The following is an 89,404-nucleotide window of genomic DNA, read 5'->3' on the forward strand; positions in this document are numbered from 1 at the left end:
ATTATGTCGATGAAGTGGTGCGGTCCAGCGCGGTTGAGATTCCCAGCGGGAACCTGGTAGTGGACGGTGTGGCGTATGAGCTGAAGTCCAGCGGCACCGGTTACCAGACCACGGAGGTAGTGGCCAACCAGATGAATACGGCCCTGGTCGTCACCAACACCTACACCAAGGCTGGTGAGATCCAGCCCCAGGAGGGTATGCTGCGTGTCACCAAGGTGATGGAGCTGCCCGAAGGCATGAAGCTGCCCGAGGACTATCAGGTAACCCTGAAGGTGACCGAGGACGGTACCAAGATCGGTGAAAAGACCTTTGGGTACTACCAGTTGGTGAATGGAAGCGCCAGCTTTGACATCTATGGCGTGGAGCCCGGTGAGCACACCTATTATGTCGATGAAGTGGTGCGGTCCAGCGCGGTTGAGATTCCCAGCGGGAACCTGGTAGTGGACGGTGTGGCGTATGAGCTGAAGTCCAGCGGCACCGGTTACCAGACTACGGAGGTAGTGGCCAACCAGATGAATACAGCCCTGGTCGTGACCAATACCTACACCAAGGACGAGACTCAGCCTCCTGTTGAGGGTCCTGTGCTGACCATCACCAAGACTGCCAGCGCCTCCAGCGTTGAGGCAGGTAGCAATGTGACCTATACCATTGAAGTCAAGAATACCGGCACTGAGACCGCGAAGAATGTGCAGATGAACGATACGCTGCCCGCTGGTTTGGAGTATGTGAGCTATGAAGTGGTGAGCGGTAAGGATAGCGTCGTCACGCGCGGCAACGATGTGACGTGGCAGCTGGATGATTTGGAGCCGGGTGCGGACGTGGTGCTGAAGCTGACCGTCAAGGTGAGCAGCGACGCGGCTGCTGGCACCGTGATCAACACGGCTACCGCGACTGCGGACAATGCGGCCGAAGTGTCTGCCAGCGCCTCCTTTGAGGTGAAGGGGAGCACGGATCCCGATCCCACTCCTACCCCCACTCCCACCCCCACCAATCCTCCCTATGTGCCTGACGACGACGATGACGACGATCCTCCTGTTGTGATCGTGGATCCCACGACTCCTCTGGGCCCCGGCACTTCTCCCGAGCCCACCACTGAGCCGACTACCGAGCCCACCGAGGAGCCCACTGAGATCCCCGAGGAGACCACTCCCCTGGCTCCCGATCCCGGCGTCGGGGATAATGGCGACGGGGATGATGGCGATGCGGACATCACCGACGGCGAGACGCCTCTGGGCAACCTGCCTCAGACCGGCGCTGTGGCCGCTCCCGTGAATCCCGCCACTACCGCTGGCCTGGTGGCTCTGGCCTTTTCCATGGCTGGCTGTGGTCTGTACTTCACCTTTGGCCGCAAGAAGGGTGAAGAGGAGGACTAAACCTCCGGTAAAACCGAATCAGATCCGGTAAGAGAGACCGCCGCTGCATGATGCAGCGGCGGCCTTTTTTTATAATGTGCCTGGTGAAAAACAGAAGGGTTTCATGCAAAGTGTTAAATTAAAAAATAAATTTTAAAATGTAACCGTATTTGTAACCGTTGCATTTTATAATAGGGCACACAAACACAAGAGAGAACCTTCCGCGCTCTTCGGGAGCGGATCGGAAGCGTGCAAATGGCAAACCGGTGGAAACGCCGGGACGCAAAGCTCAGGAGACTAAAGCGAGAGATCCCGCCAAGTCAGTCCGGCCGCCACGGATTTGATTCTCAGACTGATCGAAAGAGGAGAATGAATGATGTTGGCGAAGAACCCCACTATGAAGCGAATTGTTTCGTCTGCCCTGGCCGTAACGATGGCGGTCAGCATGGTTTCTACCACCGCCCTTGCCACGGAAGGCGGCGAGGAGGAGCTGTTCCCCATTGTGGACCCCGGCTTTACGGTCTCGGTGGATGAGACTACGGAGGAGCCCGAAGTCAGCGTGGAGCCCGAGGTCACGGAAGAGCCTGAGACCGCGGAGAAGGTCGAGGACACTGACGACACGCTCCCCGTTGTGGACCCCGGCTTTACCGTTCCGACCAATGAGGTCACCGATGAGACCGAGACTACGGAGGAGCCTGTGGAGGACGAGGTGCCGCAGGACGAGGTGCTGGAGAACGGCATGAACGTGTCGGGCGACGACGTGAAGGTGGAAGAATACCACGTTCTGAACAGCGCTCTGGCCGCCATGCGAGCTCAGGCCGAGGCGGAGGACGCCCGACTGACCAAGAAGGGCGTCACCTTTACGGAGGTTGTCTTTACCTTTGCGGATGGGTATTCGGTCAACGCCGGCCCTCTGGTTGGCATGTGGCGGGCCACCGTGGAAGGGATCAGCGACAACCGGCAGCCGGAAAACCTCACCGGCATCACGCTGCGTTACTATGACTGGCTCAAAGTAAAAAGGTATTCCTATACCTTTACGCCGGATCAGCTTCAGGCGGTGCGGTATGAGGCCGGCCTTCTGGACTATGCCGAGGTCTGCATCTACGACGAACCCACCACCGTTTACTACACGGTGACCCTGGACTATGGCTACCAGTTCGACGAAGGGAACAACAGCACCTGTTCCTATGTGACCGTGGAAGAAGGAAACTGTCTCTCCCTGGAGGACCCGGAGCGCGAGGGCTACCGGTTTGAGGGCTGGTACAGCGATGAGAACCGGACCGAAGCATTCGACACCACCACGGAGATCTACAGCGATATGACCCTCTATGCTGGCTGGAGTGAGCTCCCTGAGGAGCCCAATCCCACTCCCAGCACCGACCCGACCCCTACTCCTGCTCCGAGCACGGACCCCACTCCTATCCCCAGCACCGATCCGGAGTACCCCCCTTATGTTCCCGATGACGAGGATGACAAAGACAATGTAGTCATTGAGGATGAGGAGATTCCGCTGGACTCTGATCCGGACGCGACGGAGGAGGAGCCCTCTGAGACCGAGATCGTGGAGGAGGAGACTCCTTTGAACGGTCAGCCCGAAGCCACTGAGGAGTCTGCCGAGGTCAACCAGGCGGAGGTCACGGTGGAGGAGGCTCCCGTGGAGATCCAGGATGCGGGCGTGGCCCTGGGCGACCTGCCCCAGACCGGCGCTGTGGCCGCTCCTGTGAATCCCGCCACTACCGCGGGCCTGGTGGCCCTGGCCTTCTCCCTGGCCGGCTGTGGACTGTACTTCACCTGCGGACGCAAGAAGGGCGAAGAGGAGGACTAAGTTCCCCGCTCAGACAGCCTGAACTGCCATAAAAAAGTCCGCCGCTGCAATTTGCAGCGGCGGACTTTTTTGCCTTATTACTTCTGGGGGTGGAACACATAGCGGTCCAGACGCTGGAATGCCTCCTCCAGCAGTACCTGGGGCAGCGCCAGATTCATGCGGATGGCGCAGGGGCCGTGGAAGGGGCGGCCGTCCTGCCACAGGACGCCCACCTCAAACCCGGCGGCGAGCAGCCCGTCGATGGTCTTGCCGTGGTCGGCGCACCACTGGGTGCAGTCCAGGAAGAGCATGTAGGTGCCCTCCGGCTTGCTGACCTGCACGCCGGGGAAGTGATCCCGGATGAAGTCGCAGGCGTAGTCCACGTGCTGGGTGAGCACTTCCCGCAGCTCATCCAGCCACTGATAGCCCTCCGGCTGATAGGCGCCGATGAGGGCGTGCATGCTCAGCACATTCTGGTCGTTGTAGTGGCACAGGGAGGACTCCTTTTCCACCCGCTCCCGGATCCAGGAATTATAAATAATGTGGTAGCTTCCCACCAGACCCGCCAGATTGAAGGTCTTGCTGGGGGCGTAGAGGGCCACGGTGCGCATGCGGGCGTCCTCGCTCACCGATTGGGTGGGGATGTGCTTGTGATTCCCCAGAATCAGGTCGGACCAGATCTCATCGGAGACCACATATACAGCGTACTTGCGGTAGAGCTCCATGGCCCGCTCCAGCTCCCAGCGCTCCCACACCCGGCCGCAGGGGTTGTGGGGGGAGCAGAGGATGGCGGCGTGGATCTTCTCCTTGCGGAGCTTTTCCTCCATATCGGCGTAGTCCATGCGCCACACGCCGTTTTCGTCCTGCTTGAGGGGGCTGTGGACGATGTGGTAGCCGTTGTTGGTGAGGCTCCCGGTAAAGCCGATGTAGGTGGGCGAGTGGACCAGGACCTTGTCGCCCTTGGAGCAGAACACGTTGAGGGCGCTGACCACCCCGCCCAGCACGCCGTTTTCATATCCGATGTGCTCGGCGGTCAGGCCGGTGACGCCGTTGCGCGTCTCCTGCCAGCGGATGATGGCGTCATAGTACTCCTTCCGGGTGTTGAAGTAGCCGAAGGCCGGGTGCTGGGCCCGGCGGATGATGGCCTCCTGTACCGTGGGGACGGTGGCGAAGTTCATATCGGCCACCCACATGGGGATGGGAGTAAAGCCTTCCCGGATGGGGACGGGATTGGCGCGCATGGCAGCCTCCGGCTCCAGGGCAATGGCGTCCTTGCCCACCCGGTCCAGAATGCTGGTAAAATCGTATTGCATACAGCAGCCTCCTTGGTACAGTGTCGTTGTGGAACCAATCGAATGTTATTATACCGCGTCCGACTGTCGGCGAAAAGCCCCGAACGGGGGGATTTTCCGCCGCCGGCGCAGTTGCCGGAGCCGTGGGGCTGTGCTATCATAGATTTCATGTGTCCGCGCAGAGGCGCGGCGGAGAGGAGTGAGCAGATGCCGCAGCTGTGGTGTCAGCCGTTTTATTTTCTGATCCTCTGTCTGGGGGTCTACTATGTGGCGCGGTCCCGGCGGGTCTTCAGCGAGGCCTGGAACAAGCGCAATCTGGAGTCTTTTTTCCAGGAGCAGTGCGGTCAGTCGCTGCGGCGGGAGATCGGGCGGGGGCTGCTGCGCACCCTGTTCGGAGATCTGCCGCTCTTTTCCTGGCTGATGATGTTTTCCATGCTGCGCCAGGGCGGCGCCGGGTGCCTGTTCTGGTATGCGGTTTGTATGCTGCTGTGGCTGCATCCGCTGGGGGCGCTGTCTGCCCTGTGGGAGTACTACCGCGCGCCGGGGGAAAAACAGCCGGATCTGGGCCTGCTGCTGGAGCGCATCCGGCGGCGGAAGGGCATAGAGCCCCGGCCCCGGGCGGTACGGGGGTTGCATATTCTGCACCTGCTGTTTCTGGCCTGCCTGCTCCCCTGCATCAGCGGCGCCGTGAGCTGGGACGGCCTGCCTCTGCCCCGGCTGGGCACCTCTTTGGTGTGGGCGGCGCTGGCCTGGGCGGTGTGCCGGGTGGGCGGAGAGCGGATGCGCCGGGCGGCGGCGACCCTGTTTCTGGTCTTTTTGGGCGGGGCGCTGCTCTGGAACCTGGCCAACCTCATTCCCGCCATCGGGCTGGTCCTGCGGGACGCCTTCCAGCTCAACCGCTTTCTCTTTGCCCTCTCCGGGGCGGGACTGGAGGCGGCGGTGCGCAGCGGCGTGCAGCTGGGCACCGGGACCTTTCTCCTCCAGGGGGCGGCGGCCCGGGCGGAGGAACCGGCCTTCCCCCATCCGATCCATGCCGCGGTGTATGCCCAGATGCGGGGAACCTGCCAGCTGGTGCTGCAGTTGGCGGTGGGGCTCCTCTTCCTGTGCTCGGAGATGGTGCCGGCGGAGAACCAGATTATCCAGCCGGTGCTGTACACCTTTTTCTGCCTGTTCGGTCTGGAATTTGTGTTCAGTAACCTGCGGGGCCTATTCCGGATCGGGCGGCGGTGGGAGGCCCTGGCGTGTCTGGGCGTGTTGGGGGCGCTGCTGGTGGCGGACGGCCTGAGCGGGAGCTCCCTGCTCCTCCATGTGTCCTGGAGCGTGCTGTGGCTGATGGCGCTGAGTGCGGCAGGTCTTCTGATGATGGATGCCAGTTGGTATTTTATTCTTTTGGAACAGTACCGGGATGTGTATCTCTGGCACGTTGCACCCCATCCCCGCGTGTCTTCCCACATGAAATGGTGAGGACTATGGGAACTTTCCCATAATTATAAAATAATTTTCAGACATTTATGAATTATAATACATTAAAGTGTTACCATTTTAAGGTTGGGACGCCCGTGGCCCGGCGCGGCGGCGAAACGAACGGGTCCTTCCGATCGGAAAGGAGACAGTATGTTCAAATATCTGCTCAAACGGATCTTATCCGCTCTGATCACCATTTTCTTCATCATCACCATCACGTTCTTCCTGATGAAGGCCATTCCCGGTGATCCTTTTGCGGCGGAAAAGATGCCCAATGCGGAGATCCGCGCGGCGATGATGGCCAAATACGGCCTGGATCAGCCGGTGTGGAAGCAGTATCTCATCTACCTGAACAACTTCATCCACGGGGACTTCGGCGTGTCCTACACCAAGGCGGGCATGACGGTCAACCAGGTCATCGGCGACGGCTTCCCGTACTCCCTGACCATTGGTATTTACGCATCCCTGCTGGTGGTTTTTGCAGGCATCGGCTTCGGCGTGGTGTGTGCGCTGCGGCAAAATAAATTCATCGACCGCTTCTTCATGGTCCTGGCCACGCTGGGCTCCACCATCCCCAGCTTCGTGCTGGCCACCGGCTTCCTCTTCCTCTTCAGCAAGACGCTGGGTCTGGTGCCGGCCTTCGGCGTGGACACGGTGGCGGGCTACATCGGGCCGGTGGTGGTCATCGGCGCCTTCCCGCTGTCCTTCATCACCCGTCTGACCCGGACGAGCCTGGTGGAGGTGCAGCAGCAGGACTACATCCGCACCGCCCGCAGCAAGGGCATCTCGGAGTTCAAGGTGGTGTGCAAGCACGGCCTGCGCAACGCCCTGCTGCCGGTGGTCACCTACATCGGGCCCATGGTGGCCTCCATCGTCACCGGCTCCTTTGTCATTGAGAAGGTGTTCGGCATCCCCGGCGTGGGCAGCCTCTTCACCAACAGCATCATCAACCGGGATTACCCGCTCATCATGGGCATCACGGTGTTCTTTGCCGTCCTGCTGGTGTTGGCGGTGCTGATCGTGGACTTTATCTATGTGCTGATCGACCCGAGAATCAAGCTGGAGTGAGGAGAATCGCATGAACAAGAACAACACAGACCTCCGCTGGCAGCCGGCCGACCGGGACGCGCTGGCCTCGGAGACCATCGCCGGCCCCAGCCTGACCTACTGGCAGGACTGCTGGCAGCGGCTGCGGAGGAACAAGACCGCCCTGCTCTCCTTCGTGGTGGTGCTGGTGGTGGTGTTTTCCGCCATTTTCGTGCCCCTGTTCTGGCCCTATTCCTATGAGGAGCAGGAGCTGATGTACGCCAACATTCCCCCCGAGCTGGAGATCTACGATTTGGGCGGGGAGAACTATGTGTACATCACCAACGAGTACAAGTGCATCAACACCGACGACAAGGGCAACCTCCTGGGGGCCTCCACCCTGGTCAAGGACGACAAGTCCAACCGCTTCTACACCTATGAGGTGGGCGGCCAGGAGCTGACCGTGGACTACGGCGTGTACTTCCGGGCCAAGACCGAGTACATGGAGCAGGAGGCCATCCACCGGGACGGCAGCGACGTGGTGGTGGCCGACGTGGAGTACCTGCAGGAGTACTTCGGGGACGACGCCCCCGAGACCGTCTCCCTCCGGGAGGCCGAGCACATCCTGGAGGACAAGATGGAGCGTTTCCACGTGCTCTACAACGGCGAGCAGATCCGCCCCTTCAAGACGGTGCTGAACAAGACCTACATCTGGGGCACCGACTCTCTGGGCCGTGACCTCTTCATCCGCGTGGTCTACGGCGCCCGGGTGTCCCTGCTGGTGGGCGTGGTGGCCGCGCTGGTGAACTTCGTGGTGGGCGTGCTGTACGGCGGCATCGCCGGCTACTTCGGCGGCACGGTGGATAACGTGATGATGCGTATCGTGGATACCATCAGCTCCATCCCCATGATGCTGTACGTCATTCTGCTGATGGTGGTCATGGGCTCCGGCCTTCACTCCATCATCCTGGCCATGGGCCTTACCTACTGGGTGGGCATGGTGCGTATCGTGCGCTCCCAGGTGCTGAGCATGCGGGAGCAGGAGTTCGTCTCCGCCGCCATTCTGCTGGGCGTTCCCACCCGGAAGATCCTCACCCGGCACCTGATCCCCAACGCCATGGGCCCCATCATGGTGTCCATCACCATGCAGATCCCCAGCGCCATGTTCACCGAGGCGTTCCTGAGCTTCATCGGTCTGGGCGTGTCCAAGCCCCAGGCCTCCTGGGGCGCGCTGGCCAACGCCGCGCTGCCCAGCCTGTATACCAACCCCTATCAGCTCTTCTACCCCGCCCTGGTGATGAGCGTCACCATCCTGGCGCTGAACCTGTTCAGCGACGGCCTGCGGGATTCGCTGGATCCCAGACTGAGAAAGTGAGTTCTGTCCTATGTCGAGACGTTTACTTTCGGTACGAAATCTAAAGACCTCCTTCTTCACCCACGTGGGCGAGGTGCAGGCGGTGCGCGGCATCGACTTTGACGTCAATCAGGGCCAGGTGCTGGGCATCGTGGGCGAGAGCGGCAGCGGCAAGAGCGTCACCAGCCTCTCCATCATGGGCCTTCTGCAGCACCCCGGCCGGGTGGTGGACGGCGAGATCCTCTTCCAGGGGGAGGACATCCTCTCGTACAACAAGCGCCAGATGCGCAAGGTCCGCGGCAAGGAGATCGCCATGGTGTTCCAGGACCCCATGACCTCCCTCAACCCGGTGTACACCGTGGGCAACCAGATCATGGAGATGATCCTGGAGCACGAGAACATGAACCGGGCCCAGGCCAAGGAGCGCGCCATCGAGATGCTCCGCCTGGTGGGCATCCCCTCCCCGGAGAAGCGCATCCACAACTACCCCCACGAGTTTTCCGGCGGTATGCGCCAGCGCGCCATGATCGCCATGGCCCTGGCCTGCAACCCCAAGCTCCTCATCGCCGATGAGCCCACCACCGCCCTGGATGTGACCATCCAGGCCCAGATCCTCAACCTCATCAAGGACCTGAACCGCAAGCTGGACATGACCACCATCCTCATCACCCATGACCTGGGCGTGGTGGCTACTCTGTGCGACAAGGTGGTGGTGATGTACGGCGGCCTCATCATGGAGGACGGCACGGCGGAGGACATCTTCTATCACCCCCAGCACCCCTACACCATGGGCCTGATCGACTCCATCCCCCGGGTCACCGGCGGCGAGAAGCAGCGCCTCAAGCCCATCCCCGGCACCCCGCCCAACCTGATCAACCCCCCGAAGGGCTGTCCCTTCAGCGCCCGGTGCCCCTACTGCATGAACGTGTGTACCCAGGAGACGCCGCCCTACTTCCAGGAGGACGGCCACCGGACCATGTGCTGGCTCCTCCACGAGGAGGCGCCGGAGAATCCGGACTATGAGAAGCGGAAGGGAGGGACCCGGCGTGCCGACGGATAAACTGATCGAGCTGGACGGCCTGACTAAGTATTTTTATAAACCCATGGGCCTGCTGGGCCGGAAAAAGCAGGTCATCCAGTCGGTGGACCATGTGAGTTTCCACATCCTCCGCCACGAGACCTTCGGCCTGGTGGGCGAGTCGGGCTGCGGCAAGACCACCATCGGGCGGACCATCACCCGCCTCTACGAGCCCACCGAGGGAAAGATCCTCTACGACGGCACCGACATCAGCCACCTGAAGGGGCAGGAGCTCCTCCCCTTCCGCAAGCGCATCCAGATGATCTTCCAGGACCCCTACGCCTCTCTGGACTCCCGTATGACCGTGATGGACATCATCCGGGAGGCGCTGGACCTGCACGGCGACCTCCACACCAAGGAGGAGCGGAACCAGCGGGTCTATGAGCTGCTGGACCGCGTGGGCCTCCAGCGGGAGCACGCCAACCGCTACCCCCACGAGTTCTCCGGCGGCCAGCGTCAGCGCATCGGCATCGCCCGTGCTCTGGCGGTGGACCCGGAGTTCATCGTCTGTGACGAGCCCATCTCCGCGCTGGATGTGTCCATCCAGGCCCAGGTGGTCAACATGCTGGAGGATCTCCAGAAGGAATTCGGCCTGACCTACCTCTTCATCGCCCACGACCTGTCCATGGTGCGCCACATCTCCAACCGCATCGGCGTCATGTACCTGGGCAAGCTGGTGGAGGTGGGCGACAGCGAGGAGATCTACCAGCACCATCTGCACCCCTACACCGAGGCGCTGCTGTCCTCGGTGCCGGTGCCCGATCCGGAGACAGCCCGGCAGAGCCAGCCCATCATGCTGGAGGGCGACATCCCCTCCCCCATCGCGCCTCCCTCCGGCTGCCGGTTCCGCACCCGCTGCCCCTACGCCACGGAACTCTGTGCCCAACAGGAGCCGCCCCTGGTCAACGTCAACGACCATCACGCGGTGGCCTGTCATCGAGCGACACCCCAGGCATGAGAAGAAAAAGGAGGATTACCATGAAAGCGAAGAACCTGACCGCGCTGCTGCTGGCGGGTGCGCTGACGCTGGGCCTGTCGGCCTGCGCGCCCACCACCGGCAACACCACCCCCAGCACCCAGCCTACCGGCGGGGATACCGGCAGTGTCTCCACCGACTACCTGGTGTACAATGTGGGCGAGGAGCCCAAGACCTGGGACCCCCAGCTGAACACCTCCAGCATGGGCGGCCACATCATCCTGAACCTGTATGACGGCCTGGTCCGCGACACCCAGGAGGGTATCAAGATGGCCTCCGCCGAGAGCTACACCACCAGCGCCAACGCCGAGGGCGTGGAGGACACCGTCTACACCTTCACCCTCCGGGACGGCCTGAAGTGGTCCGACGGCGAGCCTGTCACCGCCCACGACTACGAGTACGCCTGGAAGCGGGCCTGCTCCCCCGAGATGGCCTCTCCTTACGCCTTCCTGATGACCGACTACATCAAGGGCGCCTATGAGTACTTCAGCGGTGAGGGCACTGCCGACGACGTGGCCGTCAAGGCCCTGGACGACAAGACCCTCCAGGTGGAGCTGAAGCAGCCCACCGCCTACTTCCTGAACCTGGTGGGCTGGTTCACCTACATGCCCTGCCGTGAGGACATGACCTCCACCGGCGAGGGCTGGGAGAAGGACCCCGCCAAGTGCGTCACCAACGGCGCCTTCACTCTGGAGGAGTACCAGGTGGGCTCCCACATCCTCCTGAAGAAGAACGAGAACTACTGGAACGCTGACAACGTGGAGCTGGCCGGCGTGAAGGTCCTCTTCATCACCGACGCCACCACCTCCCTCCAGGGCTATCAGGCCGGTGAGATCAACGTCACCAGCATCCTGCCCGGCGAGGAAGTGCCCCGCCTGCTGGCCGAGGACCCCAACTTCAGCAGTGATCCCGCTCTGGGCACCACTTACTTCATGTTCAACATGGACGCCGACGTGGTCAACGACCTGAACGTCCGTAAGGCCCTGACTCTGGCCATCGACCGCTCCATGATCGTGGACCAGGTGCTGCGCGACGGCGCCACCCCCGCCGCCGCCTTCGTGGCCCCCACCTTCAAGCTCTCCACCGGCGAGAGCGTGCGTCCTCTGGATGAGAACGGCAACGTGGTGGAGGAGTACGAGATCGATCCCTACTCCGCCAAGGTGGAGGAGGCCCAGGCCTACCTGGCCGAGGCCGGCTACCCCAACGGCGAGGGCTTCCCCAAGCTGAAGGTGCTCTACTATGAGGCCGGCAACAACGGCCTGATCTGCGAGGCCGTGCAGCAGATGTGGCAGGAGAACCTGGGCATCTCTGTGGAGCTGCAGGTCCAGGAGTACGCCACCTTCACCAACACCGTGAACTCCGGCGACTGGACCATCGCCCTCACCGGCTGGAGCGCCGACTACAACGACCCCATGACCATGCTGTCCCTGTTCAGCGCCGAGGGTCTGAACGATCCCCGCTGGCGCTATAAGCCCTATGCCGGCGTGCCCGACGACACCACCCTCAACCCCGAGAACGAGGCCTATGACAACGCCGTGAAGATGGCTGCCAAGACCTCCGGCGAGGAGCGCGACGGCTACCTGAAGGAGGCCGAGGACGTGCTCATGGAGAACATGGTCATCTGCCCCATCAGCTACACCACCTACACCCAGGTCATCGACCACAGCAAGGTCTCCGGCCCGGGCCGTACCCCCATCGGACAGTGGGACTTCCAGTACTATAAGATGATCGGCTGATCGTCGCCCGCGCCCCCCACGGCCGCCGCAGGCCTGTGGGGGGCGCTTTTCAAAGTGGAATGCCATGTGATATAATGAACCCACAAATCGCCCTCCTTCGCCCCGGCGGGGAGGAATTTTCGGGAAAGGGGGAACCAGGGATGTGGATCAGCGTCATTGAGGACGAGGCGGTCCTGAATAATCTCATCACCAAGTATCTGCAGAAGGAGGGGTATCAGGTCCGCAGCTACCTCAACGGAGAGGACGCCGTGCAGAACCTGGACAAGCCCACCGACCTGTGGGTCATCGACATTATGCTGCCCGACATCGACGGCTTTACGGTGTTCCGGGAGGTACAGCAGAAAAATCCCAACAGCTATGTCATCTTCATCTCGGCCCGCAACCAGGACATCGACCGGGTGGCGGGGCTGGAACTGGGGTGTGACGACTATATCTCCAAGCCCTTCCTGGTGCGGGAGCTGGTCATCAAGATCAACCGCCTCCTGAAGGGGAGCCGCCCCAAGGCCACCGAGGTCCATGTGGGGCCCTACACCGCCCACCTGGAGAAGCATCTGGTCTACCGGGGGGAGGAGTGCATCAGCCTGACCGTGAAGGAGTACGACCTGCTGCTCCATCTGGCGGCCAACCGGGGCCATGTGCTCAAGCGGGGAGACATCCTCAACTCGGTATGGGGCTATACCTTCTACGGCTCCGACCGGGTGGTGGACGACACCATCCGCCGCCTGCGCAAAAAGCTGCCGGAACTGGACATCGCCACTCTATATGGACTGGGCTACTGCCTGAACGAGGAGAAAGATGGACCGCAACTCGATTAAATATTGGATGCAGGACCGGCCGCTGCACATCCAGGTGTGGCTGCTGCTCTCCCTCTTCGGGACGGCCATTTTGCTGGCCGCCCTTCTCTACGCCCTTTTGTTCCTCCTGCCCGCCGGGGCGCTGGACGCGGCGCAGTGGCGGAAGGTGGGGTACCTCTTCCTGATGATCCTCATCGCCAACTTCTTTGTGGCCAAGGTGGTCACCGAGCGCATCACCGAGCCCTTTGAGAAGCTGGCGGAGAACCTCTCCCGGGTGAAGAACAAGAACTGGAGCGATAAGATCCTCCAGGTTTCCCGGAAGGACGAGATCGGATGCATCATCAACACCCTCTCCCAGATCCAGCGCAACGTGGTGGAGATCAACGAGGATGAGGAGCTTTTCTACCAGAGCGTGTCCCACGGCCTCAAGACCCCCATCATGGTCATCCAGAACTGCTGCACCGCCTACCAGGACGGCATCTACGGCGACGAGGCCATCGACATCATCATGAAGGAGAGCCTGGCCCTGGAGCGGGATATCCGCAAGCTCCTGTATGTCAACTCCTTCGACCACATGCTGGGCAAGCAGAGCGAGTTTACCGCCGTGTCGCTGGACGAGCTGCTGGAGAACTGCCGCAAGCGCTTTACCGGCAACGAGCGGGGCATCCGCATCACGGTGCCGGAACACACCGGGTTCCGGGTGCCGGGCAACGCGGAGTCCCTCCAGACGGTGTTCGACAACCTCCTGGAAAACGACCTGCGCTACGCCCGCAGCTATGTGCGCGTCACCATAGCGGAGGAGAAGCAGGGCCTGCACCTGACCTTCGAGAACGACGGAGATCCCATTGAGCCGAAGGTGTTGGACCGGCTCTTTGAAAAATTCTACAAGAGCACCGACGGAAACTTCGGCCTGGGCCTGTTCATCGCCAAAAAGATCGTCCTCTTCCACAAGGGGGAGATCTGGGCGGACAATTTCGAGGACGGGGTCCGCTTCCATGTGGTGCTGCGACAAAACAGCCCCCGGCTGGAGCCGGGCGGCAGAACTGCGAGGGAATTGCCATGAATCAGCGCTTTTTATACGACATGCTCACCACCGAGTCGGTGAGCGGCGGGGAGATCGCCCTTCAGAAGAAGGTAATGGCCTATATGAAGGAGCAGGGCGTCACGGTGGAGACCGACCGCTGCGGCAACGTGGTGTCGGTCCTCAACCCGGAGTCCCCCATCAAGGTGCTCCTGTGCGGCCACATCGACGAGATCGGCTACCGGGTCACCCACATCACCGACGAGGGCTACCTGAAGGTGGCCATGGCCGGCGGCGTGCGCCTGGCCCTGGCCCAGGGCAAGCGGGTGACTGTGCTGGGCAAGCGCCGCATCACCGGCGTGATGGGCCTGCTGCTGGACAAGGGCGAGGTGCGCACCGACATCCAGGCCACCGACCTCTACATCGACTGCGGCTTCACCAGCCGGGAGGAGGCCGCCGCGCTGGTGTCCCCCGGGGATTTCGTCACCTACACCGATACGGTGGATGAGCTTCAGAACCACCGCATCGCCGGCCGGGGCCTGGACGACCGCCTGGGGGCCTATACCGTCCTCCACGCCCTCCTCCGCGCCCGGGAGAAGGGCGCCAAGGTGGGCGTTTACGCCGCCACCACCGTGGGCGAGGAGACCACCATGCGGGGCGCCTACCATGTGGCCAGCCGTCTGGAGCCCACCCTGGCCATTGCGGTGGACGTGATCCACAGCTCCGACTTCTCCGGCTCCCTCCCCCAGCGCTTCGGGGACATCCGCCTGGGCGGCGGGCCGGTGCTCTGCCACAGCGCCGCGTGCAGCGCCCCGGTGAACCGCGACCTGGCCGACGCGGCGGAGCGCCTGGGCCTGGCGGTGCAGTACGAAGTGACCCCCCGGGTCATGGGCACCGACGCGGACAAGATCAACCAGACCGGCAAGGGCGTGCCGGTGACCACCGTGTCCATCCCCCTGCGGTACATGCACACCCCGGCGGAGGTGGCCTCCCTGGACGACGTGGACCAGACTGTGGAGCTGCTGGCCGAGTTCCTGTGCGGCCTGGAGGGGGTCAACCTGGACCCCTTCGCCGACTGAGAGGAGGGAACACACCGTGCTGCTGCTGACCAACGGCGTGTTCGCCACCATGGACCCCGCCCGGCCCCTGGCCCGCGCGGCGGTGGTGGACGGGGCGTACTTTGCCTATGTGGGCGAGGAGGCGGAGGCCCGCGACTTCCTCCGCGCCTTTGCCGGTGAGCAGGTGGAGGAGGTGGATCTGGGGGGCAAGTTCGTCCTCCCCGGCTTCAACGACTCCCACCTCCACTTTATCCACTATGTGAAGGCCCGCCTGTCGGTGGACCTCTTCGGCTGCACCTCCCTCACCGAGGTGCAGGACCGGCTGCGCAAGGGGCTGGAGGGCTTTGATAAAAATTCCGGCCGCTGGCTCATGGGCGAGGGCTGGAACCACGAGCTCTTCACCGACGGCCGCCGCTTCCCCAACCGGCACGACCTGGACGCGGTGAGCCGGGAGGTGCCCATCCTCATCCTGCGGGGCTGCTTCCACGTGGGTGCGGTGAATACGAAAGGCCTGGAGCTTCTGAAGCTCACCAAAGAGAGCGCCGGGCAATACGGCGACTTTCTGGAGCTGGACGGAGACGGGGAGCCCACCGGCGTGCTGAAGGAGAACCTGCTGGACGACGTGAAGGGGGCGCTGCCCTCCATCGGCCTTGCCGACCTGCTGGAGCAGGTGAAGCGGGCCCAGTATGACTTCTTTGCCGAGGGCCTCACCAGCCTCCAGACCGACGACTTCAAATACGCCCCCGACGAGGACCCTTACGCCCTCATGGACGGGCTGCGGGCCCTCTCCGAGCGGGGGGAGCTGAAGCTCCGCCTGGCGGAGCAGGCCCTCCTCACCGAGCCCGAGACCCTGGACGAGTTCTTCCGCCGGGGTATGGCCCAGTACGGCGGAGGGACGGGCTTCCGCATCTCCACCGTGAAGATCCTGGCCGACGGCTCTCTGGGCGGGCGGACCGCCTATATGCAGGAGCCCTACGCCGACGACCCCACCACCCGGGGCATCCCCATCTATGAGCAGAAGGAACTGGACGCCCTGGTGGAGACCGCCCACCGCCACGGCATGCCGGCGGCCATCCACGCCATCGGGGACGGCGGGGCCGAAATGGCCCTCACCGCCTTCCAGCGGGCGGAGGAGCGCTGCCCCTGGTTCCAGCCCCGCCACGGCCTGGTCCACTGTCAGGTGATGACCGCGGAGCAGCTGCGGCGGATGAAGGCCCTGGGCGTGACTGCCTTTGTCCAGCCGGTGTTCATCAACGGCGACATGCACATCGCCCCCGCCCGGCTGGGAGAGGCGCGCCTGAACGGCTCCTACGCCTGGGGCACCATGGAGCGGCTGGGCATCCCGGTGGCCTACGGCACCGACGCTCCGGTGGAGCAGATCCGGCCCCTGGACGGCATCTACTGTGCCGTCACCCGCCGGGATTTCGAGGGCAACGGCCCCTTCCTCCCCGGCGAGGCGGTGAGCGTGGAGCAGGCCCTGTACGCCTACACCGTGGGCGGGGCCTACGCCTCCGGCGAGGAGGCGGTCAAGGGCCGCATCCGTCCCGGTATGCTGGCCGACTTTACGGTGCTGGACCGGAACCTCTTCACCATCCCGCCGGAGACCATCCGGGAGGCCCGGGTGCTCGCCACCTATGTGGGGGGCGTGCAGGTCTAGCGGCGGGAAATCTGAACCGGCAGGACCCGGAAGCTTTATACTTTTTTTTCAATAGTAAGCGAAAATAACGGCTAACGAAATCAATTTGACGCCCACCAGACTGAGGGGTATAGTGGGGACAGACCCGCGCGCGGCATGACCTGAAATCCGAGAGATGAAAGAGAAAGGAACGGATGGTATGAAACGCTCGATGTTCGCACTGCTTCTCACTCTGGCACTGGTCCTGGCCCTGAGTCTGGCGGTCGGGGCCAAAACGGTCTACCCCATCTGGATCAACGGCGAAAAGACGGAACTGGCCGGCGACACCACCGCCGGTGTGACCACCATCGGCCTGCGTGCGCTGGCCGAGGCACTGGGTTTTGAGGTGAATTTTGTGGATTCCAGCATCCAGATCACAGAGCCGGATCAGGTAAAGATCACCACTCTGACCGAGAACAACAACGGAGACAATCCGGACACCAGCGCGGAGTTCGGATTCTCGGTCCTCATTGAGACAGAAAAGGACAAGATCCTGTTTGATACCGGCAAGGCCGGGCAGCTGCTGGCCAACGGCAAGGCGCTGGGAGTGGACCTCTCCGACTGCACCAAGCTGGTGCTCAGCCACTCCCATTATGACCACTGCGGCGGCCTCATCCCCTATTTCCAGGAGTACGGCGCGGAGAACAAGACCCTCTTCCTGAAAAACAGCTTCTTCAACAACGCAGACAGCAAGTATTACTACGACGCCGTGGGCCAGAAGTTCGACTTCACCGACGGTACCAAGGGCTATTTCCCGGTGGGCATCGACTTCGACGAGCAGGACCTGCTGGACCTGGGCGTGGCCATCGAGTATATCGACACCACCTGCATGAAGGTGGCCGACGGCGTCACCATCTACGGGAATTTTGACCGGGACAAGAACTTCGAGCTGGCCCCCAATATGCTGGACCGCCTGGAGAACGGGGAGTATGTGGTGGACGACTTTGACGAAGAGGTGGCTGTGGCAGTGGAGACCAGCAAGGGCCTGGTCATCGTCTCCGGCTGCTCCCATAACGGGATCCTGAACATCGTCAACACCATCGAGAAGCGCTCCGGGGAGAAGGTGTATGCGGTCATCGGCGGTTTCCATCTGCTGGACGCTGATGAGGCCACCATCCAGGCCACCATCGACCGCTTCCAGGAGCTGGGCGTGCAGCGCATCGGCCTGTCCCACTGCACCGGCGCCAAGGCCACCCAGATGTTCCTGGAGCAGATGCCGGAGCAGACGTTTGTCAACAGCACCGGACATGTCTATGTCGTAGACTGATCCGGAAGGGCCCGCGCGGCAGGAAGCCATGGGCGGAGCGGGAAAAGCCTTCCGGAGAGCATGTCTGTACCGATCAGAAAGGAGTGCAGAGCCATGTGCGATCCCCTTCGGCAGGTGACCCACTGTGAGAACATCCGCCTCGCGGAGGACGGGCGGAGTGTCATTATTCTGGACCAGACCCAGCTGCCCAACCGCACCGAATACCGCGCCCTCCGCACACCGGAGGAGATGTACGAGGCCATCCAGCTCCTGCGGGTGCGGGGCGCGCCGGCCATCGGCATCTGCGCGGGCTATTGCATGTATGTTCTGGCCCGGCAGATGGAGGAGCGGGACTACGACGCCTTTGCCGGGCGCTTCCACGCCCTCAAGGAGTACCTGAATGCCTCCCGGCCCACGGCGGTGAATCTAAGCTGGGCCCTGGGCCGGATGGAGCGGGTGGTCACCGGCCACCCCGGCGCGTCGGTGGAGGAGCTCCTGCCCCTGCTGGAGGCGGAGTGCAAGGCCATCCACCGGGAGGACATTGCCATGTGCCGTTCCATCTCGGAGCACGGCCTGGCCCTTCTGAAGGACGGCGACGGCATCCTCACCCACTGCAACGCCGGACCTCTGGCCACCTCCCGCTACGGCACCGCCCTGGGGCCGCTCTTCCTGGGCAAGGAGAAGGGCATGCAGTTCAAGGTCTTTGCCGACGAGACCCGGCCTTTGCTGCAAGGCGCCCGCCTCACCTCCTATGAATTGCAGCGGGCGGGCATCGACGTCACCCTCATCTGTGACAATATGGCTTCTATCGTGATGAAAAACGGCTGGGTGCAGGCCTGCCTGGTGGGGTGCGACCGGGTGGCGGCCAACGGCGACACCGCCAACAAGATCGGCACCAGCGGCGTGGCCATTCTGGCCAAGCACTACGGCATCCCCTTCTATGTACTGGGGCCCACCTCCACCATCGACCTCTCCTGCAAGAGCGGCGACGATATTGAGATCGAGCTGCGGGACGGGGCGGAGATCCGGGAAAAGTTCTACGCCGAGCCCATGGCCCTGCCGGAGGTCAAGTGCTACAATCCCGCCTTTGATGTGACGGATCACAGTCTCATCACCGGCATTGTCACGGAGAAGGGCGTCTGCTATCCGCCCTATACCGAGTCCCTGGCGGCTCTGTTCCGCTGAGGGGCGTACTCACAACAACTAAAACCCTGCGGCCCCGGCCGCAGGGTTTGTTGTTTTCCGGACAGCACGGTGGGGGCCTTGACTTGTCCTATAATTTTTGGTAGAAAGATAGAGTAGAACGTGTGGTATGGGTAAATCCGACAAAAACGGACCGTCTGATTTGTGGACTCTTCCATAGTTTCAAAGTGCCCGAAAAAAGGGACATGTGGCCTTTCTTTTTGGGTGAATTCGCCTATATAATAGAGTCATCAGACGGAGCAGTTTGGACATACCGCACGACCAGCCCCTCGTTTGACGGTAAGGAGATGGGAGCTTGTGGATATGTTCAAAGAACTGCCACCGGAAAAGCGGCGATATATGGAGCTGCTGTTCCAAAATTGCACTGAAGAGGTCAAATATTATATGGCCGTAGTGGAGATCGAACCCGGCCGTGAGTTTATCAAGGCTGGCGCCGACTGTACCCAGATCTTCCTGATCCTCTCCGGCAAGGTCACCGGCGTGGAGTGGCCCACCCACGAGCGGGCCTATCCCTTCAAGGATTTCGGCCCCGGCGACTTCTTCGGCGAGATCGAGTGCTTTGCCGGACTGCCGCAGTACCGCATCAGCATCGTGGCCGCCACCAGGTGCAAGGTGCTCACCATCCCGGCGGATGCCTACATGGACTGGCTGCACATGGATGTGGACGCGCTGTTCCTCCGGACCCAGGAGAACATGCACCGGCTCATCACCCAGACCGCGGAGGCGAGAAAGTACCTCTTCATGGAGGGCAAGGACCGCCTCATGGTCCACCTCATCCGCTTCTACGAGCAGCACCAGCCCCTCCCCGACTCCGTGGAGCTGCGCCAGACCCGGACCCAGATGGCGGAGGAGATCGGCTTCTCCACCAAGACCCTCAACCGCAGCATCAAGCGCCTGGAGGAGCTGGGCCTCATCCGGCTGAACAAGGGCAAGATCGTCATCTCCCGGGAGGGCTACGAGGAGATGAAAGCCCACTACATCGAGTATTATCTCAACGGCTGACCGCTGGCCGACGCGGGAGCCTTTTCCATTTCAAACCATGAGACAGGAGGAATCGCCATGTATGTAGGAAAAAATGTGACCCGCGTGGACGCCTACGACAAAGTGACCGGACGGACCAAATATACCGATGATCTGTGCGACAAGGGCGCCTATATTGCCAAGATCCTGCACGCCACCATCCCCAACGGTCGGGTGGTGTCCATCGACGTGAGCAAGGCCGAGGCCATCCCCGGCGTGGTGAAGGTGTTTACCTGCTTCGACGTGACCGAGAAGCACTACTTCCCCACCGCCGGACACCCCTGGTCCACCGACGAGAGCCACCAGGACGTGGCCGACCGGCTGGTCCTCACCGACCGGGTGCGCTTCTACGGCGACGATGTCGCCGCCGTCGTGGCCGAGAACGAGGTGGCCGCGTCCCAGGCCCTGCGGGCCATCCAGGTGGAGTACGAGGAGTACCCCTTCGTCCTGGACGTGCGGGAGGCTATGAAGGACGGCGCGCCTCAGCTCCACGAGAATTACCCCAATAACATCCTCAAGCACACCTCCATCCGCAAGGGCAACTACGAGGAGGCCATCAAGGAGCCCGGCCTCACCAAGGTGGAGGGCTGGTACAGCACTCCCACTGTGCAGCACTGCCACATCGAGAACTTCATCTGCACCGCTGAGATGGTGGGCGACCGCATCAAGGTGGTCACCTCCACCCAGATCCCCCACATCGTCCGCCGCGTGGTGGGCCAGGCCCTGGGGATTCCCTGGGGCAAGATCCAGGTCATCAAGCCCTACATCGGCGGCGGCTTCGGCAACAAGCAGGACGTGCTCTACGAGCCCCTGTGCGCCTGGTTGTGCATGAAGCTGGGCGGCCATCTGGTGAAGATCGACATCCCCCGCGAGGACACCTTCGTCTCCAACCGGGTGCGCCACGCCATCCTCAGCCACATCGTCTCCTGGGTGCGGCCCGACGGCACCTACGCAGCCCGCAAGCTGGAGGCCTTCTCCGACCAGGGCGCCTACGCCTCCCACGGCCACAGCATCGTGGCCAAGGGCATGGGCTGCTTCCCCCAGCTCTACCCCTGTGACAACGTGGAGTGCGATTCCTACACCGTGTTCACCAACAAGTCGGTGGCCGGCGCCATGCGCGGCTACGGCATCCCCCAGGCCATGTGGGCTGTGGAGTGCCACACCGAGGACGTGTGCGCCAAGATGGGCCTGGACCCCATCGAGTTCCGCCGCAAGAATCTGATGCCGGTGGGCTTCACCGATCCCTTCTCCAAGAACGAGCTCTACTCCGACACCTTCAACCAGTGCATCACCAAGGGTATGGAGGCCACGGATTATCTGCGTAAGTACAAGGAGTATCAGAACCAGACCGGCGACGTGCGCCGGGGCATCGGCATGGCTGTGTTCTGGTACAACACCGCCGTGTGGCCCATCTCGCTGGAAACTTCCTCCTGCCGGATGGTCCTCAACCAGGACGGCTCCCTCCAGGTGCAGCTGGGTGAGACCGAGATCGGCCAGGGCGCCGACACCGCCTACACCCAGATGACCGCCGATGTGGTGGGCGTGCCGCTGAGCGACGTCCACGTGGTCTCCTGCCAGGACACCGACGTGACCCCCTTCGGCACCGGCGCCTACGCCTCCCGTCAGACCTACACCGCCGGCTTTGCCATCCGCCAGACCGGCCTGCTGCTGAAGGAGCGCATCCTCAACTACGCCCACGAGCTGACCCGGATGCCGGTCTACAACCTGGACATCATCAACGGCAAGATCGTCCGCATCACCGACGGGCGGGAGCTGATGAGCCTGGGCGACCTGGCCACCGAGGCCCTGTACAGCCTCACCCACAGCGAGCACATCACCGCTGAGAGCACCTCCCAGATCAAGTCCAACGCCTACTCCTTCGGCTGCACCTTCGCCGAGGTGGAGGTGGACATCCCCCTGTGCAAGGTGAAGCTCCTGGACATCGTCAACGTCCACGACGCCGGCACCATCATCAACCCCGCCCTGGCGGAGGCCCAGGTCCACGGCGGTATGAGCATGGGCATCGGCTTCGGCCTGTCGGAGAAGCTGCTCTTTGATGAAAAGACCGGCAAGCCGCTGAACAACAACCTGCTGGACTACAAGCTGTCCACCTTCATGGATCACCCCCGTCTGCGTGGCTATTTCGTGGAAAATCCCGAGCCCACCAGTGCCTTCGGCACCAAGGCTCTGGGCGAGCCTCCCACGTGCTCGGTGGCCCCGGCCATCCGTAACGCCGTGTATCAGGCCACCGGCGTGGCGGTGGACGACGCGCCTGTCAATCCGCACATCCTGTTCCGCAGATTCCAAGAAGAAGGCCTGATTTAAGGAGGCGACCGAGTTATGTATGACATGAAAGCGCTCTACGAGGCGGAGAGTGTGGCCCATGCGGTGCAGCTCCTCACCGAGCACCCCGAGGCCCAGATCATCGCCGGCGGCAGCGACGTGCTGGTCCAGATGCGGGAGGGCAAGCGGGCCGGTAAGGAGCTGGTGAGCATCTACATGCTGGACGAGATGCGGGGCATCTCCTATGAGGACGACGGCGCCATCCGCATCGGCTCTCTGACCAGCTTCTCCCACATCACCAAGGACCCCATCATCCAGAAGCACATCAACGTGCTGGGCGAGGCGGTAGACATGGTGGGCGGACCCCAGATCCGCAACATCGGCACCATCGGCGGCAACACCTGCAACGGTGTGACCTCCGCCGACTCGGCCTCCACCCTCTTCGCCTGGGACGCCATCATCGAGATCACCGGCCCCGACGGGGTGCGGCGGATCCCCATCCAGGATTTCTACATCAAGGCGGGCAAGGTGGACCTGCGCCCCGGCGAGCTCCAGACCGCCATCATCATCCCCAAGGCCTCCTATGAGGGCTATCAGGGCCACTACATCAAGTACGCCATGCGCAACGCCATGGACATCGCCACCACCGGCTGCTCGGTGAACGTGAAGCTGTCGGCGGACAAGAAGACCATGGAGGATGTGCGCATCGCCTACGGCGTGGCCGGCCCCATCCCCATGCGGGCGGTCACCGCTGAGGCCAAGGCCAAGGGTCAGCCCACCACCCAGGCGGCGGTGAAGGCCTTTGCCCAGGCGGTGCTGGAGGACGTCCATCCCCGTGACAGCTGGCGCGCCGCCAAGGACTTCCGCGAGCACATCGCCGTGGTCCTGGCCGAGCGGTGCCTGACCGAGTCCATCCGTCTGTCGGGAGGTGAGATCGATGAGTAATCAGTACAAACTGGTCAAGTGCACCATCAACGGCAAGCAGGTCGAGAAGATGGTGGACGTGCGGGCCTCCCTCACCGATATGCTGCGGGACGACTTCCGTCTCACCAGCGTGAAGAAGGGCTGCGAGGTGGGCGAGTGCGGCGCCTGCAACGTGCTCATCAACGGCGAGGCCTTCAACTCCTGTATCTACCTGGCCGTGTGGGCCGACGGCAAGGAGATCCTCACCTTGGAGGGCCTGGCCGGCCCCAACGGAGAGATCTCCGACATCCAGCAGGCCTTCATCGACGAGGCCGCGGTCCAGTGCGGCTTCTGCACTCCCGGCTTCATCATGAGCGCCACGGAGCTGCTCAACGCCCACAAGGAGTTCTCCGACGACGAGATCCGCAAGATGCTCTCCGGCCACCTGTGCCGCTGCACCGGCTACGAGAACATCTTCCGGGCCGTGAAAAAGACCATGCTGCGCCGCTTGGGCAAGTATGCCGAGGCTGACGCGGTGTAAGCTCCCTCACACCACTTCAGGAAACCCATCGTAAGATCCCATCCCCTCCGGATGTACTGGCAGCTGAAACCATCCGATCCGTCCCAGTGTACCGGAGGGGACTTTCGGCCACTCCAATCAAAAAAATATAGTTTTGAAAGAAAAATAAATTTTTATACAACATTGGATTCAATGTGAGGTGTGAACGATGGAAAACAAGGAAGCGATCGTCAAAACCGTCAGCGCAGACAACATCTATCGGTTGAACGGGCGGGTCCCTCTGTCCAAGGCGATTCCCTTCGGCCTGCAGCACGTGCTGGCCATGTTCGTCTCCAACCTAGCGCCGGTGCTCATCGTGTGCAGCGCCGCCCTGGTGCGGGGCACCGACAGCCACCTGACCGCGGTGGAGATCACCAAGCTCCTCCAGTGCGCCATGTTCGCCGCCGGTATCGGCACCATTCTCCAGCTCTATCCCGTCTGGAAGATCGGCTCCAAGCTGCCCATCGTCATGGGCGTCAGCTTCACCTTCCTGGGAAGCCTGCTGATGATCTGTACCAACCCGAATCTGGGCTATGAAGGCATGGTAGGCGCCGTCATCCTGGGCGGCTGCTTTGAAGGCATCGTCGGCCTGAGCGCCAAGTACTGGAAGCGTTTTCTGACCCCCGTTGTCTCGGCCTGTGTGGTCATCGCCATCGGCCTGTCCCTCCTGTCCGTGGGTATGGACTCCTGGGGCGGCGGCAGCGGCGCGGCCGACTTCGGCGCCTGGTACCACCTGCTGGTGGGCTTCTTCACCCTCATCGTCTGCCTGGTGTCCCGCTATTTCCTGAAGGGCGTGTATAAAAATCTGAATATTCTGGTTGGCCTCATCTTCGGTTACATCCTGGCCGCCATTTTCACCGCCGCTGGCGTGGCCCAGATGGTGGACTTCTCCGGCATCACCAAGACCGTGGGCGAGATCGGCTTCTTCAGCCTGCCCACTCCCGTGTTCCTCACCAGCCACAAGCCCGTCTTTGATGTGGGCGCCTTCTTCACCATCGCCATCGTGTTCCTGGTCTCCGCCGCTGAGACCACCGGCGCCACCACCGCCGTGTGTAAGGGCGCGCTGGGCCGCGATCTGAAGATGGAGGAGCTGCAGGGCTCCCTGGCCGTGGACGGCTTCTCCAGCGCCATTTCCGGCTGCTTCGGCTGCCTGCCCCTGACCTCCTTCAGCCAGAACGTGGGCCTGGTCACCATGACCGGCGTCATCAACCGCTTCACCATCCTGATGGGCGCGCTCATCATGATCCTGGCCTCCCTCTTCCCGCCCCTGGGCGCCTTCTTCAACTCCCTGCCCCAGTCCGTGCTGGGCGGCTGTACCGTGATGATGTTCGGCTCCATCCTCTATGAGGGCATGAAGATGCTCAAGGACTGCGTGTTCGACGACCGCAACATGATCATCGTCGCCCTGTCCTTCTGCATCGGCGTGGGCCTGACCCAGACCAGCGGCAACTTCTTCGCCGCCTTCCCCTCCGCCGTGGGCGACATCTTCAACGGCAACGCCGTGGCCGGCGTGTTCGTGGTGTCTCTGATCCTGAGCCTGGTGCTCCCCAAGGAAAAGAAGTCCCAAGAGGACTGATGCCTCTCTCTTTTTTCTGAAAGACCCCGCTCTCCCATGAGAGCGGGGTCTTTCACGTCAGAACAGATTCACCACAGCCGGAGCTGGGGGTCCATGGGCCGGGCCTCCAGGGCGGGGGGCTCCCGTTCCAGCAGCGCGGCGGCGGCCTGGGGCCGCTCCAGCCAGGGGCGCAGATCCCGGCGCGTCAGCACCAGGGGCATCCGGTCGTGGATGGGTGCCATGGAGGGATTGGCGGCGGTGGTGAGGATGCAGTAGCAGGGCACGCCCTCCCGCACCTCATAGAGCCCCGCCAGATACAGGGCCCCCTCCCCCGGCAGGCGGAAGCGGTACTTTCGGCCATCCCCGTCCCACTCGTAAAATCCGGCGGTGGGCACCACGCACCGCCTTGCGGCTACGGCATCCCGAAAGAGGGGCTTTTCCCGCACAGACTCCGCCCGGGCGTTGATGACCAGGGTGTGGGGCAGGGCGTAGCCCCAGCGCATCAGCTCGGCCCGGGCCTTTTTCTCCCCCGTCCGCAGCACCGGCGCCGTTGCCGTGGGGCGGATCTCGCCGGGCTGCCACCCGCCGGGGCCATACCGGGCCTCGATAAGCTCCGCCACCCGGCGGAGCTCCTCGCTGTCCTCCAGAGTGAATTCATACCGTCCGCACATGGGCCTTCCCTCCTGTCTGTCCCCAGTATACCACGGTTTGGGGGAAAATCCCTCTTGCAATTTTAGAACGGATGTTCTATCCTATAAGCGGAAGGAGGCGGTGGCATGGGCCGTCACATTCTGCATGTGGATCAGAACTGCTTTTATGCCTCGGTGGAGATGCAGCGCCACCCGGAGCTGCGGGACAAGCCCCTGGCGGTGTGCGGCCGGCAGGAGGACCGCCACGGCATCGTCCTCACCGCCAACTACATCGCCAAGCCCTACGGCGTGCGCACCGGCATGGCGGTGTGGCAGGCCAAACAGAAGTGCCCCCATCTGGTGGTGCTGCCCCCGGACATGGGGGAGTATATCCGCTTCAGCCGCATGGCCCGGGAGATCTATGAGGACTACACCGACCAGATCGAGCCCTTCGGCCTGGACGAGAGCTGGCTGGACGTGACGGGCAGCGTGGGGCTCTGCGGTGACCCGGTGACCATTGCCCGGGAGATCGCCGGGCGCATCAAATTCGAGCTGGGCATCACCGCCAGCATTGGCGTGGCCGACAACAAGATCACCGCCAAGCTGGGCAGCGACTACAAAAAGCCCGACGCCATCACCCGCATCGGGCGGGACAACTACCGGCAGGTGGTCTATCCTCTCCCGGTGGAAGACCTCCTGTATGTGGGTCCGGCCACCAGTAAGAAGCTGCGCAGCATGGGCATCCACACCATCGGCCGCCTGGCCGAGTGCCCCACGGCGGTCCTCACCCGGAAGCTGGGCAAGATGGGGGCGGTGCTGCGCACCTTCGCCCTGGGGCTGGACCCTACGCCGGTGCGGCGCACCGACCACGTCCCAAATATCCAGTCGGTGGGCAACAGCGCCACCACCCCCCGGGACCTGGAGAGCGAGGAGGATGTGGGCCTGATGCTCCTCCTGCTGGCCGAGAGCGTCTCCTCCCGCATGCGGGAGCTGGCCGCCCGGTGTACCGTGGTGGAGGTGTCGGTGCGCGACGCAGAGCTGGAGCACTTCACCCGCCAGCGAAAATTACCCCGCCCCACCGGCTCCAGCGACGAGCTGGCCCGGACGGCCCTGGACCTCTTCCGCCGCAGCTACCACTGGAACGCCCCCATCCGCAGTGTGGGTCTGCGGGCCTGCGGCCTGGTGGAGGGCTCCGCCGGAGTGCAGCTCTCCCTCTACCCGGAGGACGTGCGGCGGGACAAGTGGGAGCGCATCGACGCGGCGGTGGAGGGGCTGCGGCGGCGCTACGGCTACCGCTGTGTCCAGCGGGCCCGGATCTATGCCGACCCCCAGCTGGGGCGCATCAACCCCCGGGAGGACCACACCGTCCACCCTGTAGGGTATTTTGGAGGCTGACCATGGAAGAGCGGGAGAAAAAATACGTGCCGGTGCTGGTCCGCTTCGACGCGGAGGGGCGTATGCGCCCGGTGGAGATCCAGTTCGCACCGGGCCAGCGCTACCACATCGACAAGATCCTGGACGTCCGCCGGGCGGCCTGCCAGAGCGTGGGCGGCGTGGGGGACCGCTATACCTGCCGCATCGGCGGGCGGGAGTCCTATCTCTGGTTTGAAAAGGGGCGCTGGTTTGTCGCCGCCCGGCGGTGAGACGGGCGGCTTTTTTATTGAATATCTCTATATTTCTATATCTCTTTATCGAAATTCATAAATTGACTATTTTCAATCAGAACGTTAAACTAGAGCATGATTCCAAGAGAGAAACGGGGGATTCGCCGTGATTCTGGATACGCATCTGCACGAAAGGACCTTCTCCTCCGACAGCAAGATGAACTTGCTGGAGATGGTGGCGGAGGCCCGGATCAAGGGCCTGGACGGCATCTGCATCACGGACCATGACCGTATCGGCCTCACCCGCTACGCCGCCGAGATCGCCCGGCGGGAGAATTACCCCATCTTTGTGGGCGTGGAGTACCTCGCCTGCGAGGGGGACATCGTGGCCTTCGGCCTGAAGGAGCTGCCCGAGCCCCATCTGCCCGCCCAGGAATTTCTGGACTATGTGAACGCCCAGGGGGGCGTGTGCATCTCCGCCCACCCCTACCGCGGAAACAGCCGGGGTCTGGGGGATGAGCTCTACCGGGTGAAGGGCCTGGTGGGCGTGGAGGTGCTCAACGGCAGCGCCACGCCGGAGGAGAATCGCCGGGCGCTGGAGACCTGCCTCAAGGCGGGCTACAAGCCCTTCGGGGCCAGCGACGCCCACACCACCATGCAGATCGGGCGCTACGCCACCGAGATCCCGGGGTACTTCACCACCGTGGAGGAGCTGGTGGAGGCCATCAAGACCCGGGAGTGCCGGCCAGTCTATCTGTCCGGCTTCCGGCCGCTGGAGTTTTAATGGGTCGAGTCTGTGCATGCACAGTTTTGACAGGATAGAAAAAGGAGATATGGAAATGAAAAAGAAGAATCTGCTTGCACTCTTGCTGGCAGGGTCCATGACCCTGGCTCTGGCCGCCTGCGGCGGCGGGAACGAGGCCAGCCAGGAGAGCGCCGCTCAGCCCTCTTCCGAGCCCACCGCTGAGATGGAGGACACCGTGGTGGTCTACTCCACCCACGGCGAGGACATGCTGGACGAGATCGCCGCGGCCTTTGAGGAAAAGACCGGCATCAAGGTGGAGAGCATCAACCTGAAGGGCGAGCTGGCCGACCGGGTGCGCAGCGAGAAGGAGAACCCCCAGGCCGACGTCATGTTCGGCGGCGACAGCGCCACCTATGCCCTGCTGAAGGAAGAGGGCCTGTTTGAGGCCACCAACCCCGAGTGGGCGGGCGACCTGGACGCCATGTACAAGGACTCCGAGGGCTACTGGTACGGCACCATCAAGACCCCCGTCATGCTCTTCTACAACAGCGACCTGCTCTCCGCGGAGGAGGCCCCCAAGGACTGGGCCGACCTGACCAAGCCCGAGTATCAGGGCCAGATCGTGGTGCGGGACTCCCTGTCCTCCTCCATGCGCTCCACCGTGTGCTGCCTCATCGACTACTACACCCGCGAGCAGGGTGAGGAGGCCGCCTGGGATTACCTGAGCGCCCTGGACGCCAACATCAAGAACTACTACAACAGCGGCAGCATGATGTACGCCGCCGTGGGTAAGGGCGAGGCCGCCATCTCCTGGGCTGTCCTCAGCGACATCATCACCAACCAGGTGGACAACGGCATGCCTCTGGAGATCGTGGACGCCACCAGCGGCTCCGTGGTCCTGACCGACTGCATCGCCGCCATCAAGGACGCCCCCCATCCCAACGCCGCGGCCGCCTTCGTGGAGTTCGCCGGCAGCGCCGAGGTCCAGGCCATGATCGCCAATGACTTCAACCGCGTGCCCACTCTGGACGCCGCCCTGGCCGACTCCCCCGAGTGGATGCAGACCGAGTACAAGGCCATGGACGTGGACTGGAACAACATCAGCGCCAATCAGTCCGCCTGGCTGGAGCAGTGGGAGACCAACGTCATCGACGCGGACAAGAACCTGGCTTCCGAATAAGTGAATACCCGCAATCTGTGAGAAAAAATAGTGAGGAAGGCCCTTCCTCACTATTTTTCTATGGAGGAACTATGGACACCATTGAACTGCAGGATATCAGCTACCGCTACGGAGAGAGCCTGGCCCTGGACCAGGTCCGGCTCCAGATCCGCAAGGGGGAGTTTTTTACCCTCCTGGGCCCCTCCGGCTGCGGCAAGACCACCATGCTCCGCATCCTGGCCGGATTTCTCACCCCCACCCAGGGGAAGATCCTGGTGGACGGGCAGGACATCACCGCCGTCCCGCCGGAGCGCCGGGGCATGGGCATCGTCTTTCAGAACTACGCCCTCTTCCCCAATATGACGGTGGAGGAAAATATCGTCTACGGGCTCCAGGTGCGCCGCTGCTCCAAGGGGGAGATCCAAAAGAAATGCGGCTATTTCCTGGAGCTGACCGGCCTGGAGGAGCTGCGCCGGCGGAAGATCGACCAGCTCTCCGGCGGACAGCAGCAGCGGGTGGCCATCGCCCGGGCCCTCATCGTGGAGCCCAAAATGCTGCTGCTGGACGAGCCGCTGTCCAACCTGGACGTGGCGCTGCGGGTGAAGATGCGCCAGGAGATCCGGGAGATCCAGGAGACCACCGGCATCACCACCCTGTTCATCACCCACGACCAGCAGGAGGCCCTCAGCGTCTCCGACCGCGTGGCGGTGCTGGACCGGGGCAGGGTCCAGCAGGTGGGCACCCCCATGGAGATCTACGACACGCCGGCCAACGACTTTGTGGCGCAGTTCGTGGGGGTCTCCAACCGCCTGGACCCCCGGGACGGGGCGGCCATGGGCCTGCCGGAGGACCAGCGGTACATCCGCCCGGAGCAGCTCCGCCTTACCCGGGAGGGCCCGGGCGCGCCGGTAACGGTGCGGAAGGTCTGCTTTGAGGGGGCGGTGTACCAGTACACCGTGGCGTCGGAGCACGCCTCCTATCAGGTCGCGGCGGTGAACCGGGGCGGCCGCCGGGCGCAGGAGGGAGACGCCCTCTTCCTGACCACTCTTCCGGAGGAGGAGCGCGGCCTATGAGACGTACGGCCTGCCGAGCGGGATGGCTCCTCTTTTACGCCATCCTGTTCTTCCTCCTCATCGGATACATCGTCTATCCCATGCTCAACACCCTGCGCCAGGCCTTCCTGAGCGAGGGACAGTTCACGACGGCTGTTTTTACCGACTATATCACCAACCCCAATAACCTCCAGGTCATCGAAAATACCCTCTGGGTGGGCCTGGGGGCGGTGGTGTGCTGCGGCGTGCTGGGCACCGCCCTGGCGCTGTATATGACCTTCTGCGCCCGCCGCTTCCGCAAGGCGCTCCACGTCCTCCTCCTCAGCCCCATGATGATCCCCGGGGTCATCATCGTCATCGCCTTCGTGCAGCTCTACGGGGAGAGCGGCATCCTCACCAAGGCGGTGGAGGCCCTCTTCCGCCTGGAGGAGACCCCCTGGCAGTTCAGCGGCCTGCCGGGCATCCTCTTCGTCATCACCTACACCCAGTATGTCTATTTCTACCTCAACGTGTCGGTGGGGCTGAAATACCTGGACTACTCGGCGGTGGAGGCGGCCCGGAGCCTGGGGGCCGGCCGGGTGCGGATTTTTGTAGACATGATCCTCCCCACCATCCTCCCCGCCCTCATCACCTCGGCCATCATGACCTTCGCCTCGGGCATCGGGGCCTACACCGCCCCCAACCTGATTGGCGGCGGCTACAAGGTACTCAGTACCCAGATCGTGCGCTCCAAGGCCAATTACCGCATGGACATCGCCTCGGCCCAGGTGCTCATCCTCTTTGTGATGAGCGTGTCGGTGATGCTGCTCCTGCAATACTACAAGCGCCGCCACCCCTATGTCCGCTCCGTGCGCCCCACCTCCTGGCAGGACACCGGGAAGCGGTCCAACCTCCTCTCGGCGGTGTGCGGTGTGCTGGCGGCGATCCAGCTTTTGCTGGTGCTGCTGCCCATTGCGGCGGTCATTTATCTGTCCTTCAACACCACCCACTCCATCATGATGTCGGTTTTTCCCACCGAATTCACCCTGGAGAACTACCGGCAGATCCTGGCAAGCGACCGGGTCTTTGAGCCCCTGGTCAACAGCCTGACCATGTCGCTCATTGCCGTGGCGGCCGGCCTGGTGCTGACGGTGCCGGTGTCCTACCTGGCCTACCGCCGCAGCGGGAGGGCGGTCTCCGCCGCCAAATACCTGATGATGATCCCATGGTGCATGCCGGTCAGCGTCATCGGTATCAACCTCATCAACGCCTTCAATGTGCGCAGCGTGTTCGCTCTGGGTCAAGCTCTCATCGGCGGGTACGCCATCCTCCCCATCGGCTATACCATCACCGCCCTGCCCCTGCTCCTCAGCTCCAACGACGTGGCGATGGAGAGCTTCAACCCGGTGCTGGAGGAGGCCTCCAAGAGCCTGGGCGCCTCCCGCTGGTACGGCATCTGGCGGGTGGTGCTGCCCAACATCGCCCCCGGCGTGGCGTCCGGCGCCATTCTGGTGTTCATCCGCACCATCGGCGAGTACACCATGTCGGCGCTGCTCTACGGCGTGTACAATCGGCCCATCTCCATCTCCATGGTCACCAACATGCAGGAGTTCCGGGTGGGCATCTCTATGGCCTACGGCGTCATCGTCATCGCCGTGAGCTATCTGGCTCTGGCCCTGGTGCTCAAGCTGGACAAACGGCAGCAGATCTGACCGATTGAACGAAAAAACACCCTCCGGCACGGCTCACAGGCCGCGCCGGAGGGTGTTTCGTATTTTACACGGAGGGGCGGACGCCGCGCCAGCCGGAGCCGTAGGTCCCGCTCTGCGGGACGGTGCTGGTATTGGTGCTGGTCTGGCTGGTGTCAGCGGTCTGCGTCATGAGCTGGGCGATCAGCTCCGCCGCATCCGAGATGGGAATGGCATAGCCCATGCCCTCCACATCGGTGTCCGAGAGCTTGGCGGTGTTGATGCCGATGAGCTGGCCGTCCAGATTGAGCAGGGCGCCGCCGCTGTTGCCCGGGTTGATGGCCGCGTCGGTCTGGATATAGGAAGCGGTCGTGCCGCTCTCATTGGTCAGCGTGCGGTCCAGAGCGCTGACGATGCCGGTGGTCACCGACTGGCCGTAGCCCAGGGCATTGCCGATGGCCACCACCTGCTCGCCCACCTCCAGCGCGTCGGAGTCGCCCACCTGGATGACCTTGATCTGGGACAGGGTGTCCTCCGACAGGTCGGCCACGGCCACCTTGATCACCGCCAGATCGACCTGCTCATCGGCGCCGCACAGCTGGGCCTCGCACACGGTGTTGTCCACAAAGCTCACTGACAGCGTGGTGGCGTCCGCCACCACATGTTGGTTGATGACGATGTAGAGGTAGGTCCCGTCATTGGCAATGATGATGCCCGAGCCGCAGCTGGTGGTCTCCTCCATCTGGGTCTGCCCCGCGCCGTTGGGGCCGAAGCGATTGAAGTAGCTCTGCACCTCCTGGACAGAGATGTTGGTGATGGACACCACGCTGGGCAGAGCCTGGGCGGCGATGTCAGACACATCCATGCCGTACCGCGTGGAGGAGTAGGAGGTGCTGGCCAGGGCGGTGAGGGTGGCCCCGGTGGAGCTGCTGCTCACGGCGGCGGCGGAATCCGTCTGGGGAAGCAGCTGGTTCACGCCATAAAAGGTCCCGGCGGAGACCGCTCCAAAGAGGACGGCGCTCAGGACCAGGGCGGTCACCCGCCTGCGCAGCCGCTTGACCCGTGCGCGCTTCCCGCCGCTGCCCGGCGGAGAGTACTGGGTATGGCCGTTCGTTTCGTTTCGGGTGATCTCTTGTTCCATGCGATTCATATGTCAAACTCCTTTCCGTCCGGCAGGTTGTTCCGGTGTTGTGAGTCCAGAATAAAGACTCAACCCTAATTGGAACTTAAAATCCCCAAACTTTCGCTAACAAGTTGTAAATTTTCTCTGAATCGCATTTTTGACTAAAAATAGAGGGAAATTTCGTTCAAAACTCCCTTTGCGATTTGCGGACACAATTGGTATAATGATTACACAACGTGTGGCTTTGATGCGTAATTCCGGTTGCGCCTGAGCCACACGTTATTTTTTGGGAAAGTGAGGTCAAACCATGAAGCGGATCAAAGCGGCGTGCATTTGCCAGACGCTGCACTTTATGCTGAAAGAGGGCGTGGAACACAGCGAAGCGGTGGCCCTGGTGAAGCATGAGGTGGAGCACTACCGGGAGGGCCTGGAGCGCAACCGGATCCGGTACCGGATCCTGGAGCAGCAGGAACAGGCGGATGGCTCCGTGATTATCAAAGTGATCAAGCAGTACAATTCCGCTCCCATGGGCGAGTATTGGAAGGACATCTAAACATCGAAAAAAGCGCGTAGCCTATGGCATAAATCCAGCAAGCATAGGACTGCGCGCTTCTTTTTTGGACACAGGAGGGAACTATGTATGGAACATTCCAATCAGATCCTGGACACGGAGCCGGTAGGAGCGCTGATGCGACGGTATGCTGTGCCCTGCATCATCTCTCTGCTGGTGGGGGCGCTCTACAACATCGTCGACCAGGTCTTTATCGCCAATGCCAGCTACCTGGGCTCGTATGGAAATGCCGCCAATACGGTGGTGTTTCCGCTGACGGTGGTGGCGCTGGCTGTGGCGGTGATGGTGGGAGACGGCTGCTGCGCCTTCGTCAGCATCAGCCTGGGGCGCGGAGATGGTGATGCGGCAAGGCAGAGCGTGGGCAACGCCATTCTGATGAGCGTGGCAGGCAGCCTGCTGCTGACCATCCTCTACCTGCTGGGCCAGAGCCGGATCATCGCGCTGTTCGGCGGAACGGTCAACGAGGAGACCTTCCGCTATTCCCGGGAATATTTCTTCTATATCACCCTGGGCATTCCGTTCTATATGTTCGGACAGGCCATGAATCCGGTGATCCGCGCCGACGGCAGCCCCAGATTTGCCATGGCCGCCACACTGGCTGGAGCGGTCACCAACCTGATCCTCGACCCGATTTTCATCTTTGTTTTTCACTGGGGGATGATGGGAGCGGCAGTGGCCACCGTCATCGGCCAGATCCTGACCGCCATCCTCTCGGTCTGGTATGTTCTCCATATGAAAACCATCCGCCCTACCCCCGCCCATTTCCGGCTCAACGGCAGGATCTGCGGAAGGACGCTGCTTCTGGGCATTACCAGTTTCCTGTCGCAGATCTCTCTGGTGGTGTCTATGGCGGCGGTCAACAATATGCTGCGGAAATACGGCGCGGAGGACGTGATCTTCGGCCAGGCCCAGTATGCCCAGATCCCCATGGCGGTGGTGGGGATCGTCATGAAATTTTTCCAGATCATCATTTCGGTGGTGGTGGGCATGGCTGCGGGCTGTATCCCCATCGTGGGCTTCAACATGGGCGCGGAGAAGCGGGACCGGGTCCGGAGCCTGTTTACCAAGCTGCTGCTGTCTGAGACAGTGGTGGGGGCCGTGGGTTTCCTTCTGGCCGAGTGTTTCCCCCAGCCCCTGATCGCCCTCTTCGGCGCGGCCAATGAGAGCGTATATTATACGGAGTTTGCCGTCCGTGCGTTCCGGGTCTACCTGTGTCTGATCATCCTGGCCTGCGTCAATAAGGCGTGCTTTATTTTCCTGCAGGCCATGGGCAAGGCGGCGGCCTCCACGGCCCTGTCCATGATCCGGGAGGTGGTGTTCGGCGTGGGCTTTGCGCTGCTGCTGCCCCTCTTTTACGGCCTGGACGGGGTACTGTTCTCCATGCCTGCGTCGGACGGACTGACGTTCCTGGTAGCGCTGGTCCTGATCTGCCATACCGATCGGGAGCTGACCGGGGCGGCGGGCAAGCATATCCCGGCGGCAAGGCACTCCTTGCTGTGACCGGCTGAGCACACAAAGCAAAGGCGCTGTTTTCTTAGGAAAACAGCGCCTTTGCTTTTGCTTTCCATGTGCCGTTTGGGCTGCCTTTGGAGTAAAAATAATTTTTAAAATGAAGCGCACAAACAGCGCCGAAAGGGAGAGACGGCAGAGCGCGGAACTGCATAGATTCTGAATATATACAAATATAGGTGATAAAATATCAATTCATAAGGTCGGCACGGGAGAGCAAATTATAAAAAATTCCGTCTTGATTACAAATAGTTTACACGCCGGAATGCGCGAATTTCACAAAAATAGGTAGATTTCAGGCCTAAAATAGGCAGAAATAAATGGAAAAAGCAAATGAATATGTGAAAGAAGTCCATATATCGAGAAATAAAGTTCATACATATGTGTAATATAGACAAAAGGCGACGGGGTGATTTATTGATATAATAGAAATTCGTTCACGGATGCAAAATCATGTTGAAAATAATTTTTAAAATGCTATAGTTAAGGCAGATCACAAAGCACTGCGCAGCGTGGCGCCCGCGAGAGCACAGTGGAACAAAAAAGGAGGTAGAGCGTGCCGTTTGGCCTGCTCGCAAATTATGGTTTCTTCTACCACGAGAGCGTTTGGAAGTCCTTTGCGTTATGTTCAGGGTCCGGGCGAGTTTGACCGCCTGCCCCAGTATACCGCCCCCTACGGCAATGCCTGCGTTCTGATCGACGGGTTCCTCTATCCGGATCTGAACGCCCGTCTGGAGAAGGCCTACGCCGGCAGCGACCACAGCTTCGTCTCCATCCAGTTCCAGGGCGAGTGCTGTGATGAGGAGGCGGCCCGGATCGGGGCCATCGCCCGGGAGCACCAGGCCGGCGTCTTTGTGGGCGTGGGCGGCGGCAAGACGCTGGACACCGCCAAGGTGTGCGCCGACGCCATGGGGCTGCCGGTCATCATCGCGCCCTCCTCGGCGTCCACCGACGCGCCGGTCAGCGAGATCGCGGTGCTCTACACCGCCGACGGCGAGTACATCGGCTCCCGCAAAATGAAGCGCAACGCCGATCTGGTCCTGGTGGACAGCCAGATCATCGCCAAGGCGCCCCGCCGCCTCTTCGTGGCCGGTATGGGCGACGCCCTGGCCACCTGGTTGGAGGCCCAGGCGGATGAGGCCTCCGACTCCCCCAACTACATCGGCACGGGCTACCGCCGCTGCAAAGCCGGCATGGCCATCGCAAAAGCCAGCTGGGACATCCTCTTTGCCGACGGTCCCGCCGCGCTGCGGGCCCTGGAGCGGGGTGTGGTCACCGAGGCGCTGGAGAACGTCATCGAGGCCAACACCCTGCTCAGCGGCCTGGGCTTCCTGAACACCGGCCTGGCCACCGCCCACGGCATCCACTCGGGCCTGACCGCCCTGCCGGAGACCCACAAGTACCTCCACGGTGAGAAGGTGGCCTTCGGTGTGGTCTGCCAGATGGTGCTGGAGAACACCCCCGCCGATGTGGTGGATCAGGTCATGCGCTTCATGACCGCCATCGGCCTGCCGGTGACGCTGGAGCAGCTGGGCGTGGAGGCCACGCCGGAGAAGGTCCTGGCCATCGCGGAAAAGACCGCCCAGGGTCCCCTGGTCCACCAGGAGCCCTTCGTGGTGACCACCCAGTCGGTGTACGACGCCATTCTGGCGGCCGATGAGCTGGGCAAGCAGTACCGCGCCATGTGACGGCGAGCCAACCGAACCATCCGATGACAAGGGGGAATTTCCGTGAAAAAGAAGTGGACGCGTATCCTCCTGGCGCTGCTCTGCTGCGGGCTTCTGGCCTCCTGCGGCGGCGCCGGTACGAGCGAGGGCCCTGAGCCGGAAGTGGTGCTGGACTTCGGACACATCCAGAACCCCGGCCATGCCCTGGCGGTGGCGCCGGAGGAGTTCAAGGCTCTGGTGGAAGAGCGCAGCGAGGGCCGGATCCAGGTCAACCTCTACCCCTCCAGCCAGCTGGGCTCAGCCCGCGAGATGATGGAGCAGGTGACCATGGGCACCCTGGACATGACCTGCTGTGACACCGCCGACTGGGCGGCCGCCCTGAGCATCCCCGAGCTGGCCGTGTTCAACATGCCCTTCCTGACCAAGGACCTGGACACCCAGGCCGAGCTCATCAACACCATCGTCTCGGAAGAGGTGCCCAAGATGCTGGAGGGCTCCGGCGTGCGCCTGCTGATGACCTACTCCAACGGCATCCGCAACCCGCTGCTCAAGACCAAGCCCATCACCTGCCTGGAGGACATCCAGGGCATCAAGATGCGCACCGCTGAGACCCCGCTCTATGTGGACCTGTGGAACTGCCTGGGGGCCAGCACCGTCACCTCCGCCTGGAGCGAGGCCTACACCCTCCTGCAGCAGGGCGTGGCCGACGCGGTGGAGGCCGACGCCACCGGCCTGGTGAACCAGAACCTGCAGGAGCAGGGCAAGTACTTCTCCAAGATCGGCCATCTGGGCGCCATTTACTGCGTCTTTATGAGTGAAGAGAAATGGGACAAGATCCCGGCGGATCTCCAGGAGATCATTCAGGAGTGTGCGCTGGAGAGTCAGAATACCCAGCTGGAAGAGCGGCAGGCCTCGGATGACGCCGCGGAAAAGAAGATGGAAGAGGACGGCGTGCAGATCAACGAGGTCTCTGCGGAAGAGCGGGAGCGGATGAAAGACGCCTGCCAGCCCATCTATGACGAATACGCCGAGAAATACGATCTGGGCGACCTGATCGAGCGGATGCTGGCGTTGAACAATTGAACCGGAAACCGCGATTCTGACCTTTAAGAGGTGACAAAAGTGAAAACACTCCTGAAAATCGACCGGGGCATCGAGACCTTCCAGACCTGGTTTTGCATAGCGATGTTTGTTTTGATCCTGATTTTCGGCAGTATCCAGGTCTTTGGCCGCTTCATCCTCCACTCGGCGCCCCCCTGGACCGAAGAGGCCATGCGCTTTTGCGGTATCTACCTGACCTTTGTGGGCTCCGCCCTCACCGTGCGGGTGGACGGCCATGTGTCGGTGGACATCGTCATCAGCTCCATGAAGAACAACAAGGCCCGGGCCATCCTCTTCATCGTGGGCCGCCTGATCTGCGTGGTGTTCCTGCTGATGTTCCTGCCCGGCTCTATCCTGCTGGTCACCAAGACCTTCCAGTCGCTGGGCGCGGCTATCGCCATTCCCTACGCCTACGTCTACGCTGCGGCTCCGCTGGGCGTTGTGATGATGCTGTGCTCCTACGCCAGCGCCATTCCCAAGCTGTCCAAGCAGTATCGAGAGGGGGAGAAGTAATTGATTACCATCGCAGTTGTGGGACTGCTCATCCTGCTGGTGTTGGGCGTCCCGGTGTGTTTTGCCATTGGTCTGTCCGGTCTGCTGGCCATTATGCTGGGCAGCGACATCCCGTCCCTCATGGCGGCCCATCAGGCCATCCGCGGCATGAACTCCTTCTCCCTGATGGCCGGTCCCCTGTTCATCCTGGCCGGTGAGATCATGGGCGCGGCCAACCTCTCCAAGCGTATCCTGGACTTCTGCCGGGCCTGCATCGCCCAGGTCCGGGGCGGCATGGGCATAGTGTCCGTGCTGGCCAACATGATCTTCGCGGGCATCTCCGGCTCCGGTGCGGCCACCATGAGCGCCGTGAGCACCCTGACCGTGCCCGAGCTGAAGAAAGAGGGCTATGACAGCGGCTTCATCGCCTCCATGATCGCCGGCTCCGGCGCGCTGGCCCCCATCATCCCGCCCAGCACCAACATGATCGTCTACGCCTCCCTCACCGGCTTCTCGGTGGGCAAGCTCTTCCTGGGCGGCCTGGTGCCCGGCATCCTGATCGGCATCTGCCTGATGGTCATGTGCTACTGGTACGCCCGCAAGCACAATGTGGACGGCGGCAGCGGCCACTTCAGCTTCCGCGCGGTGGGCAAGGCCTTCGTGCACTCCTTCTTCGCCCTCATTACCCCCGTCATCATTCTGGCCGGCGTGGTGTCCGGCAAGTTCACCGCCACCGAGTCCGGCATCGTGGCCTGCATCTACGCGCTGATCTGCGGCTTCTTCATCTACCGCACCCTGAAGCTCTCCGACCTGGTGGGCATCTTCAAGCGCGCGGCCTCTTCCTCCGCCATGCTGATGATGATCATGGGCATCTCCAGCATCTACTCCTACATCTTCGCCCGTGAGAACCTGGCCGAGCATATCAAGAACTTCATGCTCTCCATCAGCCAGAATCCCGCCGTGGTGGTGTTCATCATCATCGTCATCATGCTCATCATCGGCTGCTTCATGGAGACCCTGGCCGCCACCGCCGTCATCCTGCCCATCGTCTACCCCATCATCACCAGCCTGGGCGTGGACCCCCTGCTGTTCGGCGTGCTGTTCTCCATCTCCACCGTGGTGGGCGCCCTGACCCCGCCGGTGGGCCTGTACCTCTTCCTCTCCATGAACATCGCGGAGGCTCCCTTCCGCAAAGCCATCAGCTACACCGCGCCGGTGGTGCTCATCATCCTGGCGGTCATGCTGCTGATGTGGTTCTTCCCGCCCATCGTCACCTTGGTGCCCAACCTTCTCATGGGCGCATAAGGCTTAAGGAGTTTAGTATGAAATTAACGGTAGAAACCTTAAAGATCAAGGACCTGCAGTTTGGCGACACCACCTGTCTGAAGGACGGGGTCCTCTATGTGAGCAAGGCCGACATCCTGGCCTTTGCCGAGAGTGAGCCCTGCTTCAACACCCTCAAGATCGACATCGCCCGCCCGGGGGATTCCACCCGGATCATCAACGTGGTGGATGTGGTCCAGCCCCGGTGCAAGGTGTCGGGCAACATCGACTGGCCCGGCGTCCTCACCGACGACTACGAGATCGCCGGCAGCGGTGTCACCCGGGCGGTGGAGGGCATGGGCATCGTCCTGTGCCAGAACAACACCTACTGGTCCCGGAAGTGGGGCTCCTTCGACATGAGCGGCGAGTGCGCCGCCATCAACCCCTACGCCAAGATGCCTGAGCTGGTCATCGAGCCCATGGCCCCGGAGGACGCGGACTTCCGCGACTACCGCGAGGCGGTGCGCCGGGTGGGCTTCAAGACCAGCGTGCTGCTGGCCAAGGTCACCCTGGGACAGGCCCCCGATTCTACCGAGACCTTCGACAACGAGACCCAGTACCCAGACCTTCCCAGCATCGCCTATTCCTATCAGATCTACTCCAAGCAGTACGACACCCAGAACTACCGGGAGCCCATGGTCTACGGCAACGCCGTGCCCGACAGCCTCCCCCTCATCATGCAGCCCACCGAGATCCTGGACGGCGCCATCGCCCCCTGCGGCGGCTTCCGCTGCGTGACCACCTATGAGATCCAGAACCACCCGGTCATCGTGGAGCTGATGCGCCGCCACGGCAAGGACCTCAACTTCGCCGGCGTGCTCATCACCGTCACCTCGGTGGAGGCCAAGCACCGCTATCTGGTGTCCAAAATGGCGGCCAGCCTCCTGAAAGAGGTGTTCCACGCCGACGGCGTCATCGTCACCAAGGGCGTGGGCGGCGCGTCCACCCTGTGCGTGGGCGCCATCGCCAGCGAGGCGGAGAAGCTGGGTATCAAGGCGGTGCCCATCATCCAGATCCTCAACGGCAAGAGTAACCTGGGCGTGGAGTGCATGATCAGCGAGCAGAACGTGGATTCCATCGTATGCTCGGGAACCTATTACCACAACTTTACCCTCCCGCCGGTGGAGACCCTGCTGGGCGGGCCGGAGGACGCGCTGTACCTCAGCGGCGACGACGGCGTCATCGGCGGCCACAAGATCGCCACCGGCCGTCCGGCCAAGGGAGAGGTCCGCTCCACCTACATGAAGCAGGTTGGCCTGATGAGCCAGGTGGGCTACTCCTACGGCATGGCCGTGGATTACTGAGGGAGAAGGTCACAGTATGGAACAGAAAAAATGGCGTGTTGTCTGCTATATCAACCAGTTCTTCGGCCAGATCGGCGGCGAGGACATGGCCCATGTGGGCTTTTCGGTGAAGGAGGAGCCGGTGGGCCCGGCCCTCCTCTTCCAGAAGCTGCTCCAGGACGACTGCGAGGTGGTGGGCACCATCATCTGTGGTGACAACTACTTCGCCGAGCACACCGAACAGGCCACTGCCGAGGGCGTGGAGCTGGTCCGGGCGCTGAAGCCCGACCTCTTCATCGCGGGCCCCGCCTTCAACGCCGGGCGCTACGGCATCAGCTGCGGCAATATGGTCAGCGCCGTGGGCCGGGAGCTGGGCATCCCCACCGTCACCGGCATGTATCCGGAAAATCCGGCGGTGGAGCTCTTCCGCAAGGATACCTACATCGTCAAAACGGCCATCCTCTCCTCCCAGCTGCGCAAGGCCGCTCCGGTCATGGCCAGCATCGGCCTGCGCCTGCTGAAGGGGGAGCACATCGGCAGCGCCGCCTCGGAGGGCTATATCATCCGGGACATCATCCTCAATGAGGAGCAGCCCCAGAACGCGGCGGAGCGGGCCATCGACATGGTCCTGAAGAAGATCAAGGGCGAGCCCTTTGTCAGCGAGCTGCTGCCGCCCAAGTTCGACCACGTGCCCCCCGCCCCTCCGGTGGCGGACCTGAGCAAGGTCAAGCTGGCTCTGGTCACCGACGGCGGACTCATTCCCCAGACCAACCCCGACAAACTCAAGCCCAACGGCAGCACCACCTGGGGCCACTACAACTGGGACACCCTGGTGGCCGAGCCCCACTTCGTCATCCACAGCGGCTACGACGGCACCTGGGTGCTGGAGAACCCCTACCGGCTCTTCCCGGTGGACATCCTGCGGGAAGAGGTGGCCCAGGGCAAGCTGGGCGCGCTGGAGGAGGAGGTCTATGTCTCCTGCGGCAACTGCGCCTCGGTGGCGGCCTCCAAGGCCAAGGGCCAGCAGATCGCCCAGGCCCTGCTGGACAAGGGCATCCAGGCGGCTATCCTGACCTCCACGTGAGGCACCAGCACTCGTTGCGGGTCAACGATCGTGAAGGAAATCGAGCGGGTGGGCATCCCGGTGACGCAGATCTGCGCGGTGGTGGACATCGCCAAGTCGGTGGGCTCCTCCCGCATCCTGCGTGGTTTTGCCATCACCTGCCCGGTGGGCAATCCCACCCTCAGCGCGGAGGACGAAACGACCTCCCGCCAGCGCTATGTGGAAAAGGCGCTGGACATGCTCACCAAGCCCGGCCAGAGCGGCATGGTGGAGGACATCCTTTAAATCTCAGAATATGTTTGCTCCCTTTCGCAACTCCATGTAAAATAGAGGAAACGGAGAACGTATCAGAAGGGGAGCAAAGCGCGATGACAGATACAGAAAACGGCGGCGCCTTTTACAGCCGCGTACAGGAAAAACTGGATTCTCTCTCCAAGAAGGAGCGGGAGACCGCGGAGTATATGGTGGCCAACCAGGACAAGCTGATTTACGCCTCCATTACCGAACTGGCGGAGTTGGTGGGCACCAGCGAGGCCACGGTGACCCGGGTGTGTACCAAGCTGGGGTATCGGGGTTTTCAGGCCCTGAAGGTCAGCGTGGCCCGGGAGCTGGTGACGCCCCAGGAAAAGATCCACGAGGACCTGACCCAGGACGCGCCGACCGAGCAGATCATCGACAAGATCTTCTCCAGCGCCGTCCAGACCCTGACCATGACCCAGAGGGCGCTGGACAGCAAGGCGGTGGAGCGCAGCATTGACGCCCTGTGCAAGGCCCGGCGGATCGTCATCATCGGCAACGGCAACTCCGGGGCCATCGCCATGGACGCCCAGCACAAATTCCTGCGCATCGGCCTCGACGCCCAGGCCTACACCGACGATCACATGCAGATGATCGCCGTGGTGTCCCTGACGCCGGAGGATGTGGTGCTGGCCATCTCCCACTCGGGCAGCTCCCGGGACGTGGGGGATGCCGCCCGGCTGGCCCGGGAGCGGGGCGCCACCGTCATCACCATCACCAACAACGGCATCTCCCCGGTGTCCAAGCTGGCGGACATCCGGCTGTACACCTACTCGCAGGAGACCAAATACCGCACCTATGCCATCTCCTCCCGCATGGCGGAGCTGACCATCATCGATACGCTGTACACCGGCGTGTCCCTCCGCCTGGGGGAGCAGGCCATCGGAAACTTTGAAGCGCTGGAAAAGGCGCTGGTCGTCAAGAAATACTAACGTCCCACCCCCAAAAGCCGGGGCGGGGCGCCCGACGGAATGGGGGAACTACTATGGATAAACTCTTCGGCGTGGACTTTGGCACCGGCGGGTGCAAGGCCACCGTCATCGACCTGGAGGGCAACATCTGCGCCACCGCTTTTGAGGAATATCCCTCTGAGCACCAGAAGCCCGGCTGGTCCGAGCAGGACCCGGCCCTCTGGATCCAGGCCTTCTGCAATACCGTGCGGGCCTGCCGGGAGCAGATGGCGGACGGCTTCGAGGGCGTCCTGGGTCTGGCGGTCACCGCCTCCACCCACAATGCCGTGCTGGTGGACAAAGAGGGACAGGTCATCCGCCGCTGCATCATGTGGAACGACCAGCGCAGCGGCGACCAGTGCCGCCGCCTGAAGGAGGCCCACGGCGACCTCATCTTCCGCATCGGCATGCAGATGCCCACCCCCACCTGGACCCTGCCCCAGCTCATGTGGGTGAAGGAGCACGAGCCGGAGCACTACGCCAGGATCCACCGCCTCTATTTCACCAAGGACTACATCCGCGCCTGGGTCACCGGGGACTTCTGCACCGACGTGGTGGACGCCCAGGGCAGCCTCCTCTACGACGCCCGGAACCGCTGCTGGTCGCCGGAGCTGTGCGGCCTCATTGACCTGCCCCTCTCGGTGATGCCCGAGATCCGCGGCTCCAAGGACATCGTGGGCACCGTGCGGGCCGAGGTGGCCGCTCAGACCGGTCTGCCCGAGGGCCTGCCGGTCATCGCCGGGTGCTCCGACACCGCCGCGGAGGACTTCAGCGCCGGCGCAGTCCGGGCCGGCCAGATCATCGTCAAGCTGGCCACCGCTGGCAATGTGAACCTGGTCACCGACGAGGCGGCGCCCCACGCCAAGTCCTTCACCTACCCCTACTCGGTGGAGGGCAAGTGGTACACCGTCACCGCCACCAACAGCTGTGCCTCGGCCTACCGCTGGATGCGGGACGCCCTCTACCCCGCCGAGAAGGAGCTGTGCGAGGCCAAGGGCGAGGATGTGTACCTGCTCATGGACCAGCAGGCCGCCGAGTCTCAGCTGGGCGCCCGGGGCCTCCTGTTCCACCCCTTTCTGCTGGGAGAGCGCTGCCCCTACTTCAACCCCAACGCCCGGGGCGACTTCTTCGGCGTGAGCATGGTCCACACCAAGGGCGACTTTGCCCGGGCTCTGCTGGAGGGCGTGGCGTTCAGCCTGTACGACTGCCTCCAGGTACTGAAGAACTTCACCGATAACATGGCCGACATCGTGGTCATCGGCGGCGGAGCCAAGAGCCCGCTGTGGAGCCAGATCGTCAGCGACGTGTTCGGCCTGGAGGTCAAGCAGCCGGAGCACGCCGAGTCCTCCTTCGGCGGCGCGCTGCTGGCCGGTGTGGGCGTGGGCGCCTTCCCGGACGAGCTGGAGGCCGCACGGCGGTGCATACGCATGAAGCGGACCTACCGGCCCAACGCGGAGAACCACGCCAAGTACGAAAAGCTCTTTGCCATCTACAAAGAGGTGACCGAGGTCTCCGCTCCCCTGTGGGAGAAGCTGGCTGCGCTGGACGAGGCCTAAAATAAACCGATCGCACCAGGAGAGCCCCGGGGCATCGCCCCGGGGCTCGGTTCCATTTGGCGGTCCGGTCTGCAAAAAGCGCAAATGGGTTTGACAAGCCAAGGATCCTTCGGTATGATAGGAGCTGACAACGGAACACGCCTATATAAGTCCATGATTCGGATGGACGTTTCTACCAACTGCCTAACAGTTGACTATATGGTATTCGCATCTGCGATACTGACGGTCACTGAGAGGCGGTTTTTTGTTTGTCCGGGCGATCCCGCCCATGGAGGCGCTGGAACGTTGATCCTGCTCGATCCGATCGGAGGAATGGAAATGTCTTCTCTGCTCATTCGCAACGCCGCTCATATTGTGACCTGTGACCATCAGGACCGGGTGTATGACCACGCCGACCTGCTGATCCGGGACGGCGTGATCGCCGCCATCGGCGCGGTGGACCAGCCGGCGGACGAGGTGATCGACGCCGCGGGCTGCATCGTGTACCCCGGACTCATCAACACCCACCACCATCTCTATCAGGTATTCAGCCGCAACCTGCCCCAGGTGCAGAACATGGAGCTCTTCGACTGGCTCCGGACGCTGTACGAGATCTGGAAGAACCTGGACGGCGACGTGGTCTACCACAGCTCCCTCACCGGTATGGGCGAGCTGATGAAAAATGGCTGCACCACCTGTTTTGATCACCACTATGTGTTCCCCAATGACCACGCGGAGGGCCTGCTGGAGCGCCAGTTTGCCGCCGCGGAGGACCTGGGCATCCGCATGTACGCCTCCCGCGGGAGCATGGACCTGAGCAAAAAGGACGGCGGCCTGCCGCCGGACAGCGTGGTCCAGTCGGTGGACCGCATCCTGGACGACTGCCGCCGGGCGGTGGAGCGCTTCCACGACCCCGCCCCCTACTCCATGCGCCGGGTGGCGCTGGCCCCCTGCTCCCCCTTCAGCGTCTCGGAGGAGCTGCTGCGCCAGTCCGCCATCCTGGCCCGGGACCTGGGCGTGCGCCTGCACACCCACCTGTGCGAGACCAAGGACGAGGAGAACTATGTGCTGGAGCGCTTCGGCATGCGCCCCTTGGCCTATATGGAGTCCCTGGGCTGGATCGGCTCCGACGTGTGGTACGCCCACGGCATCCACTTCAACGACGAGGAGCTGCACCGTCTGGCGGAGACCGGCACCGGCGTGGCCCACTGCCCCATCTCCAACATGAAGCTCTCCTCCGGTGTGTGCCGCATTCCCGACATGCTCCGGCTGGGGGTGCCGGTGGGCCTGGCCGTGGACGGCAGCGCCTCCAACGACGGCTCCAACCTGCTGGAGGAGCTGCGGGTGGCCTATCTGCTCCACCGCCTCCAGTCCAGCCACCAGGCCCCCAGCGGCTACGACCTGCTGAAGCTGGCCACGGCGGGCAGCGCCCGCATCCTGGGCCGGGATGACATCGGCACGCTGGAGCCCGGCAAGGCCGGCGACTGCTTCCTGGTGCGCACCAACCGGCTGGAGCTGGTGGGCGCGGACCTGGACCCCAAGTCCATGCTGGCCACCGTGGGCCTCAAGGGCAGCGTGGATTACACCGTCGTCAACGGCAAGGTCACCGTGCGGGAGGGCCATCTGACCCGCCTGGACGAGGGCGTGGAGGCCGAACGGGCCGCTGCCCTGGTCCGCACCTATCTGGCGCGCTGATGGGACAGCGTCCGTAAAAAACAGGGCTCCGTCTGCCAAAGCAGACGGGGCCTCGGTTTACGCGCGGAGCGCGGCAGAGCGGAGCGCGGCAGAAAAACAAAAATCCCGGAACCATTTGGTTCCGGGATTGATCTGGTGGACGATACAGGACTTGAACCTGTGACCTCCCGCACGTCAAGCGGATGCTCTACCAGCTGAGCTAATCGTCCAGACAGCGTAGTTTATTATAGCGGGTGAGACGCGACTTGTCAACACTTTTTTCAAAAATTTTTTCGCGCCGGTTGGGAGGGGTTGGCACGGGTCCGGGCCTTTGCTATACTGGAGGGCACAATATGCCCCGGCGGACCGGGGATCAGGAGGAATGGCAGATGGAGATGCGGGGAGCGGTCCTCATCACCGGGGCCAGCCGGGGCATCGGCGCGGCCTGCGCCCGGCGCTTTGCCCGGGCGGGCTATCCGGTGGCCCTGAACTACAACCACTCGGAACAGGCGGCCCGGGCCCTGGCCGAGGAGCTAAGGGCTGAAGGGGCTCGGGTGGAGCTCTTCCGGGCCGACGTGGGCGACACGGAACAGGTGGAGCGGATGGTTGACAATGTGTTGGATAAATTTTGTCAACTTGACATTTTGATATGCAACGCGGGGGTGGCCAGACAACAGCTCTTCACCGACATCACCGACCAGGACTGGCGGGAGCTGTTCAACATCAACGTGGACGGCACCTTCCGCTGCTGCCGGGCGGTGCTGCCCCATTTCATCCACCGGAAGGCGGGGCGCATCGTCACGGTTTCCTCCATGTGGGGGGTCACCGGAGGGTCCTGTGAGGTGGCCTATTCGGCCACAAAAGCGGCCATAATCGGCCTGACCAAGGCACTTGCCAAGGAAGTGGGGCCCTCGGGCATCACGGTCAACTGCGTGGCCCCCGGGGTCATCGACACCGACATGAACGGCAATCTCACCGCCGAGGACCTGGAAGCCCTGCGGGAGGAGACGCCGCTGGAGCGCATCGGCCGCCCGGAGGACGTGGCGGAGAGCATTTTCTTCCTGGCGGGGGAGGGCGCGTCCTTCCTGACGGGCCAGGTGCTGTCTCCCAATGGTGGAATTCTCATCTGAATTTGTATGTATCTCACAGAAATACAAAGATAGATGTGGGGTGCATTGGTCACTTTCATAAGTTGACAATTTCGGACGCCGAGCGTATAATGTCAACAACCTGTAAGGGAGGTACATTTGAAATGAAAAAGATGCGTGTTCTGTCTTTGGCTATGGCGGCTGCCATGAGCCTGTCTCTGCTGGCCGGCTGCGGCGGCGGCACCAGCAGCGAGCCCTCCACCAACCCCGACAGCGGCTCCGGCAGCTCCACCGGCGCTGACGTCATCACGATCGGCGGCATCGGCCCCCTGACCGGCTCCGCCGCTGTGTACGGCCTGGCTACCAAGCAGGGCGCCGAGATCGCCATTGAGGAGATCAACGCTCTGGGCGGCCTGCAGTTCGCCCTGGACTCCCAGGACGACGAGGGCGCCACCGAGAAGGCCGTCAACGCCTATGGCAAGCTGAAGGACAACGGCGCCAAGATCATCTACGGCTGCACCACCACCAACCCCTGCGTGGCCGTGGCTGCTGAGACCTACAATGACCGCTACTTCCAGCTGACCCCCTCCGCCTCCTCCACCGACGTCACCGCTGGCAAGGACAACGTGTTCCAGGTCTGCTTCACCGACCCCAACCAGGGCAAGACCGCTGCCGACTACATCAAGGAGAATAACCTGGGCACCAAGATCGCCGTCATCTACAACAACGGCGACGCCTACTCCACCGGCATCTACACCGCCTTCCAGGCGGAGGCCGATGAGATCGGCCTGGAGGTCGTGGCTGTCCAGACCTTCCCCGATGACACCAACGCCGACTTCACCGTGCAGCTGACTGCCGCCAAGGACGCCGGCGCCGACCTGGTGTTCATGCCCATCTACTACACCCCCGCTTCCCTGATCCTGAACCAGGCCAAGACCATGGGCTATGAGCCCACCTTCTTCGGCTGCGACGGCATGGACGGCATCCTGGACCTGGAGGGCTTCGACACCTCTCTGGCCGAGGGCCTGATGCTCATGACCCCCTTCAACGCCTGGGGCGAGGATGAGCGCACCGTCAAGTTCGTGGAGGAGTACCAGGAAGCTTACGGCGGCATCCCCAACCAGTTCGCCGCGGACGGCTACGACTGCATCTACGCCATCTACGAGGCCTGTGAGAAGGCCGGCATCACCGCCGACATGAGCGCTCAGGACATCTGCGAGAAGCTCATCGCCACCTTCACCGACAGCAGCTTCAGCGTGGACGGCCTGACCGGCACCGGCATGACCTGGGGCACCAACGGCGAGGTCTCCAAGGCCCCCGTGGTCGTCAAGGTCGAGGGCGGCGTGTACGTCACCCAGTAATCACAAGCTCCCCCATCCATAAGTTGAGGGAACCCGAAAGAGAGGGTTGCCGGACCGTCGGCAGCCCTCTCTTTTCTCCCTTTCCCTGTATGGCGGAAACGTCCGCGGCTGTTGTTGGCCGCGGAGGTTTTCGCCATACAGCCCCGTTTCCGGGGTCCGTACCAAGAGACAAGAGAAACGAGAAAGAGGTGACCGTCTTTGAGTCTTCTCAATAACCTCATCAACGGCATCAGCCTGGGCAGTGTGTACGCCATCATCGCCCTGGGCTACACCATGGTCTACGGCATCGCCAAGATGCTGAACTTCGCCCACGGCGACGTTATCATGGTGGGCGCCTACATCTGCTTCTTTGCCACCGGCCAGTTCGGCCTGCCCCCCGTGGTGGGCGTCATCCTGGCCATGGTGGTGTGTACTGTGCTGGGCGTGGTCATCGAGCGCCTGGCCTACAAGCCCCTGCGGCAGGCCCCCTCTCTGGCCGTGCTCATCACCGCCATCGGCGTGAGCTATTTCCTCCAGAATTCCGCCCTGCTGCTGTGGAAGTCCGACCCCAAGAGCTTCACCTCCGTGGTGGGCAAGGGCTCCTTCAAGCTCTTTGACGGCCAGCTCACCATCACCCATGTGGCCCTGGTCACCGTGGTCGCCTGCATCGTCATCATGCTGGCCCTGACCTGGTTCACCGGCAACACCAAGATGGGCAAGGCCATGCGCGCCTGCTCTGAGGACAAGGGCGCCGCCCTCCTCATGGGCATCGACGTCAACCGCACCATCTCCATGACCTTTGCCATCGGCTCCGCCCTGGCTGCCATCGCCGGCGCCCTGTACTGTTCCACCTACCCCACCCTGATGCCCACCACCGGCTCCCTCCCCGGCATCAAGGCCTTCACCGCCGCCGTGTTCGGCGGCATCGGCTCCATCCCCGGCGCCATGCTGGGCGGTATCCTGCTGGGTGTCATCGAGATCTTCGCCAAGGCCTTCAATACCCAGATCTCCGACGCGGTGGTCTTTGCCGTGCTCATCATCGTCCTGCTGGTGAAGCCCGCGGGCCTGCTGGGCAAGACCGTGCGCGAGAAAGTTTGAGGTGGCGGACATGAAAAAACTCACTCCCAGCCGCAAACGGCTGATCAACAACTCCATCACCTACGGCATGGTCATCGCTGCCTTCGTGATTATCCAGATCATGAAGGCCGGCGGCATGCTCTCCTCTTCCCTCCAGGGCCTGCTGGTGCCCATCTGTGCCTATGTCACCATGGCCATCGCCCTGAACCTGGTGGTGGGCATCTCCGGCGAGCTGAGCCTGGGCCACGCCGGCTTTATGAGCGTGGGCGCCTTCTCCGGTATGGTCTTTAACATCGCCATGCAGAGCGCCATCCCCGTCGCCCCCCTGCGCCTGCTGTGCGCCATGCTGGTGGGCGCGGTGTTCGCCGGCATCGCCGGCGTCATCGTGGGTGTGCCGGTGCTCCGCCTGCGGGGCGACTACCTGGCCATCGTCACCCTGGCCTTCGGCGAGATCATCAAGAACATCATCAACATCCTCTACATCGGTGTGGATGAAAACGGCCTCCACTTCTCTACCCAGAACGAGGCGGCCCTGGGCCTGGCGGAGGGCGGCAAGGCCATCCTGAAAGGGCCGCTGGGCGTGACCACCAATGTGAAGCTCTCCACCTTCACCGCCGGATTTATTCTGGTGCTGGTGGCCATCACCGTGGTGCTCAACCTGGTCAACAGCCGCACCGGACGGGCGGTCATGGCCCTGCGGGACAACCGCATCGCCGCCGAGAGCGTGGGCATCGGTGCCACCAAGTATAAGCTCATTGCCTTCGTTACCTCTGCGGTGCTGGCCGGTGCGGCCGGCGCACTGTACGCCATGAACTACTCCTCCGTGGCGGCCAAGCAGTTCGACTTCAACGCCTCTATCCTGATCCTGGTGTTCGTGGTGCTGGGCGGCCTGGGCAACATCCGCGGCTCCATCATCGCCGCCGCCCTCCTGTACGTCCTGCCCGAGCTGCTCCGCGACTTCTACGATTTCCGCATGCTGATCTACGCCATCGTCCTCATTCTGGTGATGCTGGCCACCAATAATCCCACCTTCAAGCAGTTCTTCGGCGGCCTCTTCGCCCGTCTGGGCCGTGGCAGCCGGAAAGGAGGCGCACAGGAATGAGCAGCCGAGTGAAGAATAAGCAGCCCACCAAGATGGTGCCCGTTCCCAGCCATTCCATCATCCCCGAGCGCGACATCGACAAGGCCCCCATTCTGGAGTGCCAGCACCTGGGCATCGACTTCGGCGGCCTGACCGCCGTCAACGACTTCAACCTCACCGTGGGCCGCACCGAGATCGCGGGCCTCATCGGCCCCAACGGCGCGGGCAAGACCACCGTCTTTAACCTGCTGACCAAGGTGTACCAGCCCACCCGCGGTACCATCCTTCTGGACGGCAAGGACACCCACGGCATGAACACCGTGCAGGTCAACCGGGCCGGTATCGCCCGTACCTTCCAGAACATCCGCCTCTTCGACAAGCTCACCGTGGAGGATAACGTGAAGATCGGCCTCCACAACCAGATCCGCTACCCCATGTGGAGCGGTGTGCTCCGTCTGCCCAGCTACTGGAAGAAGGAGAAGCTGGCCCATGAGAGCGCCATGGAGCTCCTCCACATCTTCGACATGGAGGACCTGGCCAACCATCAGGCCGGCTCCCTGCCCTACGGCGCCCAGCGCCGCCTGGAGATCGTCCGCGCCCTGGCCACCAACCCGTCCCTGCTGCTGCTGGACGAGCCGGCCGCCGGCATGAACCCCTCCGAGACCGCCGACCTCATGGAGAACATCCTGAAGATCCGCGATACCTTCCAGATCGCCATCATGCTCATCGAGCACGACATGAGCCTGGTCATGGGCATCTGCGAGGGCATCTGCGTGCTCAACTTCGGCCAGGTCATCGCCAAGGGCACCCCGGCCGAGATCCAGGCCAACCCCAAGGTCATCGAGGCCTATCTGGGCAGTCAGAAGAAGGAGGGATGACGCCATGCTGAAGGTCAACGACATCAATGTGTATTACGGCGCCATCCACGCCATCAAGAACATCTCCTTTGAGGTCAACGACGGCGAGATCGTCACCCTCATCGGCGCCAACGGCGCGGGCAAGACCACCACGCTGCAGACCATCTCCGGCCTGCTGCACACCCGCACCGGCTCCATCGAGTTTATGGGCAAGAACATCGTGGGCGTGCCTCCCCACAAGGTGGTGGCCCACGGCCTGGCCCAGGTCCCCGAGGGACGCCGGGTGTTCCTCCAGATGACCGTGGAGGAGAACCTGCAGATGGGCGCCTTTACCCGCCCTAACAGCGAGATCGACCCGGGCATTGCCGACGTCTACGAGCGCTTCCCCCGTCTGAAGGAGCGGCGCAAGCAGATCGCGGGCACCCTGTCCGGCGGCGAGCAGCAGATGCTGGCTATGGGCCGCGCGCTCATGTCCAAGCCCAAGCTCCTCATGCTGGACGAGCCCTCCATGGGCCTGGCCCCCATCCTGGTGGAGCAGATCTTCGACATCATCCGGGAGCTCAACCACGCCGGCGTCACCATCCTGCTGGTGGAGCAGAACGCCCGCATGGCGCTGTCCATCGCCCACCGTGGCTACGTGCTGGAGACCGGCAAGATCGTGGCCACCGGCACCGGCGAGCAGCTGCTGGAGGACGAGGCCGTCAAGAAGGCCTACCTGGGCGGCTAACCCAAATATAAAAACAGACCTCCCCGAGTGGGAGGTCTGTTTTTTTGCTAATCGTGACAGATTCGGCCTCTCTGCGTTGTTATCAGGGTGAAAGGGAGGTGAGCCTATGGACGAGAAACGAGCGGAGGATCTGGTGAAGCGCCACGCCGACACCATTCTCCGCATCGGCTACACCTGGCTGGGGGACCTGGACGACGCCAAGGATGTGTGCCAGGAGGTGCTCATCCGGCTGCTGGAGGACGGGCGGACCTTCCCCGACCCCGGCCAGGAGCGGGCCTGGGTGGTGCGCGTCACCATCAACGCCTGCAAAAACTGGAAGAAGAGTGCCTGGTTCCGCCGCCGGGCGCCGCTGGAGGAGGGGCTGCACCTGAGTGTGGAGAACCCCGAGCCGGAGGACGGTTCCCTCCTGGCGGAGGTCAACCGCCTGCCCGGCAAGTACCGGGAGGTACTCTACCTGCGCTACTATGAGGAGTACCAGGTGGGGGAGATCGCCGAAATCCTGGGCCAGTCCCCCGCCCTGGTGAGCACCCATCTGGCCCGGGCCAAGGCCAAACTGCGGAAACGATTGGAGGGAACGTGCTATGGATGAGCGGTATCGAGCGGAGCTGGATCAGATCCGGCTGACGGAGGAGAGCAAGGCGGAGCTGGCCCGGGTGCTGGCCCGGCGGCAGGAGGCGGCGCCCGGGCGGACGAGACGCCCCTGGAAGCGCACCGCCCTGGTGCTGGCGGCGGTGATGGGCGTCCTGGCCCTCTACGCCGGCGCGGCGGTGCTGTCCAGCCCGGTGCTGTGGGCCTACCTGGGCGGCGGCAACGGCTATACCCAGAGCGCGGTCCAGGTCTCCGAGGGCATCACGCAAAATGGTTGGACAGTGACTGTTACCGACTGTGTGGCCGATGACTACAACCTCTGGGTGGGCCTGGAGATGACCGCCCCCGAGGGGACCCGGTTTGACCCGGAGACGGACTACACCTTTTTGGAGCAGAACGAGATGTGGGCCTGGGACCTTCAGACCGGCGGTATCTTCCGCCAGGTGGAGGACGAGGACCCAGAGGACAACAAGCTCCACTTTGTGGCACGCTCCTATCTGATTCCGGACGGGGAGCCGGAGGAGCGGGAGCTGCGGATCAGCCTGAGCCGCCTGTGCCACCGGGTGGACCAGAACGCGGAGGAGACGGGGCTGCTCTGGGCCTATGACTGTGAAGAGACCTGGGACTTTACCGTGGAGGTCCCCTATCCGGACAACGCCATCCGCCTGTATCCCAACCTGCCGGTCCACACCCTGGATGTGGATGCCACGATTACCGAGGTCATGGTCTCCCCGCTCAGCGTCTATGTGCGCATCGAGGGGGACAGCCTGAAGGGCCACCACGATTGGGTCCCCAAGAACGCCCCTGACGGGTACTATGGTTGTGTGGAGTATCAGGAGATCACACTCTACACCACCGACGGCTCTGTGATTCCCATGAGCGACGAGATCGCGGGCAGCGCTTGCAGCGGCGGTGAGCATCCGGAGACGGAGGACGGCTATCTGCGGTTGGTCCGCCGCCCGGAGGCGGAGATCATGGATGTGGACAGCTTGGATCATCTGACCGTCTGCGGTGTGGAGATCCCCCTGCGCTGAATTTCAAAAACCAAAAGCGGCGTCCGCCCTCCGAAAGGAGGGCAGACGCCGCTGGCCTTATTCTGCCAGATTCCGCAGGGTGTCCCCGGCCAAGCGGTACACCGTCCAGTCGCTCATGGGCTCGGCACCCATGGCGCGGTAGAAGTCGATGCTGCTCTGGTTCCAGTCCAGGCACCACCACTCCATCCGCCCGCAGCCCCGCTCCACAGCAATGGCGGCCAGCCGCTTCAGCAGGGCCTTGCCGTAGCCCTTGCCCCGGTAGGCAGGGAGGACAAACAGGTCCTCCAGGTAGAGCCCGGCCCGGCCCAGGAAGGTGGAGAAATTGTGGAAAAAGAGGGCGAAGCCCACCTCCTGCCCCTCGACCAGGGCAAAGAGCACCTCGGCCTTTTTCCGGTCAAAGATCCACTCCTCCAGGGTGGCCTCATCGGCCACCACCTTGTCCAGCATCCCCTCGTAGTCGGCCAGATCCCGGATAAAGCGGAGGATCAGGGGCACATCCTCCCGCCGGGCAAAGCGAAACGTCACATCAGGGCACATCGTCTATTCGCTCCTCTCATAGTATTATGTGGTTCCATCATACCATTGCGCCGCCGGGCAGGCAACCATTTGGCGATAGAGATCGGGGGATTCCTCCATAGAGCGTGTCTACTCGGCGGAAGTACCGCCGGGGGTGTCCTCGCCGGACGGGCGTCCTGCGCGGACAGCGCCCGATTTCTTTTCGCGGAAAAGAAACCGGGGAAAGAAAAGGCGGAGAGGGGAACTTCTCGTTCCCCTCTCCACTCCCCTCCAAAAGGGCGGCCTTTTTGGGGGCCGCCCCGAGCAGCAGGGTACAACGCTTTCCGGATAGGCGGAAGGCCCGGAATTGGCCACGCCAGGGTAAGGAAATCCCTCCGCAGCCAGATGGAGACCGGGGAGCGCTTTGGGGGAGTCCAGAGGGGGGTATCCCCCCTCTGGGCTTTCTTTCCCGCCGCTTTCTTTGCAAAGAAAGCGGTGCTCCCGCCGAGTAGGCGCGTCCCCCGCGCGGCCAGCGCAGTCCCCCACCGCCCAGGGTGGCAATTTCTCCACAAATGTGGTATAATACTCTAATACTATCGTACACGAAATAGTTGAACCACCACCCAAAGGAGGAACTATCCCATGAGCGCCCAAGGGGAATTCATCGAGCTCTATCAGGCTCACATCCACCGGGAGGGGGCCGATGCCCTGCTGGATTATCTGAAAAACAAGAGCGATTTCTTTACCGCACCGGCCTCGGCCCGCTTCCACGGCTCCTATGCCGGGGGCCTGTGCGACCACAGCGTCAACGTCTATCACTGTCTGAAGGACTACTTGGAGCGGGAGCGGGTACAGGAGCTCTACGGCCTGGAGTACAGCGAGGAGTCCATTGCCTTGGTGTCCCTGCTCCACGACGTGTGCAAGATCGGCTGCTATAAGCAGAGTACCCGCAATGTGAAGGGGCCCGACGGCAAGTGGCAGAGCGTGCCCACCTTCTTCTACGAGGACAATCTCCCCTACGGCCACGGAGAGAAGAGCGTATACATCCTCTCCGGCTTCCTGCGCCTCACCCGGGAGGAGGCCATGGCCATCCGCTGGCACATGGGCTTCTCCGGCGACGAGGACAAGCGCCTGGTGGGCCAGGCCTTGCAGCAGTACCCCCTGGCCTTTGCCCTGAGCGTGGCGGACATGGAGGCCACTTACTTCCTGGAAGGGGAGGAGGGCTAAGACATGGCGAAGCGAGAAAATGATCTGGGGCGGGACCCGATTGGGCCGCTGCTCCTGCGTCTGGCAGTGCCCACAGTGACCGCTCAGCTGGTCAACGCCCTCTATAACATCGTGGACCGCATGTATATCGGCCATATCGCCGGCGTGGGCGACCTGGCCCTCACCGGCCTGGGTGTGTGCTTCCCGGTCATCATGTTCGTCTCGGCCATCTCGGCCCTGGTGGGCATGGGCGGCGGTTCCCGGGCGGTGGTGCGCATGGGCGAGGGCCGCACCGAGGAGGCAAACGCCATCCTGGGCAGCTGCTCGGCACTGCTGATCCTCCTGTCCGTGCTGGTGACAGTGGGCTTCCAGCTGGTGAAGGAGCCCATGCTCCTTCTCTTCGGCGCCACCGAGAACACCATCACCTACGCCGTGGACTACCTGACCATCTACCTGTGGGGCACCATCTTTGTGGAGATCTCTCTGGGCCTCAACTTCTTTATCACCTCCCAGGGCTTTTCCACCATCTCGATGGCCACGGTGCTCATCGGCGCCATCATCAACATCGTGCTGGACCCCATCTTTATCTTCGGCTTCCATATGGGGGTCAAGGGCGCGGCTCTGGCCACCATCACCGCGCAGGCGGTGTCGGCGGTGTGGGTGCTGCGTTTCCTCACCGGAAAGCGCACCAAGCTGCGCCTCCAGCGGCGGTATTTCCGCATCAAGCCCCGGGTGCTGGCTCCGGTGCTGGCCCTGGGCGTGTCCCCCTTCATCATGAACGCCACCGAGAGCCTGGTGAACATCGCCTTCAACTCCTCCCTGAAGGCCTATGGCGGAGACGCCGCCGTGGGCGCCATGACCATCTGCTCCTCGGTGATGCAGGTCTTTTTCCTCCTCCTCCAGGGTATCGCCCAGGGCGCCCAGCCCATCATCGGCTTCAACTACGGCGCGGGCAATCTGGACCGGGTGAAAAAGACCTACCGGCTGCTGCTCATCAGCGCGCTGTCGTTCAGCTGTACCGTGTGGGCGGCGCTGGAGCTCTTCCCCGGCGCTTTTGTGGCCCTCTTCAATGATAAGCCCGCGCTGGTGGATCTGGCGGTGTGGACTCTGCGGGTGTATGCCGGCGGCATGTTCATCCTGGGCATCCAGACTGCCTGTCAGCAGACCTTCGTGGCCCTGGGTCAGGCCAAGATCTCCCTTTTCCTGGCCCTGCTGCGGAAGATCATCCTGCTCATCCCCCTCATCTACATCCTGCCCCCCTTCTTCAGCAACAAAGTGCTGGCCGTGTTCCTGGCCGAGCCCGCGGCCGATATCCTGGCGGCCACCACCACCGGATTGATGTTCCTCTGGCAATTCCCCCGCATTCTCCGCCGCCGGGGCGAGGAGCTGGAGCATCTGCGTGAGAAAGGAGCTACCACATGAAAAACATTACCCTTATCGGTATGCCCGGCTCGGGCAAGAGCACCCTGGGCGTCCTGCTGGCCAAGACCCTGGGCTTCGGCTTTGTGGACACCGACCTGGTGATCCAACAGCGGGAGGGCGACCTCCTGCAGAACATCCTGGACAAGGTGGGCACCGAGGCCTTCCTGGACTTGGAGGCCGACGCCATCTGCTCGGTGGACTGCGACAAGACCGTCATCGCCCCCGGCGGCAGCGTCATCTGCCGGGAGCGGGGCATCGAGCATCTGCGGGCGCTGGGCCCGGTAGTCTACCTGCGCATCCCCTGCGACGTGCTGGAGCGGCGCATTCACAACATGGGCTCCCGGGGCATCGCCTTCCGCCCCGGCGAGACTTTAAAGGACATCTACGACTACCGTACCCCCCTCTATGAGAAGTACGCCGACATCGTGGTGGACGGGGACAAGGGCTCTCTGGAGGAGACCCTGGCCGCCGTGCTCCAGGCCCTTATCGGCATGTGAGGACGGGGAAAAGGTTCCCCAGCCGCGCCGTTCGCCCGGTTGTACTTGTATTTTTAAGAAATTGTGTTATACTAGATAGAAGTTGTCACCACCATACGCCCGCAGGCCTGCCTGTGGGCGTATGGTGCGTCCTGCGGGCTTTGCCCCCATTTTTGAAGCAAAGGATTCGAGATACATGACTTTCCAAGACCTGGGCCTCATCGAGCCCATCCTGCGCGCTGTGGCCGATCTGGGCTATGAGCGCCCCTCCCCCATCCAGGAGAAGGCCATCCCTCCCGCGCTGGCCGGGCGGGACGTGCTGGGCTGCGCCCAGACCGGTACCGGCAAGACCTGCGCCTTTGCCACCCCCATCCTCCAGCGCCTCCAGGGCGCGAGCGTCAAGGGCCGCCCCATCCGCGCCCTCATCCTCACCCCCACCCGGGAGCTGGCGCTCCAGATCCAGGAGAGCTTTGAGGCCTATGGCAAGAACTTAAAACTCCGCTCCGCCGTCATCTTCGGCGGCGTGGGCCAGGCCCCCCAGGTGGAGCGCCTCAAGAAGGGTGTGGACATCCTGGTGGCCACCCCCGGGCGGCTCATCGACCTCTATCAGCAAAAGCTCCTGGACTTCGGCGGTCTGGAGATCCTGGTGCTGGACGAGGCCGACCGGATGCTGGACATGGGCTTCATCCACGACGTGAAGAAGATCCTCCAGTGGCTGCCCAAAGAGAAGCAGACCCTCTTCTTCTCCGCCACCATGCCCCCCGAGATCACCGATCTGGTGAACTCTCTCCTCCGTGACCCGGTGAAAGTGGCAGTGGACCCGGTGTCCTCCCCAGTGAAGGTCATCCGGCAGCAGCTCTACTACGTGGACCGGGGCAACAAGACCAAGCTCCTGGCCTATCTCATCGACGCCGAGCAGGCCCCCAGCGCCCTGGTGTTCACCCGTACCAAGCACGGCGCCAACAAGGTGGCCGGCGACCTCATCAAGGCGGGCATCCCCGCCGCCGCCATCCATGGCAACAAGAGCCAGACCGCCCGTCAGCAGGCCCTGGCCGACTTCAAGAGCGGGGCCATCCGGGTGCTGGTGGCCACCGACATCGCCGCCCGGGGTCTGGACATCGAGGAGCTGAGCCACGTCTTTAACTACAACCTCCCCGACGTGCCCGAGACCTACGTCCACCGCATCGGCCGCACCGGCCGGGCGGGTCACGGCGGCACCGCCATCTCCTTCTGCGATGTGAACGAGAAGGACGAGCTCAAGTCCATCGAAAAGCTGCTGGGCCGCGCCATCCCGGTGGTGGAGGACCACCTGTGGCCCATGGAGATCTTCGAGCCCCTGCCCAAGGACAAGAAGGGCCGGGTCATCAACCCGGAGGACGCCGAGGCCCGGGCCGCCGCCCGGGAGCGCAAGGCCGCCCGGAAGGCGAAAGAGACCAAGGAGCCGAAGGAGCCCAAGGCGGCCAAGCCCCAGAAGGCCCCCAAGGAGCCCAAGCCCGCCCCCGTGGTGGAGGAGGCTCCCGCCGCTCCCACTCCCGCCCAGAAAAAGCGCGCCCGGGGTTACCGGGCCAGCGCCACCCTGGAGGAGGCCCTGGTGGCCACCGCCCCCAAGTCCGCCCCCAAGAGCGCCAAGCGCAAGGGCGGTGAGGAGGACTTCCGCCACCCCGATCCCCTGTCCGGCGACACCATCATGGATGCCACCGCCCGTCTGCTGGCCCCCCGGCCCCGGATGTTCCAGGACGACGCCAAGCCCCGCCGCCGCGGCGGCAAGGAGGAGCGGAGCGAGCGGAACAAGCCCGCCGCCAAAGCCTCCAAGGCGCCCAAAGCGGCCAAGGCCCCCAAGGAGACCAAGGCCCAGGAGGCCCCGGCCAAGAGCGGAACTTCCTCCCACAAGAGCAAGAAGCACGTCCCCTCTCCCCTGGAGGTGCTGGGCGGCAATAAGAAGCGCAAGCGCCGCTCCGGCGGAGGCGGTCCCCGGGAAGTGGAGCTGCGCACCGACGGCGTGAAGGACTCCACCGAGCTGTCCACCAGCCTCATGAAGCCCTACTACCTCAGCGACGACGATTAAACCCAATGGCCCCGCCGGACGCCCCGGCGGGGCCATTGTTCACAAAATTTGGCCTCGCTTTTGATGTGGTTTGACCATTGACAGAAGGAGAAAGCTCTGTTACTCTTATTGCATCAATGAAATAGCTGTTGGCTGTTACTGGTAATGCAGGCAAGACCACGCACAGGACGCACCCGCTCGCAGAGGGGGTGCGCTGGTTGCGGTGGTCTTTTTTTGTTGCCCGGCCACGGCTGAGAGGAGAGAGCGTATGGATTACAAGAAGTTGGGGATGGACCTCATCCCCCTGGTGGGCGGTGTGGAAAACATCAGCAAGCTCACCCACTGCGCCACCCGTCTGCGCATGGAGTTCCATGACCGGGACAAGGTGGACGCCGCCGCCATCCAGAACACCCCCGGCGTCATCAGTGTGGTGGAGCAGGGCGGCCAGTTCCAGGTGGTCATCGGCAACGACGTGCCGGTTACCTACCGGGCCATCCTGAATGAGATGGGCGGCGACGCCGCCGCGGCCTCCGCCAAGTCCGCCCCCGCCGCCGAGGAGAAGAAGCCCGGCATCATCAACCGCATCATCAGCGTCATTTCCACCACCTTCACCCCCGTCATCCCCGCCCTCATCGGCGGCGGTATGATCAAGGCCGTGCTGTCCATCCTGGTGCTGTGCGGCCTGTCCGACTCCAGCTCCACCTACACCATCCTGAACTTCATCTCGGACGCCGCCTTCTACTTCATGCCGGTGCTGCTGGCCTACGGCGCGGCCATCAAGTTCGAGTGCAACCCCGTGCTGGCCATGACCATGGCCTGTGCCCTCCTCCACCCCACCTGGTCCGGCCTGGTGGGCGCCGGTGAGGCGGTCACCTTCTTCGGCATCCCCGTGAGCCTGGTGGATTACTCCTACTCCGTCATCCCCATCATCCTCTCCATCTGGATCATGTCCTATGTGGAGAAGTTCGCCGAGAAGTACACCCCCTCCTTCATCAAGTTCTTCCTGAAGCCCCTCATCATCCTCTTCATCTCCACCCCCATCGCCCTGGTCCTGGTGGGCCCCTTCGGCAGCTTCCTCAACACCCTGGTGGAGACCGGCGCCAACGTGATCTACGAGCGGGCCAGCTGGCTGCTGCCCATGCTGATGGGCGCCTTCCAGCCCTTCCTGGTCCTCACCGGTACCGCCTGGGCCATGACCCCCATCGCCACCGTGCAGATCTCCGCTATGGGCTATGAGGTGGTCAACGGCCCCGGCATGCTGGCCTCCAACATCGCCATGGGCGCCGCCACCCTGGCTGTTGCCTTCAAGACCCGCAACTCCCAGCTGCGCCAGCTGGCCCTGTCCTCCGGCTTCACCGGCGTCATGGGCATCACCGAGCCCTGCCTCTACGGCGTGAACCTGAAGCTCAAGACCCCCTTCATCGCCTCCATGATCGGCGGCGCCATCGGCGGCGTGTATGCCGGCTTCTCCGGCCTGGTGCGCTACGCCTTCGTCTCCCCCGGCCTTGCCGCCCTCCCCGCCTTCATCGGCGAGAACCCCATGAACATCGTCCACGCCATCATCACCTGCGTCATCTCCTTCGTGGCCGCCTTTGTGGCCACCCTGATCCTGGGCTTCAAGGAGCCTGAGGAGACCGCCCCTGCCGCCGCTCCCGCCCCCAAGGCCAAGGAAGAGGCCCCCAAGGCTGTGACCGCCGGGGACAAGACCGTGGTCTCCCCCCTCCAGGGCAAGACCGTGCCCCTGAGCGAGGTCAACGACGCCGTGTTCTCCCAGAAGGTGCTGGGCGACGGCGTGGCCGTCCAGCCCACCGAGGGCAAGGTGTGCGCCCCGGTGGACGGCGTGATCTCCTCCCTCTTTGACACCTGCCACGCCGTGGGCCTGGAGAGCGACGACGGCCTGGAGCTCCTCATCCACGTGGGCATCGACACCGTGAACCTCCAGGGCCGCCACTTCAAAGCCCACGCCAAGACCGGCGACCGGGTGAAGAAGGGCGATGTGCTCATCACCTTCGACCTGGAGGCCATCAAAAATGAGGGCTACGACACCATCACCCCCGTGCTGGTGTCCAACAGCGACGACTTCTCCGCTGTGGAGGCCGTCACCGGCCGGGACGTGAAGCCCGGCGATGTGATCCTCACCGTCCGCTGATGCAAAGGAGATACCCATGATCTACGAAAAACTCCTGGATTTCCCCAAAGACTTCCTGTGGGGCGCCTCCACCTCCGCCTATCAGGTGGAGGGCGCCTGGGATGAGGACGGCAAGAGCCCGTCCATCATCGACATGTACGAGCACCCCAAGGAGTACGCCGATTTCAAGGTGGCCAGCGACCACTACCACCGCTATGAGGAGGACATCGCCCTCTTCGCCCAGATGGGCCTGAAGGCCTACCGCTTCTCCATTGCCTGGACCCGCATCCTGCCCCAGGGCACCGGAGAGGTGAACCAGGCCGGGGTGGAGCACTACCGGAACATGATCCGCGCCTGCCGCAAGCACGGCATCGAGCCGGTGGTGACCATGTACCACTTCGACCTGCCCTGGTGCCTGGAGGAGAAGGGCGGCTGGAACAACCGCGCCACCATCGACGCCTTCGTGGAGTACTGCGCCGTCCTCTTCCGGGAGTACGGCGACGAGGTGACCTACTGGCTCACCATCAACGAGCAGAATACCATGATCCTCCACCCCGGCGCCATCGGTCTGCCCAAGGGGGGCAAGCTCCCCAGCCGGAAGGAGCTCTACCAGCAGAACCACCACATGATGCTGGCCCAGGCCCGTGCCATGAAGCTCTGCCATCAGATGTGCCCCAAGGGCAAGATCGGCCCCGCCCTGAACCTGACCGCCATGTATCCCGCCACCTGCGACCCCGCCGACTCCATTGCCGCCCACAACTGGGAGGTGCTGCGCTGCTGGAACTTCGCCGACGTGCCGGTGTACGGCTGGTATCACCCCCTGGGCTGGCGCTACCTGGAGGACCGGGGCATCGCCCCCGAGGTGCTGGAGGGGGACCGGGAGACCCTGGCCGGGGCCAACCCCGACTTCCTGGCCATGAACTACTACTCCACCGCCACCATCGCCGCCAGCCGGGGCGACGCCTCCGACGTGGCTCCCCGTGCGGGCGACCAGCAGATCATGCTGGGCGAGCAGGGCGTGTACCGCCCCGCCGAAAACCCCTATGTGGGCAAGACCAAGTATGGCTGGGTGGTGGACCCGGTGGGCTTCCGTTCCACCCTGCGCCGGGCCTATGAGCGCTACCGCCTGCCCATCCTCATTACCGAGAACGGCATCGGCGCCCCCGACACCCTGGAGGCCGACGGCACCATCCACGACCAGTACCGCATCGACTTCCTGCGGGACCACCTGGAGCAGATCCGTCTGGCCATCACCGACGGCGTGGAGATGCTGGGCTACTGCCCCTGGGCCGCTCTGGACGTGGTGAGCACCCACCAGGGCTACGCCAAGCGCTACGGATTCATCTACGTGGACCGGGACGAGTTCGACCTGAAGGAGCTGCGCCGCATCCCGAAAGACAGCTTCTACTGGTATCAGAAAGTCATTGCACAGCAGGGTAAAAACCTGTAAAATAGAGAAAATAAATTCGGCCCGGCGGGGAGGTTTCCCGGCCGGGCCGAAGAACAGAGGGATGGAAGAGGCGGCATGATCGTACGGAAGATACTCAACAACAATCTGATCCTGGCCACCGGGGCGGACGGCAGCGAGCAGATCGTCATGGGGCGGGGCCTGCGCTTTCTCAACCAGGTGGGGGAAAAGCTGCACAGTGAGAACGTCCAGAAGGTCTATGTCCTCCGGGACCGGCGGGCGGCCCAGCACTACATGGAGCTGGTCTCCCGGGTGCCCGCGCCCTGGGCCGAGGCGGTCCAGCAGGCCATCCAGGACGTGCAGGAGCAGCTGCCCAAGGAGCTGAGCAACCAGATCTTCGTCACCCTCTTTGACCACCTGGTCTACGCCCTGGAGCGGTGCCAGAAGGGCATCGTGCTGCAAAACCGACTGCTGTGGGAAGTGAAGCAGTTCTATCCACGGGAGTACGCCCTGGGGCTCCAGATGACCCGGGCCCTCAACGAGGCCCTGCCGGTGCAGCTCCCCGAGGAGGAGGCGGGCAACATCGCCTTCCACCTGGTGAACGCCCAGACCGAGAGCCCGGACCTGGCGCGCACCACCACGGTGATGCGGATGCTCAAGGACATCTTCGGCATCACCCAGATGTCCCTGGGCAAGAAGATCGACGAGACCTCCATCCACTACACCCGCTTTGTTACCCATCTGCAATTTTTCCTGGAGCGGGTGCTGGACCACAAGATGCTCGCCACCACCGACTTGGACGTGTTCGAGGCGGTGGCCCAGCAGCACCCGGAGGCCCTCACCTGCGCCCAGCGCATTCAGGACTATATCAAAAAGAACCTGGGGACCGACATTCCCCGGGAAGAGCTGATGTACCTCACCATCCACATCGTGCGCATCAGCCGGTAAAAAACGCCCCGGCGCGGTTTTCCGCGCCGGGGCGTTTTGGTTTGTAGGAAGTTACTGGGCGCTCTCCACGGCGGAGCCGATGGTGCGCTCGCCGGCGGCCTTGACGTGCTTGCCCACCTCGGCCTGGTTCTTGGGGCTGCGGACCACGATGCCCGCGCCCTGGACACAGCCGCCCTCGCAGGCCATGCCCTCGATGAAGTTCACGTCGCCGATGCCCCGGTCCATCTTCAGCAGCGCGGCCTTGCAGGCGTCGATGCCGCTGCAGGCGGCGCAGTTGAGCTGGAACTGCTCGGCGGTGACCCCCTTCTCCTTCAGGGCCTCAGCCACGGCGGCGGCCACACCGCCGCTGGCGGCAAAGGCGCGGCCGTAGCCGCTGGCCTCGTCCAGGGTGTCCTCCTCCAGCTGGGTGATGTCGATGCCCTTGGACTCCAGCAGGGGGAACATCTCCTCAAAAGTGAGCACGCAGTCGATGGCGCCCATGGTCTTGCCCAGCTGGAACTCCTTCTTCTTGGCCACGCAGGGCCCGATAAAGACCACCTTGGCCTTGGGGTCCTGCTCCTTGATGTGCTTGCCGATCATGACCATGGGAGAGGGGGTGCCGGACACCCGCTCGGCCAGCTTGGGGAAGTTCTTCTCCACGTAGTCCACAAAGGCGGGGCAGCAGGAGGAGGTGAGCACCTTCTTCTCCAGCAGCTCCTCGGCCTCGTGGGCGGCAGTCATGTCGGCGCCCAGGGCCACCTCCCGCACGGCGTGGAAGCCCACCTGCTTCAGGCCGGTCACCAGCTGGCCCAGCGTGGCCGGGGCGATCTGGCCCATGATGGAGGGGGCGATGACGGCGTACACCCGGTAGCCCCACTTGGCCGAGCCCCGGAGCATCTCCACCACGTCCACGATGTAGGATTTGTCCATGATGGCGCCGAAGGGGCACTGGTACACGCAGGCGCCGCAGGAGATGCACTTGCCATAGTCCACCAGGGCCTTCCGGTCCTCGCCCATGGAGATGGCGCCCACCTTGCAGGCCCGCTCGCAGGGGCGCAGGTTCTTGATGATGGCGCCGTAGGGGCAGGCGTTGAGACACTTGCCGCACAGGATGCACTTGGAGTGGTCGATCTCCGCCTTGTGGTTGACGATGGTAATGGCGTCCTTGGGGCAGCTGTGGACGCAGCGGGTGGCGATACAGCCGCGGCAGGCGGGACCCACGGTCATCTGGGTGACGGGGCAGCCGTCGCAGGCCACGTTCATGACCTCCACCAGACCGGGGTTGGTGTGGTCGCCGCCCAGGGCCATCTTGACCCGGCTGGACACCACGGCCCGCTCCTTATAGATGCAGCAGCGCATCTTGGCCTCGGGGCCGGGGATGATCTTTTCGGGAATGTCCAGAATACCGGTCTGGAGCCGGTCCTCCCATGCAAGGGCGGCCACTTCGCGCAGGACGCTGTCCTTCAGCTCCTGTACGCTCGTCTCAAATACACGCATCCAGTTCGACCTCATTTCTCCAAGCATCGTTAATTTTTTAACAGGGCTATTTTACCTCACGGCCCCGCTCTCTGTCAATGCCCAATGTGCCATTTACTCCCTGGATTTGTGCGAATTTTCCCGTATTTCTTTGAAAAGACGCCCAATTCGGGCGCTAAATATACTCGCGCGTTTAAACCGGACCTTCTATTTCCGCAGCAGGACGTGGATGTAATCCAGCTGCCGCTCGATGAGGACCTGGTTGTCCAGCTCGTTCCCGGGCTGGAGCTTCTGGGTGAGCAGCTCCTTGAAGCAATAGAGGATGATCTCGTTGATGCGCTCCTGCTCCTCCGGCGAGAAGGAGCTGCCCTCCAGCACGGGGCGGAGCATCTTCCAGTTGCGCTCGGTGAGGGAGCCGCACAGCAGCATCTCCAGCACCGTCCCGTCCAGGTCGCCCTGCTCGTCGGGGAATACCTTATAATAATCCAGAATGATGTCCCCCAGCTCGCTGCTGTACTTGCCGTAAAAGAGGTTGTAGTAGGCGTGGGGGTGCCGGAAGGCCGAGGCACAGAAAAAGCGCCACATAAAAAGGAAGCGCTGGAAGTCGTCCTGCTCGTCGGAGAGGTAGCGGGAGAGGTTGCGGTTGTAGTCCTCGAAATATTTCATGGAGGCGTACACCGTCAGGTGGTCCAGGTCCTTGAAATAGTTGTAGAGGGTAGCGCTGTTGTAGCCGGCTTTTTGGGCCACCCGGCGGAGCGTCAGGGCGTCCATGCCCTCACTTTCCATGATTTCACTGGCTGCATTGATAAAGCAAGCCAGGATCTGATTGCGCTGCTCGGGCCGATAGGGGGGTCTGGCCATACCGGTTCCTCCTTTCAAAAATCCGTGTCTCGCGGACAGAGTTACACAGGCAACACGCCGATTATAGTGTACGAAAACTAAACTGTAAAGTCTATATAAGTACTGTGAACGAATTTTCACACCTATTATAACTGGTAATTCAATGATAATCAAGATGATTATTCATTAAATTTTTTAATAACCGCGATTTCTTGGGGGTTGAGAGCGCTCAGGCTCAAAAATTCTACTTGACTTTCCGGAGAAAGCATTATAAAATCACGGTAAAGAAATAGATTGTTTCGATAAACCGTTTTTGAGAAGCACCGTTATTTTTGTAGAATTTCCACAGACGCTTTTTTGGCGGGCGGTCCTTCTCTCAGATACGGAAACCCAGGGCTCCCACTTCCACAAGAGATCCGTTTTGACACAGATCATAAATAGGAGGCATTCGTATCATGGACAAGATTTATGACGTGATCGTTCTGGGCGCCGGTCCTGCCGGCCTGGCTGCCGGTCTGTACGCCGGCCGCAGCTGCCTGAGCACCCTGATCATCGAGAAGGGCAAGGACGGCGGCCAGATCGCCATCACCGACGAGATCGAGAACTACCCCGGCCAGATCGTGGAGGGCGAGAGCGGCCCCTCCCTCATCGCCCGTATGACCGAGCAGGCCAAGAAGTTCGGCGCTGAGCGCGCCACCGACACCATCATCAGCGTGGAGCTGCAGGGTGATGTAAAGGTGCTCAAGAGCGCCAAGAACGAGTACAAGGCCAAGGCTGTTATCATCGCCACCGGCGCGTTCCCCAAGCCCATCGGCTGTGAGAACGAGGCCAAGTTCATGGGTAAGGGCGTCTCCTTCTGTGCCACCTGCGACGCCAACTTCTTCGAGGACTTCGAGGTCTTCGTGGTGGGCGGCGGCGACTCTGCCGTGGAAGAGGCCATGTACCTGACCAAGTTTGCCCGCAAGGTTACCATCATCCATCGCCGCGACGAGCTGCGCGCCGCCAAGAGCATCCAGGAGAAGGCTTTCAAGAACCCGAAGCTCCACTTCATGTGGGATTCCGTGGTGCAGTCTCTGGACGGCGACGAGCTGCTGAGCAAAATGGTGGTGAAGAACGTCAAGACCGGCGAGCTGACCACCATCGAGGCCGATCCCGACGACGGCCTGTTCGGCGTGTTCGGCTTCATCGGCTACAACCCCAGATCCGAGCTGTTCGAGGGCATGCTGGATATGGACCATGGCTACATCAAGACCGACGATAACATGCACACCAACATCCCCGGTGTGTTCGCTGCCGGCGACATCCGCGTGAAGAGCCTGCGCCAGGTCGTCACCGCCGCCGCTGACGGCGCCATCGCCGCCATGCAGGCTGAGAAGTACATCAACGAGTAATCCGCACAGGCGGACCATAATAGGAAAAGGAGATTTTACCATGCTTGAACTGACGAAGGATACCTTTGAGGCTGAGGTTCTGAAGGCTGAGGGCAAGGTCCTGGTGGACTTTTACGGCGACGGCTGCGTGCCCTGCCAGGCTCTGATGCCCCACGTTCACGCTCTGGCCGATCAGTACGGCGACAAGATCAAGTTCTGCGCCCTGAACACCACCAAGGCCCGCCGCCTGGCCATCGCTCAGAAGGTTCTGGGCCTGCCCGTCATCGCCATCTACGAGAACGGCGCTCAGATCGCTTCCTGCGTGAAGGAAGAGGCCACTCCCGAGGCCGTCAAGGCCATGGTCGAGGCCAACATCTAATTTCCCCCTGTTAGTACGAGCGGCTTTCGCTCTGCTATAAAAATCTAAAAGGAAGGAGAGATTCACCATGGGAATGCTGGAAGGCAAGAAGGCTATTATCATTGGTGACCGCGACGGTATCCCCGGTCCTGCCATCGAAGAGTGCGTCAAGACCGCCGGTGCTGATGTCGTGTTCAGCTCCACTGAGTGCTTTGTGTGAACCAGCGCTGGTGCAATGGATCTGGAGAATCAGAAGCGGGTCAAGGACTTTGCTGAGGAATTCGGCCCCGAGAACATCGTTGTTGTTCTGGGCGCTTCCGAGGCGGAGGCCTCCGGTCTGGCGGCTGAGACCGTCACCGCAGGCGACCCCACTTTCGCCGGTCCGTTGACTGGAGTCTCGTTGGGACTCAAGGTTTATCACGTGTGCGAGCCCGAGATCAAGGACGAAGTTGATCCCGCCGTGTACGAGGAGCAGGTCAGCATGATGGAAATGGTCCTGGACGTGGATAGCATCATCGAAGAGATGAAGTCTATCCGTGATCAGTACTGCAAGTACTAATTGCGACCGAGACATAAAAGTGGTGGCTGGAACGCGGTGCGCTCTTGTCACCACTTTTGTGGATTCAAGCAAGTTTTTTTGATGTTTACACACTCCTTCCACCTTTAAGATTCGTGTACCGTACCACACTGTGGCATAACGATATAGTTATATGGAAAGGCGGTCATTCACATGAACAGTGTTGTCAAGGGAACCGGCTATATTCTGGTTCATACCCCCGACATGGTCATCCACAACGGCACCACCCAGACCACTGAGCGCGTGGTCAATCCCGACAGCGAGTACCTGAAGGAGCTGCCCAAGCACCTGCGCAGCTACGAGGACGTGCTGGCTTACTGGCCCAACCAGACCTACATCGGCAACTACACCCCCGCCCAGCTGGCGGAGCAGGGCTCCACTTGGGTGGACCTGAAGTGCCCCACCACCGACCGTCACGGCAAGTACGGCGAGATCATGCCCCAGGAGGAGTTCCTGCTCCTGATGCAGATCTGCGACTGCTTCGACGTCGTGAAGCTGGAGTCCTCCTTCGTGGCCGAGCACAAGGCCGCCATCGTGGAGCACCCCCTGTTCGACGAGACCATGACCGCCCGCCTGAACGACGGCGTGGACGCCGCTGAGATCGAGCACCTGGTCAACGAGGAGCACGCCGAGGGCCTGTATCATCACGACAAGCTGGTGGGCTGCGTCAAGCGCGCTCACGACATCGACGTGAACCTGTCCGCCCACGTCATGCACGAGAACCTGGTGTCCAAGGCCTCCAGCGTCCTGGCCCTGCTGCACGCTGTCAAGAACGCCGGCATCGACAAGTCCGAGGTCGAGTACGTCATCGACTGCTGCGAGGAGGCCTGCGGCGACATGAACCAGCGCGGCGGCGGCAACTTCGCCAAGGCTGCTGCTGAGATCGCCGGTCTGGTCAACGCCACCGGTTCCGACACCCGCGGCTTCTGCGCCGGCCCCGCTCACGCCATCGTGGAGGCTGCCTCCCTGGTCAAGGCCGGCACCTACAAGACCGTCGTGGTCACCGCTGGCGGCTGCACCGCCAAGCTGGGCATGAACGGTAAGGACCATGTCAAGAAGGACCTGCCCATCCTGGAGGACCTGCTGGGCGGCTTCGCCGTGGTCATCTCCCAGAACGACGGCGTGAACCCCGAGCTGGACCTGTCCATCCTGGGCCGCCACGTGGTGGGCACCGGCTCCGCTCCCCAGGCTGTTATCGGTTCCCTGGTCGCTGATCCTCTGGCCCGCGCTGGTCTGAAGATCACCGACATCGATAAGTTCTCCCCCGAGATGCAGAACCCCGACATCACCAAGCCCGCTGGCGCCGGCGACGTGCCTCTGGCCAACTACAAGATGATCGCCGCCATGGCCGTCAAGAACGGCGAGCTGGACAAGAAGGAGATGCCCTCCTTCCTGACCAAGCACGGCCTGGTCGGCTGGGCTCCCACCCAGGGCCACATCCCCTCCGGCGTGCCCTTCATCGGCCCCGCCCGCGACGAGATGCTGGCTGGCGAGCTGAACACCGCCATGATCATCGGCAAGGGCTCCCTGTTCCTGGGCCGTATGACCAACCTCTTTGACGGCGTGTCCTTCGTGATGCGCAAGAACAGCGGCGAAGTGGACGAGGGCGGCGTTTCCACCGAGAAGGTGAAGAAGCTCATCGCCGAGTCCTTCCGTCAGTTCGCGGCCACTCTGGCTGAGGACGAGGAGTAAGGAGGGAGACGCCATGGCTGACAAGACCAAAAAGCTGATTGCCGATACCTTCCTGGCCATTGCCGAGGGCCTGGAGACCGGCACCTTCGGCGCCAAGCCCAAGATCGCCGTCACCGCCATGGGCAGTGAGCACGGCGAAGAGACCGTGATGGAGGGCGCCGTCAAGGCCGCCCGCGCCGGCGCTGACGTGTACTTCATCGGCACCATCACCCACCCCGAGGTCACCACCGTGGCCGTGGCCGACGAGGACGAGGCCCACAAGAAGATGGAGGAGCTGCTGGAGACCGGCGCTGTGGACGGCGCTGTGACCATGCACTATCCGTTCCCCATCGGCGTGTCCACCGTGGGCCGCTCCGTCACCCCCGGCAAGGGCCATGAGATGTTCATCGCCAACACCACCGGCACCTCCTCCACCGACCGGATCGAAGGCATGATCAAGAATGCCATCTACGGCATCATCGCCGCCAAGGCCTGCGGCGTGGCCGACCCCACCGTGGGTATCCTGAACGTGGACGGCGCCCGTCAGGCTGAGGGCGCTCTGAAGACCCTGAAGGAGAACGGCTACCCCATCACCTTCGCCGAGTCCGCCCGTGCCGACGGCGGCTGCGTCATGCGCGGCAACGACGTGCTCATGGGCTCCGCCGACGTGATGGTCACCGACTCCCTCACCGGCAACATCCTGTCCAAGATGCTCTCCTCCGCCTGCACCGGCGGCAGCTACGAGGCCGTGGGCTACGGCTACGGCCCCGGCATCGGCAAGGGCTATGACCGTCTGGTCATGATTATCTCCCGCGCCTCCGGCGCCCCCGTTATCGCCGGCGCCATCAGCTACGCCGCTCAGCTGGTCCGCGGCAAGGTCTTTGAGGTTGCCGCCGCTGAGTTCGCCGCCGCCGAGAAGGCCGGTCTGGACAAGCTCCTGGCCGACCGCAAGGCCGCTGCCAACAAGTCCGCCGCTCCCGCGGAGGACGTGGTGGCTCCTCCCGCCGAGGTCGTCACCGCCCAGATCCCCGGCATCGAGGTCATGGACCTGGAGGACGCCGTGAAGGCTCTGTGGAAAGAGAAGATCTACGCCGAGGACGGCATGGGCTGCACCGGCCCCATCGTCCGGGTGTCCGAGGCCAACAAGCCTCGCGCTCTGGAGATCCTGAAGGCCGCCGGCTTCGTGTCCTAAGGCGACTATATTGACCCCCCGCGACCCCTATCCGACCCAACAGCGCGGCCCGCAGGCATTTGCCTGCGGGCCGCCTTTTTTTGCGCCCGTTTACGGAAAAACTACTTTGCAAAGAACAGGTAAAACCTAAGAAAAGATTCAGGAAATTGCCTTGAAGTGAGGAAATACCAGTGCTATACTCGCTGTGCAGTTGCAGAAATGTGCAATGAATCTGAGAAAAGAAGGAAGTAATCTGGACATGAACGTGAGCAAAAAAGTCCTGGCCGGTGTCCTGACCGGCTCTCTTCTGCTGAGCGCTGCGCCCATGGCGCTGGCCTCCCCCTACAACGACTCCAGCGTCACCGGCGGCAGCGAAGCCTGGAACGCCTGGGTCGCCCAGTGGGAGAATGTGGCTGCGGATTATACCAAGGTCTCCCTCACCCCCGGCGCGGACGAGACCGAGCTGAATTTCGCCTGGTACAGCAAGGTGGAGGACGGCAAGGCCGCCACCCCCGTGGTCCACTTCGGCACCGACAAGGCCAATCTCCAGACCTTCACCGGCACCGCTGACGCGGTGGACACTTCCCTCACCGACGGCGTGGCCTACCAGTACAACCACGTCACCGTCACCGGCCTCCAGGCCAACACCACCTACTACTACACCGTGGAGCGCAACGGCGTCCAGTCCGACGTGGTCACCTACCAGACCCAGGACTTCTCCACCCTGAAGATCCTCTACGTGGGCGATCCCCAGGTGGGCGCCTCCAAGGGTCAGATCCAGAACGGCGAGACCCTGACCGCTGACTCCGGTGCCGCCAACCTGGCCGCCCGCAACGACGCCTTTGCCTGGGACCGCACCCTGGACATCGCCACCGCCCAGAACCCCGACCTCAACTTCATCATCTCCGCCGGCGACCAGGTCAACAAGACCGGTAAGGCCAAGGAGGAGGAGTACGCCGGTTACCTGAGCGCCAGCGCTCTGGCCGGTCTGCCCGTGGCCACCACCATCGGCAACCACGACTCCCTGAACGCCGACTACATGTACCACTTCAACAACCCCAACGCCACCGCCTACGGCGAGACGGAGGCCGGCGGTGACTACTACTACTCCTACGGCGCGGGCCTGTTCATCGTCCTGAACACCAACAACTACAACGTGGCCGAGCACGAGAAGGCCATCCAGGAGGCCATTGCCTCTGACCCCGACGCCAAGTGGCGCATCGTCACCATCCACCAGGACATCTACGGCTCCGGCCTGGACCACTCCGATACCGACGGCATGATCCTGCGCACCCAGCTGACCCCCATCTTCGATGAGTACGACATCGACGTGGTGCTCCAGGGCCACGACCATACCTACAGCCGCACCAAGCTCCTCTACGGCGACGGCCAGACCCACGGCACCTACGAGTTCCGCCTGAACGCCGAGGGCACCGATTACGACTGGGACAACGCCTACAACACCCAGACCGACGAGAAGATCCCCCTGTACCCCGAGGAGGGCGACACCACCGGTACCGCCGCCCACGACGCCTTCCAGGCCGACAACGGCTGCTACACCATCGAGAGCACCAGCGGCAACACCGTCACCAACCCCAAGGGCATCCTCTACATGACCGCCAACTCGGCCTCCGGCTCCAAGTTCTATGAGCTCATCGCCGCCCAGCAGGACTACGTGGCCGAGCGCAGCCAGAACTGGCTGCCCAGCTACTCCGTCATCTCCCTGAGCGAGGATGCCTTCACCATCGACACCTACCAGATCACCGACGACGGCAAGGCGGAGAAGATCGACGAGACCTTCACCATCCGCAAGACCGCGGACGGCGTGTCCGCCGCCACCGTCCAGGCCGACGGCCAGACCTACTACCGCCTGCGCGACGTGGCCGCCTCCGTCTCCGGCGGCGAGAACCAGTTCGACGTGCAGTGGAACGGCGGCGTGGTCATCAACACCGGCAAGGCCTACACCGGCTCCGTGCCCACCGGCACCCCCGCTGCCGGCGCTGCCGCCAGCCTGAACCTGACCGTGGACGGCAAGGCCGTCTCCACCAACGCCGTGCTGGCCGAGGGCAACTACTACGTGCCCGCCTCCTTCCTGGCCACCCTGGGCGTGAACCTGTAAGCTTCCCAAACCTGAGTCGGCGGCCTCCGCGCCCAGTGCGCGGAGGCCGCTGCGCTGTGAGAACGGAGTTTTGCCATGAAACAGAGAACCTTTTCCCGCCTCTTCCTCCGCTGGGGAGTGCCGCTGGTGCTGCTGGCCGTCTTTCTGGCCTTTGTGGTGTCCATCAACCGGGTGGACAAGACGCCCCTGGTCTCCCGGGAGGGCCAGACCTTTGAGAAGGGTGTGGTCACCCAGATCCTGCAGGACAACCTTATGCCCGACGGCAGCCGGGTGGGCGAGCAGAAAGTGTTGGTGCGCATGACCACCGGCGTCCGGGCCGGGGAAGAGCTGGAGACCACCAGTTCCTCCGGCTACCTCTTCGGCGCGGGCTGCACTGTGGGCATGAAGGTGGTGGTCCTCCAGAGCGTGGCGGGGGACTCCACCATCACCAGCGTGTACAGCCAGGACCGGGAGGGGGTCCTCTACCTCTTCGCCGCCCTCTATCTGGCCGTGCTGGTGCTGGTGGGCGGCAAGCAGGGGCTCAAAGGCGCTCTGGGTCTGGCCTTCACCTTCCTGTGCATCCTCTTCTTCTACCTGCCCCTGGTGTACCGGGGCTACTCCCCCTTCTGGGTGTCGGTGGGGCTGTGTGTGGTGACCACGGTGGTGACCATGTACCTCATCGGCGGGCCCACCCGCAAGACCCTGGTGGCCACCGGCGGCACCGTGGCCGGAGTGGTCATCGCGGGAGTGGCGGCCACCTGCTTCAGCTGGGCCAGCGGCATCAGCGGCTGGAACGTGTCCGACATTGAGAGCCTGCTCACCCTCTGGAACGTCAGCGGCATCCAGGTGGGCGGTCTCCTGTTCTCGGGGCTCCTCATCTCCAGCCTGGGCGCGGTGATGGATGTGGCCATGTCCATCGGCAGCTCCATGGCGGAAATTTATCAGCAGAACCCCTCCCTCACCCGCCGGGAGCTCTTCAAGGCGGGGATGCACGTGGGGCGGGATATGATGGGCACCGACTCCAATACCCTCATCCTGGCCTTTGCAGGCGGCAGCGTGTCCATGCTGGTGCTGGACTACGCCTACGACCTGCCCTATCAGCAGATCATCAACTCCAACAACATCGGCATCGCGGTGATGCAGGGCCTCTCGGGGAGCTTTGGCATCGTCCTGAGCGTGCCGGTGACGGTGCTCCTGGCGGTGGCCCTCTACACCTGGAAGACCCCCAAAAAGCCCGCAGCGCCGGAAACGGCGGAGTAAACGCGGAGCGCCCCTTCCCATCGGGAAGGGGCGCTCTTTTGCGTTGACAGGGGAAAGCCCGCTTCGGCTTGACGGTCCGGAGATGGAATGGTAAGATACAGAAAAAATGGGATGTGATCGTATGGGCCGAAGGACGTGGACCGGCATCTTGGCGGCTCTGCTGCTCCTCACCGCGGGCTGTGCGGCGGGGAGCGCGCCGCTGTCCTATGGGGACGCCTTTTACAGCAGCCAGGGCAGCTATCAGACCGACTCCCTCCACTGTCCCAGCGGCCAGGGCGACACCCTGGAGGTCAGCTTTCGCAACGACGGGGAGCACACCTGCCAGGTGATCCTGTATCAGCAAGGGCTCTTTGGTACCCGGACGGAGCGGGACGCCATCACCGTGACGGCCGGTGCGGAGCGGGCCTTCTGCTATCCGGCGTCCGACGGCAAGACCTTTGTCGTCCGGGTGAACAGCCTCGACGGCGGCGAGGTGGAGGGCGGACTTTCCCTCAGCCAGAAACATACATAAAAACAGCGCCCCTTCCCAGTTGGGAAGGGGCGCTGTGTGCGCTTTGGATTAGACCTTCTGGGCCTTGATGAGGTTGGTGGTACCGCTCTGGCCGATGGGCACGCCGGCGGTGATGACCACGATGTCGTCCTTCTGGACCAGGCCCTCCTTGCGGGCCACGTCCACGGACATGGAGAACAGGCGGTCAGTGGAGTCCACGAAGCCGGACAGCAGGCTCTGGACACCCCAGCACAGGGCCAGCTTCCGACAGGTGCGGTCGTTCTGGCACACAGCCACGATGGGGCAGGCGGGGCGGTAGCTGGCCAGGATGCGGGCGGTGTAGCCGGACTGGGTGGGGGCGATGATGGCCCGGGCGCCCAGGTCCATGGCGGTCAGGCAGCTGGAGTGGGTCATGGCGTCGGTGATGGAGTCCACGCGGGTGTTGATGGTGCGCTGGGTGAAGCGCTTCCAGTAGTTGACGGAATTCTCAGCGGCGGTGGCGATGTCCACCATGGCCTTCAGGGCCTCCACGGGGTACTTGCCGGAGGCAGTCTCACCGGAGAGCATGATGCAGGAGGTGCCGTCGAACACGGCGTTGGCCACGTCGGAGACCTCGGCACGGGTGGGACGGGGGTTGCGCATCATGGAGTCCAGCATCTGGGTGGCGGTGACCACGTGCTTGCCCTTGTTGATGGCGGCCTTGATCATCTTCTTCTGGAGCACGGGCACCTCGTGGGCGGGGATCTCCACGCCCAGGTCGCCGCGGGCCACCATGATGCCGTCGGCGGCCTCGATGATGGCGTCCAGATTGTCCACGCCCTCGCGGTTCTCGATCTTGGCGATGATCTGGATGTGCTCGCCGCCGTACTCCTTCAGGCAGGCGCGGATGTCCTCCACGTCGCTGGCCTTCCGGATGAAGGAGGCGGCGACGAAGTCGAAGTCGTTGTCAGCGGCGAACTTCAGGTCGGACTTGTCCTTCTCGGTGAGGGAGGGCAGCAGGATGGACACATTGGGGATGTTGATGGACTTGTTGTTGGACAGAGGACCACCGTTCTCCACCTCGCAGCGGATGTTGCGGCCCTCGATCTCCATGACGCGCAGCTCGATCAGACCGTCGTCCACCAGGATGCGGCAGCCGGGGGCCACCTCGTTGTGCAGGTTGGCGTAGGTCACGGAGACCTGCTCCTGGGTGCCGGCCACGTCCTCGGTGGTCAGGGTGAAGGTCTGGCCCTTCTCCAGGGTGATGGGGCCCTCGGCGAAGGAGCGGATGCGGATCTCGGGGCCCTTGGTGTCCAGAATGGTGGCCACGGAGGCGCCCATCTGATCCCGGACGTTCTTCAGCATGGTCAGACGGGCCAGCTGCTCCTCATGGGTACCATGGGAAAAATTGAAGCGGGCGCCATTCATACCGTTCTCGATCAGCTGACGGATCATGTCCTCACTGTCAACGGCGGGGCCCAGCGTACAAATAATTTTCGTCTTTCTCACAGTCGTTTCCTCCCGAAACAGGAATTCCAATTAATTACATTTAAGAACCATTTTTATTATATAGCAAATCAAGGCCAGTGAAAACCGGCAAAAGTAACAAGAAAATAGGCGCAAAAGGGGCTGTCCCCCGAATTTGCGCCTAAAGTTCCGGCAAAATTACTATAAGAGCCTTATAATCCGAAACGGAACAGGTCCTGGGAATTCAAAGAGCTGACACAATAGAGCACAACGACCAGGTCCGGGTCCAGTTCTGACAGGGTTTCGGGCAGGTCGCCGGAGAAATAGCGCAGGTCGATGGTGGTCAGCTCCGAGCAGGACAGGGCCAGGAAGGGCGTCAGGGCGCAGGAGAAGGATTCCCGCAGCAGGACGACCTTCTTTCCGTCGGGATTGAGGTGGTTGACGATGGTGGCCTGGGGGTAGTCGCCGCCGGCGTAGAGGGTGAAGGGGTTGCCGTTGAAGTAGTCCTTCTCGGCCACCCGCTCCGGGAAGAGCAGGGACTCCTCAAAGGGGCCGGAGCGGTCGATGGCATAAAAGGGACAGGTGTAGGTAAAGTTTGTCTCAAACTTCGGAATATATTCCGTGATGTCGTCGGTCCCGGCGTAGAGGGTGCCTACCCGCTTGCCCTGGCTGCCCAGGAAATAGTCCTCATAGACCACCTTGTCGTAGTTGCTCTCGTCGGTGTAGGCGGGGTCGGTGGAGATGCCGTAGTCCTCCTCCAGGATGGTGGTCAGGTACTGCCAGGCGTAGAAGGCGGCCTCCGGCTTCCAGTGGTGGTCGGTGCGGAAGAACCAGGAGGCATAGTCCTCCGTCTCCTCAAAAAGGGGGCGCAGGTCCACCGTGTCGGTGCCGTGTTCCTCCAGGAGGGAGAGGAACCGGTCGGCGTTCTCGTTGTTGTAGTCGGTGAGGCCGGGGGGCAGCAGGTCCTTCCCCGCCTCCACCTTCTGGGGGGCGGCCACATAGAGGAGCGGGATGCCCTCCCCGGCCAGATGGTCCCCGAACTGGTTGAAGGTGTCGGCCAGACCGGTCATGTCGGCGGGGGTGGTGCTGAGGTAGGAGAAGTTCAGCGCGCCGTTGGAGAGCCGTACCACCTGGGCGGCCTGGTTCACGTCCTCCAGCACCCGGCGGCCGGTCAGGCGCTGGAAGCCGCCGTAGAGCTGGATAAAGCCGTGTTCCTGGTCCAGGTCCTCGTTGAGGGCGGTCTCGGCGCTCTCCACGAAGGTCAGGGCATAGGAGAGGTCCCGGCGGACCTTGCCCAGCTCCTTGCGCAGCTCGCTCTCCCCATTCAGGAACAGAAAGCCGATGTAGCACAGCCCCGCGGCCAGCAGGGCCAGGAAGAGGACGGCGGTAAAAGTCTCTTTGCGGTGTTTCATGACGTCCTCCTTAGAAGTTGGAATAGATGAAGGGGTTGTAGGTGCCCTTGACGATGAAGCTGGCGGACACGGCCAGCAGGGCCACCAGCAGCAGCGGATAGACCACGTCCCGCACCAGGGCGGGCACGCCGGTCCAGTTCTCCGCCTTGCGGCCCAGCCACGGGGCCACCGGCGCGGAGAAGAGGAGCGCCGCGGCCAGGATAGGCAGGTTGTCGGTGAGGAAGAGGGTGGCATACCCGTCCCATCCGCCGCCCGCGGGGGTGAACATGGCGGTGAGGTAGGGGATGGCCACGCTGAGGGACTCGGCCCGGAAGAGGACCCAGCCCAGATTCACCAGGAAGAAGGTGAAGAGCCATTTCAGCCCCTCCGGCCAGCCCCGGCCCAGGCCGCAGAACTTCTCCAGCGCCTGGAGGACAAAGTAGTACAGGCCCCACAGGATAAAGGTCCACGCCGCTCCGTGCCAGATGCCGGTGAGGAGCCACACCACGAAGAGGTTGCGGATGTGCTTCCAGCGCTTGTCCACCCGGCTGCCGCCCAGGGGGAAGTACACATAGTCCCGGAACCAGGTGGACAGGGAGATGTGCCACCGCCGCCAGAACTCGGTGACCGAGCGGGAGATGTAGGGGTAGTTGAAGTTTTCAAGGAAGTGGAAGCCGAACATGCGGCCCATGCCGATGGCCATGTCGGAGTAGCCAGAGAAGTCGTAGTAAATCTGCAGGGTGTAGCACAGCGCCCCCAGCCAGGCCATGCCGGTGGACAGGTCGCCCGCCGGGCGGCCGTAGGCGAAGTCGGCCACCACCGCCAGCTGGTTGGCCAGAATGACCTTTTTCCCCATGCCCACCAGGAAGCGGCACACGCCGGAGGAGAAGTCCGCCCAGTTTTCCCGGCGGGTGTCGATCTCCTCGGCCACCGTCTCATACTTGACGATGGGTCCGGCGATGAGCTGGGGGAAGAAGGAGATGTACAGACCCACCTTGAGGGGATTGCGCTGGACGCTCCCCCGGCCCCGGTTCACGTCCAGCACATAGCTCATGGCCTGGAAGGTGAAGAAGGAGATGCCCAGAGGCAGCTCGATCACCGGCACGGTGAGGGACAGACCCAGCCGTCCCAGCTCGGTGAGGACGAAGGTCAGGTATTTAAAGACGAACATGAGCCCCAGGTTGCACACCACCGACAGCACGATGGGGGCGCGGGTGGAACGGCCCCGCTCCTGGCAGGCACTCACCCACAGGCCGAAGCCGTAGTTGACCAGAATGGAGGCCATCATCACCAGCACGAACCAGGGCTCTCCCCAGGCGTAGAAGAAGAGGGAGCCCACCAGCAGCAGCAGGTTCTGCACCGGGCGGCTCCACCGGCCGAAGAGGCGGCAGGGGCCGTAGTACCCCAGCAGCATCAGCGGCAGGAAGAGGAAGAGAAAAATGGAACTGGAAAACAGCACGTTAAAACTCCTTTGCCGGCCCGTCAGGTGATGAGCCGCCCCACCAGGGGGATTTTGGATAACGGCCAGGCCACCAGCGCCGCGCACAGGAACACCCCCAGCGTGAGCAGCGGCACCGACAGCGCCGGTAGGAAGGAGAGGGTGGATACGCCGAAGTGGCGCAGCAGCATGATGAACAGGTCGTGACACAGGTAGATGCCGAAGGTAATGGCGGACAGCGCCGAGATCCACCGTCCGGAGCCCCGCAGGGGGAGCCGCCGGAAGAGGAGGAACACCGCCGCGGACATGAGGGCGATGTTGGGGGAGTTGTAGTTGTAGAAGGTGAAGCGGGCCCCCTGCATCTGGGAGAGCCAGGCGGTGCCCCACACCGTCCATACCGCACCCGCCGCCCCCAGGCCGTAGATGGTCAGCTCCGCCGGGAGGGAGAGGGTGCAGGTTTTCAGGCAGTAGCCCAGTACGTAGTAGCTGGCGTAGCTCAGCACGATGCGGATATCCAGCTGGGAGAGCCAGGAGGACACCGTCTTGCTGGGCCGCAGGGCCAGCGTGGTGGGCAGCACCATGGCCAGCACGAAGGCCAGGAGGAAGTACCACCCCAGCTCCTTCCCGGTGGCCCCCCGCACGAAGCCCCGCAGGATGGGGGTGACCAGGTACAGCCCGATCATCATGGGGAGGAACCACAGGTGGTAGTGGAGCTTGCCCCACACCAGCTCTTTCAGGCCGCCCACCAGGTCGGCCAGCGTGACAGTCCCCGTCTCCAGAAAGGCGCCGAACAGGGCGTACACCGCGCTCCACACCACCAGGGCGGCTACCAGACGCAGGGTCTGCCGGAACAGAAGGCTGTGGAGGGTCACCTCCCGCTTGGGGTCCAGCAAAAACATGCCGGAGAGCATGATGAACGCCGGCACCGACCAGTGGGCCAGACCGTCATAGAGATTCAGGGTGTTCCAGGCGGCGGAGCCCACCGCCGCCTCCGAGATCCAGCCCCCGGAGATGTGGATCATGATGACCGCGACGGTGGCGCACACCCGCAGCAGATCGGCGTAGAGAAGCCGCTCCCCGCTCTTGCCGGCCATGGCTCACTGCCCCCGCATCTGCTCGGACACCTTGCGCCCGAAGGGGGTGGCGGCAAGGCCACCCTCGCCGGTCTCCCGCAGGGCGGAGGGGAGGCTGGCGCCCACGGCGCCCATGGCGTCGATGACCTCGTCGCAGGGGATCTGGTTGATGAGCCCCGAGAGGGCCATCTGGGCGCACACCAGGGCGTTGGAGGCCCCCATCACGTTGCGCTTCACGCAGGGCACCTCCACAAGACCGGCCACCGGGTCGCACACCAGACCCAGGATGTTGGAGAGGGCCATGGCGCAGGCGTGGGCCATCTGCCGGGGGGAGCCGCCCATGAGGAAGGTGATGGCGGCGGCGGCCATGCCGGAGGCCGAGCCGATCTCGGCCTGACAGCCGCCCTCCGCGCCGGAGATGGAGGCCCGGGCGGCGATGACCTGCCCAAAGCCGGCTGAGATATAGAGGGCCTGGATCATCTGCTCCTCGGAGAAGTGGTAGCGCCGCTGCATGGGCAGCAGCACCGCCGGCAGCACGCCGCAGGCGCCTGCCGTGGGGGCGGCCACGATGCGGCGCATACAGGCGTTGCACTCGCCCATCTTGAGGGCGGTGGTGATGATGTCCTGGAGGAAGGGGCCGCACAGGCTGGCCTCGTCCTCGGCCATCCGGCCGCCCTCGCCGCCCACCAGGCCGCTGGCCGAGCGGCGGGCGGGGTCATAGTCGGCCTCGGCGGCCTGCATGGCGTGCCAGAGGCCGGTCATCTTCTTCCACGAGGCCTCCCGCTCCACGCTGCGGTCGGCCATATCGTCCTCCAGAATGACCTCCCAGAGGGGCTTGTCTCCCGCCTCGGCGGCGTGGAGCAGAGATTCTACGGATGTGAACATTTATTTGCCTCCTCCCAGATCCATGTACGTCACGCTCAGAATGCCGTCCACCTGGCGGATGCGCTCGATGGTGGACGGGCTGATGGTCTCGTCGCTCTCGATGACCATGAGGGCCTCGCCGCCCTTGGCATCCCGGTAGAGCTGCATGGAGGCGATGTTCACGTTGTTGTCCGACAGGGCGTTGGCCATGGCGGCCACCTCGCCCACCCGGTCCTCGTTGCGGATGACCAGGGTGTTCTTCTCGCCCGTGAAGGCGGCGGGGAGCCCGTCCACCGAGGTGACCTTCACCCGGCCGCCGCCCAGGGAGGCGGCCACGATGGTGATGCGCTTGAGGTTTTTGTCCATGGCCCGGATCTGCACCGAGTTGGGGTGGGCGTCCTTCAGCACGCCGTTGCGGAACTGGAAGGTGAGGCCCGCCTCCTCGGCCAGGGCAAAGCTCTGGGGGATGCGGGGGTCGTCGGGCTCCATGCCCAGGAGGCCCGCGATGAGGGCCCGGTCCGTGCCGTGGCCCCGGCCGGTGGCGGCGAAGGAGCCGTGGAGGGTGAGCTCCGCCCCGATGGGCTGGCTGCCCAGCAGCCGCCGGGTGATGAGCCCGATGCGCACCGCGCCGGCGGTGTGGGAGGAGGAGGGGCCCACCATGATGGGGCCCATGATGTCAAAGAGGGTCATGATATGGCGTCCTTTCTCATGGATTGGGGGCGGTATACACCGTCTCCCCGTCTCGGATGGTCTCCAGGACCCGGATGGTCCGCAGGGTTTGGGTCGATACCGCCGTGGGATCGGCGGACAGAATCACAAAGTCGGCCCGCTTGCCGGGGGCGATGCTCCCCCGCTCCCCTTCCAGGCCGTACTGGGCGGCGGCGTGGAGGGTGACGGCCTTCAGGGCCTCCAGCGGGGTCACCGCCTCGGCGGGGTCCAGCTGCACCCCGTTCCGGGTGACGCGGCACACGGCGCACCACACGCTCTCCACCATGTCCGGCGGAATCACCGGGGAGTCCTGGTGGAGGGTGAAGGGGAAGGCCAGGCGCTGGGCGGTGCCCAGGGGGCTGATGCCGCTCCCCCGCTCCGGCCCGAAGTTTTTCAAATGGATGTCTCCCCAGTACCAGGTGTGGGCGGCAAAGAAGGATGGGATCACCCCCAGCCGGGCGGCCCGGCGGAGCTGGTCCTTCCCCACCAGCTGGGCGTGGATCATCACCGGGCGGATGGTGGCAATGGGCCGGCCCACCTTCTCCTGGGCCCGCTCACAGGCGTTCAGGAGCTGCTCTGCCGCCGCGTCGCCGTTGCAGTGGACCAGGATCTGACGGTTTTCCTGCAGGGCCTGTTCCACCCAGGCGTCCACCTCCCCGTCGGTGTGGACGGGGTAGCCCCGGTAGTCTCCGGCATTCTCATAGGGCTGGCGCATCCAGGCCGTTTTCCCCTGGGGGGAGCCGTCCAGGAAGAGTTTATAGCCGCACACCCGGTACCGGCCTACGCCAGGCTTATGGGCAAGCTCGGGGGATTTCTGGAGGTCCGCGTAGCCTACCACGTCCACCAGAAGACCGTTTTCCCGGGCCAGGGTGCGCAGGAGGGCGTCCTGCCCCGGGCCGGTGACGCCGTCCTGGACCAGGGTGATGCCCCGGGAGAGGTACACTTCCTGGGCCTTGCGGAGCTGCTCCAGAGCTTGCTCCGGCGTGGCGGTGGGGAGGGCGGCACTCACCTGGAGAAAGGCGGCCTCCTCCAGATAGCCGGTGAGCTGTCCATGTTCGTCCCGCCCCAGGCGGCCCCCGGCGGGGTCGGGAGTCTCCGCCGTAAGGCCCAACTTCTCGAGCCCCAGGGTGTTCATTACACCCATGTGGCCCGAGGCGTGGGTGATGAGGGCGGGGCAATCGGGGAGGACCCGGTCCAGGTCCTGCCGGGTGGGGTGCTTTTCACCGGGGAATACGTTGTGGTCGTAGCCGAAGCCGATGACCCACTCCCCTGCCGGGATGTCATGTTCCCGCCGGAAGGCGGCCAGGAGCTCCGCCGCCTCCGCCGGGGAGGCGGCCGCCCCCAGCTGGCACAGCCCCAGGGTGGCGGCCACGGCGGTGATGTGGCTGTGGCTGTCCACAAAGGCGGGCAGGAGGGCGCGGCCCTCCAGATCCCGCTCCGCCGCGCCGGGGGCAAGAGTGCGCAGGTCATCGAGGTCCCCCACCGCCGCGATACGGTCCCCCCGCACCAGCACGGCCTGAGGGGCGCTCCCCTCTTCCATGGTCAGAATGGGTCCTCCGAAATAGATCGTTTCAGTGTGCTTCATCGTCATTCGCCTTTCGGTTGATAAATTCCGGTCGGAACTTACTATATACGATTTTCTGCTCGCTATACAGCCCTTGATAGCCGGAGAGCATGTAGGACACGGCGATGCACACCGCGAAGAGGCACAGGCTCTGGCCGGTGTGCATCCCCAGGCTCCCGCCGCCGAAGAGCTCCAGCGCCATGAGGAGGGAGGTCATGGGGCAGTTGGTGACGCCGCAAAAGACGCTCACCATGCCCAGCCCCGCCCCGAAGGAGGGGTCCAACCCCAGCAAGGGCGCGGCGGTGCAGCCGAAGGTGGCCCCGGTGAAGAACACGGGGACGATCTCGCCGCCCTTGAAGCCCGCCCCCAGGGTGATGGCGGTAAAGAGGATTTTCAGCAAAAACGCCTCCGGCCGGGCCTCTCCGGCGATGGCGGAGGCAATCACTTCCTCGCCCGCGCCGTTGTAGTCAAAGGTAAAGGGGGCCCACAGCCACACCACCCCGGTAAGGACCAGCACCAGCGCGCCGCCCGCGGCGCTGCGGGCCAGCGGGTGGGGAAGAAAGCGGTCATAGAGGTGGCTGGCCAGGTGCATCCCGTGGCAGAACAGCACCGACAGCAGGGCGAAGAGCACCCCCATGGCGATGACCTGGGCCAAACTCACGGGGGACAGATTGGGCACCCCCGTCAGAGCGAAGGCGGTGGCGGGGACGGAGAAGCACTGGGCCACCCACAGGCCCACGATGGCGGCGATGGCGCAGGGGACGATGGCGGCGTAGTACATGACGCCCACGCTCACCACCTCCATGGCAAAGACGGCGGCGGTGAGGGGCGTGCCGAACAGGGCGGCGAAGGCGGCCGACATGCCGCACATGGTGATGACCCGGCTGTCCTTGTCGTCCAGACGCATCCAGCGGCCGATTTTGGAGGAGATGGAGCCGCCGATCTGCAAGATGGCGCCCTCCCGGCCGGAGGAGCCGCCCACCAGATGGGTGAGGATGGTGGAGAGAAAGACCAGCGGCGCGGTGCGCAGGCGCAGCGGGGCGTTTTCCCGCACGGCGATGAGCACGAAATTGGTGCCCCGGTCCTTCTCCATACCGCACGCCCGGTACAGAAGCACGATGCCCATACCCCCCAGAGGGAGGAGGAGCATCAGCCAGGGACAGGTATGCCGGGCCAGGGTGGCGTAGTGGAAGGCGTAGTAAAAGGCGGTGCTCACCCCGCCCACCACGATGCCGATGCCGGCGGCAAAGAAAAGCCATTTGAGAAAAATACCCGGCTCGGTGAGCCGTGCCAAAACGGTGTGCCGTGTCTGTTCCAACGGTGATGCCCCTTTCTCAGCCCCAGCGCGGCGCTCTTGGGGCCATTATAGCATAGTTGGAGCCGTTCCAAAAGATTTTTCCGGAACCGGTGAAAAACAGACGGCAGTATGCTATACTAAAATTTAATGGCTCCTGGAGTAAAGGAGCGATCTTAAGGGGGAATTGGCCTTGCTGCCGACCATAGGAAGCATTCTGATCTTGGCACTGGTGGTGGACATGCTCTTTGCCGCCTGCGCCGTGGCGCTGGAGGAGGTGAGCCTCCCGTCCCTCCGCCGTCAGGCCGGAGAGGGCGAGGAAAAGGCCGTCCGGGCCGCCCGGTGCCTCCGGCATCCCGCCGCGTTCCTGCGGGGGGTGGCCCTGTGGCGGCTGCTGTGCTGCGCGGCGGAGGCGGTGTGCCTGTGGCTGGGGGCGGAGCAGCTGCTCCCGGCGCTCCCGTGGCGCTGCGGGGCGCTGGCGGGGTGTCTGGCGGTCCTCTATGTGCTGACCTGGCTCATCCCCCGGCGGCTGGCCCTCAACGCCCCGCTGCCCACCCTGGCCGCCCTGGCCCCGGTGCTGCTGCCCCTGGTGACGGTGGTGCGGCCCATCACGGGGAGCCTCGCTTTTGTGGTGCGGCAGGCCCTGCGGCTCTTCCACATCGACCCGGACCTGGAGCGGGAGGAGGTCTCCGAGGAGGAGATCCGCCTGATGATGGACCTGGGCGAGGAGCGGGGCGCCATCGACGCCGGGGAAAAAGAGATGATCGAGAACGTCTTTGACTTCAAGGACCTGACCGCCGGGGATGTGATGGTACACCGCACGGATATGGTGATGCTGTGGGTGGGGGCCCAGGACGATGAGATCCTGCGCACCATTGAGGAAACGGGACTCTCCCGCTTCCCGGTGTACGACAAGGACGCCGACGACGTCATCGGCATCCTCTCCACCCGCACCTACTTCCTCAACGCCCGGCGGGAGGAGCCCCGCCCCCTGCGGGAGCTGCTGCGCACGCCCTATTTTATCCCCGAGTCGGTGACCGCGGTAAAGCTCTTCCGGGACATGCAGAGCATGAAGGTCCACATGGCCATCGTGGTGGACGAGTACGGCGGTACGGCAGGTCTGGTGACCATGGAGGACCTGCTGGAGGAGATCGTGGGCAATATCTATGACGAATTTGACCCCCAGGACGAGCAGGAGATCATCCGTCTGGGGGAGAACCAGTGGCGGGTGGCCGGCTCGGCGGAGCTGGAGGAGCTGGCCGAGGCGCTGGAGATCGACTTCCCCGACGACGAGGAGGCCGAGACCCTGGGTGGCTTGGTCTTTGCCCAGCTCTCGGTGATCCCGGAGGACGGCAGCCGCCCGCTGGTGGAAGTCTACGGCCTGCGCATTCAGGTGGAGTCCCTGCGGGAGCGCCGGGTGGAGTGGGCCCTGGTGTCCCGCCTGCCCCGGCCGGACGCCGAGGACGAAGAACGTACGTAAGACAGAAACCGAGCCCCGGGCCAGATGGCCCGGGGCTCGGTGGTTTTTGGGGAAGACCTCAGCGGTCCCACTTGTCGATGAGGGCTTTGAGCTGGTCGGCGAACTTGGCCAGGTCCTTGTTGGCGCCGCCCCGGTTGTGGGCGATGACCTCCAGCAGCCGCCGGCCGTTCTCCTCCAGGCGCTTGTAGGCCGGGGAGGCCGAGTCGGCCACCCGGGTGGGCTTGGACTCCAGCACGATGCCGGGGGCCACGATGCGCCCGGCCAGCAGGTCGTAGACCTCCTCATAGTTGGCCGAGTGGGCGGAGAAGCCCCGCTCCCGCAGGGTCTGGGCGTAGATCTCGGTGACCTCCTTCTCGCCGTGGACCACAAAGACCTCCTTGGGCTTGGAGGTGAAGGCGCTGATCCACCGCAGCAGGCCGTCCCGGTCGGCGTGGGAGGAGAGGCCGTGGAAGTTGACGATGCGGGCCTGGACGGCGATCTCCTCGCCGAAGAGCTTGACCGATTTCACCCCGTCCAGCAGCCGCCGGCCCAAAGTGCCCTCGCCCTGGTAGCCCACAAAGACCACGGTACACTCCTTCCGCCACAGGTTGTGCTTCAGGTGGTGGCGGATGCGTCCGGCGTCACACATGCCGGAGGCGGAGATGATGACCTTGGGGGAGGGGTCCAGGTTCAGGTTTTTGGACTCCTCGCTGGTCTCGGTGATGTTGAGGCCGGGGAAGCGGAACAGGGCGCCGCCCTTCAGCGCCTCGATGGCCTCCTCGTCCAGGTAGCCGTGCAGGTCCCCGGAGAAGATGCGGGTGGCCTCGCCCGCCAGGGGGGAGTCCACATAGACCTGGAAGTTGGGCACCGAGCGGACCATGCCCTCCTCCTTCATCTCCCGCATGAAGTACAAAAGCTCCTGGGTGCGCCCCACGGCGAAGGAGGGGATCACCACGTTGCCGCCCTGGCCCAGCGTCTCGTCGATGATGGCGGCCAGGTCTGCGGTGTAGTCCGGGGCCTCGCTCACATCGTGGTTCCGGTCGCCGTAGGTGGACTCGGTGAGGACGTAATCGGCCTCCTGGATGTACTGGGGGTCCCGGATGATGGGCTGGTCCCGGTTGCCGATGTCGCCGGAAAAGACGATCTTCCGGGTCTCGTCCCCCTCGGTGAGCCACACCTCCGCGCTGGCCGAGCCCAGCAGGTGGCCCGCGTCGGTGAAGCGCACCTTCACCCCCGGCTCGATCTCCAGGATGTCGCCGTACTCGCAGGTGACCAGGTGCTTCACCGCCTCCTCGGCGTCCGCCACGGTGTACAGGGGCTCCACCGGCTCCCGGCCGGCGCGCTTGCCCTTCTGGTTCTGCCACTGGGCGTCGCTCTCCTGGATGTGGGCGGAGTCCCGCAGCATGATGGACAGGAGCTGTCCCGTCAGGCGGGTGCAGTAGATGTTGCCCTCAAACCCCTGCTTGACCAGCAGGGGGATGCGGCCGGAGTGGTCGATGTGGGCGTGGGTGACGATGACGGCGTCGATGTACCCGGCGTTGAAGTCCAGTTCCCGGTTGTCCCGCTCATCCCGGCCCTGCTGGAGTCCGCAGTCCACCAGGATCTTCTTGCCGTTGCACTCCATGCAGTGGCAACTGCCGGTGACGGCCTTGGCCGCTCCGAAAAAGGTCAGCCTCATAGGGCACCTCCTTGTCTATTTTATACAAGGCCATTGTACTTCCTTCCCGTTGGATTGTCAATTCTCCCCGCGGACGGCCTCCTCCAGCCTCCGGGTGAGGGCCCGGTAGGAGGGGCAGGAGACCCGCCGCCCCACGGCCCGGGAGAGGGCCTCGTTCCACGCCCAGAGGGGGTAGCGCTCCAGCTCCACCACCGTCAGGAGGGTGTAGAGCCACAGGGGCTCGGCCCGGCCCCCCAGCCGCTCCAGCCGCGCCAGCACCGGATTCTCCAACGCCATCACCTCGGGGCATCCTATGCCGCCGGCCGCTTTATTGATAAAATCAATATTTGGGCGAACTATATCGAAAAATACGAATTGAATTCGAAAATTACAAATTGACAGCCCTTCTGTGAGATTTTTATAATAGAAAGGCCGGACCGGCGAAGCCGGTCCGGCGC

The 89,404-nt window shown here is 63.2% G+C and carries 76 protein-coding genes, 1 tRNA gene and 2 riboswitches; of the genes, 60 read left to right on the forward strand and 17 right to left on the reverse strand.

All coding sequences use genetic code 11. The features are described 5' to 3' along the window. The coding region (locus B5G43_RS10070; protein ID WP_143382855.1) for a DUF11 domain-containing protein at positions 1–1,373 on the forward strand (1,373 nt) is incomplete at its 5' end. A gap of 226 nt (positions 1,374–1,599) precedes the next feature. Beyond that, a riboswitch (cyclic di-GMP riboswitch) is annotated at positions 1,600–1,689 on the forward strand. A gap of 60 nt (positions 1,690–1,749) precedes the next feature. Then, complete coding sequence (locus tag B5G43_RS10075; RefSeq protein ID WP_158097404.1) at positions 1,750–3,177, forward strand: InlB B-repeat-containing protein; 1,428 nt, start codon at positions 1,750–1,752, stop codon at positions 3,175–3,177. Positions 3,178–3,254: 77 nt separating this feature from the next. Here B5G43_RS10075 and B5G43_RS10080 read toward each other — a convergent pair whose 3' ends face one another. Further along, the gene (locus B5G43_RS10080; protein WP_087260856.1) at positions 3,255–4,469 is read right to left on the reverse strand and encodes an aminotransferase class I/II-fold pyridoxal phosphate-dependent enzyme; all 1,215 of its coding nucleotides are present in this window, start codon (positions 4,467–4,469) and stop codon (positions 3,255–3,257) included. Between the two features lie 186 nt (positions 4,470–4,655). Between B5G43_RS10080 and B5G43_RS10085 the strand changes: the two genes are divergently transcribed. The 17 genes from B5G43_RS10085 to B5G43_RS10165 all read left to right on the forward strand — a co-directional run bounded on the left by B5G43_RS10085 (position 4,656) and on the right by B5G43_RS10165 (position 25,420). Further along, on the forward strand, positions 4,656–5,912 hold the full coding sequence (locus B5G43_RS10085) for a hypothetical protein (RefSeq protein WP_087260858.1): 1,257 nt from the start codon (positions 4,656–4,658) through the stop codon (positions 5,910–5,912). A gap of 150 nt (positions 5,913–6,062) precedes the next feature. Continuing rightward, positions 6,063–6,980, forward strand: a complete 918-nt coding sequence (locus tag B5G43_RS10090) for an ABC transporter permease (protein WP_087260860.1) — start codon at positions 6,063–6,065, stop codon at positions 6,978–6,980. A gap of 10 nt (positions 6,981–6,990) precedes the next feature. Beyond that, positions 6,991–8,313, forward strand: a complete 1,323-nt coding sequence (locus B5G43_RS10095; protein WP_087260863.1) for an ABC transporter permease — start codon at positions 6,991–6,993, stop codon at positions 8,311–8,313. A gap of 10 nt (positions 8,314–8,323) precedes the next feature. Further along, positions 8,324–9,352, forward strand: a complete 1,029-nt coding sequence (locus B5G43_RS10100; RefSeq protein ID WP_087260865.1) for an ABC transporter ATP-binding protein — start codon at positions 8,324–8,326, stop codon at positions 9,350–9,352. Further along, the gene (locus B5G43_RS10105) at positions 9,339–10,328 is read left to right on the forward strand and encodes an oligopeptide/dipeptide ABC transporter ATP-binding protein (protein ID WP_275532315.1); all 990 of its coding nucleotides are present in this window, start codon (positions 9,339–9,341) and stop codon (positions 10,326–10,328) included. The genes B5G43_RS10100 and B5G43_RS10105 overlap by 14 nt, the downstream gene beginning before the upstream one ends. A gap of 20 nt (positions 10,329–10,348) precedes the next feature. After that, positions 10,349–12,082 (forward strand): peptide ABC transporter substrate-binding protein, encoded by a 1,734-nt coding sequence (locus B5G43_RS10110; RefSeq protein WP_158097405.1) that lies wholly within the window; start codon positions 10,349–10,351, stop codon positions 12,080–12,082. 140 nt (positions 12,083–12,222) lie between these two features. Further along, entirely contained in the window at positions 12,223–12,897 is a 675-nt protein-coding gene (locus B5G43_RS10115; protein ID WP_087260872.1) for a response regulator transcription factor, read from the forward strand. Then, positions 12,878–13,939, forward strand: coding sequence for a HAMP domain-containing sensor histidine kinase (locus tag B5G43_RS10120; RefSeq protein WP_087260874.1), 1,062 nt, complete (start codon positions 12,878–12,880; stop codon positions 13,937–13,939). Before B5G43_RS10115 ends, B5G43_RS10120 begins: the two co-directional genes overlap by 20 nt. Then, complete coding sequence (locus tag B5G43_RS10125) at positions 13,936–14,976, forward strand: M20/M25/M40 family metallo-hydrolase (protein WP_087260876.1); 1,041 nt, start codon at positions 13,936–13,938, stop codon at positions 14,974–14,976. The genes B5G43_RS10120 and B5G43_RS10125 overlap by 4 nt, the downstream gene beginning before the upstream one ends. A 16-nt stretch (positions 14,977–14,992) precedes the next feature. Next, positions 14,993–16,612, forward strand: a complete 1,620-nt coding sequence (locus B5G43_RS10130) for an amidohydrolase (RefSeq protein WP_087260878.1) — start codon at positions 14,993–14,995, stop codon at positions 16,610–16,612. A 178-nt stretch (positions 16,613–16,790) separates the two neighbouring features. Next, positions 16,791–17,897 (forward strand): MBL fold metallo-hydrolase, encoded by a 1,107-nt coding sequence (locus B5G43_RS10135; RefSeq protein WP_158097406.1) that lies wholly within the window; start codon positions 16,791–16,793, stop codon positions 17,895–17,897. Positions 17,898–17,990: 93 nt separating this feature from the next. Then, positions 17,991–19,061 (forward strand): S-methyl-5-thioribose-1-phosphate isomerase, encoded by a 1,071-nt coding sequence (mtnA, locus tag B5G43_RS10140; protein ID WP_087260882.1) that lies wholly within the window; start codon positions 17,991–17,993, stop codon positions 19,059–19,061. A gap of 402 nt (positions 19,062–19,463) precedes the next feature. Then, positions 19,464–20,081 (forward strand): Crp/Fnr family transcriptional regulator, encoded by a 618-nt coding sequence (locus B5G43_RS10145; RefSeq protein WP_242960529.1) that lies wholly within the window; start codon positions 19,464–19,466, stop codon positions 20,079–20,081. Between the two features lie 57 nt (positions 20,082–20,138). Beyond that, on the forward strand, positions 20,139–22,424 hold the full coding sequence (gene xdhA, locus B5G43_RS10150; protein ID WP_087260886.1) for a xanthine dehydrogenase subunit XdhA: 2,286 nt from the start codon (positions 20,139–20,141) through the stop codon (positions 22,422–22,424). Between the two features lie 15 nt (positions 22,425–22,439). Next, positions 22,440–23,327 (forward strand): xanthine dehydrogenase subunit XdhB, encoded by an 888-nt coding sequence (xdhB, locus tag B5G43_RS10155; RefSeq protein ID WP_087260888.1) that lies wholly within the window; start codon positions 22,440–22,442, stop codon positions 23,325–23,327. Continuing rightward, positions 23,320–23,826, forward strand: a complete 507-nt coding sequence (gene xdhC, locus B5G43_RS10160; protein WP_087260890.1) for a xanthine dehydrogenase subunit XdhC — start codon at positions 23,320–23,322, stop codon at positions 23,824–23,826. The genes xdhB and xdhC overlap by 8 nt, the downstream gene beginning before the upstream one ends. Before the next feature lie 187 nt (positions 23,827–24,013). Continuing rightward, the gene (locus B5G43_RS10165) at positions 24,014–25,420 is read left to right on the forward strand and encodes a solute carrier family 23 protein (protein ID WP_087260892.1); all 1,407 of its coding nucleotides are present in this window, start codon (positions 24,014–24,016) and stop codon (positions 25,418–25,420) included. Between the two features lie 68 nt (positions 25,421–25,488). Here the strand turns inward: B5G43_RS10165 and B5G43_RS10170 are convergent, their stop codons facing one another. Next, positions 25,489–26,070, reverse strand: coding sequence for an SOS response-associated peptidase (locus tag B5G43_RS10170; protein ID WP_087260894.1), 582 nt, complete (start codon positions 26,068–26,070; stop codon positions 25,489–25,491). 105 nt (positions 26,071–26,175) lie between these two features. Here B5G43_RS10170 and dinB point away from each other — a divergent pair, with 105 nt between their 5' ends. From dinB to B5G43_RS10200, 6 genes are all read left to right on the forward strand, one after another. Next, the gene (dinB, locus tag B5G43_RS10175; RefSeq protein WP_087260896.1) at positions 26,176–27,423 is read left to right on the forward strand and encodes a DNA polymerase IV; all 1,248 of its coding nucleotides are present in this window, start codon (positions 26,176–26,178) and stop codon (positions 27,421–27,423) included. Between the two features lie 2 nt (positions 27,424–27,425). Beyond that, positions 27,426–27,671, forward strand: a complete 246-nt coding sequence (locus tag B5G43_RS10180; RefSeq protein WP_087260898.1) for a hypothetical protein — start codon at positions 27,426–27,428, stop codon at positions 27,669–27,671. Positions 27,672–27,798: 127 nt separating this feature from the next. Beyond that, positions 27,799–28,416 carry a PHP domain-containing protein gene (locus B5G43_RS10185; RefSeq protein ID WP_087260900.1) on the forward strand — a complete coding sequence of 206 codons (618 nt, stop codon included), beginning with the start codon at positions 27,799–27,801 and terminating at the stop codon, positions 28,414–28,416. 55 nt (positions 28,417–28,471) lie between these two features. Next, entirely contained in the window at positions 28,472–29,557 is a 1,086-nt protein-coding gene (locus tag B5G43_RS10190; RefSeq protein WP_087260903.1) for an extracellular solute-binding protein, read from the forward strand. Between the two features lie 71 nt (positions 29,558–29,628). Beyond that, positions 29,629–30,609: an ABC transporter ATP-binding protein gene (locus B5G43_RS10195; protein WP_087260905.1), complete on the forward strand. Its 981-nt coding sequence runs from the start codon at positions 29,629–29,631 to the stop codon at positions 30,607–30,609. Further along, positions 30,606–32,279: an iron ABC transporter permease gene (locus tag B5G43_RS10200; RefSeq protein WP_087260907.1), complete on the forward strand. Its 1,674-nt coding sequence runs from the start codon at positions 30,606–30,608 to the stop codon at positions 32,277–32,279. The genes B5G43_RS10195 and B5G43_RS10200 overlap by 4 nt, the downstream gene beginning before the upstream one ends. 64 nt (positions 32,280–32,343) lie before the next feature. Here the strand turns inward: B5G43_RS10200 and B5G43_RS10205 are convergent, their stop codons facing one another. Then, positions 32,344–33,405 carry a trypsin-like peptidase domain-containing protein gene (locus B5G43_RS10205; protein WP_087260908.1) on the reverse strand — a complete coding sequence of 354 codons (1,062 nt, stop codon included), beginning with the start codon at positions 33,403–33,405 and terminating at the stop codon, positions 32,344–32,346. Positions 33,406–33,685: 280 nt separating this feature from the next. Here B5G43_RS10205 and B5G43_RS10210 point away from each other — a divergent pair, with 280 nt between their 5' ends. From B5G43_RS10210 to B5G43_RS10265, 11 genes are all read left to right on the forward strand, one after another. Further along, positions 33,686–33,931, forward strand: coding sequence for a hypothetical protein (locus B5G43_RS10210; protein ID WP_087260910.1), 246 nt, complete (start codon positions 33,686–33,688; stop codon positions 33,929–33,931). An 87-nt stretch (positions 33,932–34,018) separates the two neighbouring features. After that, on the forward strand, positions 34,019–35,449 hold the full coding sequence (locus B5G43_RS10215; RefSeq protein ID WP_087260912.1) for an MATE family efflux transporter: 1,431 nt from the start codon (positions 34,019–34,021) through the stop codon (positions 35,447–35,449). A 590-nt stretch (positions 35,450–36,039) separates the two neighbouring features. Then, positions 36,040–37,146, forward strand: coding sequence for a glycerol dehydrogenase (locus B5G43_RS10220; RefSeq protein ID WP_087260914.1), 1,107 nt, complete (start codon positions 36,040–36,042; stop codon positions 37,144–37,146). Positions 37,147–37,188: 42 nt separating this feature from the next. After that, positions 37,189–38,208, forward strand: coding sequence for a TRAP transporter substrate-binding protein (locus B5G43_RS10225; RefSeq protein WP_087260916.1), 1,020 nt, complete (start codon positions 37,189–37,191; stop codon positions 38,206–38,208). Positions 38,209–38,247: 39 nt separating this feature from the next. Continuing rightward, positions 38,248–38,739, forward strand: coding sequence for a TRAP transporter small permease (locus B5G43_RS10230; protein WP_087260919.1), 492 nt, complete (start codon positions 38,248–38,250; stop codon positions 38,737–38,739). Continuing rightward, positions 38,740–40,023 (forward strand): TRAP transporter large permease, encoded by a 1,284-nt coding sequence (locus B5G43_RS10235; protein ID WP_087260922.1) that lies wholly within the window; start codon positions 38,740–38,742, stop codon positions 40,021–40,023. A gap of 17 nt (positions 40,024–40,040) precedes the next feature. Then, complete coding sequence (locus B5G43_RS10240) at positions 40,041–41,345, forward strand: glycine/sarcosine/betaine reductase component B subunit (protein WP_087260924.1); 1,305 nt, start codon at positions 40,041–40,043, stop codon at positions 41,343–41,345. A 16-nt stretch (positions 41,346–41,361) separates the two neighbouring features. Beyond that, complete coding sequence (locus tag B5G43_RS10245) at positions 41,362–42,672, forward strand: glycine/betaine/sarcosine/D-proline family reductase selenoprotein B (protein ID WP_275532316.1); 1,311 nt, start codon at positions 41,362–41,364, stop codon at positions 42,670–42,672. 83 nt (positions 42,673–42,755) lie between these two features. Further along, positions 42,756–43,616 (forward strand): MurR/RpiR family transcriptional regulator, encoded by an 861-nt coding sequence (locus tag B5G43_RS10255; RefSeq protein WP_087260930.1) that lies wholly within the window; start codon positions 42,756–42,758, stop codon positions 43,614–43,616. A gap of 53 nt (positions 43,617–43,669) precedes the next feature. After that, complete coding sequence (gene xylB / locus B5G43_RS10260) at positions 43,670–45,190, forward strand: xylulokinase (RefSeq protein ID WP_087260932.1); 1,521 nt, start codon at positions 43,670–43,672, stop codon at positions 45,188–45,190. 121 nt (positions 45,191–45,311) lie between these two features. Further along, positions 45,312–45,407: riboswitch (purine riboswitch) on the forward strand. A 101-nt stretch (positions 45,408–45,508) separates the two neighbouring features. Beyond that, positions 45,509–46,864: an 8-oxoguanine deaminase gene (locus tag B5G43_RS10265; RefSeq protein WP_087260934.1), complete on the forward strand. Its 1,356-nt coding sequence runs from the start codon at positions 45,509–45,511 to the stop codon at positions 46,862–46,864. Between the two features lie 133 nt (positions 46,865–46,997). Here the strand turns inward: B5G43_RS10265 and B5G43_RS10270 are convergent. After that, positions 46,998–47,073, reverse strand: a tRNA-Val gene (locus B5G43_RS10270). 159 nt (positions 47,074–47,232) lie between these two features. Here B5G43_RS10270 and fabG point away from each other — a divergent pair. The 8 genes from fabG (at position 47,233) to B5G43_RS10310 (ending at position 54,635) form a co-directional block, all read left to right on the forward strand. Next, entirely contained in the window at positions 47,233–47,973 is a 741-nt protein-coding gene (gene fabG / locus B5G43_RS10275) for a 3-oxoacyl-ACP reductase FabG (protein ID WP_087261000.1), read from the forward strand. 122 nt (positions 47,974–48,095) lie between these two features. Next, a complete protein-coding gene (locus B5G43_RS10280; RefSeq protein ID WP_087260935.1) occupies positions 48,096–49,292 on the forward strand; it encodes an ABC transporter substrate-binding protein in 1,197 nt (398 codons plus the stop codon). Between the two features lie 198 nt (positions 49,293–49,490). Then, the gene (locus B5G43_RS10285) at positions 49,491–50,369 is read left to right on the forward strand and encodes a branched-chain amino acid ABC transporter permease (RefSeq protein WP_087260937.1); all 879 of its coding nucleotides are present in this window, start codon (positions 49,491–49,493) and stop codon (positions 50,367–50,369) included. 10 nt (positions 50,370–50,379) lie between these two features. Then, positions 50,380–51,450 carry a branched-chain amino acid ABC transporter permease gene (locus tag B5G43_RS10290; RefSeq protein WP_087261002.1) on the forward strand — a complete coding sequence of 357 codons (1,071 nt, stop codon included), beginning with the start codon at positions 50,380–50,382 and terminating at the stop codon, positions 51,448–51,450. A gap of 32 nt (positions 51,451–51,482) precedes the next feature. Next, positions 51,483–52,307 (forward strand): ABC transporter ATP-binding protein, encoded by an 825-nt coding sequence (locus tag B5G43_RS10295; protein ID WP_242960535.1) that lies wholly within the window; start codon positions 51,483–51,485, stop codon positions 52,305–52,307. A gap of 4 nt (positions 52,308–52,311) precedes the next feature. Beyond that, on the forward strand, positions 52,312–53,013 hold the full coding sequence (locus B5G43_RS10300) for an ABC transporter ATP-binding protein (RefSeq protein WP_087260941.1): 702 nt from the start codon (positions 52,312–52,314) through the stop codon (positions 53,011–53,013). A gap of 106 nt (positions 53,014–53,119) precedes the next feature. After that, complete coding sequence (locus B5G43_RS10305; protein WP_087260943.1) at positions 53,120–53,602, forward strand: sigma-70 family RNA polymerase sigma factor; 483 nt, start codon at positions 53,120–53,122, stop codon at positions 53,600–53,602. Next, positions 53,595–54,635: a DUF4179 domain-containing protein gene (locus B5G43_RS10310; RefSeq protein WP_087260946.1), complete on the forward strand. Its 1,041-nt coding sequence runs from the start codon at positions 53,595–53,597 to the stop codon at positions 54,633–54,635. Before B5G43_RS10305 ends, B5G43_RS10310 begins: the two co-directional genes overlap by 8 nt. 57 nt (positions 54,636–54,692) lie before the next feature. On the opposite strand, the gene B5G43_RS10315 is transcribed toward B5G43_RS10310, so the two are convergent. Beyond that, complete coding sequence (locus B5G43_RS10315; protein ID WP_087260948.1) at positions 54,693–55,172, reverse strand: GNAT family N-acetyltransferase; 480 nt, start codon at positions 55,170–55,172, stop codon at positions 54,693–54,695. A 600-nt stretch (positions 55,173–55,772) separates the two neighbouring features. On the opposite strand from B5G43_RS10315, the gene B5G43_RS10320 reads away from it, so the two are divergent. The 7 genes from B5G43_RS10320 to B5G43_RS10350 all read left to right on the forward strand — a co-directional run bounded on the left by B5G43_RS10320 (position 55,773) and on the right by B5G43_RS10350 (position 64,762). After that, entirely contained in the window at positions 55,773–56,357 is a 585-nt protein-coding gene (locus B5G43_RS10320) for a hydrolase (RefSeq protein WP_087260950.1), read from the forward strand. A 3-nt stretch (positions 56,358–56,360) separates the two neighbouring features. After that, positions 56,361–57,758, forward strand: a complete 1,398-nt coding sequence (locus tag B5G43_RS10325) for an MATE family efflux transporter (RefSeq protein WP_087260952.1) — start codon at positions 56,361–56,363, stop codon at positions 57,756–57,758. Continuing rightward, positions 57,755–58,255 carry a shikimate kinase gene (locus B5G43_RS10330; protein WP_087260956.1) on the forward strand — a complete coding sequence of 167 codons (501 nt, stop codon included), beginning with the start codon at positions 57,755–57,757 and terminating at the stop codon, positions 58,253–58,255. The genes B5G43_RS10325 and B5G43_RS10330 overlap by 4 nt, the downstream gene beginning before the upstream one ends. 175 nt (positions 58,256–58,430) lie before the next feature. Next, a complete protein-coding gene (locus B5G43_RS10335) occupies positions 58,431–60,299 on the forward strand; it encodes a DEAD/DEAH box helicase (RefSeq protein ID WP_087260958.1) in 1,869 nt (622 codons plus the stop codon). Positions 60,300–60,546: 247 nt separating this feature from the next. After that, the gene (locus B5G43_RS10340; protein ID WP_087260960.1) at positions 60,547–62,427 is read left to right on the forward strand and encodes a beta-glucoside-specific PTS transporter subunit IIABC; all 1,881 of its coding nucleotides are present in this window, start codon (positions 60,547–60,549) and stop codon (positions 62,425–62,427) included. Between the two features lie 16 nt (positions 62,428–62,443). Next, on the forward strand, positions 62,444–63,856 hold the full coding sequence (locus B5G43_RS10345; protein WP_087260962.1) for a glycoside hydrolase family 1 protein: 1,413 nt from the start codon (positions 62,444–62,446) through the stop codon (positions 63,854–63,856). A 75-nt stretch (positions 63,857–63,931) separates the two neighbouring features. After that, positions 63,932–64,762 carry a PRD domain-containing protein gene (locus B5G43_RS10350; protein ID WP_087260963.1) on the forward strand — a complete coding sequence of 277 codons (831 nt, stop codon included), beginning with the start codon at positions 63,932–63,934 and terminating at the stop codon, positions 64,760–64,762. A 51-nt stretch (positions 64,763–64,813) separates the two neighbouring features. Here B5G43_RS10350 and B5G43_RS10355 read toward each other — a convergent pair whose 3' ends face one another. Together B5G43_RS10355 and B5G43_RS10360 are read right to left on the reverse strand one after the other, a co-directional pair. Continuing rightward, positions 64,814–66,238, reverse strand: coding sequence for a monomeric [FeFe] hydrogenase (locus B5G43_RS10355; RefSeq protein ID WP_164488738.1), 1,425 nt, complete (start codon positions 66,236–66,238; stop codon positions 64,814–64,816). Between the two features lie 186 nt (positions 66,239–66,424). Further along, positions 66,425–67,078, reverse strand: coding sequence for a TetR/AcrR family transcriptional regulator (locus tag B5G43_RS10360; protein ID WP_087260966.1), 654 nt, complete (start codon positions 67,076–67,078; stop codon positions 66,425–66,427). 434 nt (positions 67,079–67,512) lie between these two features. Between B5G43_RS10360 and trxB the strand changes: the two genes are divergently transcribed. The 8 genes from trxB (at position 67,513) to B5G43_RS10400 (ending at position 76,073) form a co-directional block, all read left to right on the forward strand. Beyond that, positions 67,513–68,448, forward strand: coding sequence for a thioredoxin-disulfide reductase (gene trxB, locus B5G43_RS10365; RefSeq protein ID WP_087260968.1), 936 nt, complete (start codon positions 67,513–67,515; stop codon positions 68,446–68,448). A 40-nt stretch (positions 68,449–68,488) separates the two neighbouring features. After that, positions 68,489–68,806 (forward strand): thioredoxin domain-containing protein, encoded by a 318-nt coding sequence (locus B5G43_RS10370; RefSeq protein WP_087260970.1) that lies wholly within the window; start codon positions 68,489–68,491, stop codon positions 68,804–68,806. A gap of 67 nt (positions 68,807–68,873) precedes the next feature. Further along, entirely contained in the window at positions 68,874–69,344 is a 471-nt protein-coding gene (gene grdA, locus B5G43_RS10375; RefSeq protein ID WP_087260972.1) for a glycine/sarcosine/betaine reductase complex selenoprotein A, read from the forward strand. A gap of 171 nt (positions 69,345–69,515) precedes the next feature. Beyond that, positions 69,516–71,054, forward strand: a complete 1,539-nt coding sequence (grdC, locus tag B5G43_RS10380; protein WP_087260974.1) for a glycine/sarcosine/betaine reductase complex component C subunit beta — start codon at positions 69,516–69,518, stop codon at positions 71,052–71,054. Between the two features lie 13 nt (positions 71,055–71,067). Beyond that, entirely contained in the window at positions 71,068–72,225 is a 1,158-nt protein-coding gene (gene grdD / locus B5G43_RS10385) for a glycine/sarcosine/betaine reductase complex component C subunit alpha (RefSeq protein ID WP_087260976.1), read from the forward strand. Positions 72,226–72,463: 238 nt separating this feature from the next. Next, a complete protein-coding gene (locus B5G43_RS10390; RefSeq protein ID WP_087260977.1) occupies positions 72,464–74,323 on the forward strand; it encodes a metallophosphoesterase family protein in 1,860 nt (619 codons plus the stop codon). Positions 74,324–74,398: 75 nt separating this feature from the next. Further along, positions 74,399–75,562, forward strand: a complete 1,164-nt coding sequence (locus tag B5G43_RS10395) for a YibE/F family protein (RefSeq protein ID WP_087260979.1) — start codon at positions 74,399–74,401, stop codon at positions 75,560–75,562. Positions 75,563–75,683: 121 nt separating this feature from the next. Further along, on the forward strand, positions 75,684–76,073 hold the full coding sequence (locus tag B5G43_RS10400; protein ID WP_087260980.1) for a hypothetical protein: 390 nt from the start codon (positions 75,684–75,686) through the stop codon (positions 76,071–76,073). Between the two features lie 48 nt (positions 76,074–76,121). Here B5G43_RS10400 and pyk read toward each other — a convergent pair whose 3' ends face one another. From pyk to B5G43_RS10440, 8 genes are all read right to left on the reverse strand, one after another. Beyond that, positions 76,122–77,540: a pyruvate kinase gene (pyk, locus tag B5G43_RS10405; RefSeq protein ID WP_087260982.1), complete on the reverse strand. Its 1,419-nt coding sequence runs from the start codon at positions 77,538–77,540 to the stop codon at positions 76,122–76,124. Positions 77,541–77,710: 170 nt separating this feature from the next. Beyond that, complete coding sequence (locus B5G43_RS10410) at positions 77,711–78,910, reverse strand: DHHW family protein (protein WP_087260984.1); 1,200 nt, start codon at positions 78,908–78,910, stop codon at positions 77,711–77,713. Between the two features lie 10 nt (positions 78,911–78,920). Further along, positions 78,921–80,348 carry an MBOAT family protein gene (locus B5G43_RS10415; RefSeq protein WP_087260985.1) on the reverse strand — a complete coding sequence of 476 codons (1,428 nt, stop codon included), beginning with the start codon at positions 80,346–80,348 and terminating at the stop codon, positions 78,921–78,923. A 23-nt stretch (positions 80,349–80,371) separates the two neighbouring features. Further along, positions 80,372–81,421, reverse strand: a complete 1,050-nt coding sequence (locus B5G43_RS10420) for an acyltransferase family protein (protein ID WP_087260987.1) — start codon at positions 81,419–81,421, stop codon at positions 80,372–80,374. 3 nt (positions 81,422–81,424) lie between these two features. After that, positions 81,425–82,285 (reverse strand): L-serine ammonia-lyase, iron-sulfur-dependent, subunit alpha, encoded by an 861-nt coding sequence (gene sdaAA, locus B5G43_RS10425; protein ID WP_087260989.1) that lies wholly within the window; start codon positions 82,283–82,285, stop codon positions 81,425–81,427. Then, on the reverse strand, positions 82,286–82,954 hold the full coding sequence (gene sdaAB, locus B5G43_RS10430; protein ID WP_087260991.1) for an L-serine ammonia-lyase, iron-sulfur-dependent subunit beta: 669 nt from the start codon (positions 82,952–82,954) through the stop codon (positions 82,286–82,288). A gap of 16 nt (positions 82,955–82,970) precedes the next feature. Next, complete coding sequence (locus B5G43_RS10435) at positions 82,971–84,557, reverse strand: amidohydrolase (RefSeq protein ID WP_087260993.1); 1,587 nt, start codon at positions 84,555–84,557, stop codon at positions 82,971–82,973. Further along, complete coding sequence (locus tag B5G43_RS10440) at positions 84,544–85,854, reverse strand: chloride channel protein (protein WP_087260995.1); 1,311 nt, start codon at positions 85,852–85,854, stop codon at positions 84,544–84,546. Before B5G43_RS10440 ends, B5G43_RS10435 begins: the two co-directional genes overlap by 14 nt. A 169-nt stretch (positions 85,855–86,023) precedes the next feature. Here B5G43_RS10440 and B5G43_RS10445 point away from each other — a divergent pair, with 169 nt between their 5' ends. Continuing rightward, entirely contained in the window at positions 86,024–87,310 is a 1,287-nt protein-coding gene (locus tag B5G43_RS10445) for a hemolysin family protein (RefSeq protein ID WP_242960531.1), read from the forward strand. A gap of 58 nt (positions 87,311–87,368) precedes the next feature. Here B5G43_RS10445 and B5G43_RS10450 read toward each other — a convergent pair whose 3' ends face one another. Together B5G43_RS10450 and B5G43_RS10455 are read right to left on the reverse strand one after the other, a co-directional pair. Next, positions 87,369–88,967, reverse strand: coding sequence for an MBL fold metallo-hydrolase (locus B5G43_RS10450; RefSeq protein WP_087260998.1), 1,599 nt, complete (start codon positions 88,965–88,967; stop codon positions 87,369–87,371). A gap of 57 nt (positions 88,968–89,024) precedes the next feature. Next, complete coding sequence (locus tag B5G43_RS10455) at positions 89,025–89,243, reverse strand: hypothetical protein (RefSeq protein WP_242960532.1); 219 nt, start codon at positions 89,241–89,243, stop codon at positions 89,025–89,027. Positions 89,244–89,404 lie beyond the last annotated feature (161 nt).

This window comes from Flavonifractor sp. An92, from assembly GCF_002159175.1.
Classification (GTDB): domain Bacteria; phylum Bacillota; class Clostridia; order Oscillospirales; family Oscillospiraceae; genus Pseudoflavonifractor_A.

Excerpts from the sequence above, each read along its gene's own strand:
- B5G43_RS10075 (WP_158097404.1), top strand. The coding sequence starts at position 1,750 with ATGAAGCGAATTGTTTCGTCTGCCCTGGCCGTAACGATGGCGGTCAGC.
- B5G43_RS10080 (WP_087260856.1), bottom strand. The coding sequence starts at position 4,469 with ATGCAATACGATTTTACCAGCATTCTGGACCGGGTGGGCAAGGACGCC.
- B5G43_RS10085 (WP_087260858.1), top strand. The coding sequence starts at position 4,656 with ATGCCGCAGCTGTGGTGTCAGCCGTTTTATTTTCTGATCCTCTGTCTG.
- B5G43_RS10090 (WP_087260860.1), top strand. The coding sequence starts at position 6,063 with ATGTTCAAATATCTGCTCAAACGGATCTTATCCGCTCTGATCACCATT.
- B5G43_RS10095 (WP_087260863.1), top strand. The coding sequence starts at position 6,991 with ATGAACAAGAACAACACAGACCTCCGCTGGCAGCCGGCCGACCGGGAC.
- B5G43_RS10100 (WP_087260865.1), top strand. The coding sequence starts at position 8,324 with ATGTCGAGACGTTTACTTTCGGTACGAAATCTAAAGACCTCCTTCTTC.
- B5G43_RS10110 (WP_158097405.1), top strand. The coding sequence starts at position 10,349 with ATGAAAGCGAAGAACCTGACCGCGCTGCTGCTGGCGGGTGCGCTGACG.
- B5G43_RS10115 (WP_087260872.1), top strand. The coding sequence starts at position 12,223 with ATGTGGATCAGCGTCATTGAGGACGAGGCGGTCCTGAATAATCTCATC.
- B5G43_RS10120 (WP_087260874.1), top strand. The coding sequence starts at position 12,878 with ATGGACCGCAACTCGATTAAATATTGGATGCAGGACCGGCCGCTGCAC.
- B5G43_RS10125 (WP_087260876.1), top strand. The coding sequence starts at position 13,936 with ATGAATCAGCGCTTTTTATACGACATGCTCACCACCGAGTCGGTGAGC.
- B5G43_RS10135 (WP_158097406.1), top strand. The coding sequence starts at position 16,791 with ATGAAACGCTCGATGTTCGCACTGCTTCTCACTCTGGCACTGGTCCTG.
- mtnA (WP_087260882.1), top strand. The coding sequence starts at position 17,991 with ATGTGCGATCCCCTTCGGCAGGTGACCCACTGTGAGAACATCCGCCTC.
- B5G43_RS10145 (WP_242960529.1), top strand. The coding sequence starts at position 19,464 with ATGGCCGTAGTGGAGATCGAACCCGGCCGTGAGTTTATCAAGGCTGGC.
- xdhA (WP_087260886.1), top strand. The coding sequence starts at position 20,139 with ATGTATGTAGGAAAAAATGTGACCCGCGTGGACGCCTACGACAAAGTG.
- xdhB (WP_087260888.1), top strand. The coding sequence starts at position 22,440 with ATGTATGACATGAAAGCGCTCTACGAGGCGGAGAGTGTGGCCCATGCG.
- xdhC (WP_087260890.1), top strand. The coding sequence starts at position 23,320 with ATGAGTAATCAGTACAAACTGGTCAAGTGCACCATCAACGGCAAGCAG.
- B5G43_RS10165 (WP_087260892.1), top strand. The coding sequence starts at position 24,014 with ATGGAAAACAAGGAAGCGATCGTCAAAACCGTCAGCGCAGACAACATC.
- B5G43_RS10170 (WP_087260894.1), bottom strand. The coding sequence starts at position 26,070 with ATGTGCGGACGGTATGAATTCACTCTGGAGGACAGCGAGGAGCTCCGC.
- dinB (WP_087260896.1), top strand. The coding sequence starts at position 26,176 with ATGGGCCGTCACATTCTGCATGTGGATCAGAACTGCTTTTATGCCTCG.
- B5G43_RS10180 (WP_087260898.1), top strand. The coding sequence starts at position 27,426 with ATGGAAGAGCGGGAGAAAAAATACGTGCCGGTGCTGGTCCGCTTCGAC.
- B5G43_RS10190 (WP_087260903.1), top strand. The coding sequence starts at position 28,472 with ATGAAAAAGAAGAATCTGCTTGCACTCTTGCTGGCAGGGTCCATGACC.
- B5G43_RS10195 (WP_087260905.1), top strand. The coding sequence starts at position 29,629 with ATGGACACCATTGAACTGCAGGATATCAGCTACCGCTACGGAGAGAGC.
- B5G43_RS10200 (WP_087260907.1), top strand. The coding sequence starts at position 30,606 with ATGAGACGTACGGCCTGCCGAGCGGGATGGCTCCTCTTTTACGCCATC.
- B5G43_RS10205 (WP_087260908.1), bottom strand. The coding sequence starts at position 33,405 with ATGAATCGCATGGAACAAGAGATCACCCGAAACGAAACGAACGGCCAT.
- B5G43_RS10210 (WP_087260910.1), top strand. The coding sequence starts at position 33,686 with ATGAAGCGGATCAAAGCGGCGTGCATTTGCCAGACGCTGCACTTTATG.
- B5G43_RS10215 (WP_087260912.1), top strand. The coding sequence starts at position 34,019 with ATGGAACATTCCAATCAGATCCTGGACACGGAGCCGGTAGGAGCGCTG.
- B5G43_RS10220 (WP_087260914.1), top strand. The coding sequence starts at position 36,040 with ATGGTTTCTTCTACCACGAGAGCGTTTGGAAGTCCTTTGCGTTATGTT.
- B5G43_RS10240 (WP_087260924.1), top strand. The coding sequence starts at position 40,041 with ATGAAATTAACGGTAGAAACCTTAAAGATCAAGGACCTGCAGTTTGGC.
- B5G43_RS10255 (WP_087260930.1), top strand. The coding sequence starts at position 42,756 with ATGACAGATACAGAAAACGGCGGCGCCTTTTACAGCCGCGTACAGGAA.
- xylB (WP_087260932.1), top strand. The coding sequence starts at position 43,670 with ATGGATAAACTCTTCGGCGTGGACTTTGGCACCGGCGGGTGCAAGGCC.
- B5G43_RS10265 (WP_087260934.1), top strand. The coding sequence starts at position 45,509 with ATGTCTTCTCTGCTCATTCGCAACGCCGCTCATATTGTGACCTGTGAC.
- fabG (WP_087261000.1), top strand. The coding sequence starts at position 47,233 with ATGGAGATGCGGGGAGCGGTCCTCATCACCGGGGCCAGCCGGGGCATC.
- B5G43_RS10280 (WP_087260935.1), top strand. The coding sequence starts at position 48,096 with ATGAAAAAGATGCGTGTTCTGTCTTTGGCTATGGCGGCTGCCATGAGC.
- B5G43_RS10290 (WP_087261002.1), top strand. The coding sequence starts at position 50,380 with ATGAAAAAACTCACTCCCAGCCGCAAACGGCTGATCAACAACTCCATC.
- B5G43_RS10295 (WP_242960535.1), top strand. The coding sequence starts at position 51,483 with ATGGTGCCCGTTCCCAGCCATTCCATCATCCCCGAGCGCGACATCGAC.
- B5G43_RS10300 (WP_087260941.1), top strand. The coding sequence starts at position 52,312 with ATGCTGAAGGTCAACGACATCAATGTGTATTACGGCGCCATCCACGCC.
- B5G43_RS10305 (WP_087260943.1), top strand. The coding sequence starts at position 53,120 with ATGGACGAGAAACGAGCGGAGGATCTGGTGAAGCGCCACGCCGACACC.
- B5G43_RS10310 (WP_087260946.1), top strand. The coding sequence starts at position 53,595 with ATGGATGAGCGGTATCGAGCGGAGCTGGATCAGATCCGGCTGACGGAG.
- B5G43_RS10315 (WP_087260948.1), bottom strand. The coding sequence starts at position 55,172 with ATGTGCCCTGATGTGACGTTTCGCTTTGCCCGGCGGGAGGATGTGCCC.
- B5G43_RS10320 (WP_087260950.1), top strand. The coding sequence starts at position 55,773 with ATGAGCGCCCAAGGGGAATTCATCGAGCTCTATCAGGCTCACATCCAC.
- B5G43_RS10325 (WP_087260952.1), top strand. The coding sequence starts at position 56,361 with ATGGCGAAGCGAGAAAATGATCTGGGGCGGGACCCGATTGGGCCGCTG.
- B5G43_RS10330 (WP_087260956.1), top strand. The coding sequence starts at position 57,755 with ATGAAAAACATTACCCTTATCGGTATGCCCGGCTCGGGCAAGAGCACC.
- B5G43_RS10335 (WP_087260958.1), top strand. The coding sequence starts at position 58,431 with ATGACTTTCCAAGACCTGGGCCTCATCGAGCCCATCCTGCGCGCTGTG.
- B5G43_RS10340 (WP_087260960.1), top strand. The coding sequence starts at position 60,547 with ATGGATTACAAGAAGTTGGGGATGGACCTCATCCCCCTGGTGGGCGGT.
- B5G43_RS10345 (WP_087260962.1), top strand. The coding sequence starts at position 62,444 with ATGATCTACGAAAAACTCCTGGATTTCCCCAAAGACTTCCTGTGGGGC.
- B5G43_RS10350 (WP_087260963.1), top strand. The coding sequence starts at position 63,932 with ATGATCGTACGGAAGATACTCAACAACAATCTGATCCTGGCCACCGGG.
- B5G43_RS10355 (WP_164488738.1), bottom strand. The coding sequence starts at position 66,238 with ATGCGTGTATTTGAGACGAGCGTACAGGAGCTGAAGGACAGCGTCCTG.
- B5G43_RS10360 (WP_087260966.1), bottom strand. The coding sequence starts at position 67,078 with ATGGCCAGACCCCCCTATCGGCCCGAGCAGCGCAATCAGATCCTGGCT.
- trxB (WP_087260968.1), top strand. The coding sequence starts at position 67,513 with ATGGACAAGATTTATGACGTGATCGTTCTGGGCGCCGGTCCTGCCGGC.
- B5G43_RS10370 (WP_087260970.1), top strand. The coding sequence starts at position 68,489 with ATGCTTGAACTGACGAAGGATACCTTTGAGGCTGAGGTTCTGAAGGCT.
- grdC (WP_087260974.1), top strand. The coding sequence starts at position 69,516 with ATGAACAGTGTTGTCAAGGGAACCGGCTATATTCTGGTTCATACCCCC.
- grdD (WP_087260976.1), top strand. The coding sequence starts at position 71,068 with ATGGCTGACAAGACCAAAAAGCTGATTGCCGATACCTTCCTGGCCATT.
- B5G43_RS10390 (WP_087260977.1), top strand. The coding sequence starts at position 72,464 with ATGAACGTGAGCAAAAAAGTCCTGGCCGGTGTCCTGACCGGCTCTCTT.
- B5G43_RS10395 (WP_087260979.1), top strand. The coding sequence starts at position 74,399 with ATGAAACAGAGAACCTTTTCCCGCCTCTTCCTCCGCTGGGGAGTGCCG.
- B5G43_RS10400 (WP_087260980.1), top strand. The coding sequence starts at position 75,684 with ATGGGCCGAAGGACGTGGACCGGCATCTTGGCGGCTCTGCTGCTCCTC.
- B5G43_RS10410 (WP_087260984.1), bottom strand. The coding sequence starts at position 78,910 with ATGAAACACCGCAAAGAGACTTTTACCGCCGTCCTCTTCCTGGCCCTG.
- B5G43_RS10420 (WP_087260987.1), bottom strand. The coding sequence starts at position 81,421 with ATGGCCGGCAAGAGCGGGGAGCGGCTTCTCTACGCCGATCTGCTGCGG.
- sdaAA (WP_087260989.1), bottom strand. The coding sequence starts at position 82,285 with ATGTTCACATCCGTAGAATCTCTGCTCCACGCCGCCGAGGCGGGAGAC.
- sdaAB (WP_087260991.1), bottom strand. The coding sequence starts at position 82,954 with ATGACCCTCTTTGACATCATGGGCCCCATCATGGTGGGCCCCTCCTCC.
- B5G43_RS10435 (WP_087260993.1), bottom strand. The coding sequence starts at position 84,557 with ATGAAGCACACTGAAACGATCTATTTCGGAGGACCCATTCTGACCATG.
- B5G43_RS10450 (WP_087260998.1), bottom strand. The coding sequence starts at position 88,967 with ATGAGGCTGACCTTTTTCGGAGCGGCCAAGGCCGTCACCGGCAGTTGC.
- B5G43_RS10455 (WP_242960532.1), bottom strand. The coding sequence starts at position 89,243 with ATGGCGTTGGAGAATCCGGTGCTGGCGCGGCTGGAGCGGCTGGGGGGC.